The 115,343-nt window shown below is 38.9% G+C and carries 104 protein-coding genes and 1 pseudogene (1 of these 105 running past the window's edge); 47 read left to right on the forward strand and 58 right to left on the reverse strand.

Translation table 11 applies throughout. The features are described 5' to 3' along the window. Positions 1-1,063 precede the first annotated feature (1,063 nt). The gene (locus C9J40_RS10475; protein ID WP_107246762.1) at positions 1,064-1,960 is read right to left on the reverse strand and encodes a permease; all 897 of its coding nucleotides are present in this window, start codon (positions 1,958-1,960) and stop codon (positions 1,064-1,066) included. Between the two features lie 110 nt (positions 1,961-2,070). Here C9J40_RS10475 and C9J40_RS10480 point away from each other — a divergent pair, with 110 nt between their 5' ends. Continuing rightward, positions 2,071-2,367: a helix-turn-helix transcriptional regulator gene (locus C9J40_RS10480; protein ID WP_107246763.1), complete on the forward strand. Its 297-nt coding sequence runs from the start codon at positions 2,071-2,073 to the stop codon at positions 2,365-2,367. Positions 2,368-2,384: 17 nt separating this feature from the next. Here the strand turns inward: C9J40_RS10480 and C9J40_RS10485 are convergent, their stop codons facing one another. From C9J40_RS10485 to flgB, 12 genes are all read right to left on the reverse strand, one after another. Next, complete coding sequence (locus tag C9J40_RS10485; RefSeq protein WP_107246765.1) at positions 2,385-3,434, reverse strand: flagellin; 1,050 nt, start codon at positions 3,432-3,434, stop codon at positions 2,385-2,387. Between the two features lie 14 nt (positions 3,435-3,448). Next, on the reverse strand, positions 3,449-4,348 hold the full coding sequence (flgL, locus tag C9J40_RS10490) for a flagellar hook-associated protein FlgL (RefSeq protein WP_107208356.1): 900 nt from the start codon (positions 4,346-4,348) through the stop codon (positions 3,449-3,451). A 10-nt stretch (positions 4,349-4,358) separates the two neighbouring features. Beyond that, on the reverse strand, positions 4,359-5,726 hold the full coding sequence (gene flgK, locus C9J40_RS10495; RefSeq protein ID WP_107246767.1) for a flagellar hook-associated protein FlgK: 1,368 nt from the start codon (positions 5,724-5,726) through the stop codon (positions 4,359-4,361). A gap of 5 nt (positions 5,727-5,731) precedes the next feature. Then, positions 5,732-6,214, reverse strand: a complete 483-nt coding sequence (locus C9J40_RS10500) for a rod-binding protein (RefSeq protein ID WP_107246769.1) — start codon at positions 6,212-6,214, stop codon at positions 5,732-5,734. A gap of 9 nt (positions 6,215-6,223) precedes the next feature. Next, a complete protein-coding gene (locus tag C9J40_RS10505; protein WP_107246770.1) occupies positions 6,224-7,345 on the reverse strand; it encodes a flagellar basal body P-ring protein FlgI in 1,122 nt (373 codons plus the stop codon). Next, positions 7,345-8,013, reverse strand: coding sequence for a flagellar basal body L-ring protein FlgH (gene flgH / locus C9J40_RS10510; protein ID WP_005364296.1), 669 nt, complete (start codon positions 8,011-8,013; stop codon positions 7,345-7,347). The genes C9J40_RS10505 and flgH overlap by 1 nt, the downstream gene beginning before the upstream one ends. 9 nt (positions 8,014-8,022) lie before the next feature. Beyond that, on the reverse strand, positions 8,023-8,808 hold the full coding sequence (gene flgG, locus C9J40_RS10515; protein ID WP_107208351.1) for a flagellar basal-body rod protein FlgG: 786 nt from the start codon (positions 8,806-8,808) through the stop codon (positions 8,023-8,025). 35 nt (positions 8,809-8,843) lie between these two features. Beyond that, positions 8,844-9,575, reverse strand: coding sequence for a flagellar basal body rod protein FlgF (locus tag C9J40_RS10520; protein ID WP_107246772.1), 732 nt, complete (start codon positions 9,573-9,575; stop codon positions 8,844-8,846). Positions 9,576-9,587: 12 nt separating this feature from the next. After that, positions 9,588-10,784, reverse strand: coding sequence for a flagellar hook protein FlgE (gene flgE / locus C9J40_RS10525; protein WP_107246773.1), 1,197 nt, complete (start codon positions 10,782-10,784; stop codon positions 9,588-9,590). A 70-nt stretch (positions 10,785-10,854) separates the two neighbouring features. Further along, positions 10,855-11,532 (reverse strand): flagellar hook assembly protein FlgD, encoded by a 678-nt coding sequence (gene flgD / locus C9J40_RS10530; protein WP_107246775.1) that lies wholly within the window; start codon positions 11,530-11,532, stop codon positions 10,855-10,857. Further along, positions 11,532-11,966, reverse strand: coding sequence for a flagellar basal body rod protein FlgC (gene flgC, locus C9J40_RS10535; protein WP_005364289.1), 435 nt, complete (start codon positions 11,964-11,966; stop codon positions 11,532-11,534). Before flgC ends, flgD begins: the two co-directional genes overlap by 1 nt. A gap of 2 nt (positions 11,967-11,968) precedes the next feature. Next, positions 11,969-12,331, reverse strand: coding sequence for a flagellar basal body rod protein FlgB (gene flgB, locus C9J40_RS10540; RefSeq protein WP_107246777.1), 363 nt, complete (start codon positions 12,329-12,331; stop codon positions 11,969-11,971). 831 nt (positions 12,332-13,162) lie between these two features. Here flgB and flgA point away from each other — a divergent pair. Further along, complete coding sequence (gene flgA, locus C9J40_RS10550) at positions 13,163-13,957, forward strand: flagellar basal body P-ring formation chaperone FlgA (RefSeq protein ID WP_233220313.1); 795 nt, start codon at positions 13,163-13,165, stop codon at positions 13,955-13,957. A gap of 171 nt (positions 13,958-14,128) precedes the next feature. Here flgA and C9J40_RS22370 read toward each other — a convergent pair whose 3' ends face one another. Further along, positions 14,129-14,701 (reverse strand): prepilin-type N-terminal cleavage/methylation domain-containing protein, encoded by a 573-nt coding sequence (locus C9J40_RS22370; RefSeq protein WP_107208345.1) that lies wholly within the window; start codon positions 14,699-14,701, stop codon positions 14,129-14,131. Between the two features lie 245 nt (positions 14,702-14,946). Here C9J40_RS22370 and flgM point away from each other — a divergent pair, with 245 nt between their 5' ends. The 3 genes from flgM to C9J40_RS10570 all read left to right on the forward strand — a co-directional run bounded on the left by flgM (position 14,947) and on the right by C9J40_RS10570 (position 16,524). Continuing rightward, positions 14,947-15,228 (forward strand): flagellar biosynthesis anti-sigma factor FlgM, encoded by a 282-nt coding sequence (gene flgM, locus C9J40_RS10560; protein ID WP_107208344.1) that lies wholly within the window; start codon positions 14,947-14,949, stop codon positions 15,226-15,228. A gap of 30 nt (positions 15,229-15,258) precedes the next feature. Next, positions 15,259-15,726: a flagellar protein FlgN gene (flgN, locus tag C9J40_RS10565; RefSeq protein WP_107208343.1), complete on the forward strand. Its 468-nt coding sequence runs from the start codon at positions 15,259-15,261 to the stop codon at positions 15,724-15,726. Positions 15,727-15,801: 75 nt separating this feature from the next. Beyond that, the gene (locus C9J40_RS10570) at positions 15,802-16,524 is read left to right on the forward strand and encodes a lytic transglycosylase domain-containing protein (RefSeq protein WP_107246780.1); all 723 of its coding nucleotides are present in this window, start codon (positions 15,802-15,804) and stop codon (positions 16,522-16,524) included. 303 nt (positions 16,525-16,827) lie between these two features. On the opposite strand, the gene C9J40_RS22140 is transcribed toward C9J40_RS10570, so the two are convergent. Next, positions 16,828-16,980, reverse strand: coding sequence for a hypothetical protein (locus C9J40_RS22140; RefSeq protein ID WP_199187097.1), 153 nt, complete (start codon positions 16,978-16,980; stop codon positions 16,828-16,830). A 419-nt stretch (positions 16,981-17,399) separates the two neighbouring features. Between C9J40_RS22140 and C9J40_RS10580 the strand changes: the two genes are divergently transcribed. After that, positions 17,400-18,209, forward strand: coding sequence for a PhzF family phenazine biosynthesis protein (locus C9J40_RS10580; RefSeq protein WP_107246782.1), 810 nt, complete (start codon positions 17,400-17,402; stop codon positions 18,207-18,209). 121 nt (positions 18,210-18,330) lie between these two features. Further along, on the forward strand, positions 18,331-18,621 hold the full coding sequence (locus C9J40_RS10585; protein ID WP_107208340.1) for a YkgJ family cysteine cluster protein: 291 nt from the start codon (positions 18,331-18,333) through the stop codon (positions 18,619-18,621). Between the two features lie 70 nt (positions 18,622-18,691). Here the strand turns inward: C9J40_RS10585 and C9J40_RS10590 are convergent, their stop codons facing one another. Together C9J40_RS10590 and C9J40_RS10595 are read right to left on the reverse strand one after the other, a co-directional pair. Next, positions 18,692-19,279, reverse strand: coding sequence for a YceI family protein (locus C9J40_RS10590; RefSeq protein ID WP_107246784.1), 588 nt, complete (start codon positions 19,277-19,279; stop codon positions 18,692-18,694). A gap of 45 nt (positions 19,280-19,324) precedes the next feature. Next, positions 19,325-19,870, reverse strand: a complete 546-nt coding sequence (locus C9J40_RS10595) for a cytochrome b (protein ID WP_107246785.1) — start codon at positions 19,868-19,870, stop codon at positions 19,325-19,327. Between the two features lie 252 nt (positions 19,871-20,122). Between C9J40_RS10595 and C9J40_RS10600 the strand changes: the two genes are divergently transcribed. Further along, positions 20,123-20,818 carry a pseudouridine synthase gene (locus C9J40_RS10600; RefSeq protein ID WP_107208393.1) on the forward strand — a complete coding sequence of 232 codons (696 nt, stop codon included), beginning with the start codon at positions 20,123-20,125 and terminating at the stop codon, positions 20,816-20,818. A 120-nt stretch (positions 20,819-20,938) separates the two neighbouring features. Here the strand turns inward: C9J40_RS10600 and C9J40_RS10605 are convergent, their stop codons facing one another. Then, positions 20,939-21,445 carry a lactoylglutathione lyase family protein gene (locus tag C9J40_RS10605; protein WP_105061909.1) on the reverse strand — a complete coding sequence of 169 codons (507 nt, stop codon included), beginning with the start codon at positions 21,443-21,445 and terminating at the stop codon, positions 20,939-20,941. 99 nt (positions 21,446-21,544) lie between these two features. Here C9J40_RS10605 and C9J40_RS10610 point away from each other — a divergent pair, with 99 nt between their 5' ends. The 5 genes from C9J40_RS10610 to dtpA (C9J40_RS10630) all read left to right on the forward strand — a co-directional run bounded on the left by C9J40_RS10610 (position 21,545) and on the right by dtpA (C9J40_RS10630) (position 27,477). Then, positions 21,545-22,420, forward strand: coding sequence for a LysR family transcriptional regulator (locus tag C9J40_RS10610; protein ID WP_107208337.1), 876 nt, complete (start codon positions 21,545-21,547; stop codon positions 22,418-22,420). 55 nt (positions 22,421-22,475) lie between these two features. Continuing rightward, complete coding sequence (locus C9J40_RS10615) at positions 22,476-22,889, forward strand: NUDIX domain-containing protein (protein ID WP_107246787.1); 414 nt, start codon at positions 22,476-22,478, stop codon at positions 22,887-22,889. 558 nt (positions 22,890-23,447) lie between these two features. Then, positions 23,448-24,926 carry a dipeptide/tripeptide permease DtpA gene (dtpA, locus tag C9J40_RS10620; RefSeq protein ID WP_107208335.1) on the forward strand — a complete coding sequence of 493 codons (1,479 nt, stop codon included), beginning with the start codon at positions 23,448-23,450 and terminating at the stop codon, positions 24,924-24,926. 213 nt (positions 24,927-25,139) lie between these two features. Then, positions 25,140-25,433: a SemiSWEET transporter gene (locus C9J40_RS10625; RefSeq protein ID WP_107208334.1), complete on the forward strand. Its 294-nt coding sequence runs from the start codon at positions 25,140-25,142 to the stop codon at positions 25,431-25,433. 553 nt (positions 25,434-25,986) lie between these two features. After that, entirely contained in the window at positions 25,987-27,477 is a 1,491-nt protein-coding gene (dtpA, locus tag C9J40_RS10630; protein ID WP_107246788.1) for a dipeptide/tripeptide permease DtpA, read from the forward strand. A 68-nt stretch (positions 27,478-27,545) separates the two neighbouring features. Here dtpA (C9J40_RS10630) and C9J40_RS10635 read toward each other — a convergent pair whose 3' ends face one another. Then, positions 27,546-28,802: an adenylosuccinate synthase gene (locus C9J40_RS10635; RefSeq protein ID WP_005364252.1), complete on the reverse strand. Its 1,257-nt coding sequence runs from the start codon at positions 28,800-28,802 to the stop codon at positions 27,546-27,548. Positions 28,803-28,981: 179 nt separating this feature from the next. Here C9J40_RS10635 and C9J40_RS10640 point away from each other — a divergent pair, with 179 nt between their 5' ends. Further along, entirely contained in the window at positions 28,982-29,887 is a 906-nt protein-coding gene (locus tag C9J40_RS10640) for a LysR family transcriptional regulator (RefSeq protein ID WP_107208332.1), read from the forward strand. A gap of 102 nt (positions 29,888-29,989) precedes the next feature. On the opposite strand, the gene C9J40_RS10645 is transcribed toward C9J40_RS10640, so the two are convergent. The 6 genes from C9J40_RS10645 to C9J40_RS10670 form a co-directional block, all read right to left on the reverse strand. Next, on the reverse strand, positions 29,990-30,454 hold the full coding sequence (locus C9J40_RS10645; RefSeq protein ID WP_107246790.1) for a copper resistance protein NlpE: 465 nt from the start codon (positions 30,452-30,454) through the stop codon (positions 29,990-29,992). Positions 30,455-30,536: 82 nt separating this feature from the next. After that, positions 30,537-30,842: a hypothetical protein gene (locus C9J40_RS10650; RefSeq protein WP_107208330.1), complete on the reverse strand. Its 306-nt coding sequence runs from the start codon at positions 30,840-30,842 to the stop codon at positions 30,537-30,539. A 90-nt stretch (positions 30,843-30,932) separates the two neighbouring features. Next, positions 30,933-31,721, reverse strand: coding sequence for a hypothetical protein (locus C9J40_RS10655; RefSeq protein WP_107208329.1), 789 nt, complete (start codon positions 31,719-31,721; stop codon positions 30,933-30,935). 1,000 nt (positions 31,722-32,721) lie between these two features. Continuing rightward, positions 32,722-33,060: a hypothetical protein gene (locus C9J40_RS10660; protein WP_107206979.1), complete on the reverse strand. Its 339-nt coding sequence runs from the start codon at positions 33,058-33,060 to the stop codon at positions 32,722-32,724. 227 nt (positions 33,061-33,287) lie between these two features. Beyond that, positions 33,288-35,198, reverse strand: coding sequence for an alkaline phosphatase D family protein (locus C9J40_RS10665; protein ID WP_107246800.1), 1,911 nt, complete (start codon positions 35,196-35,198; stop codon positions 33,288-33,290). Positions 35,199-35,278: 80 nt separating this feature from the next. Continuing rightward, a complete protein-coding gene (locus tag C9J40_RS10670) occupies positions 35,279-36,157 on the reverse strand; it encodes a LysR family transcriptional regulator (RefSeq protein ID WP_107206981.1) in 879 nt (292 codons plus the stop codon). A 119-nt stretch (positions 36,158-36,276) separates the two neighbouring features. Here C9J40_RS10670 and C9J40_RS10675 point away from each other — a divergent pair, with 119 nt between their 5' ends. Next, complete coding sequence (locus tag C9J40_RS10675) at positions 36,277-37,653, forward strand: MATE family efflux transporter (protein WP_107246801.1); 1,377 nt, start codon at positions 36,277-36,279, stop codon at positions 37,651-37,653. A gap of 98 nt (positions 37,654-37,751) precedes the next feature. Here the strand turns inward: C9J40_RS10675 and C9J40_RS10680 are convergent, their stop codons facing one another. The 7 genes from C9J40_RS10680 to C9J40_RS10710 all read right to left on the reverse strand — a co-directional run bounded on the left by C9J40_RS10680 (position 37,752) and on the right by C9J40_RS10710 (position 45,527). Next, positions 37,752-38,411 (reverse strand): alpha/beta hydrolase, encoded by a 660-nt coding sequence (locus C9J40_RS10680; RefSeq protein ID WP_107206983.1) that lies wholly within the window; start codon positions 38,409-38,411, stop codon positions 37,752-37,754. A gap of 38 nt (positions 38,412-38,449) precedes the next feature. Then, positions 38,450-39,727, reverse strand: coding sequence for an ABC transporter substrate-binding protein (locus C9J40_RS10685; RefSeq protein ID WP_369917491.1), 1,278 nt, complete (start codon positions 39,725-39,727; stop codon positions 38,450-38,452). 19 nt (positions 39,728-39,746) lie between these two features. Then, positions 39,747-41,192: an ATP-binding protein gene (locus C9J40_RS10690; RefSeq protein WP_107206984.1), complete on the reverse strand. Its 1,446-nt coding sequence runs from the start codon at positions 41,190-41,192 to the stop codon at positions 39,747-39,749. 84 nt (positions 41,193-41,276) lie between these two features. Beyond that, positions 41,277-42,008, reverse strand: coding sequence for a response regulator (locus C9J40_RS10695; RefSeq protein WP_107206985.1), 732 nt, complete (start codon positions 42,006-42,008; stop codon positions 41,277-41,279). 270 nt (positions 42,009-42,278) lie between these two features. Continuing rightward, positions 42,279-43,538, reverse strand: a complete 1,260-nt coding sequence (locus C9J40_RS10700; RefSeq protein WP_107246803.1) for a glycine betaine/L-proline ABC transporter ATP-binding protein — start codon at positions 43,536-43,538, stop codon at positions 42,279-42,281. Beyond that, on the reverse strand, positions 43,535-44,428 hold the full coding sequence (locus C9J40_RS10705; RefSeq protein ID WP_005364222.1) for a proline/glycine betaine ABC transporter permease: 894 nt from the start codon (positions 44,426-44,428) through the stop codon (positions 43,535-43,537). Before C9J40_RS10705 ends, C9J40_RS10700 begins: the two co-directional genes overlap by 4 nt. Positions 44,429-44,525: 97 nt before the next feature. Next, a complete protein-coding gene (locus C9J40_RS10710) occupies positions 44,526-45,527 on the reverse strand; it encodes an ABC transporter substrate-binding protein (RefSeq protein ID WP_107246805.1) in 1,002 nt (333 codons plus the stop codon). 324 nt (positions 45,528-45,851) lie between these two features. Between C9J40_RS10710 and yidA the strand changes: the two genes are divergently transcribed. Further along, positions 45,852-46,661, forward strand: a complete 810-nt coding sequence (gene yidA, locus C9J40_RS10715) for a sugar-phosphatase (protein WP_107246806.1) — start codon at positions 45,852-45,854, stop codon at positions 46,659-46,661. Between the two features lie 63 nt (positions 46,662-46,724). On the opposite strand, the gene C9J40_RS10720 is transcribed toward yidA, so the two are convergent. Together C9J40_RS10720 and C9J40_RS10725 are read right to left on the reverse strand one after the other, a co-directional pair. Next, positions 46,725-47,102, reverse strand: a complete 378-nt coding sequence (locus C9J40_RS10720) for a YgiW/YdeI family stress tolerance OB fold protein (RefSeq protein ID WP_107246808.1) — start codon at positions 47,100-47,102, stop codon at positions 46,725-46,727. A gap of 200 nt (positions 47,103-47,302) precedes the next feature. Next, positions 47,303-47,902: a TetR/AcrR family transcriptional regulator gene (locus tag C9J40_RS10725; protein WP_107207113.1), complete on the reverse strand. Its 600-nt coding sequence runs from the start codon at positions 47,900-47,902 to the stop codon at positions 47,303-47,305. 214 nt (positions 47,903-48,116) lie between these two features. Here C9J40_RS10725 and C9J40_RS10730 point away from each other — a divergent pair, with 214 nt between their 5' ends. The 7 genes from C9J40_RS10730 to C9J40_RS10760 all read left to right on the forward strand — a co-directional run bounded on the left by C9J40_RS10730 (position 48,117) and on the right by C9J40_RS10760 (position 56,881). Further along, the gene (locus C9J40_RS10730; protein WP_107246884.1) at positions 48,117-49,202 is read left to right on the forward strand and encodes an efflux RND transporter periplasmic adaptor subunit; all 1,086 of its coding nucleotides are present in this window, start codon (positions 48,117-48,119) and stop codon (positions 49,200-49,202) included. A 4-nt stretch (positions 49,203-49,206) separates the two neighbouring features. Further along, on the forward strand, positions 49,207-52,251 hold the full coding sequence (locus C9J40_RS10735) for an efflux RND transporter permease subunit (RefSeq protein WP_107246809.1): 3,045 nt from the start codon (positions 49,207-49,209) through the stop codon (positions 52,249-52,251). Between the two features lie 178 nt (positions 52,252-52,429). Then, positions 52,430-53,293 (forward strand): phospholipase A, encoded by an 864-nt coding sequence (locus C9J40_RS10740; protein ID WP_107246885.1) that lies wholly within the window; start codon positions 52,430-52,432, stop codon positions 53,291-53,293. 172 nt (positions 53,294-53,465) lie between these two features. Further along, positions 53,466-53,954, forward strand: coding sequence for a TIGR00645 family protein (locus C9J40_RS10745; RefSeq protein WP_107206991.1), 489 nt, complete (start codon positions 53,466-53,468; stop codon positions 53,952-53,954). Between the two features lie 139 nt (positions 53,955-54,093). Then, positions 54,094-54,438 carry a hypothetical protein gene (locus C9J40_RS10750; protein WP_107206992.1) on the forward strand — a complete coding sequence of 115 codons (345 nt, stop codon included), beginning with the start codon at positions 54,094-54,096 and terminating at the stop codon, positions 54,436-54,438. A 111-nt stretch (positions 54,439-54,549) separates the two neighbouring features. Further along, positions 54,550-56,466 (forward strand): ATP-dependent DNA helicase RecQ, encoded by a 1,917-nt coding sequence (locus C9J40_RS10755; RefSeq protein ID WP_107246811.1) that lies wholly within the window; start codon positions 54,550-54,552, stop codon positions 56,464-56,466. A 115-nt stretch (positions 56,467-56,581) separates the two neighbouring features. After that, entirely contained in the window at positions 56,582-56,881 is a 300-nt protein-coding gene (locus C9J40_RS10760; RefSeq protein ID WP_005364200.1) for a DUF406 family protein, read from the forward strand. Positions 56,882-56,944: 63 nt separating this feature from the next. Here C9J40_RS10760 and C9J40_RS10765 read toward each other — a convergent pair whose 3' ends face one another. The 7 genes from C9J40_RS10765 to C9J40_RS10795 form a co-directional block, all read right to left on the reverse strand. Beyond that, positions 56,945-57,241, reverse strand: a complete 297-nt coding sequence (locus C9J40_RS10765; RefSeq protein WP_233219066.1) for a DUF1496 domain-containing protein — start codon at positions 57,239-57,241, stop codon at positions 56,945-56,947. 97 nt (positions 57,242-57,338) lie between these two features. After that, complete coding sequence (locus C9J40_RS10770; RefSeq protein WP_107206995.1) at positions 57,339-57,743, reverse strand: DUF4332 domain-containing protein; 405 nt, start codon at positions 57,741-57,743, stop codon at positions 57,339-57,341. Positions 57,744-57,854: 111 nt separating this feature from the next. Next, the gene (locus C9J40_RS10775) at positions 57,855-59,264 is read right to left on the reverse strand and encodes an undecaprenyl-phosphate glucose phosphotransferase (protein ID WP_107246813.1); all 1,410 of its coding nucleotides are present in this window, start codon (positions 59,262-59,264) and stop codon (positions 57,855-57,857) included. A gap of 211 nt (positions 59,265-59,475) precedes the next feature. Beyond that, entirely contained in the window at positions 59,476-61,251 is a 1,776-nt protein-coding gene (gene phaC / locus C9J40_RS10780) for a class I poly(R)-hydroxyalkanoic acid synthase (protein ID WP_107206997.1), read from the reverse strand. A 121-nt stretch (positions 61,252-61,372) separates the two neighbouring features. Beyond that, positions 61,373-61,723, reverse strand: a complete 351-nt coding sequence (locus tag C9J40_RS10785; RefSeq protein WP_005364186.1) for a phasin family protein — start codon at positions 61,721-61,723, stop codon at positions 61,373-61,375. A gap of 70 nt (positions 61,724-61,793) precedes the next feature. Next, positions 61,794-62,999 (reverse strand): acetyl-CoA C-acetyltransferase, encoded by a 1,206-nt coding sequence (locus tag C9J40_RS10790; protein WP_107206998.1) that lies wholly within the window; start codon positions 62,997-62,999, stop codon positions 61,794-61,796. A 47-nt stretch (positions 63,000-63,046) separates the two neighbouring features. Continuing rightward, a complete protein-coding gene (locus C9J40_RS10795; protein ID WP_107206999.1) occupies positions 63,047-63,787 on the reverse strand; it encodes an SDR family oxidoreductase in 741 nt (246 codons plus the stop codon). Between the two features lie 701 nt (positions 63,788-64,488). On the opposite strand from C9J40_RS10795, the gene C9J40_RS10800 reads away from it, so the two are divergent. The 7 genes from C9J40_RS10800 to sstT all read left to right on the forward strand — a co-directional run bounded on the left by C9J40_RS10800 (position 64,489) and on the right by sstT (position 73,317). Further along, positions 64,489-65,445, forward strand: coding sequence for a MoxR family ATPase (locus C9J40_RS10800; RefSeq protein ID WP_107246815.1), 957 nt, complete (start codon positions 64,489-64,491; stop codon positions 65,443-65,445). Next, complete coding sequence (locus C9J40_RS10805; RefSeq protein WP_045130227.1) at positions 65,442-66,386, forward strand: DUF58 domain-containing protein; 945 nt, start codon at positions 65,442-65,444, stop codon at positions 66,384-66,386. The genes C9J40_RS10800 and C9J40_RS10805 overlap by 4 nt, the downstream gene beginning before the upstream one ends. A gap of 3 nt (positions 66,387-66,389) precedes the next feature. After that, positions 66,390-66,899: a DUF4381 domain-containing protein gene (locus C9J40_RS10810; RefSeq protein WP_107207001.1), complete on the forward strand. Its 510-nt coding sequence runs from the start codon at positions 66,390-66,392 to the stop codon at positions 66,897-66,899. Further along, positions 66,892-67,857 (forward strand): VWA domain-containing protein, encoded by a 966-nt coding sequence (locus C9J40_RS10815; RefSeq protein ID WP_107246817.1) that lies wholly within the window; start codon positions 66,892-66,894, stop codon positions 67,855-67,857. The genes C9J40_RS10810 and C9J40_RS10815 overlap by 8 nt, the downstream gene beginning before the upstream one ends. Further along, positions 67,850-69,994 carry a VWA domain-containing protein gene (locus tag C9J40_RS10820; RefSeq protein WP_107246818.1) on the forward strand — a complete coding sequence of 715 codons (2,145 nt, stop codon included), beginning with the start codon at positions 67,850-67,852 and terminating at the stop codon, positions 69,992-69,994. The genes C9J40_RS10815 and C9J40_RS10820 overlap by 8 nt, the downstream gene beginning before the upstream one ends. 19 nt (positions 69,995-70,013) lie before the next feature. Further along, on the forward strand, positions 70,014-71,708 hold the full coding sequence (locus C9J40_RS10825; protein WP_107246820.1) for a BatD family protein: 1,695 nt from the start codon (positions 70,014-70,016) through the stop codon (positions 71,706-71,708). 367 nt (positions 71,709-72,075) lie between these two features. Next, positions 72,076-73,317 carry a serine/threonine transporter SstT gene (gene sstT / locus C9J40_RS10830; protein ID WP_107207005.1) on the forward strand — a complete coding sequence of 414 codons (1,242 nt, stop codon included), beginning with the start codon at positions 72,076-72,078 and terminating at the stop codon, positions 73,315-73,317. A gap of 118 nt (positions 73,318-73,435) precedes the next feature. On the opposite strand, the gene C9J40_RS10835 is transcribed toward sstT, so the two are convergent. Continuing rightward, on the reverse strand, positions 73,436-73,759 hold the full coding sequence (locus C9J40_RS10835) for a hypothetical protein (protein ID WP_107246821.1): 324 nt from the start codon (positions 73,757-73,759) through the stop codon (positions 73,436-73,438). Between the two features lie 313 nt (positions 73,760-74,072). Here C9J40_RS10835 and C9J40_RS10840 point away from each other — a divergent pair, with 313 nt between their 5' ends. Both C9J40_RS10840 and C9J40_RS10845 read left to right on the forward strand, forming a co-directional pair. Next, the gene (locus tag C9J40_RS10840) at positions 74,073-74,387 is read left to right on the forward strand and encodes a hypothetical protein (RefSeq protein WP_105061871.1); all 315 of its coding nucleotides are present in this window, start codon (positions 74,073-74,075) and stop codon (positions 74,385-74,387) included. 209 nt (positions 74,388-74,596) lie between these two features. Then, complete coding sequence (locus C9J40_RS10845; protein ID WP_107246823.1) at positions 74,597-75,769, forward strand: cation:proton antiporter; 1,173 nt, start codon at positions 74,597-74,599, stop codon at positions 75,767-75,769. Positions 75,770-75,826: 57 nt separating this feature from the next. Here C9J40_RS10845 and C9J40_RS10850 read toward each other — a convergent pair whose 3' ends face one another. Together C9J40_RS10850 and C9J40_RS10855 are read right to left on the reverse strand one after the other, a co-directional pair. Beyond that, a complete protein-coding gene (locus C9J40_RS10850) occupies positions 75,827-77,050 on the reverse strand; it encodes an HlyD family secretion protein (protein WP_107246824.1) in 1,224 nt (407 codons plus the stop codon). Continuing rightward, on the reverse strand, positions 77,043-77,414 hold the full coding sequence (locus C9J40_RS10855; RefSeq protein WP_107246826.1) for an MFS transporter: 372 nt from the start codon (positions 77,412-77,414) through the stop codon (positions 77,043-77,045). Before C9J40_RS10855 ends, C9J40_RS10850 begins: the two co-directional genes overlap by 8 nt. Positions 77,415-77,584: 170 nt before the next feature. Between C9J40_RS10855 and C9J40_RS10860 the strand changes: the two genes are divergently transcribed. Further along, entirely contained in the window at positions 77,585-78,598 is a 1,014-nt protein-coding gene (locus tag C9J40_RS10860; RefSeq protein ID WP_107246827.1) for an AraC family transcriptional regulator, read from the forward strand. 67 nt (positions 78,599-78,665) lie between these two features. On the opposite strand, the gene C9J40_RS10865 is transcribed toward C9J40_RS10860, so the two are convergent. After that, a complete protein-coding gene (locus C9J40_RS10865) occupies positions 78,666-79,019 on the reverse strand; it encodes a hypothetical protein (RefSeq protein ID WP_107207010.1) in 354 nt (117 codons plus the stop codon). Between the two features lie 410 nt (positions 79,020-79,429). Here C9J40_RS10865 and C9J40_RS10875 point away from each other — a divergent pair, with 410 nt between their 5' ends. From C9J40_RS10875 to C9J40_RS10890, 4 genes are all read left to right on the forward strand, one after another. Continuing rightward, a complete protein-coding gene (locus C9J40_RS10875; RefSeq protein WP_107207012.1) occupies positions 79,430-80,473 on the forward strand; it encodes a GMP reductase in 1,044 nt (347 codons plus the stop codon). Positions 80,474-80,622: 149 nt separating this feature from the next. Continuing rightward, entirely contained in the window at positions 80,623-81,312 is a 690-nt protein-coding gene (locus C9J40_RS10880) for a TnsA endonuclease N-terminal domain-containing protein (protein WP_107246829.1), read from the forward strand. Beyond that, complete coding sequence (locus C9J40_RS10885; RefSeq protein ID WP_107246830.1) at positions 81,305-83,116, forward strand: Mu transposase C-terminal domain-containing protein; 1,812 nt, start codon at positions 81,305-81,307, stop codon at positions 83,114-83,116. The genes C9J40_RS10880 and C9J40_RS10885 overlap by 8 nt, the downstream gene beginning before the upstream one ends. An 11-nt stretch (positions 83,117-83,127) precedes the next feature. Continuing rightward, positions 83,128-84,093, forward strand: a complete 966-nt coding sequence (locus tag C9J40_RS10890; protein WP_107246832.1) for a TniB family NTP-binding protein — start codon at positions 83,128-83,130, stop codon at positions 84,091-84,093. A gap of 473 nt (positions 84,094-84,566) precedes the next feature. Here C9J40_RS10890 and C9J40_RS10895 read toward each other — a convergent pair whose 3' ends face one another. From C9J40_RS10895 to C9J40_RS10910, 3 genes are all read right to left on the reverse strand, one after another. Then, on the reverse strand, positions 84,567-85,151 hold the full coding sequence (locus C9J40_RS10895) for a hypothetical protein (RefSeq protein WP_107246834.1): 585 nt from the start codon (positions 85,149-85,151) through the stop codon (positions 84,567-84,569). A gap of 221 nt (positions 85,152-85,372) precedes the next feature. Further along, on the reverse strand, positions 85,373-86,758 hold the full coding sequence (locus C9J40_RS10905; RefSeq protein WP_107246835.1) for a DEAD/DEAH box helicase: 1,386 nt from the start codon (positions 86,756-86,758) through the stop codon (positions 85,373-85,375). Beyond that, on the reverse strand, positions 86,752-87,309 hold the full coding sequence (locus C9J40_RS10910) for a hypothetical protein (RefSeq protein ID WP_107246837.1): 558 nt from the start codon (positions 87,307-87,309) through the stop codon (positions 86,752-86,754). The genes C9J40_RS10905 and C9J40_RS10910 overlap by 7 nt, the downstream gene beginning before the upstream one ends. Before the next feature lie 94 nt (positions 87,310-87,403). On the opposite strand from C9J40_RS10910, the gene C9J40_RS10915 reads away from it, so the two are divergent. Further along, complete coding sequence (locus C9J40_RS10915; protein WP_107246887.1) at positions 87,404-87,610, forward strand: helix-turn-helix domain-containing protein; 207 nt, start codon at positions 87,404-87,406, stop codon at positions 87,608-87,610. A gap of 374 nt (positions 87,611-87,984) precedes the next feature. Here the strand turns inward: C9J40_RS10915 and cas6f are convergent, their stop codons facing one another. From cas6f to C9J40_RS10935, 4 genes are read right to left on the reverse strand one after another with little or no spacing between them, the layout of a single operon-like run. Next, positions 87,985-88,584, reverse strand: a complete 600-nt coding sequence (gene cas6f / locus C9J40_RS10920) for a type I-F CRISPR-associated endoribonuclease Cas6/Csy4 (protein ID WP_107246838.1) — start codon at positions 88,582-88,584, stop codon at positions 87,985-87,987. A 2-nt stretch (positions 88,585-88,586) separates the two neighbouring features. Then, positions 88,587-89,645, reverse strand: a complete 1,059-nt coding sequence (gene csy3, locus C9J40_RS10925) for a type I-F CRISPR-associated protein Csy3 (RefSeq protein ID WP_107246840.1) — start codon at positions 89,643-89,645, stop codon at positions 88,587-88,589. Beyond that, on the reverse strand, positions 89,617-91,539 hold the full coding sequence (locus tag C9J40_RS10930; RefSeq protein ID WP_107246842.1) for a type I-F CRISPR-associated protein Csy2: 1,923 nt from the start codon (positions 91,537-91,539) through the stop codon (positions 89,617-89,619). The genes csy3 and C9J40_RS10930 overlap by 29 nt, the downstream gene beginning before the upstream one ends. Then, positions 91,540-92,724 carry a TniQ family protein gene (locus tag C9J40_RS10935; RefSeq protein ID WP_107246843.1) on the reverse strand — a complete coding sequence of 395 codons (1,185 nt, stop codon included), beginning with the start codon at positions 92,722-92,724 and terminating at the stop codon, positions 91,540-91,542. Between the two features lie 69 nt (positions 92,725-92,793). Here C9J40_RS10935 and C9J40_RS10940 point away from each other — a divergent pair, with 69 nt between their 5' ends. From C9J40_RS10940 to corA, 7 genes are all read left to right on the forward strand, one after another. Beyond that, positions 92,794-93,717 carry a WYL domain-containing protein gene (locus C9J40_RS10940; protein WP_233220314.1) on the forward strand — a complete coding sequence of 308 codons (924 nt, stop codon included), beginning with the start codon at positions 92,794-92,796 and terminating at the stop codon, positions 93,715-93,717. Between the two features lie 53 nt (positions 93,718-93,770). Further along, complete coding sequence (locus tag C9J40_RS10945; RefSeq protein WP_107246845.1) at positions 93,771-96,152, forward strand: class I SAM-dependent DNA methyltransferase; 2,382 nt, start codon at positions 93,771-93,773, stop codon at positions 96,150-96,152. Positions 96,153-96,156: 4 nt separating this feature from the next. Next, positions 96,157-97,485: a restriction endonuclease subunit S gene (locus tag C9J40_RS10950; protein ID WP_233219362.1), complete on the forward strand. Its 1,329-nt coding sequence runs from the start codon at positions 96,157-96,159 to the stop codon at positions 97,483-97,485. Next, positions 97,486-98,940 (forward strand): DUF262 domain-containing protein, encoded by a 1,455-nt coding sequence (locus C9J40_RS10955; RefSeq protein ID WP_107246846.1) that lies wholly within the window; start codon positions 97,486-97,488, stop codon positions 98,938-98,940. Between the two features lie 14 nt (positions 98,941-98,954). Continuing rightward, positions 98,955-100,940: a DUF262 domain-containing protein gene (locus C9J40_RS10960; protein ID WP_107246891.1), complete on the forward strand. Its 1,986-nt coding sequence runs from the start codon at positions 98,955-98,957 to the stop codon at positions 100,938-100,940. A 38-nt stretch (positions 100,941-100,978) separates the two neighbouring features. Then, the gene (locus C9J40_RS10965) at positions 100,979-104,050 is read left to right on the forward strand and encodes a type I restriction endonuclease subunit R (RefSeq protein WP_107246848.1); all 3,072 of its coding nucleotides are present in this window, start codon (positions 100,979-100,981) and stop codon (positions 104,048-104,050) included. A 764-nt stretch (positions 104,051-104,814) separates the two neighbouring features. Next, on the forward strand, positions 104,815-105,765 hold the full coding sequence (corA, locus tag C9J40_RS10970; RefSeq protein WP_107207013.1) for a magnesium/cobalt transporter CorA: 951 nt from the start codon (positions 104,815-104,817) through the stop codon (positions 105,763-105,765). Between the two features lie 95 nt (positions 105,766-105,860). Here corA and C9J40_RS22255 read toward each other — a convergent pair whose 3' ends face one another. The 5 genes from C9J40_RS22255 to C9J40_RS10995 form a co-directional block, all read right to left on the reverse strand. Then, on the reverse strand, positions 105,861-107,825 hold the full coding sequence (locus C9J40_RS22255; protein WP_233217732.1) for a chitinase: 1,965 nt from the start codon (positions 107,823-107,825) through the stop codon (positions 105,861-105,863). Between the two features lie 289 nt (positions 107,826-108,114). Further along, the gene (locus C9J40_RS10980) at positions 108,115-108,390 is read right to left on the reverse strand and encodes a hypothetical protein (protein WP_107246849.1); all 276 of its coding nucleotides are present in this window, start codon (positions 108,388-108,390) and stop codon (positions 108,115-108,117) included. 85 nt (positions 108,391-108,475) lie between these two features. Continuing rightward, positions 108,476-108,829 carry a putative quinol monooxygenase gene (locus C9J40_RS10985; RefSeq protein WP_107207015.1) on the reverse strand — a complete coding sequence of 118 codons (354 nt, stop codon included), beginning with the start codon at positions 108,827-108,829 and terminating at the stop codon, positions 108,476-108,478. A gap of 175 nt (positions 108,830-109,004) precedes the next feature. Continuing rightward, the gene (locus C9J40_RS10990) at positions 109,005-110,915 is read right to left on the reverse strand and encodes a BCCT family transporter (protein WP_107207117.1); all 1,911 of its coding nucleotides are present in this window, start codon (positions 110,913-110,915) and stop codon (positions 109,005-109,007) included. Between the two features lie 712 nt (positions 110,916-111,627). Then, positions 111,628-113,016 carry a lytic polysaccharide monooxygenase gene (locus C9J40_RS10995; RefSeq protein WP_107207016.1) on the reverse strand — a complete coding sequence of 463 codons (1,389 nt, stop codon included), beginning with the start codon at positions 113,014-113,016 and terminating at the stop codon, positions 111,628-111,630. A 949-nt stretch (positions 113,017-113,965) separates the two neighbouring features. On the opposite strand from C9J40_RS10995, the gene C9J40_RS11000 reads away from it, so the two are divergent. After that, positions 113,966-114,358 (forward strand): H-NS family nucleoid-associated regulatory protein, encoded by a 393-nt coding sequence (locus C9J40_RS11000; protein ID WP_107207017.1) that lies wholly within the window; start codon positions 113,966-113,968, stop codon positions 114,356-114,358. A 358-nt stretch (positions 114,359-114,716) separates the two neighbouring features. Then, a pseudogene (locus C9J40_RS11005) lies at positions 114,717-115,085 on the forward strand (alanine dehydrogenase); the annotation flags it as partial. A gap of 76 nt (positions 115,086-115,161) precedes the next feature. Here C9J40_RS11005 and C9J40_RS11010 read toward each other — a convergent pair. Continuing rightward, positions 115,162-115,343: the end of a YbhB/YbcL family Raf kinase inhibitor-like protein gene (locus C9J40_RS11010; RefSeq protein WP_107207018.1), read on the reverse strand. The gene runs 370 nt beyond the window's last position; only the last 182 of its 552 coding nucleotides appear in the window; its start codon lies off the right edge, out of view — the gene reads right to left on this strand; its stop codon occupies positions 115,162-115,164.

Genomic DNA, 115,343 nt, shown 5'->3' on the forward strand with positions numbered 1-115,343 from the left:
ATAAAAATATCATACACATTCTCGTTACATTAACGAATAACTCTTTTATGGCAACAAATTTTTGAAATGAACATTGGTATAAACGCTAATATTGATATTAATATTAATTTAGTAAAGAAAGGAAATTTAGAAATTACAATAAAACTTATACAAACAGATGATATTACCATGTAAAAATAATAAGAATTTTTAAACTTTATTTCAGAATTACATTTAGAACACACTACCTTTTTTCGAACAGATAATTTATATAAATCATATATACTTATCGTTTTATTAAAACAGTTAGGACAACTTTTCATTTGTAGTCTCTTCTCCTTATATATCAAGAAATAAATTTTCACCTTCATTCCATGACATTGGTTGGAGAACATACCTATTTTCAATCATGAAATCTGAATAAGTATTGTCATCAACCCATGCCTACGTAACCAGAATATTCTAACTTTCCTTTCTCTCTTATTAAGAAAAATTGATCATGAAGAATTGCAGGTTTAACCCAGTTCAAGAAAGAAGATATATTCACATTACTATTTTTTTGTTTTTAATAGCAACTTCAATCAAAAGACCAATTTCATAACATCTCTGTTCTTTTCCTTTTCCTGTTTGATTCCTATCTAAAAACAATGAATTTCTTTTACTGACAGGTACTTTAATAATCGCGTTCAAGGATTTAAACCATTTAGTTGATTAACTTAAAACTAATATTATCAAGGTATTTAATAATCAAAAGTTATTTATCAAAATGTATCTAAAATATTAGACGCAATTCATAGATAAAATTTTTATTACACATCTCTTTCACAAAGCAATAATAAAAATATATCACCAAATAAAAACAGATTTAAAGCACCTTTAACTACTTAAAGGTGCTTTAATACGCAATATTAATATTTAATTTAATATTTATTCTTATTTAATGTTAACCATAAAGCGTCAACATGATATAAAAAACCAGACAAAACACACGCGTCATAAATATGTAATATTCAATTCACAATGATACTATAAAGATAATGGAAAATTCTTTATCTACGATGGCACTGAAATTCCATGGTAAGGATTAAAAAATCCAGCTATATAAGTAACCTGAACTCATAGCCATGGTTAAAACAACCGCAACAAAAGCAATAATCATTGGTGTTTTAAATATTGATTTCAATAAGATAACTTCTGTTAAACTTGCGCCAGCACTACCAATAATTAATGCCATCACCGCCCCTAATCCCATTCCTTTTGCAGCTAATGCGGCACTTAATGGAATGACAGCTTCTGCACGAATATACAATGGAATACCAATGACAGCCGCTACCGGAATGGCAAATGGATTATTATCACTTGCTATTTTTGCAATGAATTCAGTTGGCATAAAACCATAAATCAATGAACCAATAGCAATACCACCGATTAAGTATGGCAGTACTTTTTTGAAATCTTTCCATGTTGTATTCCAGATTTTTTTCCATTTATTGGTTTCAACTTTCACTCCACCACAGCTTTTAGCACCACATGATGATTCAGGTTCAATATAGGCTTCTGGTTTTACAAAGCGCTCAAAATTGAGCTTTTCTAATAGCACGCCGGCAATAACAGATACACCCATCGCCATCACAAAATAGAATGCCGCAACTTTAATACCAAAGGTTACAACAAATAAGCCAATGATTACGGGGTTAAGCAGTGGACTCGCGAAAAGGAACACCATCATGGTGCCAAAACCCGCTTTAGCTCTGAGTAATCCTTTTAAGAACGGAATTGTCGAACAAGAACAAAACGGAGTAATAGCTGCTAATAATGCAGCAACAACATAACCGTGACCTTTCTTTCCGCTTAATATCCTCTGAATTTTTTCCGGTGGTATATAACTTTGTAACACGCCAACCAAAAAGCTAATCAACAAAAACAGTAGCGTTAACTCAGTCGCCAAAAAGAGGAACATCTCTAACGTATCTTTGAACATCACAACACCAATCTATATTTCTAGAATAGTCGAAATATAATTGATCTTTATTGGCTAGATCAAGACATTTCCAGTAATATCGAAATATAAATTTAGTGAGGGTATTAACAATGAATACAGAGATCATTGCTAAGGCATTGAAAGAATTAGGACATCCGACACGATTGATGATTTACAAAACAGTGATTAGAGCAGGTCATCAAGGTATTGCTGTTGGGGGATTACAAGAAAAGCTTTCTGTTCCTGGCTCAACCCTCTCTCATCATATTGCCGGGCTGGCCTCTGCTGGGCTCATTTCACAACGCAGAGAAGGACGAACTTTGTTTTGTGTCGCTGAATATCAGAAGCTGGATTCTGTGATCGCCTATCTACAAGATGAATGTTGTGCAGACGAAAATCAGCAATAAACATGCAGTCAGTGACATTATTTCAATAAAGCGACAACCGTATGACGATGTACATTTGCTTGTGCTGCTAAAGAGCGATACGTTGCACTAAATTGCTGGTTTCCAGCCCCCGAGAGTTGGCTAAGCTTTTCTTCTACTTGCTTAACATCTCCCAGCGACGTGTTTGCCTTCGCATCTGCCATTTGTTTAGCCAATACCGCCTGATAAGCTTTGATATCATCAAGGCTTTGTTGCACTTGCCGTAAATGTTGGTTCACTTTTACTAAAGTATCGCGAATTTGCTCACGGTTATTAAAAGTAAATTGACTATCTTCAATACCTTCAGGCTCAGGCTTAATCGTGAGTGTATTGGCCTGTCCTGCAGGGTATCGATGCCCTTGACCAATTACCTGTACTTTTCCTTCCAACCCTTGAAAGCTTTGCTCATTGGCTCGAAATACAATATCGCCGTTATCTTGTTGCGATGCTCGAAGACCAAAAGGGATCACATGACGATCTATTTGCGAAACTAAGGCTTTATCGCTTAATTTCGCATCCATATTCACAACAACCGTTCCCAACTGTTGAAAGCTTAATTTAATAAGCTCACTGTACTCTCGCTGACGCTGAACATTCAGACCGGGAACAGAAAATGTACGTGTTATTGGTCTATCAATATTAACTTTAAGCTCTGCATCAATAACACGAAGTCCGTCGCTCTTAGCGTTATTCAATGTGTGTTTAATTGAATCAAGATGATGATTCGCATTGCCTTGAGCTGACGGAGAAACTGCACGTTGAGCAATAAGCTCAGTACTTAAGATCTTCTTTATGGCTTGTAAGTCACGCCCTACAACGCCTAAAGCTTGTTGTGCTATTTGTACCGATGTTACTTGCTGCTGCCCCTTGGCAAGTAAGGTTTTAGAAACCGTATATCCATCTTGCTGATAGCTTAATTGTTTTAAGTTCGAACCCGCAATTTTCTTGGTATCGATTGTGTCTGCGGCTGACGGAACAATGGCAGCTTGCTTGCTCGCATTAGCAAAATTTATACTCTGAGTTCTGACTTCCGATGTACTTGTCACCATAATTCTTTGCTACCTTACAATCGCTTAAACAATGAAAGGTCGTTAATTTTCATATAGCTTGCCTGTGTAGCCTGAAGCGCAGCCATGTAATTATTTAAACGAACCGATGCTTCACCATAATCCAACGCTTCTAGATCATTGGTTACGGCTTCAACAAATAACTTGTTATCACCATGGCTGGTTTCCATTAAATCTAAATTATTATGGCGCCCACCAATATCGGTTACTGCTGCTAATACATTATCATGCGTCGTATCTAGAGTATTTAACGTTGCTTGTAAGGTGTTATTGAGATTTGCTGTCGGGGCTTGTAACTCGGTTATCGCGGCGTCAATCTGATTTAAGATATTATTACCGCCAAGATCGAGCATTTCTTGTGAAGCAAAATTGGCTTCCATCGTAACGCCTTTGGCTACCGTCACTACCCGCTTATCACTATTACCTTCAAAAATATAACCACCAGCAGGTTGTGCTGTAATCGCTGGGACATCACTTTGAGTACCGGAAAAAAGGTAATTACCCTCTTCATCTTGAACATTAAATGAAGACATAAAAGCATCGCGTAAGCTGACTAATTTATTGGCATAACTTTCTCTATCAGCATCTGAGATGGCACCATTTGACGCTAGTAACAACGTATCTCGCATATCTTTTAACGTATCACTTGCAGCCATTAAATGAACTTCTTGCGACGATAACGCGGTTTTCACATTATTAATGTTGTCTTGGTACTGATTTATCGCGCTATTTTCACGATCTAAATTCAATAAGTTAATAGAATCAATTGGGTTATCAGATAATTTGAGTAAGCGCTGACCAGTCGACATCTGCGCTAACACTTCCCCTAAGCCTTGGTTATTTTTTGATAGGCTAGTTAACATTAGCTGGCTAAATTGCGTATCACTGACTCTCATCATTCATCCCTTACAATAATCGTAATACTGAGTCGAACAGTTCATTGGCTGTACTGATCACTTTCATGTTTGCTTGATAAGCATTAGTAAATGTCATTAGGTTTGCCGCTTCTTCATCACTGTTAACCGCACTTAAATTATCTCGTGCTGCGTTGGCTTGACTAAATAAGGTTTCTGCGGCTTTTTGATCAACGGCGGCTTGTCGCGTTTCTATTGCCGTTTTACCCACCATAGAAGCAAATGCATCATTCAAGGTCACACTCCCTAACCCTGTGATCGCCATTGGCTTCGTCGACAAATTGATCAAGGCTTGTAACGTATCACTGTTACCCGGTGTCCCATCTGAAGATAATGCCAGCTCAGCCGGTGTGATCGCGGTGATATCAAGGCTGGCCGCTGGTGAATTGGGATCGAATGAAAACAATGCTTGGCCTGGATTACCGTTTAAATCAAAACCCGTCGCGAGTACCTGATTAAATTCGGTTGCTAGGTTTTGTGCCATCTCATCAAGGGCTTGTTGGGTCGGTTTTAAGGTGTCTTTAAGATAGCTATCAAATGCTCCTAACTGCCCTCCTAACTCACCTGTAACTGCAAAGGTTTGCCCAGAAAAATTAATTTCAATATTCTTAATAAACGGCTCATTAACTATCGGAGTCGATTTTAATTGCGCAGCATCACTACCTAAGATCAAGGGCTGACCCGATGCCAGAGTGACTTGTAGGCTACCATCTGGTTGCTGGGTTGAACTGATCTCTACCACTTCAGAAAGTTGCTTAATTAATACATCACGTTCATCAATAAGCTGAGAAGGATTACCGCCTGTCGCTTGTGTCTCAACAACGCGATGGTTTATATCAGCAATGTTGTTCATTAAGCTATTAGCATGCTCAATAGACGCACTAGCTTTGTCACTGATACGCTTACCTTGGCCATGTAAAGATTCAGACAAGGTATTAAAGCGACGAGATAACGCTTTAGCTTCATTAATAATTTGCTGGCGATTAGGGGTAGATTCAGGTTTAAGCGTCGCGTCATTTAACGCCGAATATAAAGAATCAAGACCAGCACTAATGTTAAAGCCCTCGCCACCTAAAAGGCTTTCGAGCATCGTCATATTGTCTAAATTCGCATTGCTTGCTGCTTGTTGACTGGTTGCTGCCCATGTTTGCTTTACAATAAATTGGTCTGAAATACGACGTATGCTGGCAACGTCAACACCACTTCCCGCACTTAATATATCGTTGCCAGCAAGAGCACTCATCATTGCCTGCTGTCGACTAAATCCTGGCGTATTAACATTAGCAACATTATGAGCAGTAACATCAAGCGCCGTTTTATTGGCATTTAACCCTGTTAAACCAATATTAATCATATTCATAGCGATTACTGCTCCTTGTAAGATTGCAATGATTGTTGAAAAGCAGTACACGTTCGCATCGCCAATTGATTGACCGATTTATTGTTGACAGGCTTTGGTGTGTCTTGTTTTTCCAGTGCTTGATGAGTTAATGCGGCACTATTTTGAACATCATTAAATCCTTGGTTAGGATTTAACTGTTTCATCAACATTTCTTTAATGCCTGTTTGCTGTTGTTTCGCCATTTCAATCGCTAACTGGCCATCATAAAAGTCGCGATAGACGCTCTGTTGTTTACTGGAAAATGGATTATCTTCATCAGCCAAGACATCACTGCTACTTCGCATCTGGCGTAAAACCATTTGTAAAAACATCGCTTCAAATTGCCCTGCAACCACCTCTAAACCTTGCTCATCAGATAGCGAATGTTTGATTTGCTGCAAACCATTATTATCATGGTATAGAACATTATTTTTGTTCATTACGCTGATATTGTCGTCGAACTTCATCTAACTCTCCTAAATCACTACCAGTTCTGCATTCAATGCGCCTGCTTCATGTAGCGCTTGTAGAATAGACATAAGATCATCAGGTGACGCACCTAAGCTGTTCACGGCATTTACGATAGTATTAAGCTCAGTCCCTTCAGGCCAAATGTACATTTGTGCCTCATCTTGGTTGATATCAACTTTAGAATTATTGACTCGCTCTGTTGTACCTTGGCTAAAGGCGTTAGGCTGGCTGATTTGATCACTTTCTGAAATCGTCACGGTAAGGTTACCGTGGCTCACAGCCGCTTCACTCACACGGACATTTTTGCCAACCACAACCGTTCCTGTTCTCGCATTAAATACCACCCGCGCGGCTTTTCTCCCTGTCATTACTTTTAAGTCTTCCAACATCGACATAAAAGTCACCCGCTGTTGTAGGTCTTGCGGCGCACGCATTTCCACTCGACCTTTACTTACCGCAGTCGCCACTTTTGGACCGAAAGTCGCGTTGATTGCACGGGAAATATTTTTCGCAGTGGTAAAACTCGGTTGGCGTAAATTTAACGTGACGATGCTGCTGTTATTAAAGTCCGTCGGTATTTCTCGCTCTAACATGGCACCATTAGGAATTCGCCCTGTTGTGGGTGTATTGACCGTGATTTTTGAACCACTTTGCCCTTCTGCTTTTACCCCTCCAACGACGACATTCCCCTGTGCAACAGCATAAACTTCACCATCGATACCTCTAAGTGGCGTCAATAATAAAGTACCGCCACGTAGGCTTTTTGCATCACCAATAGAGGAAACAACAACATTAAGCTCTTGACCGGGTCCCGCCATCGCTTCAACGGTGGCTGTCACACTCACTGAAGCGACATTTTTTAGCTTTGGATCGATCCTATCACCAATTTGTACCCCAAACTGACGCAGCATATTGGTGATAGACTGGCTGGTAAATTTCACTTGATTTCGATCTCCTGAGCCATCAAGACCAACCACCAAACCATAACCCACCAGCTGATTTGAGCGTATGCCTTGCACATCCACTAAATCCATCATAGGAACTGCTGTTTTAGCGCTAACGTTAAGCGGCATCCAACCCAACGTCACACACAAAAAAGACAGGATAAAATAAACCATTTTTTTCATTAGAAAGGCATCCATGGGCTAGTGAAAAATTGTGTTAACCAGCCTGCAGCATTGCTATCAGCCAGTGCGCCTCTGCCAGAATAAGTGATCCTCGCATCACCAATACGTTGAGAAGACACTTGGTTATGACGATTAACATCATCAACCCGAACCACGCCTGTTAAGCGTATGTATTCATCCCCTTGGTTTAGTCGGATCCACTTTTCACCACGGATCATCAGCACGCCATTAGGTAATACTTTATGTACAGTGACAGTGATTGCCCCTTGCAACTTATTGCCTTGAGTGCTGGCAGCAGTACCATCAAAACCACGATCACCGCTAACACTGGCTGAGAGATCATCAAAGGTTTTATTACCTAATGTTGGCGCTGCAAATTCAATAGAGGAAGATTTACCAAACTTGGTATTGGCTTTTTTGCTTGACTGCGTTTGCTCATCCAACTCCACCGTTAATACATCGCCGACCCGATAGGCACGGCGATCTTGAAACAAGGTCATCGAATAATTATGGCGATACAAGCTGCCATGCTTGGCTTCAGGTAAGCTGTAATCAAGATCCGGTGGCGCAAATGCAGCATCATTAGGTTCAGGCGGAATAAACTCTTCACGCACCGCACAACCTGATACAAATGAGAGAAAACATAGCAGCATTAAAAGCGTCTTCATCCTCACTCCTTACACGGCTTGAGCGACAAATTTCAGCATGTCATCAGCGGCAGAAACGACTTTGGCATTCATTTCATAAGCGCGTTGAGTGGTGATCATATCGACCATTTCTTCAACTACTTGCACGTTCGAACCTTCTAGCGCCCCTTGTTTCAAACTGCCTGCGCCATCAGTGCCTGCAATCATCTCTTGCGGCTGACCACTGGCTTGAGTCTCTTTATAAAGGTTACCGCCCACCGCTTCTAAGCCTGCTGGATTAATAAATTTCGCTAAGGTAATTTGCCCTAACTCTTGCGGCTCTGGATCCCCTGCTAGCGTCGCCGTGACAAGGCCATCAACACCAATGGATATCGTATTCGCTTCTTCAGGTATTTGAATTTGCGGTTGAAGTGGCAGACCTTGTCCGTTCACCATTAAACCTTCAGAGTTAACGTGAAACTGGCCATTACGGCTAAACATCACTTCACCATCGGAATTTTCTATTTGGAAAAAGCCCGATCCCATTACAGCAAGATCCAACTGTTGTTGGGTATTTTGTGAATTCCCTTGCGTAAACACTTTTTGTGTACCGACTACACGCACACCACTACCAAGCTGTACTCCACTCGGTAATTGATTTAACTGATCAACTTGCGCCCCTGGTTGACGTTGAATACTGTAAAACAAATCTTCAAAAACAACACGATCACGCTTAAAACCTACCGTATTAACATTGGCAAGGTTGTTGGAAATCGCAGTCATTTTTGTATCTTGTGCTGCCATTCCTGTTTTACTGACCCAAAGTGCTGAATGCATGATGACTCTCCTTGTAATTATGTTTACCTACGTGATTAACGTGGGTTCATTAAGCGGGTTCCAGCTTGTGCTAAAGTTTCTGCGGTTTTCATCATTCGCACTTGCATTTCAAAGTTACGAGTTAGCGACATCACACTAACCAGCTCATTAATCGCCGACACGTTACTGCCTTCTAAATGCCCAGCCGTCATCGCTACACTCGGGTCTTGAGCAAAGACTTGGTCATTTACTGGATGTAATAAGCCATCACTTTGTTTTTGCAGTTGATTAAACTCCGGATTAACCAACTTTAATTGTCCGACTTCAAGCTTGGCACCACCGCCAGGAGGCACCACAGTCACCACACCTTTATCGCTGATTTCCACATCTTGATGTTCTGGTAGCACTAAGGCTTCCCCTTCTGACATCAATGGAAAACCGTTAACTCGCATCATGCCTTGATCATCAACACGAATGTTGCCAGCACGGGTATAGGCTTCATTACCAGCGACAGTTTGTACGGTAAAAAAGCCATCACCATTAATCGCAATATCCAGTGCGCGCCCTGTTTTGATCACATCCCCTGCATCAAAGCGTGTCGCTGCTGAGTTAGTTACAACCATAGTGCGACCATCAAATCCCGCGCCCTGTAACGGGATACTTTTCACTCGCTCCATATCCGCACGAAAACCTGCTGTGTCAGCATTTGATAAGTTATTTGAACGCACGTGCTGCGCTTTCATCACTCGGCTTGCGCCACTGGTTGCGGTATATAAAAAACTATCCATAACAGCCTCTCACTACACCGCGTTAAAGAGTGATTGCGTTAATTTATCTGACGTCGATATAGTTTTGGCATTCGCTTGATAGTTGCGCTGAGCGGTCATTAGGCTTACCAGTTCACTGGTGAGATCAACATTTGAGCCTTCTAAAGCGCCAGCAACTAATCCACCTAAGGTCCCCGTACTTGGCGCACCATTAACTGGGGCACCCGAGCTGAAGCTTTGGATCCAAGAAGTGCCATTGGTTTTTACCAATCCTTGAGGGTTGGCAAAATCAGCTAGCATCACTTGACCTTGTAACTGAGATTGTCCATTAGTGTAAGTAGCAAACACCATCCCATTATCTTCAACACGCACACCAGCAAGCTCACCCGAGGTATAGCCATTCGGCGCATTGGTACTCACGCCAAAATCCGCACCAAACTGAGTCGTCCCAGCTATATCAATATTGATATTCGCCGCATCCGCACCTGCAGGGTTGAAATTCACAACAAAAGGAGTCGTTGGTGATTGCAATGTACCGTCGGTATTAAAAACAACATTTTGGGTTTGCGTCGGGGTAGCCGCGCCATCAACGACCACATTTACCTGCCACTCATTGGCATTGGTTTTGGTGAAGTACTGTGTAACGGTGTGGGGGTTACCTAAAGAGTCATAAACTTTAGAAGTATAAGAAGAGTTAAAGCTGTCAGTCGCATTAGGATCGAAAGGATTAATGGCAGGATCAATCACACTCGAACGGGCATCTAAGTTAGCTACAAAAGCAAGCTCATCTGTCGCTTTTGCTGGCAGTGAACCGGTGGTGATTTTTAAATTACCGACTGCGCCAGCTTGTAAATTGTTATTTGCATCAACGGTATAGCCTTGAAGCTTGGCGCCATTATTACTAACAATGTTGTTATCTTTATCAGAACCAAACACGCCTGAGCGGGTATATAAGGTTTGCCCAGTATGATCTTTAGTGACAAAAAATCCGCTTCCCGAAATCGCCAGATCTAACGGTCGACCAGTCCCGGTAATTGAGCCTGTTTTATCAAAGTTCTGCGAAATAGCAGCAACTTCAACCCCTCCGGCTTGCATACCATTGTATACCGCTGAAAATTCAGTACGTGACTCCTTAAAACCCGAGGTAGAAACATTGGCAATATTATTACTAATAGTATTTAACTGAACATTGGTTGCGTCTAATCCACTTAATGCGATATCAAAACTCATAACTTCCTCTTCTCTTCATTCCTTGATTACTTTCGTTCACGGTTTAAACCAAGCGAAAGCTTAAATAGATTTACTCGCCAAACTGGCTAATTTGATAAAACGGTACTCGACCAATACCTTCAACATTTACCAACGCGGCACCGCCATTAGAGGGCACGCGGACCTGCGATACTTCTCCTGCGAGCAGAACACTGGGTTGTGGTATATCTTTCGCCACCTCAACACTGATTTGATATTGCCCTTTAGCTAAACCCAACGCGTTAGGATCAATCGTAAATTCTACTTCCCCCTTATTTTTAGGGCCTAACGGCATCACTTTTTTATTACCAAGTTGATCTGTTAAAACAATCGAGACGGTACTCGATGCATGGTCTAATTCGATCCGTCCTTGCTGCTTAGCATCCGTTAATTCAACCTCATTACCTTCAACATAAACGGTTTGCCCTACTAACCCAGCCGTTGAAAGGACTTGCATGTTATCCAGTAAAACCATGCTGTTTTGCATCAACTTCGCCATATTCTCGGTACTTTCAACCTGAGAAAATTGCGCTAATTGGCCGACATATTCAGTACCATCAAGCGGATTTAACGGATCTTGGTTTTGAATTTGAGCCACCATTAAATTAATGAATTCATTTTTTAATGAGTTAGCATCGTTAGCATTATTCGGATTACTCGCGACAGCCATATTGGTCGACTCAATCGCCGGCACATCGGTACTCAGTGCGTTAAATTGTGCAATGGTCATCAGTTACCCTCACCTAAACGAAGCAACCCTTGCTGCATGCTTTTTACATTACTCAGCACTTCTACATTGGTTTCAAAACTGCGGGTAGCTGACATCATGTCTGCCATCTCTGCGACTACATCTATATCAGGGTAATAAACATACCCCTCTTCATTGGCCAGTGGGTTACTCGGCTCAAAGCGTTTTTCAGCCTCTCCAGCATGTTGAACCACATCCATAATGCGCACTTCAGCACTCGGGTAATCTGCTTGATCTCCTGTTAATTGAGTTTTGTTGTAAACGGTGGCGAATACAGGTTTTAACGCCTTGTAAGCATCGTTAGGATTAGCGGCAACAGCATCGGCATTCGCTAAATTACTTGCGACAGTATTTAAACGTATGGTTTGCGCATTCATTGCAGAACCCGCTATGGAATAAATATCAGTAAATGCCATTGTTAACGTCCTTTAATCACGGCAGCTAAGCCCTTAAATTTCATATTCATAAACGTTAAGCTGCTCTGAAAATCCATGTTGTTTTTAGTAAACTTTGCCTGCTCGACACTGAGCTCTACCGTATTGCCATCTTTTGAGTTCTGGTAAGGCACAGCGTAACCATCAGACACCACAAGTTGTGTCGGGGCTTTTTGTACTTTTCCAAAACCCATTTGACTTACAATGGCATCAAAACGAATATCTTTTGCTAGGTATCCAGGGGTATCTACATTTGCTAAATTACTGGCAAGCACTTTGGCTCTTTGCACCCGAAAATCGAGCGTTTGAGGATGAACACCAAGTGCATTTTCAAAACTTATTGCCATTAACCACTCCTTAGACAGTACAACCAAGATTGCAATAGAGTGTATTAATCCAAAATGCGTGCCAAAATATTTTTTAAATATTATCAGGGAGTTATATTTAAATACGGAAAGTTAACTTCCCATAGGGGAAATAATCGGAAAGGAAATAACACGATTGAACTAAATGTAATTATTCCTTTGATACTATTAATGAATCTATTTCAAACTTAATAACAGTTTTTATATTTAACTATCTCTATCTCAACATTTAAATATAATAAATATCTAGACACACCTGCATAAAAAGCTTGACTAAACACTAGGTATGAAGTTATTTTCCGCTCTCAAACCACATCATCCACATAGAAATATAAGTCTAATAAGTATTGGCACTAATCTTGCTTTTAATTACTAATACAAAAAACTTATCGAGAGAAAAATGTTTAAATTTATAGTTAGTTTTATTTTATTATGCTTATCACAATCAAGTTTTAGTGAAGAGATAACCATAACATTTATTGGAAAAGTAACGGAACCCGCAGAAAGAATAATATCAAGCAAAATCAAGAGCATAGATGATATTAAGTCAGATAAAAGCCATTTTAGTATCAAAGAAGAAGAGATACAATCAAACCCTTTAGCAAAGTTATATATCATGACTTACTATTGATGCTAAGTTATTATTAATAATTGAGTTTTAATATTTACAAGAGCACTCTTAAACCTAAATTATTTATTAAATCATAAGGTTATCATCAATAAATCAGATAACTTCATCTAATTAATGCCTTTGTAGAAAGCGACTATTAAAGGCATGCTAATTTAACATTAATAATGTAACTAAGAGTGAACATGTTGAAGATACTTGAAGTGGTGTCAAACCCAGCAAAAAAAGCATTTGTGAGTTTAACATATTTAATAATTCTAGTTATATTTTTACCTTTTAGCGTTTTTGCTGATAATTTACAAGAGGTTAAATTAATAACCTCAAATAGCGTTAATATACAGAAAATTAAAAGCGCCTTGGTAGACGAAATAAAAAATGAGATCCAGCATTACAGTGATATTCATGGCTGGAAAAAAGTGGTTCCAAATATAAAGGTCAATATTCCGAAGGCCATATCATCATTACCTCATTGCCCTGAACCTGTTCGTTTTACTGCACAAGATAATCAATCGCAGCCCGTAGGCAGATTAAAAAGACAAGTTAAGTGTGAAAGCCCAACAGTGAACTGGCGACTCAATGCAACGGTTTATGTCCAATTAACACTACCAGTAATGGTAGCCCGCACGTTAATCCATCGCGACGAGGTTATTACAATGGACATGCTCGACAGCAAAAAACTGCAACTAAAAGCACCTAAGAACATCATCACTGATGCGGATCAAGTGATAGGGTTACATGCCATCCGTCGAATTCGCCAAGGACAACTGATTACTGAAAACGTGTTAAAAAAGCCGTTTCTGATTAATAAAGGGGATCAAGTACTGATTGTCGCTAAGAAAGGTAAATTTGAAGCATCAACCAAAGGAATGGCGTTAGAACATGGAAAAATGTACGAACAAATTAAAGTAGAGAATACAGCAACTCAAAAAGTCATTCATGCTCGTGTTGTTGCACAAGGGAAAGTAGAAACAATATTTTAAAATAAGTAAAAATAACCGCTACATTAAATATAAGCATTGATAATAAATAGAGCTCAACTTGTTGTTTTATGCTTCGCATCCCGACATTACATAAGAACAATCAACAATGATTATACTTCTGTGAGAAAGCCCTATTCTTTTAATGAATAGGGCTACTTAACGTTTCGGTTATCAGCAATCAGATGTGAACAATGTAAAATGTGGTTTAGCTAGATTATCAACGTTATATTGTAAGTAGCATTTCTTTTGTTCAGGGTGACTATAGTAATCATTTACTTGTGGGAAAATTCTAAAATCACCGTCTCTATTTGTATAAAATTCAATGTTTAATTTGTGTGTTGCATTACCCTTGTTATCCAGAGGGTATACGTCAATATTAGCCAGTTTTTTTATTGCTTCGATGCCTGAATATTCAGTTTTAGAGCTAATAGAGCTAAACCACGGGTAATTATCATAATTTGATATACGAATGCCTTTATTTTCATTACTCGGTGTAGTGGAGCTTCCACTAAGCATAAACCTATAGCCATACTTATCAGTATAAATGTTTGCAGATGGTAATTCCGTCTTTGCTGCAAATATAGCAAATGAAGACTCTAAGGCCCCTTTTGTCGCTTTTAGGGTAGCTATTCTTGCATCACGCTGAATATTTAAGAATTTTGGGACTGCAACGACAGCTAATATTCCTAGGATAACAATAACAACGACGATTTCTATCAGTGTGAAACCTTTACTTTTTTTCATTCAAGACGCTCAACATGAAAATGGATTAAGCCATGCGTGATTTTAAACAATCACAATGAGTTTTCGGTATGCATAACAGCTTTGTTTCTTCGAGACCGTTCGATTACTATATCCACGAACGTTATCTATCGTATACGCTCTAACACTATTTTCGATAAAAATACTGAAACTGTCATTTCTTATTTAATCTTCCTATGAGTTTGGTCGCCTAAGTAAACTAAGCGTCTTGTTTAGGAATTAAAACGATGAAAATAGATAAAATTGCAACCGCGCAGTTTTCCCATACCCAGTTAAAACCAGCAGAACAACAACCAAGCTCTCAGACCGTAAAAAATAGCGCTATCAACACGCCCAGCACCATTGATAGCCAACTGTTAGCACAAGCACAGCAACCGTTAAATGCCCTACCTGATGTGGATATGGCAAAAGTGGAACAAATCAAAAATGCTCTAAACCGTGGAGAAATCAACCTCGATATTGAAGCGCTTTCGAGTGCGATTTTGCAATTTCATACCGGTCATGAATAAACACATTGCTAATGTTATATGGAGTAAAACATGCCTAATCCTCACAATAAACAGCAAATGCTCACTGTACTTATAAAAGACATTCAGTGCGATATTGTTGATTACCGCCAGCTTTATCAACTGATGTTAAAACAGCACCAATGCTATTTGAAATTTGATGGTATGTTACTTTCGCAGCTAACGGAACAACAACTGCCACTGCTAAGCAAACTGACACAACGAAGCCAACAGCGCGCACAACAACTACACAAGCTCGGTTTACCCATTAATAATCAAAGCATGAATAAACTGATCCATGCTTTACCAAATGCAATAAAAAGCAAACTTCAGCAACAATGGCAAACGTTAGAAACCTTAGTAAAACAGTGCCATGACTTAAATCAGCGCAACGGAATATTATCAGCGAACTTCAGCGAATTGCTCAATCAAGTGTATACTCAAATGCCCCAACATAATGACAATAACGCTTATAGCTCACCGCATTTAATGCAGTATTAAAATTAAAGGCTAATGAGGTATCATTTGGGCAATAAAAAATGCACTATTCTCTCTCTACCTCTCAGTATGTTCATCATGCTGATTTTGTTATTGTTTGCAAATCCTAACCAAGCATCCACGCCAATACCCACCAAGTACCAAACGCAATTTGAACAACAAGTCAGTAAACATTATCAACGATTATCACCGCATAAAAAAGTGATCAATAAACAGTTCACGCGCCATCAAACAACGGTACAGCATATAATCAAACGGCTTGATGCTAAAAAGCTACCGCGTAATCTGGTATTAATACCAATGATTGAATCGACATTCGATCGCCATGCCGTCTCTCACGCAAAAGCGGCTGGTCTTTGGCAGCTCATGCCCGCAACAGCAAAGCGTTTTGGTTTAACTGTCTCCAAGACTAAAGATGAAAGATTCAATATTGCCCGTAGTACCGATGCTGCTATACAGTATTTGATCTTTCTCTATAACAAATTTGATCAAGATTTAAAGCTGACTTTAGCAGCCTATAATTCAGGGGAAGGACGTGTACAACGGGCATTAAAACGCGTCGTGGATAAACATTTTTCAGCTCTACGCTTACCGAATGAAACCGTTGATTACGTGCATAAATTTTACGCTTTAGAAAAGTTGGTCGATCTTGATACGTTAGTAAGCTCAATACCGAGAGCCCAGTCTCCCTTCGCAATCAATGCAGTATCTATTAATAATGATGTCGTGTTTCTAAAACAATTATTTGAAACCAAAACAGTGATAAATATGAAGCCTATTAAGCCAATCATTACATTTTAAACCGTCATCAGCCAACCTAAAAAGTAACAAATACTTGAATTAATAAGCAACTTGTCTAGTTGAAATAAAACGACAGAAGAAAAATGCAATAGAAAAAACAATAAAATTACGGTAATAACAGAGGAAGTTTGCGGCGCCCAAAAATCTGAGAGCATATCGCTATTTGTTTCTCAGATACTTGGTCATAATGTATAAGGCTTTGATATAAATTGCTAAGGTAGTCTTGTTCCCAATGGCTTAACGTTCAAAATAGAGTAATAATGCATGCATCATTAATCTTCTGAATAATTAATGAGCTATTGATCATAGCTCCCACTCTTTATCCCATTCGCGCTGCATGTGTAAGTTTTCAATTCGCTCGCGAACACTCACTTTTCTTTCTGTTGTCTTTGGTGCTACTTTTCTTTTTGTTTTAGCTTCTGTGGTTGTTCGTTTGATGTCAGTTTGCTTTGTCATGAATGTCTCTCTGTTAATACATAATCGTAAATAGCTATATCGGTCGATAATTGAATATTGCCGTTATCAAGCAACAAAAGTGCATGATATGGAAAGATATAGATAAGCTAGGAGGTCAATATATGGCTTTGCTGGTGAAGTTATTCAATTCATTAAAAGTAATATAAAGACTTGTTTACATAATACCAAAATTATTGCATAACTTCCACACAAACATTTTTATTCGGATTTGTAAACTGATTTTTTCTAACCAAATATCTTATGGTTCGCTTCTTGTTGTTCCCTGATGTAGATAATTAAAATCATCTATATATGGATGAATAAAAAACCATATATCAGAAACTTAACAACGAGTTAACAACATACGCAGGGTGACTTGCTACGATCATAATAAATAAGAGAAAGAAGAGTAGGAAATAATGGATATCGAGATCTATCAAGTTGATGCTTTTACCAATGAAACATTCAAAGGTAATCCTGCGGGTGTTTGCATTACAAAGGAAACGTTATCGAAAGATTTAATGCTATCGATTGCAGCGGAAATGGCAGTATCAGAAACCGCTTTTTTATCATTAAATAACATGAACTTAAAATGGTTTACACCTCAAGCTGAAGTCAAACTATGTGGCCATGGTACACTTTCCGTTACTCATATTTTAAAAGAAAAAAAACTTTTTAACGTTAATGATACCGTGACATTTAATACCCTGTCAGGATCATTAAGCGCCTTAATAAAACCATCAACCATAGAACTCGATTTTCCGGCGCCAATACTTGATTTTAATATCACACCATCTACAGAGCTGTTAGCGTCTTTAGGCATTGAAGCTACACATGTTACTGCTTATGGTATTTTTGATTCGAAGATATTTATTGAAGTTGATAACGAAGAAATTGTATTAAACCTTGCGCCAAACTTTGATCGCCTAACAAAAATTGATGGCCGCGGCGTGTTAATTACCGCATCAACCCAGCGCGATGATCTGGATTTTATCTCTCGCTTTTTTGCCCCTTGGGTTGGCGTTAATGAAGATCCCGTAACAGGTTCAGCACACTGTGCTTTAACACTTTACTGGTCAGAAAAGCTCAATAAAGTAAAACTTAATGGTTATCAAGCATCTGCGCGTGGTGGATATGTCAGCACCGAGTTATTACCCAATGAACGTATAAAACTCATAGGCTCAGCGATTACAACCATAAAAGGTACAATGCAGTTACCTAATGTATAACGACATCTGATATATACGATATTTAGAACATGGCACATCATTGGAAAACATAAGATAGCAATGCCGTTTTGGGGTATGATGCGGCATTGAGTTACTTAAAGATAACTGTGTTTTTCAAGCTATGAACATCCCAATTAAAAATGAAACCACACCTGAAGTCTCATGCTCTAACTGTAAAGCATGCTGCTGCCGTTTAGAGGTGATGATTATCTCAGATACAGGTGTACCAGAAAGGCATATCAAACGAGATATGTGGGGGGGTGAAACTATGCTTCGACTCGCTGATGGTTGGTGCTCTGCACTTGATAGAGAGACCTTCATGTGTACGATTTATGAAAACCGTCCTTGGATTTGCCGCGAATTTGAAATGGGCTCTTACGAATGTGTTGATGAGCGTACTGAATTTCTATAGCTCCAATATCTATCACTAACGAGTTAGCGCTTACATTTTATATAAATGCTAACTCGTCTACCTTACTCAATTAAAGGCGGATCCCTTCAACATTGAGTTCTAACTCAACCTCTGTAGAAGCAGGGCCTAAATTTGTTTTAATATCATAATCTTTCAATGAGATCATTGTAGTACCAACAAATCCACGACGATAGCCGCCCCACGGATCATTACCTGCACCAACATGTTTAACATCAATCGTAACCGGCTTTGTAACGCCATTTAACGTTAAATCACCTGTCATGGTAGCGTTGCCATCCCCCAACTCTTTAAAAGAGCTACTAACAAAAGTCGCTTCTGGAAATTTTTCAACATTTAAAAAATCACTGCTGCGTAAATGTTTATCACGCTCAGCATGGTTGGAGTCCACACTCGCCGTTGCTATATTCACTTTAACTTTTGATGCTTCAGGCTGCTTTTCATCATAACTAAACTCACCATCAAAGGTATTAAAACGCCCTACCAACCAACTGTAACCAAGATGCTGGATCCGAAATTGAATCGATGCATGTGAGCCATTAGTATCGATTTTATAATCGTCTGCTAGCGCTACTGATGACATACTAGCCGCAGCCAAAAGTGTGCAAGGAATAAAAGATCTTAGTAGGCGCTTTTTCATCATAATCTCCGTTTATGTCGTAATACGTCTTATCTAATTTTGTCATTATGCTTTGCCTAGCATGCGTTTTAGCGTGTTATCTTTATCTATAAAGTGATGTTTTAACGCGCCAATAGCATGTAAAAGAGCAAAACCAATCAACACACAAGCACCATACCAGTGAATAGTACCCGCGATATCTTCTTGATTTTGAATACTTGTAAGCGTTGCTGGAATATCAAATACACCAAAGATACTGATCGCTCTTCCATCGGCAGTTGAGATCAAGTAACCACTGAACATCACCACAAATAACAGCAGATACAATAGCCAATGCGTTTTTTGTGCGAGCCATTGCTCCCATTGAGCATGACTAGAAAGAGTGGCTGGTGCGTCAGTTAATGCTCTTAATAGCAACCTTACGATCAATACAAAGAATAAGATCAAACCAGTACTCTTATGAGTATCAGGCGCAGTGTTATACCAAGCATGATAATAATTTAAATCAACCATCCACCAGCCAAGCGCAAATAATCCAACGACAGTCAGCGCAACCAACCAGTGAAGTAAAATAATCATGGGGTTCCAATTTTTATTTGGTGTTTTTTTCATGGTTATTCGCTCGATGAGGAAAGTTGTTTTTAGCATAATAAACAAATAAGCAACAATTTATTAACCAACTTTGTCAGTGTTTGTGTATCAGACCGCTATATTTATTCGCATAGAAGATAAAAATGGATATTTACCTGTAAAGTGATAATGCTCTTTCGCATAAAAAACACTCGCTAAATTAAGGTTCAGGATTGCTAAATAGAAATGATAACGGATAATAATGCGCTTGTTTCCCTACTTGTGTTCAGTGTTATGCGTCTTGATAAATTTATTTGTAAAAGTACCCAACTGACTAAAGCAGAAGCCATAGAGCGAATACACGCCGGTAATATTAGCGTCAACGATGCTGTAATTATCAATGAAACAACACAAGTACATGAGAATAATACCGTTATCATGGATGGCAAAAGGCTAATTGCGCGTGAGTTTCGCTATATCCTAATGCATAAACCTGCGGGCACTATCTGCTCAAATATTGATGAAGTTTATCCCTCTCTATTTAACTACCTTGATATTGAAAATATCGCTGAATTACACATTGCAGGGCGTTTAGATGCGGATACCACAGGAATGGTACTGATCACTGATGATGGGCGTTGGTCATTTAACATCACATCACCAAATCAAAAATGCAGTAAAGTTTATCGGGTTGGTTTGTCTCGAGATATTGCGGCAGACGTGGCCGAAAAATTTAAAGCAGGGATCAAATTACAAGGCGAACAAAAGTTAACCGCACCAGCGATATTAACCATTATTTCAGTGAAAGAAGTATTGCTGACGATTACTGAAGGCAAGTTTCATCAGGTTAAGCGCATGTTTGCCGCTGTTGGTAATCGCGTCGTGTCTCTTCACCGTGAAGCGATTGGCGAGGTGACGCTTGATCTTGAAGTCGGGCAATGGCGTTACCTAACCAAAGACGAAGTCACCTCTTTTATTAAAGCTGATTAACCAAAACAAATACTGAAATATACAAAATCCGACTCATTTACCTTTCCTCAAAGAAAATGTAAAGCCGGATTTTGGTTATAACAACACCGTATTATTTACAACAAAGCTAACACTTAACGCTTATTTATATGCACCAGCACTGTAGTGTAATTCATAGCTATGAGAGTAAATTTCAATGATGTTACCAAATGGGTCTTCCATGTAAATCATACGGTATGGCTTCTCACCAGGGTAATAAAAACGTGGTGCTTTCATACGTTTTTTACCGCCAGCTGCAACGATCTTTTCTGCAAGCTCTTCAACATTAGGATCTTGAACACTAAAGTGGAATACCCCTGTCTTCCAATACTCGAAGTTATCTTCAGGATTGGTTTGGTTTTTAAACTCAAACAGTTCGATACCAATACGATCACCTGTTGATAAATGTGCAATACGAAAACGCTCCCAGTTACTACCAAAAACATCTGTGCACATTTCACCAATCGCGGAATCATCTTCAATAATTTCTGTTGGTTCCATGATCACATACCACCCCAGAACTTCGGTGTAAAACTTAACCGCAGCATCAAGGTCAGGTACTGAAATACCAATATGAGAAAAGCTACGTGGGTAAGTCTGATTTGTCATGGTTTGTTCTCTTCATCGTTATTGTTGATGTGAGTAGATTACAAATCACATGTTATTAAGTAAAATTATCATTCATAATAAAAATGAGTACGTTTTGTAATGATTAATCCCATTTGGTTACGTAGCTTTTGTACTTTGGTAGAAACTGGACATTTTACTCATACCGCTGAAAAGCTTTATATGACGCAATCCGGTGTCAGCCAACATATAAAGAAATTAGAGCAATATTTAGAGCAACCTCTGCTCACTCGCCACGGAAAAAAATTCACGTTGACTCACGCTGGTGAACGCTTGTACAACGAAGCTAACCAAATTGTATTGTCGCTTACAGATTTAGATAAAAGGATCAGTATTGATCCTCGTTATGAAGGCATGGTACGCATTGCTTCTCCTGGTAGCATTGGTTTGAAGCTCTACCCTCATTTGCTGGCTTTTCAACAACAATATCCTGAATTAGTTATTGATTATCGCTTTGCACCTAACCATGAAATAGAAACCTTACTTGCAGAGCAGCGTATCGATATTGGCTTTATGACACGCCTTTCAAATAAAGCCGATATAACCCTGAATGCCATGGGTAAAGAAGCGCTTTTGCTGGTTACGCCAGCCTCTATTTCATCGCCAAGTTGGGACAAGCTTACTGAGTTAGGTTTTATTGATCACCCTGATGGGGTTTATCATGCAAGCCAGTTACTCAGTGTTAATTACCCTGAGTTTAAGCATATTAACCAATTTAAGCGGTCAGGATTTTCTAACCAAATTAACCTTATTTTAGAACCCGTAAAACGAGGACTAGGGTTTACTATTTTACCTCGTTACGCTGTGGATGCCTTTCAAGATAAAGCGCATGTAAATATCCATTTATTTAACAATGAAGTCAGCGAGAATATATACTTAGGCACTCACGCCAACCGATTTATTCCTAACCGCGTTGCAGCTGTGATTGAAGAAGTAATGACCTGTCTAAGTGCTTAAACTATAAGAATGAAAAATGGCGCAACGTTTTTAGAGCAAATTATTGAGTAAATAAATGAGTAAAGTAATTGATAAGCTCGCTTGGGTTTTAATTCAAGACGGTAAATTTTTAGTAGTAAGATCTCAAGGTAAAGCGCTGTTTTACCTTCCTGGTGGTAAACGTGAAGCCGGTGAAAGTGACATTGAAGCACTAACCCGTGAAATCAAAGAAGAACTGTCCGTTGATCTTATACCAAACAGTATTAAATACATGGAAACATTTACGGCTCAGGCCGATGGTAAGGCAGAAGGCATCTCAGTAAAACTGACGTGTTACTTTGCTGATTATTCTGGGGATCTTATACCTGCAGCTGAAATCGAAGAACAAAGATTCATTGATAGTACCGATGAAAGCCTGTGTTCTACCGCTGCATTAGCGGTATTAAAGTGGCTAGAAAAAACCTCACTGATTGCAGGAACACTTGCTTAACAGATAAATATAGGTGTCGTTCAATCGGCACCTATCAAGAGTGTTAGACAAGCCCGAGCATCTTTGCAAGTAAATATCTTAGGTAATTCCTATCCATTGTTAGCTAATCGTAATCGTAAATCGCTCTGCTATTATTTTAAATCCATATTCAACCTATTAACATCCTTCTTTACATCCCTCGTTAAAACGTATAACTATATTTAATAATTACCCACTTTATTTGCATATATAGCTAATACACAATCGTTCACACATGCTAGCCTTTATATTTTTCGCCATTTGTTTTCTGATATTTGGCAGCCACTCGAATTTTTTAACTCTTTTTTATTACTGTATTTTAATAATAAGATTGCAGCTAAAAAACTAACACAAGCCATTGTTTTAACTACATATAAAAACTAGTGACAACTAAATGCAACCAACCAAAATTAACAACTTATATTTAGGTAATTGCTGATGACGGATAATACTAGTACTTTTTCAAATAGGTGTCTTTTTCTAACACTGAATAGCTAAAAATACAGAAAATAAAATAATTATAAAATTTAAGGGTACGCAATGTCCGAAGTAAATATATTTAAACAACCAAAACCTTTCTATTTAATATTTTCAATTGAATTTTGGGAACGCTTTGGCTTTTATGGTATGCAAGCGATTTTAACTGTGTATATGGTTAAAATTCTTGGTATGTCGGAATCTGCGTCATTTACTTTATTTGGTGCCTTTTCAGCACTGGTGTATGGATCTGTCGCGATTGGCGGCTGGGTGGGTGATAAAGTATTAGGAACCAAGCGTACAATCACACTGGGTGCCATTATTCTTACTGCGGGTTATGTTTTTCTTGGGCTTTCAGCCAGCCATGAAAATAGCAGTCCAATGCTGATTTACATGGCGATGGGCTTTATTACTATGGGTAATGGTTTATTTAAAGCGAACCCTTCAAGTTTATTAGCCAAAGTTTATGGCGAGAATGATCCCCGTTTAGACGGTGCCTTTACCTTGTATTACATGGCGATAAATTTAGGCTCTTTTTTCTCAATGCTATTAACACCTTGGATTGCAGAAAAATTTGGCTATGATTTGGCGTTTTCCGTCAGTGCTATCGGCTTGGTGATCACGATTGTGAATTTTATAATCAGTCACTCTACCGTGAAAAACGTTGGTTCAAAACCTGATATGAAGCCTGTTAATGTTGTGCATTATATTAGTGTATTAGTCGGTGCAATTGTGCTGAGCTTCGTCAGTGCTTTTTTGCTACAACATTTATTCTACGCACACGCTATTTTGGTGGTAGTGGGAATCACTATTGTTGCGTTGTATTTCAAAGAAGCATTAAAAACATCTGGTATTGAACGCGCTAAAATGTTGGTGGCATTTTTATTAATGTTACAGGGCATTGTTTTCTTTGTACTGTATTTCCAAATGCCAACCTCGCTTAATTTCTTTGCTATCCATAATATCTCTCATGATCTGTTTGGTATTAGTGTTGCGCCAGAACAATTTCAAGCGCTGAATCCACTATGGATCATGATTGCTAGCCCTGTTCTTGCCATTATTTATAATAAGTTTGGTGATCGTTTCTCTATGCCGTTCAAATTTGCACTCGGCATGGTGCTATGTAGCTTTTCTTTCTTAGTACTGACTTTTGGTTCGCACTTTGCCAATAGCCAAAGTGTTATCAGCTCTAACTGGTTAGTGTTATCTTACTTCTTCCAATCTATTGGTGAGCTGCTAGTATCTGGTCTTGGATTAGCGATGGTCGCTCAGCTTGTTCCTCAACGTATGATGGGATTTGCGATGGGTATGTGGTTCTTAACATCAGCAACGGCTGCGGTTCTTGCTGGCTGGGTAGCAACACTAACAACAGATTCAAGCAAGATTGTAGATCCACAACAAACATTAGCCATTTATAGCCATGTCTTTGGGGTGATTGGCTATGTTACTGCCGCGATTGCTCTACTTACCCTAATTATTGCGCCAAAACTAACACGCGTGATCTACGCTAAAGAGACAACAGAAGAAACTGCTGCAGCATAATATTTTCTAGCGATTTCTTTTAACGAAAATTTGAACAATGTACCCAAGCAGCTTCAAACAACAGGTTTTGATAATACGATAGGCCTTGTAGTTTGAAATTACTTGGGTATATTTTTAGCATTTTATTAGCAATATAGCTAAACTTTTAAAAATATTATTTATTATTAGTTGTTTAGTTGTTTAGTTGTTTAGTTGTTTAGGAGTTTAATTCATATGTCGCTGTTGGAGAGTTTAGGGAAGAAACTTGAACCGCTCATGTTGTTTATGGGGTTAGTAAGCCCAATTGCAACATTGCCTCAGTTATATAAGCTTTTTATATCCCATCCCAATCATGCCCATGGTTTATCGTTAACCACCTGGTCTATGTATGCGCTTATTTCTTTGCTCTGGTTTATTTATGGTCTCTACCATAAAAACCCGACAATTTGGGTTGGTAATTTTTTAGGATTTCTCGCTTACTTTGCCATGATGGTAGGCATAGTAATGAAGGCAGGTATCACCTTCTAGGTATTCATAAAAATGAAAGAATGGAATATCTTCCCTTCTTTTCATTAGTTTAAAGAAAATGGGCGAGTTGATAATTAACACGCTCATTTATTGTGATAACAAAGGCCATCTCAATATTGCATATTAGCTACTTCGCTATCATTAATTCGTAAATCACTCTGCTTTTTTTAAACCTATATAAACCTATTACCTCCCCCCCCTCTTACGCATCGCTCCCAATATAAAACAAAGTTTTATATTTATTCATTTTTGGTACAATTTTAAGTAATACACAACCTATTAAACACTGTGTAATTGATATTTTTCAGTCACTCGATATTTATAACTTTTTTCTCTATTATATTTTAACAATAAAAAAGTTGACCATTATAAATGTAACCTATTGTTTTTATGCTATAAATAAAAAACATAAAGCCATTAATTGCAATCAACCAAAAATAATAACTTATATTTACCCAATTGCTGATGACTATTCAAAATAGTAGCTTCGTCAAGAATGCAACCTTATCACAACAAAGATACAAAAAAACAACAATGCAAACTAAGGAATGTAATGTCTGACGTTAATATATTTAAACAACCAAAACCCTTCTATTTGATATTCTCCATCGAATTTTGGGAACGCTTTGGCTTTTATGGAATGAATGCAATTTTGACTGTTTATATGGTCAAAATTCTTAATATGCCAGAGTCTGCTTCCTTTACATTATTTGGTGCCTTTACAGCATTGATATATGGTTCAGTAGCGCTTGGCGGTTGGGTTGGTGATAAAGTTTTAGGAACCAAACGTACAATTACGCTTGGTGCAATCGTCCTGACAATAGGTTATGCATTACTTGGTCTTTCAGCGAGTCACGGTAATGGTAGCCCATCTATGATTTATATCGCGATGGGTTTCATTGCTATGGGTAATGGTTTATTTAAAGCTAACCCTTCAAGCTTACTGGCGAAAGTATACGGTGAAAATGACCCTCGCTTAGATGGTGCTTTTACCATGTATTACATGGCGATTAACTTAGGCTCGTTCTTTTCAATGCTTTTAACACCATGGATTGCTGACAAATTCGGTTATAACTTTGCGTTTTCAGTGAGTGCTATTGGTTTAATCATTACCATTGCAAACTTTATTGTGAGCAAAAAAACCGTTCAAGATGTTGGCTCCCCAGCTGATATGAAACCCATGAATAGCTTTTACTTTTTATGTGTTGTTATTGGTACAGTCGCTTTAAGCTTTGTGAGTTCATTCTTGCTTCAGCATTTATTTTACGCACATGCCATTCTAGTCGTTGCAGGTATTGCTATTGTTTCACTGTATTTTAAAGAAGCTTTTTCAACATCAGGCAACGAACGAGCAAAAATGCTCGTTGCTTTTGTACTTATGCTTCAGGGAGTTGTGTTCTTCGTACTTTACTTCCAGATGCCGACATCATTGAACTTCTTCGCCATTCACAATGTTGAACATAACATCTTCGGAATATCCGTTGCTCCAGAACAATTCCAAGCACTAAACCCAATGTGGATTATGCTTGCAAGCCCACTATTAGCGATTATTTACAATAAGCTAGGCGAACGCTTTTCAATGCCGTTCAAATTTGCATTCGGTATGGTGCTATGTAGCCTTGCTTTCTTAGTCCTTCCAGTAGGTGCTAAGTTTGCAAATAGCCAAAGCATTATTAATTCTGGTTGGTTAGTGGTCTCTTACCTATTCCAGTCTATTGGTGAATTATTGGTATCAGGTCTAGGTTTAGCCATGGTGGCACAGCTTGTACCACAACGTATGATGGGCTTTGCTATGGGAATGTGGTTCTTAACCTCTGCAACAGCGGCTGTTATCGGTGGCTGGGTAGCATCATTAACAGCAGTACCGAGTAATATTGATGACCCACATCAGACACTTATCATATATAGCAAAGTGTTTAATGAAATTGGTGTTGGTACAGCCGCAATAGCTCTGATTACATTACTTATTGCGCCTAAATTAACGCGTATTATTTATGCAAAAGATACAACAGAAAAAAACAGTAACAGCGGCGGCTTAGAATAACAAATACAACAGCGGTCGTGTTAATAATTAACACGACCGCTGTTTTTATTTTTTACTTTGAACGTATATTAGCGAAGGATCATTTGATCACGCTCAGGACCAACAGAAACCATTTTAACTGGCACGCCCATTAGCTCTTCAATACGAAGTACGTACTCTTGTGCACCTTTAGGTAGCGATTCAAATGTACGACAACCTGTAATATCTTCTTCCCAACCAGTCATTTGCTCGTATACAGCCGTTAGTGATGCAGTTTGAGGCCAAATTGGGTTTTCAGTATGCTCACCGTTGTAAGCCACACAGATTTTCAGATCTTTCATACCTGTTAAGCAGTCGATCTTAGTTAGTGCAATTTCAGTTGCTGCTTGTAGTTCAACACCGTTACGAGTAGCCACTGCATCGAAGTAACCCATATCACGTGGGCGACCGGTTGTTGCACCGAATTCTTTTGCATCTTCACGGAATTGATCTTGATCTTCCATTGCAGTGATCAACGTACCCGTACCTACTGAAGAGCTGAATGCTTTTGCTACTGCAATAACACGCTCAGGATGAAGAGCAGGTAAACCACTACCAATACCAGCGTAAGCTGCAGTTACGTTAGAAGATGTTGTCCATGGGTATTCACCGTAAACTAAGTCACGACCCGCACCCAGTTGTGCTTCAAACAACAACGTTTTGTCTTCTTTTTGTAGTGCTTTAAGTGGCTCTGTTACGTTACAAATACTGTCACGCCAAGGTTGAGAAACCTCTAATAGCCACTCTGTCATTTCTTCTGCTGTTTGGGTGAATTCAAAAGATGGGTATAGCGCTTTAAGTTGAGGAAGTTTCCAATCCATCATGAATTGAATACGTTCACGTAACACTGCAGGTTGTTTTAACCAACCAACAAGAATACCTTTTTTCATTACACGATCGCCGTATGCAGGTGCGATACCTTGACGTGTTGAACCGTAAGCACCATCACCTAGACGTTGTTCTTCTAAGGTATCTTCCAGTGCGTGAAGCGGTAGACATAATGTTGCACGATCTGAGATGCAAAGTTTCACTTCAACACCTGATGTTGCTACTTCTTCGATTTCTAAAGACAGTTTTTCAGGGCTGATCACCATGCCAGGGCCTAACACAGCAATACAATCAGGATTAAATACGCCGCTAGGTAATTGGTGCAATTTGAACGTACCAAAATCGTTAACAACAGTGTGACCTGCGTTATTACCACCTTGGAAACGGATACTTGCTGAAGCTTGGTCTGCTAAATAATCAACAATACGACCTTTACCTTCATCACCCCAGTTAGCACCAACAACAACAATAGACGACATAATTTAAATCTCCTCAAAAGCAATGACACCTATCCTATGCTCATCTAGTCAATAAGAATAATTAATAATCGTTATTAACTTGATAAGAATATCATATATGGAGTATGGTTAATCTTCTCTACTCAATATGTTATGTATGATAATAAATATCATCTACTGCTTAGGAAATCATTGCTAATATGATTGATATCCACTGGCTCAATACCTTTGTCGCTTTGGCAAAGCACCAGCACTTTGGTAAAACTGCAGCTGCGCTACATATGACGCAACCTAATGTAAGCCTTCATCTCAAGCAATTAGAACAAACCACGCGGGTTAAGTTAATTGAGCGTAACCCTTTTCGTTTAACTCAAGCCGGTGAACGTCTGTTACAAAGTGCAGAAAATACTTTAATGGAACTGCAAATTTGTCAGGCCGATCTGAACGCTATCAATGAGCTTAATCGCGGTACTTTAACCATAGCAGCCAGTGATATTATTTCTCGTTTGTTATTAATTAGCCCTTTTCAGTCTTTCAAGAAAGAATATCCAGGGATTGATCTGTCTCTTTTTAATACCACTTCATCTCAAGCAACCGAGTTAGTCAAAAGCGCGAAGGCGGATCTTGGGTTCGTTATTGCACAGAAAGAGAGTCAACCACTGCATTTTACTGAATTACGACAAGTTAAATGGTGCGCATTAGGTAATGGCTTATCACGCTGGCAGGCATTGTCGGCTAACCCTTCACAAATCATCCCAGCCGAACCTCTCGCAGCAGAAGAACCCACCTTGATTTTGCTCGGCCACGATACCCGAACCCGTGAATTAATTGATATGGCATTGCCTTTATTAAAATTAAAAAAATACCATGTAATGGAAGTAGGCAGTGTAGATGCGCAGATTGATTGGGCGGAAGCGGGATTTGGTGTCGCAATAGTACCGAGTTTTTCTTTACATTCAAAACCACACTTACAAACACAAATAACACCACTGCCTGATTTCCCGACAACCAGTTTGGGATATATCGTGCGTCAAAACCAAGTGCTTTCACGAGCGATTAAGCAACTCTTACGCTGGGTAGATGATGAAATCCAACGCTCTCAGTAGTACTCGCGATCTTCATCGCCTATCCTAGCACTAGATATAATTAAGCCCTGTGATCAGGGCTTAATATATATGCTAACAACAAAGTGTTCCGAGCATAATGGGTTATTTGTGATCTTGTTTTTTTAATGTATACGCATCAGCAAGATCACCTTGGACACGCTTACCATCTTTATCTAAATGGAAGATACGTTGTTCACCCACGAAATACTGAGCTGTTTGACCACCACCTAAATTCAAGGTGATCGTATCGCCTTTATCATTCCAGTCAAACTTACCTTCTGTAGTTAAAGGTTTGGTTTCTTTATCTTGATAAGTTTGATCTAAAATGTAAGTGCCATTGTCTTTTAGCGTTAAGCTTGTTTCAATTCCAGAACAATCAGCACAAGGCTCAATACCTGTATATTCCCCCATCCAATCAAGTGAGTTCTTCGCATTATCAGCAGCCTGTGATAATTCTGTAACTTGATCATTCGCCGCAGATGCCGTTGATGACGTTTTATCTGAAGCTTGATCACAACCCACAAGTACTAAACCAAGAAGGGCTGTAGCTAAAAGTGTTTTTTTCATCTTAATCTCCTTGAAATAACACAAAATATTATGGATATGTACACGTCATAAAACAGAACACCATAATAAACTATGTTATCAATTACTCAGCAGTTGCATCCTTAACTGCGTCTTTCATATTGTCCGCAGCTTTGCCTGCATCATCTGCCATCTCTTTTGTGGCATCAACTGCTTTATCTGCAACATCATTCGCCGCTTTTGCTGTATCGTCAGCCGCTTGCTTTGTGGCATCAACAGCATCATTGGCAACTGCTTTGGTTGAATCAATCACTTGTGTTGCGGTATCTGATGCCTTGTTTTGCATATCTGTCGCGGTTTTATCTGTGCTTTGGTCACAGCCAACAAGTGCTAAACCGAGAATTGCAGCAACTAATAATGTTTTTTTCATCTTAATCTCCTTAGAAAAAACAAGATACCTTGAAACTCGCAACTGAGAGTTTCACGGTATCTTGCTATAATATTCGAAATTTTAGGACGCTTAATTTAGTAAATCTGATGCTTTTTTCTCTAAATCATCAGCAGCATTTTCTGTTTTATCAACAGCAGAATCGGTCATTTCAGCGGCTTTTTTTTGCGCAGCTTGAGCTGAATCATCGACAGACTTCATTGCATCATTTGCGGCATTTTTTACGTTATCTTCTGTCACTGCTGTTTTATCCACTGCAGCATCTTTCATTTCTGTCGCTGAATGTTTCATTTCATCCATTGAATGATCCGCGGAATCTTCAGCTTTATTGACCGCATCAGACGCTTCAGTTGCTTTTTCTTTTGTCACATCTATTAACGCTTTTGAATCATCAGCAACAGTATCTTTTACTTCTGATACTGAACTATTCATTTCTGCAACTGCCGCAGAAGTCTTTTCATCGGCTGATGAATTTGTTAAAGAGGTTTTCAATTCAGATGCTTTTTCTTTCATAGAATCAACAGAATCATCAACAACTTGCTTTGATTTATTAACCATGTCAGTTGTTTTCTCTTTTACAGCATCTGTCATCTCCGACGCTTTTGTAACCGCTGAATCACTTAATTCAGCCGCTTTATCAACCATTTTGTTGGTTTGATCTTTGACTACGTCAGCAGCATCGGACACCGTATTTTTAGTTGCATCTAACGCCGTACCTGATTGTTCCGTCACTTTATCTTTCATTTCAACGGTTGAATGTTGGGCAGCAGATGTACTATCTGTAGCTGTATTTTGTTTTGCCTGATCACAACCAACTAAAAATAAACCTGCAATAGTCATCGCGATAATTGTTTTTTTCATACAAACCCCTGTAACGAATACTGTTTTAATATGACCCTGACAGTATCTATCTACTAGATAAACCTGTGTCTTAATGACGTCATTTCCAAGTCAATAATAGGTCAATTTATTACTTTTAGGTATTAAATCTCTTTTAATTCAAGATGGAAAATATGAAAAATGGAAAATAATATAACATTATTTTCCATTCTTTTTCTAAATAGGTAGAATTTCTCATTAATTGAAATATTCAATATATTAATAACAACCATGTCAATTTTGAATACATTTATTATTCTATACTTTTCACAACCCTTATATAATAATCACCCATTGCCTAAGAAAAAACTGCCCATTAAAAATAAACAGAAAAGACAAATAATATTTCAAGACCTAAACAATGTAATGAGAAGCTATTATTTATCAAAAAAACTCTAAATTTAATAGTGTATTTTTTCTATCCGTTAGTGCATACCCTATTGCGGAAATAACGACGATTAAGGCAGATGCGATCCAAAAACTATGATGAATATATTAATCAAAAAATGAACCTAATTCACGGATAAACATACATGTAAAAAAGGCGGAGACGAGCACAGAAACACAGCGGTGATATCGGCTAACACACCCGATATAAGCGTAGCAAAATGCGTTAACCAACAATAATAATTGTTCTATATATTCAGTTTCTGATTACCCAGGAATCTTATTCTTAAGTACTAATACATCAAAACGTATAATCCATATTGGTTGTGATACTAATAGTAATAATGAAAAAGTTGTAGTACCTTAAAAGTAATTAACCTGTACTGCGAACATTTCTACATCATCTTTTATTAACTAATTAACATATTCCTTTTTATATGTTTTGATATCCATCATTCAGGTGCATAATATGTAAGTAATAACTATGTTTTAATTTTATAAGCTATGATAATGAGTAAAAGACTTTACCTTTGAGAATAGAATGAATAGAGATTAATTTTCCAATGTAAATAAATAGTTATTACTTTATTTAATATTAATAAGTATTAATATCACAACCACATGAAATAAGCTCATATTCTGTAGGTCCGAATAACTTACATTCTTTTTTAAACAGTATAACATCAGAACCAACCGGACAAAAAACACTCGACTTGATAGGAACATTCACTGCTTTTTCACTGTCTTCTGGTATAACTTTTAAAACTAATTCTCGTTCTTCAGTTTCAAACTTTGAGAACGTTTCTGTTACTTCACCAGCAACAGAATCAATGTCATAAGTCTTTTCAGCAACGAAAAAAAGAGCCCCAGCCAAACCTGCAAAAGATAAAAACAAAAAGGCAACAAATACCTTTTCATTGTATAACTGGCTCATCAATCGTTTTCTCAAAATACCTAACCCTATAACAAACTCTCTTTGAGCAATGCCTTACAATTTAGCATTTTAGGCCCCTCAAATTAAGCTATTTTATGTCTAGAATCTTATAAAAAATGAAAACAAATGAATAAACACTCAAAAATAATCAGCATCAGTACTTTAACCCATTGTTATAACAAGGATAAAAAATAATGACACCCAGTTAACACAGTTTGACATAACCCTTACTTTTTTACTGGGAAATGGATAGTTTCACCTTCAGCAGTTAAAATTTCTATCACTTTAGGCGTACCATCTGATGCAAGATATAACTCTCCTATTGCACTTCGATTCACCAATCTGTGCGCGCCTGTAATATCAGGATCACGCTTTTCAATCAGCAATTTCTTACGCTTGGTAAACCAGTTTAACGGGGAATGAGGACTATATAATGCTCTATCCATTGCATCACAAAAGCGTAATAACCGATTAGGGAATTCATTTTTTAAACCACTACACGTGATCTGATAAATATGAAATTTACCTTTGTGGTTACGAAGCGTTATGTCATAAGCAAAAGAATAATGAACATCACCAGATAAAATAATAAATTGAGTCGGTGTTTTGGTATGGGTAAAAATACTCAATAGCGTATTGGCAGAGCCCGGATGCGCCATCCAGTTTTCTGCATCAACAAGCAACGGTTGCCCTATCCATGTCATCATTCGTTGCAATGTTTCAATAAACTTTACACCGAACATTGGTGCGGCAGAGACAATAATCACCGCTGGTTCATGTAATAATTCCTGCTGAAACTCAATCATGGCTTCCCAATCCATTAACCCTGATGGACGGTTATCATTCGATTCTGAACGCCAACGTCGAGTACGCGTATCTAATACCACCATTTTAGGTGTGGTTGAAATGGTATAGTGCCACTGCTCAAACTGATTTAACCGCGCAATAAATGCATCTTGTGTTTGATTACAGGGCTCAGCAAAGTAGCGCTTGGCGTCATCAAGGAACGGCTGTTCAAATTTCTCGGGAGCATTGCCCCACGCCTGACATAGCCAGTAACTCATGAGTGCATTACCAATAATTCGGCGTGAAAATAAGTTATTAAACGCTGCAGTTTCCCAGCGACGATTAAGCATATAATCATCCGTCACATCATGATCATCGAAAATCATATACGTCGGAATATGTGCAAACAAACGCTGAACTTGCGGTAGACCTTGAACAAAATCATCCATAATATGGCTTTCTTGATGCCATTGTTGCTGCCATTTAGGCGCAATTTTGACCCCACCACAGGTGAAATTCTGTTTCTCGAACCGTTTACGATCAACCCAATCCCACAATGTTGGTGACCATACCAGCAAATACATCGCAAAATATTCACTAAAACTGATCAGATGATTTTCACATTCTCGCGAGCTAAAGATAGGCACAACACGATCAGGCAATAATTTACCTAACCATGTTTGAGTATCAATATACGTTGGTAATAATTTATCTCGTCCATATAAATGATAAGGACTCTGATACAAGGCTTCTGTATCTGCAATGCTAGTCTGTTCAAACGTTTCAGAAGGTAAACCTAGCAATTGGATCACTTGTTCAATCGCATCAAGTGTTGGACCTGCAACATGATCTGCGTAAATTTGATCACCACTCATCATTAATAAACTTGGGCGTTCAAGAATGGGTTGCTCAGCCACTTTACTATCTGCTACCACTAAGCTGTCTTTGCTTGGATAATGAGGGTTACGACAAGAACCATGTAACACATAATCGGCTCTAGTGTTGATCACTATGTTGATCATGGATTCATTATCGTAGGTTAATGACGGAATTAAATCGGTTAAAAGCCCTTGCTGGGTATCAAGCTGGTAAGCAAGTGGAGTATTAACTGCAAATTCACCTTCAAACTGTGCGAGTACAACCCATGCATGTTTACCAATTTGAATTTGATGTTCATCTGCAATAATGGCTTGGTAGCAAGGATTATCATCACCTTGTTGATATAAGTAAAAAGTAGCATCCAATCGTTCCGTGGTCACAAACCATAGTACTAATTGCGTTGCTGTCGCTTTCCGTAAAATAGGACCGGCAATAATAAGTGGTAAGGATGATGCTGGTGCTTCTTTAGACATTTACTTCTCAACTCGCGCGTAATAATTCAGTGTCATTCACTGCGATACCATCAAAACAACAATAGATAATCAAACTTAATCTATTGAGTAAACATTTTCTTTAGTTCTTGCTGAATCCATTTTATAACGGGCCCTGTCGCTCGATCACGGCGTTTAACAACACCCATTTCAATCCATTGCGAAGCGGGAATATTTTCCATCGACAGTTTTACAACCCCTTCGGAGAAAAAGTCATATGTAAAAACATGATCAGGCACAAATGCCCAGCCCATATTTCTCAATACAAACGAGGTGATTGAATAGTAGCTGTCAATTTGCCAATAATTTGCGGATAACGCTTCACTGTGGTGGCGTCCACTTCGATCGCAAATTAATAGTTGACGGTGCTGGCTTAATTGCTGCACTGTGGGTGCTGAAATTTGTGCTAATGAATGATTTTTCCCCACAATTAATGATGAATTAAATTCACAAATTGGTGTAAATTCTAAACTACTCGGCAAAGTTTTACTGAAAAATAATATGCCAATATCCGCCATTTTTTCATCTACACGGCTTGCTATATCATCTTTCGAGCCATTAATAATGGTTAATTTCACCAATGGAAATGTCTCAGAAATACGTTGAAAGAAATCTTCAAAAGCGGTTAATGGTGATGCTTCATCCATTGCGATGGTCAGGGTAACTTCTTCACCTTGCGTTAACGTCAATGCCCGAGATTGTAACCGTTCACATTGGGCTAATACGACCTTTGCTTCTTCATACATTTGCTGACCTTCAGGGGTCAGGATTGGTAATCTGGCACTTCGATCGAATAATTCAAACCCTAAATCTGCTTCTAAGTTACTAATTGCAGTACTGATCCGTGACTGTGCTTTTCCTAACCGCCGAGCGGCTGCCGAAAAAGAGCCTTGTTGTACTGAAATAACAAAAGCATTGAGTTGATCTAATGTCCAATCCATAAATCAATCCATCCGATAATCAGATATATAATATCTTTGAGCAATCTAACATACGGATATAATACAGCGATTCCCACCAACTGAATAGCCTGTGGGTAGACCATTTTATGAGAATATTTATGCACAGTAATGAACCGATGCCGTCGTCGAGCAATATATCTAAAAACTTTTGGCGTTATACCATCCCTTCTATTGCAGCAATGATGGTTAATGGACTCTATCAAATTGTTGATGGGATCTTTGTCGGCCACTACGTTGGCTACCAAGGCTTAGCCGCAATTAATATGGCATGGCCGATAACATTTGTATTATCAGGCTTAGGCTTGATGATTGGTATTGGCAGCGGGACGCTAATTTCAATCGCCCGCGGTGAACAAAATGAGCTTAATGCTCAGCGCGCTTTTAATACCGGTTTGATCCTAACTTTTATTATTAGCTGTCTTTCATTTGCTGCGTTTACATTGTTTGGCGACTATTTTTTACAACTTCAAGGTGCCCAACAAAACATTAAGCACCTTGCTTTAGACTATGTTTCTACTTTTGGTAATGCAGCCTTTATTACTGTATTGGCAGGCGCAATGCCAATGTTGATCCGAAATGATGAAAGCCCAAAAATCGCAACCATGTTATTAGTAATAGGCGCACTGACTAACATTCTTCTTGATTATGTGTTTTTAGGATTAATGGGTTGGGAATTGAAAGGTGCTGCCATTGCGACTTTGATCGCACAAGGTATTACCTGTGTTGGTGGCTTGATTTATTTTCGCTCTCAATACTCAACTTTAAAACTAAAAATTTCACTGCCTGATTTTTCATTATCAGAAAGTAAAAAGATCATGGTGTTAGGCTTATCAGCACTGATCATGTACCTCTATGGTAGTTTTGTTGTCGCACTACACAATTATCAATTCATGATATATGGCACAGAATTAACCGTTGGCGCTTTTGCTATTGTCGGCTATATGATGACGATGTACTACTTGGTAGCAGAAGGTATTGGTGAAGGTTTGCAACCGCCAGTAAGTTACTACTTCGGTGCGAAACAACCGCAAAATATCCGAAAAACGTTAATATTAGCCATGAAAACAACGGTGATTGCAGGTATCGCTTGGTTCTTGTTACTGACAAGCTTCCCATCAACTTTGATCAGTTTGTTTAACAGCAGCAACAGCGCGCTGACATTAGAGGCGACCCAAGGTATTCGTTTACATCTGTTTGCAATATTTTTAGATGGCTTTATTGTCTTGGCAACAATGTACTTTATGTCGGTGAATCAAGCGTCAAAAGCATTAGTGATCTCAATTAGTAACATGCTAATACAACTACCGTTTTTGTATTTCTTACCAAAATTACTTGGCGTTGTTGGTGTATGGTTAACCATGCCAATATCCACTATAGTATTGAGCTGTATTGTTGCGGTTATTGTTTGGCGTGATATCAATAAACGTTGTAAGCCGCTTGATTCACTAGAAAATCAAGCTCCCCTGCTCGATTAATAAGTAAAGCAATCGGCAATAAAAACGCATCAGATCGATAACCGCTCTGATGCGTTTTATTTTTCACTTCAAATCTTTAAATCCATTTAAGGTCAGATTTAAGACAGTGTTTGTTTTATCCATGCTGAAATATCCTCAATTTGAGGCATGCAAACCTGATGCTCCATGGGGTATGTACGCCAGTGCGGTTTAAATCCCGCCTTAATGACATCATCTCGTGCCATTTCACCTAATTTAGGAATAACAACGGGATCATAAGAGCCATGCATAATTTCAATCGGCATATTACGATTCACATCGCTATATTGAATGACCTCTGCAGTTGGGAAATAAGTTGATAGTGCCAATATTCCCGCTAATGGCTTGGAGTAGCTTAATCCTGCTTGATAAACTACCGCACCGCCTTGTGAAAATCCCGCAAGAATAATACGTTCAGAAGGAATGCCACGACTAATTTCACGTTCGACAAGATCTATTACCTTTTGAGCAGATTCCATCAGTTGTGCTTCATTAATTTTACGATATGTATCTAATGAAATAATGTCATACCATGCTGGCATTAAGGCATTACCATTAATGGTGACATTCAGCGTCGGTGAGTGAGGAAATATAAAACGTATTGGCGATGTTTCTTCTAACTGTAAATGCGGTAACAAAGCCTCAAAATCATGGCCATTAGAGCCTAAACCATGTAACCAAATAACACTGGCTGTCGCGGGCACATTGGGTTCTATTTCAACACTCGCTAAATAATCCATTTTCCTATCCTTATTCTTTTCCAAATACAGACACGCAGTTACATTGCTGATTTTACTGCGCGAGATAAGCGAACAGCTGCCATTTTAGGATCCGCGCTTGGATCATCAAAGAAACGGCTTACAACATCAATGATTGCACTTTGAACATCACTGGATGTCGCTAAATTATGCGAAAAACTGGGGACAAGCGCATTGTTTTTTGCTGCAACCTTAAATGCTTTCATTGAGGCTAATGAACAAGAGTCAAATCCCTTTAACGATACATCCTGACGGATCGGGATCGAACCTTTATATAAACTAAAAGCTCGTTGAAATGGCTTGGTTAATAGTATTTGCGCTAAATCTTGTTGTGCTATTTCATCTTCTTCATTACTTTTTAATTTGAAAAAAGTAATAGTATCAAGATTATAAGAAAACATACCTTGTGTTCCCGGTACAGGTACGCATAAATAATCCTTACCTGCAATTTTGTGTTCGCTAGTGAACTCGCCTTTTGCCCAATCTCCCATTATTTGCATTGCGGCTTTGTCATGCATGAGCATTTCGGTGGCTTGGTTCCAACGACGCCCTTTTGCATTTGGATCTATATACTGTCGCATCTTTTTGAACTGACGGAACACCTCAACCATCTTATCACTACTAAGCTCAGTTAAATCTAAATCAACAAACGCTTTCGTATAATCTCTTGCGCCAAGTACGCTTAACGCCACCGCTTCGAACAAAGTCGCATCTTGCCAAGACTCGCCACCATGAGCTAATGGGATATAACCTGCCGCTTTGATTTTGTCAGCCGCCACATAAAATTCAGCTAAGGTTGTGGGTACTTTTGCGCCTGCAAGTTTAAATATATGTGGATTGATCCATAGCCAATTGACACGATGTAAAGTTACTGGTGCTGCCACATAATGACCGTCATATTTTATCAACTGAAGATCATTAACGATTTGCTGCACTTCAGGTAATAACACGTTATCCCAATGATCTTGTTCTGCAACTTTATCAAGTGATGTTAGAAAGCCTAAACGTCCCCACTCTTGAATATCTTGCCCTTTTAACTGTGCCGCGGTGGGTGGATTCCCCGAGATTGCCCGCATTTTTAGGACGGTCATCGCACTTTGGCCACCACCACCTGCAATGGCAAAATCTTTCCAGTGATGCCCTTTCGTTTCCATTTTCTCTTTTAAAACTTGAATCGCTTTAGATTCGCCTTTTGACGTCCACCAATGCAATACTTCAACAGTCCCTTCTGCAAAAGCTGGCTGACAAACAAGCAGTAATAAGGCGCAGAGACGCCATTGCTTGATATTCATTTTCATCTTATATCCGACAATAACATTAAGCATTTTTTAATAACCGAGGAAGTACAACAGTCACTAACAACCCACCTTTAATACTGTTTTTGATCGTTAACTGACCACCATGAGCTCGTACGATATTGCGTGAAATTCCCATCCCAAGCCCATGCCCCGTATTGTCAGTCGCTAAGCGAACATAGGGTTCAAATACCGTTTTTAGCTTTGTATCAGGGATCCCTTGTCCCTTATCACTAATGGTGATGATCAGTTTATCTGGACTATCAATGACATTTATCGTCACGCTGTGTCCATATTTCACACCATTATCGATTAAGTTACTTAAACAACGTTTTAAAGCTAACGGTTTTGCCATAATCGGCAAAATAGGGTGTTGAGGTAAACGAACTTTGGTGTCTTTATGATTATGATGTTCAGCAATACTATTTAATAAAAGTTCGACATCAATGGTCACCAAATTCTCATGTAAATCGGTATCTTTTACACACTGTAGCGCCCCTTTCACCATGATTTCGAGTTCATCGAGATCGTGATTAAATTTATCAATTTTTTCATCATCATCGATCAATTCTGCACGTAACCGTAAGCGAGTAATCGGCGTTTTTAAATCATGTGATATAGAGGAAAATAGCTGTTCACGATCTTCAATATATTTTCTTAAACGCAACTGCATTCGATTAAATGCTTGCGTTGCCATCACTAATTCACTCGCCCCTTGCTCTTTTAATGGCGGCTGGTAAATATCAAGACTTAACGCGTTAGCAGCATCCGCCAATTGTTTTAATGGTCGTGTTTGTCGTCTTACCATGATGTAAGTAAACAGCAGTAATAAAACGGTACTAAAGGTTAGGAATATAATTTGCTGGCGCGTAATAATCTCATCTTTTAGCATCATATAAGGGGCAGGCAATAACGCTGCAATATATAACCACTGACCTTTATCAAGCTCTATTTGCACCACTAAAATAGGGGGATTAAGTGGCTCTAAACTTAGCGTATTATGTACCCAAGAACGCGGTAGATCTGACAGCAAAATATCATTTTTTAATACATGCAGCGTTTCTGGTCGTGAAAACTCAACCTGAATATTACTAAGGGTAGGTAATTTTTCATGTAACACCGTTTTAAAAACTGACACTGCCATTTCTTTTTGTTCAGTATTTTTAATTGGCTTAATATTGATTTCTTGATCATTAAACGATACAAAAAACCGTGTCCCGCCCATATTGCGCAACTGCTCTAATACAATATGGCGATATTCTAGCGGCAATGATTGAAAGAAATTCACTGTCGATGCAAACATGGTTGCCATGCTCGCAGATGTTGATTGCAACCCCTCTAAATCTCGTTTTTTTGATTGGGTGTACCAAATGCCTGTTGCGATCACTTGAGCAAGAAAGACGGCCAACAAAGTTAACCATAAAGTACGTGAAACCAATGATTTAGGCCACAATGATTTCCATTTCATAATTCAATATCTACCTATCTCAAGATATTAAAAAAGTGTGGCTATCACCACACTTAATATTATTTCTCTATAATGTGGCTAACTTTACACATGGTCGTTATAACGAACATCGGCAGTAAATATATAACCGTTACCACGACTGGTTTTAATTAAACGCTGAGTACGACCTTTGTCGCCTAAACGGTTACGTAAACGACTTAATGCGACATCAATACCACGCTCTGACGGTTGTGCATCTCTTCCTCGAGTCGCACATGAAATAGTATCGCGATCTAAAATTTGATTCGGTCTCGATAGAAATAGCATCAACAATGAATAATCACCACTTGTTAACTCAAACGCTTCATTATTAAGTACATTCACTAAACGATGTGCTGTGGTATCTAAACGCCAATTAGAAAAACTAATAAATTTTGCACTAGGGTTAGAATGTTGGTTATCTGACACTTTGCTACGACGTAATATCGCTTTAATACGAGCTAACAGCTGTCTAGGACTAAAGGGTTTGGCGATATAGTCATCGGCTCCAATTTCAAGTCCTATGATTTGATCCATCTCTTCAGAAACAGCCGTCAACATAATAATAGGGACATCTGACTTTTTGCGAATATGCTGACATAAGGTAAACCCATCATCACCAGGCATCATGATATCGAGAAGAATCAAATCTGGATATCCACCAGCAAGGCAACGTTTCATTTCCTCGCCTTCCGCGGCAGTTTGGACTTCAAAACCGTTCTTGGTTAAGTACTCCTCCAGTAGTTCACGGATTTCTTTATCATCATCAACGACGAGGATTTGTTTAGAGATACTCATGTCTTTTGCTCACCATACGACATTAGACTATTTCTCGCTTTTAATCAGCGAATGCATTGAGAAATAGAGCGAATATAGGCTATTTACTATTTCGTGTATTTGACCACTATTTAAAAAAAATGTCAGCAATTTGCGCTATCCATGACGCATTATCGGTACCTTGTTAACATATTTAATACCTTACAACGAAAAAACCAGTGGTAATTACTAATAAAAGCAATAACACACTGGTTATATTTTTATCGCCAATCAATGGTAAGAAAAGCTGACTTAAGCGACTTTAGATTCTACTTTTTTAATGACTTCAACATTTTTATCTGATGCCGCGTCATTTGCATGATCACTCAATACTTCAGCCAATGTTGAACGAGACAATCGCCCTGTTACCTGTCCATCAGCATCCACTACTGGCAGTGGATGATCACTATCTAAAGTCTCAGGGATCACGGTTTCAAGTAGCGCATCAGTTGAAACTGCTGGGACATCTTCGAGCATTGAAGCGTCTATTGCATTAGCATAATCAGATTCTTTTACGCTCTCTAATTTCTCTTGCGTGATGACCCCTTGATAACCTTGATTATCAACGTAATACGCGAAATCATCTTTTACTTTACGCATTTCAGCAACAGCTTCGCCAATCGTTTCAGAAGAGATACGAACAACTTGTGGCTTCATAACCGTTTCAACCGTCAGTGCTCGAGCACGGTTAACGTCTTTCACAAACGCTTCGACATAGTCGTCAGCTGGGTTTAATAAAATATCAACAGGTTTACCCTGCTGCACTAATACCCCATCTCGTAAAATGGCAATACGATCGCCTAACCGTAATGCTTCATCTAAATCGTGGGTAATAAAGACAATTGTTTTATGTAACTTTTCTTGTAACTCAATAAGCTGATCTTGCATTTCACTTCGGATCAAAGGATCAAGTGCAGAGAATGCTTCATCCATTAATAAAATTTCAGCATCAGTACATAATGCGCGAGCTAAACCAACACGTTGTTGCTGACCACCAGAAAGATTTGCTGGGTAGCTATTTTCATATCCCGTCAAACCAACAGTCGCTAACCACTCTTTGGCTTTGACTTGCCATGCGCTTTTACTCAGTCCCTGTACTTGCAACCCATAGCCAACATTTTGTAAAACCGTGCGATGCGGCATTAAACCAAAGCGTTGAAAAACCATCGACATTTTATGACGGCGAAAATCCTGAAGCTGCTTTTCATTGAGTGACATAACATCTGTCCCTTCAATTTCAATGACCCCTTCAGTTGGATCAATCAAGCGATTAAAGTGACGGATCAGGGTTGATTTACCAGAACCTGATAGGCCCATAATCACAAAAATTTCACCCGGGTAAATATCTAAGTTGATATCGCTTAATCCAACCGTATGACCGGTTTTCGCTAAAATGTCATCTTTAGATGCACCATCTTTCACTTGTTGAACAACTTTTTTTGCTTTTGGACCGAACACTTTATAGAGGTTTTTCACTCTAATGAGGGGATTCTGCTTTGATAATGAACTCATGATCGACCTCCTAAGTGTTGCTGTGTACGTTTAGCATAGCTTTGTGATATACGATCAAAAATAATTGCGAGCGCAACAATCGCTAAGCCGTTTAATAAACCTAAGGTGAAATACTGGTTGGTAATCGATTTTAATACCGGTTGACCTAACCCTTTCACACCAATCATTGAAGCAATAACAACCATCGCAAGTGCCATCATGATGGTTTGGTTTATCCCTGCCATAATATTAGGCATTGCCAGTGGGATCTGCACCCCAAATAAGCGCTGCATTGGGCTTGCGCCATAGGCTGTCGCTGCCTCAAGCACCTCTTCATCAACCAAACGAATACCAAGATTGGTTAAGCGGATCACTGGTGGGACAGAATAAATAACAACAGCGATTAAGCCTGGAATTTTACCAAGACCGAGTAACATAACAACGGGGATCAAATAAACAAAGGCAGGCATAGTCTGCATCACATCAAGTAGTGGTGTGACAACCCGCTGAACCTTCTCAGAACGTGCCATAGCAATACCTATTGGTATTCCGATCCCTATGGCAACCATCGTAGAAACTAAAATAATACTCATGGTTCGCATGGTATTATCCCACATACCAAACACACCGATGAAACCAAAAGACAACACGACACCAAGTGATAATTTCCACGATCGGCTTGCGACGAAAGCAATCGCTGCCAATACCGCAATCACTATCCACCAAGGAGTGGCGAGTAAAAGTTTTTCAAACCAGATAAGAAAAGAAAGAAGAGGATCGAAGAAGCCTTCGATTGTGTCGCCATATTCACGAGAAAAAGAACGATAAGCACCGTCCAACGTTTTTCGAATTTCAACTAGCTGAGCACGCTCAAGCTGCGGAAATTCAGTTAACCATGATTTATCTGACATAACTGTTATCCATACATACTACTTTTATTCCCCACTTACGCTATATCCTTAGCGAAGTGGCTACAGTGGTAGTTAGCTACCACTGTAGACGTACAGCTTACAAATCAGCTAAAGCACCACGTACTTTATCTGCAACTTCAGGAGAAACCCACTTCACCCAAATATCTTCGTGATTCGTTAGAATCTCTTCCATTACGGTTTCGCCATCAGCTTGGTTATCTTCCATCCACGCTAAAAGGCTATTCATTTGTGCATTAGTAAAAGAACGTTGACCTAGGTATTTCACCGCTTCAGGTGCACGTTTCGCAAACGAGGTGGTAATAACGGTATCGACTTCTGACGGTGGGTACATAGAAACTTTCGGATCAACACATTCAGGCTTGGTTAAACACTCTTTAAAGTACTTCGCATCAACGCCTGAGCCAAAGTCCACTTTTACCATTTTGTATTTACCTAACACCGCTGTCGGTGCCCAGTAATAACCAAACCATGCTTCACCACGCTCATAAGCTTTAGCAATTGAACCTGAAAGGCCTGCACCTGAACCTGGATCAATAAGATCAAACCCTGCACCTTCAAGTTTTAGTGCTTCGAATAGGTTACCAGCAGAAATCTGGCAGTTCCAACCTGCTGGACAATTATAAAATGCTGCTTTTTCAGGATCTTCTGGGTGAGTGAAAAGTTTGGCATTCTTCTTAATGCCCGCAATAGTCGCTAGGCTTGGATCTTTTTTCACCATGTATTCTGGAACCCAAAAGCCTTCTTCACCACCATCAGAAAAGCTCGTACCTGCATATTGGATACGCCCTTCTTCAACACCACGATCTAACGCGGCTTTCATCGAATTACTCCAAAATTCAGGTGCAATATCCGGTTCGCCCTTCTCAACCATTGATGTACCAGTCGGCATCGTATCGCCAGGAACAAGATCCGTTTCACAACCATACCCATGCTGTAAAATGAAACTGTCGACGTTGGCTAATAATGTTGCTGAGTTCCAATTCATATCAGCAATAGTGACTTTTCCACATTCACTTGCATGAACTTGAGATGCTGACATTGCTGATAGCAATACCGTCGCAGCCAGAAGCTTTCGCATAAATATTATCCTTATCATTTATATCGAATCGGTCAGCGCAAACGAGTAAAAAACAATTTTTCTGTGCGCTAATAACTACTCAAAAGGCAATTTATTGTGCCAATTTATTTAGTAGTCTAAACAAATTAAACTAAAAACACCAAGTTTATTAACAATAAATAATTATTTGGTAACAATTTTTAATAATACATTAATGCTTATTACATTCATAAACTTGTCAGCGATTAATGATCAAAAGAACGCTTATTAAACATTATTCTTATCGTTTTCGGCGCTCAATTTGCTTATGATGAAAACCGTTTTAATTCTGTAATGGGTAGAATGATGTATAAATTAGTTGCGCTTGATATGGACGGTACTCTTCTGAGTTCTGACGGTACGATTTCCCAAGAAAATAAAGCTGCAATTTCAGCGGCTCGCAAGCAAGGGGTATCAATTGTGTTAGCGTCAGGACGCCCTTTAGAAGGGATGACATGGGCACTAAACGAACTAGAAATGACAGGCAGTAATGACTTTGTTTTAAGTTACAATGCTTCACTCGTTCAACGCGTCTCTAATAAAGAGATTATTCGTAGCGAAACATTAACGGGTTTGGACGCTAAAAACATTGCTTCACTGGCTCATGAGCTTGGTGTTCATGTTCATGCATTTACTCGTCGTCAAGGCCTGATTACACCAGAAAATAACTATTACACTGATCATGAAGCAAAAATTAATGGTCTTGAAATTACTGTTGAAGATTTTGCAACACTAGAAAATGACGAAGAAGTGATGAAAGTAATGATAATCGATGAACCTGATCGCCTATCAGCCGCCATTGCTCAATTACCAAAAGCGTTTTATCAATCCTACACGATTGTACAAAGTGCTCCCTTTTTTCTTGAATTTATGAATCTAAATAGTAATAAAGGTGTAGGTGTTAAAGCGCTAGCAGAATACTTAGACATCAAACAAAGTGAAGTTATTTGTATGGGGGATGCCGGCAATGATCACCATATGATTGAGTATGCTGGTCTTGGTGTTGCAATGGGAAATGCAACAGAAGAAACGAAAGCTATCGCTAATTTTATTACTGACACTAACAATAATGCAGGTGTTGCCAAAGTTATTCAGCAGTTTATTTTAGATAAATAACAAAAAAATCGCTATTTCTAAATCAGAAATAGCGATTTATTCAAATTATTTTTGAGGAAATAATTAGTTAGCTAAAGCAACGGCTTTTACATCAATCGTACGCTCAGACCAATCTTTGTCTACTTCGCCACGGATCTTAAGTTTCGTTGATGGTGTTGCATTCACGCCGTTCCAATCATTATGATCGATTTCAACTTTGATTTCACCGGTATTGTCTTTAAACATGTAATCATCATTACCCAGTGAAGTTGTGATGTAACCTGTTAATTCAACAGCCGCGTCATCTTGTGCATTTTTAACTTGGCTGATTGTCTTAATAACAGGTGTTACTGAAGGACCAGTGAACCCACCGTGAGCAGGTTGTGCCGGTGCAGCGGTAGTTGCAGCAAACGCTGACGTTGATGCAAGAAGAAAAGCAGAAACAACTAATAATTTTTTCATCACGTTAATCCGATGTTATGAATATTATATTACGGTTGACAATAAGTGTTATTGCTAAAGCAAATATACACCACCATTCAATAACTACAAATAAGTATTTACTTTCCCAACCTATTTCTTAGAGGGATTATATCATGCTATATATCAAATAAACGTGAAGTAATATTGTAAATATCGAGATATCTTTTTTATGAAGAATATTACTTGGCAATAGCAAACGAATTCAAAAATACATCAACAACAGTATTAATATTTTCTTCTACTTGCATACCTTCACAAGGTGGCGCTAGCTCCATGACTTGAGGCCAGAAAAATAAGCCTTGGAATAAACTCATGTAGATATTTGTTAACAAAGCGACATCTTTATCAACAATTGCTTTTTCTTCAATAGCCAATTTAAACCAATCTGCAATTGCACTGGTGCTATACAAATCTTTCACTAAGTTTTTAGCTAATTCTGGCTGGCGAATAAATTCCATTACAATAATACGAGAAAGAGAAATACCATACGTATGGTACAAGATATCAACTTCACGACGTGTAATTTCAATTAACTGTGTTTTTAATGGCATTTGTGGATCAAAATGGTATTGCACATTTTCATTCACTGAGTCTTGAATGATCTTCAATACTGAAATAAATAGCGTTTCTTTACTATCAAAATGACGATATAAAGTCCGTTTTGATACTTCAGCAACCTGTGAAATTCTATCCATATTGGCAGCAATAAATCCATGTTCGATAAATTCTGCTTTTGCTGCCGCAATAATTGCTAAATGCTTACGTTCTGTTTGCTTCATTGATTCACTGCCTATTTTCACCACCTGTGATCCTAATCTAACATTTTGTCACAAAAAAGTACACTTAGTCGTTTACAAAATACCATTCCCTCATAAAATACACCCAAAAGTTTACTTGTTATATTTCCATACAAATAAACATGTTTTCTAATTTTTATACCGTCCCATACTGATAGCGGAGAATCCGGTGAAAACTCAATTAGCAATGTCTAAAATGGCATCATTCTCATTTAGTAAACTCGCAGTGAGTTTATCAATCGTGCTTGTCGCACTGTCAGGTTGTGGCGATAAAGAACAACAAGAACAAGTTCAAGAACCCATCATTAGCCCTGCGCTTACTGAAATTGTAAAGCCCAAAGCAAATACTAATTTGAGCTTTAACGGTGTCATTCGTTCTGCGCAACGTGCCGATTTATCATTTCAAGTCACAGGTCGAGTAAACCATATCTTTGTTAACGAAGGTGACCGTGTGACTAAAGGTCAACTATTAGCAAAGCTTGATCCCAAAGATGCCCAAACTATTTTTGCCGCTGCACAACTTGAATTAACAGATGCAAGCAAAGCTTACCAACGTGGTAAAGCCATCTATGAAAGCAGCCAAGCGATTTCTAAAAGTGATTTAGATAAACTTATTGTCCGATATAACTTGGCACAAAACCGGGTAAAAGAAGCGAAAAACAAGCTAAATTACACCCAGTTAGTTGCACCGTTTAGTGGTATCATTGGACGTAAATTAATTGATAATCACGTTCAAATTCAAGCTAATAATCCGGTATTAACATTACATAATATTGATGACTTAGAAGTGGTTATTAATATTACAGACAGTGTCATGCTTGCAGGAATGACATGTAATAAAGCTGTTGCAGAGTTAAATAATAATACAGATCAATTATTACCTTTGAGTTTGCGTACCTACTCAACCCAAGCCGATCCGATCACACAAACCTTCTCTGTTGTCCTTAGTATTAACGACGACAAAGGGTTAAATCTCTTACCGGGTATGCCCGTTAAAGTTTCTCCAAACCTAGCATTGTGTCCACAAGAAAACCGAAACCCAATTATTGTTCCACTGGCATCTGTCGTTCCAGATAACAAGAGCAAACAATTTGTATGGGTGGTGAATAAAGACAATTCAGTATCAAAACGCTACATCACAGTGGGGAGTGTCAACAAAAACTGTATTACCGTTCTTAATGGCCTAACAGTTGGTGAACGTATTGTCATCGCTGGTGTATCTAAGTTAAAGCCAGGTATGGAAGTACGCCCATACACTGATAACACAAAAAATGGAGCGTAAATAGATGGATATCGCTCGCTATACCATCGCCAAACGAACAAGTGTTTGGGTGATCATTGCACTGATCTTAATTGGCGGTTACATCAGTTACTTAAAGCTAGGTCGTTTTGAAGATCCTGAATTTGTGATCCGCCAAGCCGTCATTGTTACCCCTTATTCAGGTGCAACAGCACAAGAAGTTTCCGACGAAGTCACAGATGTCATTGAAGGTGCGGTGCAATCTTTACAGGAACTAAAAGAAGTTAAGTCTGTTTCCAAACAAGGGATGTCAGAAGTTACTGTTGAGATAAAACTTGAATTTTCAAAAGATCAGGCAGCGCTTCAACAAGTTTGGGATAAGCTACGTCGTAAAGTTGTTGATGCCCAACGTCTTCTTCCTCCTGGTGCTGGCCCATCAATCGTAAACGATGACTTCTCTGATGTTTATGCGCTATTTTTCGCTGTAACGGGAGAAGGCTTTACCGATAAGCAAATACAAGACTATGTTGATTCACTGCGTCGTGAACTTGTGTTAGTAACTGGGGTTGCTAAAACGGCAACGTTGGCAGAGCAACAAGAAGGTATTTTTGTTGAAATCACCAGTGAGCGCTTAGCTAATTACGGTTTATCTGTTGATAACGTTTTATCAGTATTACAAAAACAAAATATTGTTAATGTTGCAGGTAGTCTGACATCTAATGGCATGCGTTTACCTGTAATTCCAACACCTAACGTAAATTCATTTGAAGATTTACGTAACCTTCAAATAGGTATTGGTGATAACCATACTGTTTTACGTTTAAAAGACATTGCCGATGTTAGCCGAGGCTATCAAGAACCCACTAGCATGCTAATGCGCTTTAATGGCGAACGGGCGATTGGCTTTGGTATTTCCAATGTCACCGGTGGTAACGTGGTTGATATGGGGGATGCGGTTAAAGCGCGTATTGCTGAACTTGAAAACCAACGTCCACTGGGTATGGATCTTCATATTATCTCAATGCAATCAGACTCTGTTCGAGATTCTGTAACGAATTTTATCGATAACTTGATTGCCGCAGTGGTAATTGTTTTTATCGTGTTACTGCTGTTTATGGGTATTCGATCTGGCGTGATTATTGGCTTTGTATTGCTTTTAACAGTGGCCGGTACTCTGTGCATCATGCTAATTGATGACATCGCAATGCAACGAATTTCGTTAGGTGCGCTGATCATCGCGTTAGGCATGCTGGTAGATAATGCCATTGTGGTAACTGACAGTATTCTTGTTCGTCTCCAAAACAATGAAGATCGTAATGTTGTTATTCCTGAAGTTGTCAATGCAACTAAATGGCCGCTGTTAGGCGGTACTGTTGTGGGAATTTGTGCCTTCAGTGCAATTGGCTTATCACCGTCAGATATGGGTGAATATGCCGGTTCGCTATTTTGGGTGATCTTATACTCAATGTTACTTAGCTGGGTCTTTGCTGTTACCGTAACACCGTTACTGTGCCATCAGTTCTTAAAAGTTAAGATCAAACAACAAGATACTAAGCCAAGTAAAATTGTAGAAAGTTACAAAGCTTTATTAACTTGGGTTTTGTCACACCGTAAAATAACTGGGGCATTGCTACTGGCAACACTGGTTGGCGCTATTTGGGGAATGAAATTTGTACCACCTGGCTTTATGCCAGAATCACAACGTGCGCAATTTGTTGTTGATGTCTACCTTCCTCAGGGAACAGACATCACCAATACAGAAAAAACGATCGCTCGGATTGAACAAGATATTACCAATAAAGAAGGTATCGGGAATATCTCAAGTTTCATTGGTGGTGGTGGCTTACGCTTTATGCTGACTTATGCACCAGAAGCACGCAATCCAAGTTATGGTCAATTACTGATTGATATTGATGATTACCGTAACATAGCTCCATTACTTGTTGAGTTACAAACTGAGCTTGATAATAAATACCCAGAAGCCTCGATCAAAGTATGGAAATTCATGCTAGGTCGTGGGGGCGGTAAAAAAATTGAAGCCGGTTTCCAAGGCCCTGACAGTAGAGTCCTACGTGATCTTGCTGAACAAGCGAAGTCAATCATGCTGTCTGATCAAAACTTGATTGCCGTTCAAGATGATTGGCGTCAACAAGTACCTGTTATTAAACCTGTTTATTCAACAGAAAAAGCGCAACGTTATGGGCTAACCAATCAGGAAATTAGCCAAGCAATTGCACAAACGCTATCAGGTCGAACGGTTGGTGTATATCGTGAAGGAAATGACTTAATTCCAATTGTTGTTCGTGCGCCAGAAAGTGAACGTACTCATGAACGTGCTATTGAAAACACAGAAGTCCATAGTCGTATGGTCAATGGACCAATCTCTGTTAGCCAATTAATCGAGTCTGTTAATGTCACGTGGGAAGATGCCATCTTACGTCGAATTAACCGTATACCAACCATTTTGGTTCAGGCAGATCCTGCACCAGGTGTACTGACGGCCGATGCATTTAATGAACTGCGTGGAAAAATCGAAGCTATCGAGTTACCACCAGGTTATAAATTGACATGGTACGGTGAATATAAAGCATCCAAAGATGCAAATGAAGGACTCGCGATTTCTGCACCTTATGGTTTTGCTGCGATGATTTTATCCGTGATATTTATGTTTAATGCATTAAAACAGCCATTGATTATTTGGCTAACAGCGCCATTAGCTATTATTGGCGTTACCATTGGTTTGGTTATTTTCCAAACACCTTTCGAGTTTATGGCTATTCTTGGCTTCCTTAGCTTAATTGGTATGATGGTTAAAAATGCGATTGTTCTGGTTGACCAAACAGATGTAGAAATAAAAGAAGGCAAAACACCTTATCAAGCGATTATTGACTCAGCCTTAAGTCGTGCACGCCCTGTTTTACTTGGTGCATTAACCACAATTTTAGGCGTTGCTCCTTTACTTATTGATCCTTTCTTCAAGAGTATGGCAGTAACAATCATGTTTGGTTTATTGTTTGCAACCATTTTAACTTTGGTGATTATTCCACTACTTTATGCAGTACTGTTTAAAGTGGAAATCGAATCACAATAGTAACCACATAGCCAGATATCTTATCCAAGGGACGTATTGTAATACGTCCCTTTTTCATACTTATTTTAATAAATAAACCCAACCAATTTATGATTTCATTAATATCTGTATACATAATATAAAAATTCTGTCTATGATAATAAGAATTTACTCTTAAATGACTGTGACGATAAAAATTATGACGCAATTTGTATGGCAACCAATTAGATACCCTCTACTTTTTTCTACCCTGCTAATTGGCTGTTCTTTTTTTTCTAGTAATGTTTTAGCTAAAGAAGTGGTTAATAACTCGTTAGATTACTCAAGCTCAAATAATCTATTGCTTCAGCAGTACAAAGACAATTACGTTCTACCTTTTTACTACACTCAAAAACCTAACTATCAAGAATACCAATCGATTATTCCTGAAGACGGTAAATTAAGTAAGTACAACGTTAACTTTCAGATCAGCCTAAAGTACCGTTTAGCATCTGGTGTTTTAAATAGAAACGACAAGCTCTATGTTACTTATACACAGCGTTCAAATTGGCAAGCGTACGCTTCTTCAGCCTATTTTAGGGACACTGAATATGAGCCATCTATTTTTTGGACCCTTCCTGAAAAAGCCGAAAATAATGCGTTGGGGTATGCTGGAACAACGGTTGGTCTCGTCCATGAATCTAATGGTAGAGGCGGCGAACAAGAAAGAAGCTGGAATCGTGCATTTGCTGATTTCACATTCGAACATAACAACTACACATTAAGTATCAAGCCATGGCTACGTCTCGACTTTGGTGCAAAAGATTACAATAAAGATATTACCAACTATATGGGATACGGACGCATCAGCATGAACTGGGCTGTTGATAATAATAATCTGATTTCATTAACCGTGCGTAACGCTTTAGAAAGTGGATTTTCACGTGGTTATGAGCGCATTACCTGGAGTTTTCCAATCTACAAGCGCCTACGTGGATATATGATGTTAGAAAGTGGTTACGGTATTTCGATCTCTGACTACAACCATTACGATAATGCAGGTGGTATTGGTTTTTCTTTTTAATCAGTAAAGAGGTTCTATCTGTAATCTTAAGATAGAGCCTTTTATTTACTTCAAGCATAAAATTTTCAGCAAAAAATGCTTTCATCGTGCATTCTAACTATTCACTTCTAGATTTTCGATCTAAAATCCCACTTTAGATTACCCTTCCCCCCCTTTTACGAGACACTTTGTGATGGAAAAACTATTTGAACGAATAATGTATGGGTCACGTTGGTTAATGGCACCTATCTACTTCGGTCTCAGCTTTGTGTTATTGGCACTTTCAGTGAAATTCTTTCAAGAGATATTTGATCTAATCCCAGTTATTATCACAATGAAAAGTATGGACTTAGTTCTGATTATTCTTTCACTTGTTGATATTGCTCTTGTTGGCGGACTCGTTGTTATGGTGATGTTTTCTGGCTATGAAAACTTCGTTTCACGCCTAGATCTCGATGATCATGACGACAAATTAGGCTGGTTAGGTAAACTTGATGCAAGCTCATTGAAAAACAAAGTATCAGCCTCTATTGTTGCAATATCTTCAATTCATTTATTAAAAATATTTATGAATATAGAAAATATTGATAACTCAAAATTAATATGGTACCTGCTAATTCATATTACCTTTGTATTATCTGCTTTTGCTATGGGATATCTTGATAAAATCACAAAACACTAAGTAAACAGCAACGCAAGGATGCGTTCACGCGTTATCTACAAACGATTTATTTTTCCTTTTTCTCGAATAATTAGCAATAAACATCATATTGGAACACTATATGCATTTTCTTGTTATATCCCAATAACGAGAAAGACCAATGAAATTATACTTATTGTTTTTTGTGCTTCTTTCATCACCATCAGCGTATAGTTTTAATAATCATTCCCCTATTACTACCTTCGAAGCAAAAACAGCATTAACGTTTGATTCTTCAAACTGTAATACACTCCTCCAACTATCATTTTTCCATGCTGGCTTATGTGCAAACAAAGCGTTAAACAATTTTCAGCCACTTTCGTTAAAACCAACATCATCTCACTATCAAGAAGCAAATATCGCCATTAGTTTTGATTCTGATACACGTTTGTATATCACGTCGTATAGTGAGAATGATGCTTATGGTTTCCATTTACATATTCCTTTAAATATATTTAGTCGGTAGGAATACAACGATAATTATTTCGCAATTTTGTAACGTGATTTAATATCTCATTCCCCTTATGACATCAACATACGGTATGATGCTATCAATTAAGACAATTGAGTATTCAGCATGTATCATCAAACACTTAAAAAATATTTTGGTTTTGATTCTCTTAGAACAGGTCAGGAAGAAGTCATTACTCGTGTTCTTGATGGCCATTCTGCAGCCGCTATTTTTCCTACTGGCTCGGGTAAATCACTGTGTTACCAACTCCCAGCAATTGAATTACCACACTTAACACTGGTGATCTCACCACTCTTAGCATTAATGAAAGATCAGTTGGATTTCCTTGCATCAAAAGGTATTCCCGCAGCATCTATCGACTCAAGCCAAACTTGGCAACAGACTCAGCAAGTTATGCAAAATATTCGCCAAGGCGAAATTAAAGTATTAATGATCTCTGTTGAGCGATTGAAAAATGAGCGCTTTAGACATTTTATCAGTCAAGTCCCTATCTCATTACTCGTCGTTGATGAAGCTCACTGTATTTCGGAGTGGGGGCACAATTTCAGACCCGATTACCTGAAATTACCTTATTACCAACAGTCTTTAAATATTCCACAAGTATTACTACTAACAGCCACGGCGACGCCAGCTGTTATTAATGATATGCAAGATAAATTCAATATTGCAAAAGATGATATCGTCGTAACAGGTTTCTATCGCAAGAATCTTGATCTCTCTATTTTGGCAGCCCAAGATGATGAAAAATTGGATGTACTACAGCAACAATTGATAGCACAACCCAATACACCATCTATTGTTTACGTCACTTTGCAGCATACTGCAGAAGAGATTGCGGCAACTCTCACAAGTAATCATATTCCCGCTCAAGCTTACCATGCAGGTATGGATGCTGATCGCCGCCAGCATATACAACAACAGTTTATGGCGGGAGAAATCAATTGCATTGTTGCCACCATCGCCTTTGGCATGGGGATCGACAAATCTGATATTCGCCAAGTGATCCACTTCGATCTACCAAAATCGATTGAAAACTATAGTCAGGAAATTGGCCGCGCTGGTCGTGATGGTGAAAACTCAACCTGCACAGTCATTGCAAATAAATCAGGTCTAAATGTGCTACAAAATTTCATTTATGGAGATACGCCTGATCGCAGTTCGATAGCAACCGTATTACATGAAATCAAAGCACAATCACAACAGTGGGAAGTAATGAATAATCGGCTATCAAAAGATGCCAATATTCGATTATTGCCTTTAAAAACACTATTGGTCTATTTAGAGATTCGCCAGATCATTGAGCCTCAATATACTTATTTTGCTGATTACCGTTACAAGCTCAACATTAGCCAGCATGAAATTTTATCGCATTTTAATAATGAGCGTCGCCAGTTCGTCGAAGCAATTTTTGCTTGTTCAACAAAGGCAAGAGTATGGAATACACTAGATATGGACGCATTATGGCAAGGCTATAATGCAGATAGAAAACGTGTTGTTGCAGCGATTGACTATTTTAATGAAAAAGGTTGGATCACTTTAGAAAGTAAACAAATGACTGACGTATATGCTATCAAAAATCATCACTTTGATATCGGTGTTGAGAGTGAGGCGCTGTATCAACTTTTCCAACAAAAAGAGCATAGTGAAATAAAACGTATCAATAGTATGATTGATTTTTTTGAAAGCAAAACCTGTTTAAGTTATCAATTAGCGCGTTATTTTGCTGATCATCATGCTCCGGAACATTGTAACCATTGCTCTGTTTGTCGAGGAAAAAGTATCACATTGCCACCATTACCGACACTACCAGAGGTTTCCGATCACGTTTTAACCCAATGGTGCGATCAATTCATCAATGCATGTGATATAGCACCATCTGTTGCTGCTATTACACGATTTTTAAATGGTATGACAACACCATTGACCACCAAGATAAAAGCCAAGCAATTTGATGGTTTTGGTCAACTTGAAGCGTACCCCTTTGAGCAAACTTTTGCTCACATTACACGCTTATATGGCTAATCTATGTTAATTCTTTATCAATTTAGATATATGAAACTCACTTTTCATTATTAATGAATAGCGATCTACATCACAACGTTCTAGAATAGCCCCTTAACCGATGGGGATTAAAGTTATGACTATTGAAAAAGAAGAATACCAAGTTTGTGAAGCATGTGGTGTATCAGGTGAACTCGGTTTTATCATCAAAGAAAACGATGATACTGCAGACGTTCAAATCTTTGCTCAAGGTAAAGATGCACTAGAAGTAGAATTAGCAAACTACCTTGCACTAGCAAAAGAAGTGAATGCTAACTACAAAGTTGAAACAACCCCAGTAGATGAAAATAGCACTGAATTAACAGCGCGTATTCAATTCGAATGCAGTGCTGAGAAGCTAATTTTCGAACTTCGTAGCCGCTCTCTAGCTAAGTAATTATTGTTCTTTAGCTTAAGCCAGCAATGATTATCAATATAGATAATCATTGCTGGCTTTCTTTTATTTTACTGGTACTAAGTTTTTCCACATTAAGCGACCGTTTAATTCCACTTCATTTTCAACAGCACACTGAAGTTTATAACCATCGATATCAATAATCGCGCCCAATGAATAAGCTTTATCCTCATAGAAGCATAAACGCTGATTGGTTACTTGCCCATCAAGATTAAACTCAATACTTGGCTCTATTTTTGACGTATCTGTAACACTGTAGTTTTTCGCCTGTGTCGGTAGGCTTAAGAGCATCATTACTAAGCAACTTATTACGAAACAATTAATAGAACGCCCGTTCATCATCCCAAACTCCATTCAAATCCTTTATTTCTATAGGCGACTATATATTTCAAATAATAAAAAAGCAGCCAAAATGGCTGCTTTCTGATTAGATAAAATATTAATATTCAATTGCTCGAGGCAATTCCTTCGCTTGTGCAATCCAATCTTGAACACTTTTCAATGCCGGTAATTGACGAACTAGTGCCTTTTCTTCATTCACTTCTAGCATTTTTGCATGTAAATTTTCTGCATTACGCTGCGCAAGTTCTGGAACCGTATCAACACCAGAAAACTCTAGTAAATCAGCGTATTGAGTGCTAATACCTTTAACACGAGATAAATCAGCTCGGTTAATCCACTTTAATACTAATTTACTACTAATGCCCGTTGCTTCAGCAATCGCTTTTCGGCCTGCAGGTTTCTGACCTTTATCTAATAATTGCTCCATCGTATGGACATCTGCCGCTTCTAATTTAGCCGCATATACTTCACCGATACCTTCAATAGTTGCTAGTTTAGTCATTACCCGCTCCAAATATTAAATAAAGCCCGTCGTTACAACATAATAGACAACAGAAAATTAAAAAACTCAAAAAAATGCAAAAAATAATTTCAATCCAGTAATGGAGGTAAATTAATATGCCGTTTCGCTGACAAAGCCTTTAAAAATGGTTAAGAAAATAATCTTTAAATCTAAGACTAAGCTCCAATTCTGCATATAACGAATATCATATTGAATTCGTTTTTCCATCTTATCAAGCGTGTCCGTTTCACCACGATAACCACTTATTTGTGCAAGCCCCGTGATGCCAGGTTTGATTTTATGACGAATCATATAGTTATCGACAAGAATTCGATATTCTTCATTGTGTGCGACAGCGTGAGGACGCGGACCTACAATCGACATGGTGCCTTGCAATACATTAATAAACTGTGGCAATTCATCTAGTGATGTTCGACGAATAAACGCACCGAATTTAGTCACTCGTGGATCATTTTTAGTTGCTTGTTTCACCACATGGTTATTTTCCATTACTTTCATGGAACGGAATTTCCACACTTTAATTTTGTTACCACGAAGACCATAACGATCTTGCTTAAATAAAATAGGACCAGGCGAACTCAATTTAACACCGATAGCAACAGCGATAAGTACAGGTGAGATAAGAAGCGTAATCACACTACCAATAATCAAATCTTCCAGACGCTTAATGTAATCACCAATACCTTCAAAAGGACTCGCAAAAACACTCAATGTCTCCACATTACCCACACGACAAATTTGAGAAGCATTCAAATTATAAGTAAAGAGATCAGGTACCACAAAAGTATCAACCGTTGTATCTGATAACTGATGTAAGAAGAAATGTATACGTTCTTTGGCAACCATAGGCAAAGCGACATACACATCATCAATTTCGCCTTTTTTTGCAAAGGAAATAAGCTTGTTAACTTTCCCTTTACACTGAGATTTCGTTAAATAACTAAAGCGTTCTTCACCACGATCATCATAATAACTAATTTCAAAATTCGTATTTTTGTATTTCTCTAATAATGCTTTCTCTATTGCTAAACCCGCTGTTGTCATTCCTAGAATAGCAATACGATGTGTTTTTTTATGGCGACCAATGTATTTAGTTACATAATAAACAGCAACACGCGAACTCCAAATAATCAGAAACGATAATAAAAACCACGAAAGTCCTATATTTCCAATAAAGCCCCGTACATTGACATGATCAATGAAAGCGAAGAAAAACGTTATCGATAAAACACAGAACTCAACAAGTAAAAAGTTACCTAATAAGCGCAAAGTCATTCGTCGATAGTTAGCACGATTTTCTTTGTCATAAAAACCAACGTAGTGGCCACAACCGACGAAAGTAACGCTGATAAAAATACCGTATAATAAATCAAACGGTGATGGTTCTTGGGCAAAAAATGCATAGACAAGAGTAAGAGAGAAATTTATAACTAAAAAATCAAAAAAATTAATTATAAATGAATAACCATCATCAGCTACTTCAAGAGTTTTTCTATTCATTAACACGCCCGTTTTATTTCCAATAGGAAAATTCTACATTCTGACAATTATTTTTATTTTTGTTCAGATATCAACATCGTAAATCGTTAAATAATACATGAATCACAACTAGTATATACATTTTATCTAAAATGGCTGATTTAAAATATCATATTTATGTCAAAAAAAAAGCTCAGCATTTATAATGCTGAGCCTTATTCATTCAGAGGAGTTATTTAAGTGGCAGTGTTTCTTTTACATAATCTCCAGGCGCTGTATAAAGTGCTTTATAATTATCACTTCCAATTTCGCGTGCCGGCACTTTTTCTTTCTTATTAAAATCCCCTAACCAAGTATCCCAATGCGTCCACCAAGAGCCATCTTGACGTTTAGCATTATCTAACCAAGATTCTGGGTTTTCTTCTTGCTTATCACTTAGCCAAAAACCATATTTATTCTTTTTAGGATGATTTACAATCCCAGCAATATGACCAGACTCTCCTAGTACAAATGTCGACTTCCCACTTAATTTCTGAGCGCCTCTGTATGTACCTTGCCATAAAGCGATATGATCTTCTTGAGTAGAAATAAAGTATGTTGGTACTTTGATTTTAGATAAATCAATAAAAACACCACCAATTTTTATTCCTTTATTATCGACTAACTTATTATTTAAATAAAACTCGCGTAAAATAGTACTATGACATGCAGCTGTAACATTCGTACTATCACCGTTCCAATAAAGTAAATCGAAGTCTATTGGGCTATTACCTTTTAAGTAATTATTGACATAATAATTCCAATAAAGGCTATTTTCACGCAATAAACTAAACGTCACACTCAAAGAGCGGCCGTCCATATAACCATTAACATCGTTCTGTGCTTCAATTGCTGATACTAATGGATCATTAACATAAGCACCAATTTCACCCGGTTGTGAAAAATCGAGTAATGTTGTGAAGAATGTTGCTGATTTAATACGATTACGCATGCGTTTTGCTGCGTAATACGCCAGAGTAGTAGCTAATAATGTACCACCAATACAGTAACCCGCTGCATTGATTTGTTTTTCGCCAGTGATATCTTCAATAGCGTCAACGGCAGGGATAACACCATCTAGTACATAGTTTTCAAAATCCACCTCCCTTTGTGGTGTACCTGGATTTCTCCAAGACATCATAAAGACAGTATGACCTTGCTCTACAAGCCAACGAACCATTGAGTTATTTTCACGTAAATCAAGGATATAATATTTATTGATAAACGGAGGAACAATTAACAATGGTGTACTATTAACATTTTCAGTTAATGGCTTATATTGAATAAGTTCAAATAACTCATTCTTAAATACGACGTCACCATCAGTATTTGCAATATTGACACCCAGTTGGAATGCGTCGCGATTAGTCATGCGAATTTTCAAGACATCCGCACTGCTCTGCATGTCTTCTTGCAGTAACTCCATCCCTTTAATTAAGTTTTCACCATTAGTTTCAACGGTCAACTTAGCCAGTTCTGGGTTTGTAGTAACAAAGTTTGTTGGCGACATCGCATTGATTGCTTGGCGTGAAAAAAAGCCTAAACGCTCTTTTGCCTTCTCATCAACACCTTCAATAGAATCAATCGCTTCACGCATTGAGTCGCTAAAAAGCAAATAAGATTGCTTAATATAATTGTAAAACGCTTCATTTTCCCACGCAGGATCGCTAAAACGTTTATCATCTTTTGCTGGCTTAATTAGAGATTGTCCACCATCAGTTGATGGCATCGCGATGTTCTGCCAGATTTTTACTTGTTTTTCCCACCAATCCATTTGGACTTGAGCAAGTGCTGCTGGCTGTGATGCTGCTTTTTCAAAAAACTCTGCAGTATCTTCCAAATTAATATCATTCAGCGCTTTATTTAATGGGGTGTTCATGGCTGCCTTGCCGGAGTCTAACTCCTTCCACCATAGCTGGTTCATATCTTGGAGCTTGGCAAAGTAGTCCGAAAAGAAGTGATTGTTCATAACAAAAACCCTGTACTTGGACTAATTCAATTACACTAAGGAACAGTTGACTCAGCATAATTGAGATAAGCTGTAACAAAAAAGTCGCCCTCATATAAATGAGAGCGACTAGAAATAAACCTTAAGCTACTGGCGTTGCTTTTTTAACATTGTCAGCAACAAGCTCTTCTACTTCTGTTTTGAATGATTGAGCAACAGCGTTGAACTTGTTGCTATCATCAATAAGCTGCTTAGAAAGCTTAGTCAACGTTTCAAGTTGTTGGCTATTGAACGCAGTTAGAGATTGGATATCTTTTACTTCGCTAACAGCTTTAAGCTGAGACAGACCTAAATCACTGTATGCGCGAACAGCAGCAAGTTGAAGTTCAGTTAGTTCTTCAACATTCTTAGTGAATAGTTTGTTGAACTTAACGTATGGTGCTAGAGATTTCTCAGTTTGTTCAGAGAACGACTTAAACATTTCCGTATACATAGATCTTTCCTCATTGATAGTAATAAAGCACTGCATGTATCCTCATACAGCGCCGATATTTAGATAAAAATTAAACGCGTTTTAGAATGACCGCTGTACCCATACCACCACCTACACATAAGGTCGCAATACCGTACTTATCTTCGCGGCGGCGCATTTCATGTAATAAGCTCACTAAAATACGATTACCTGATGCACCTAATGGGTGACCTAGAGCGATGGCTCCGCCATTGACGTTTGCACGTTCAACGAGATCTTCAACTTTTGAATTCGTTTCTTTTGCTACTTCATAAAGCACACCCAGCGCTTGGCCAGCAAAAGCCTCGTTAAACTCTAAACGCTCAATTTTATCAATTGATAGTTGTGCTTTATCTAATGCTTTAAGTACTGCTGGCACAGGCCCTAAGCCCATGATTTCAGGAGCAATACCTGCTTGCGCATAACTTTCAATTTCAGCAAGTGGCGTCAGGTTATATTTATTTACTGCCGCTTCTGAAACAACAATAATTGCACTACCGCCATCATTAATACCTGATGCGTTACCTGCAGTAACAGAACCATCACGTTTAAATGCAGGACGTAGTTTTGCCAGACCTTCGATTGAAGCATCTTGTTTCGGGTACTCATCGGTATCAACAATAACCGTTGCACGACGACCTACTACTTCTACAGGTGTAATTTCATCAACAAACTTGCCTTGCTCAATAGCAGCAACGGCTTTTTGTTGGCTCGCTAGTGCGAAATTATCTTGCTGTTCACGTGTTAAGCCTACTTTCTCAACAACATTCTCAGCGGTTACACCCATGTGGTAATTATTAAAGGCATCCGTTAAACCGTCAGCAATTAATAAATCGCTAAGTTCCAGATTACCCATTTTTTGCCCATCACGAATTTTCGATGATGCACAAAATGGAATTTGAGACATGTTTTCTGCGCCTGCAGCAACCACGATATCAGCATCACCTGCTTTGATGTGGGCGGCAGCATCCATTACCGCTTTCATACCACTACCACACACCATGTTTAATGTGTATGCAGGTACTTCATTAGGAATGCCCGCTTTTAAAGCTGCTTGTCGACCCGGTCCCATACCTTGACCAGCACCAACGACATTTCCGAAAATCACTTCATCAATCGCTTCTACTGGTACTGATGTTTCTGCTAACGCGCCTTTGATTGCGGCTGCGCCAAGTTCTGCTGCTGTTACTGATTTTAGTGCACCGCTAAAACTACCGATTGGTGTACGTTTTGCAGCAACAATAAATACCCTAGCCATATTAATTCGCGTCCTTACTTAAAAATTCAATAATCAGTCAATCTTGATCAGTTCATGTATAAGCCGCCATTTACTGATAATGTTTCACCAGTAATATAGGCTGCTGCATCACTTGCTAAAAATGTCACTGTTGCCGCTACTTCTTGTGGTAGCGCTAAACGGCGCATCGGAATTTCAGCTTTAATTGAATCAAGTATTTCAGGTTTAATCGCTTCAACCATTGGCGTGCCGGTATAACCAGGAGCGACCGCATTTACCGTTACGCCAGCACGTGCGCCTTCTGCTGCTAGTGCTTTTGTAAAGCCAATCATGCCAGCTTTAGCTGCTGAATAGTTTGCTTGACCAAACTGACCTTTAAGTCCATTTACTGATGTAATATTAATAATGCGAGCATTACCTTTATTACACATTGAGTCGAATAAAGGCTGAGTAACATTGAACAGACTATTTAAATTTGTGTTGATTACTGCATTCCATTGATCAGCAGTCATACGCTTGAATGTCGTATCTTTAGTGATACCTGCGTTGTTAACTAGCACATCGATTTGACCTTCTTCCTGAAGCAATGTTGCTAACGCTTCTTGACAGTAATTCGTATCAGTTACGTCGAGTGGAAATAGTCGAACAGACTCAGATGAATAATTATTATCCGCGAACCACTCTTGAGCCGCTTTTTCACCTGTTGGATAATATGTTGCAACTACTCGAAAACCTGCATCGACTAATGCTTGAGTGATCGATGAACCAATACCACCTTTAGCACCTGTAACTAATGCTACCTTACTCATTTAAGGCTCCTTCCTTTCTATCAAATTATTAATACACTTAATAAGCTCAAGGTTTGTTCCATAAATTTAAACAATTCAACCTATGAGCTCTATCTAATCATTAATACAACATAGCTCACATATTAAGCCACATATAATACAGATGTATTACAAACACGTTGCATATTTAATATAACAACACAGATGCATATTGATGGCAAGAAAGGAATTAACAATTTCAACGCTATTTGTCACTGGTATTAACAAAAGTGTCAATATAACTAAAGTGACAAATTTGAATTTAACAATATATTTATGGATTAATATCAGAGCATTCTTGGATAAATTTATTATTCCAATAAAAAAAATACTGTTAGAAATCTTGTTAACCGTGCAATAAAACACGTTATATATTTGTTAATAATGCATTTCTTATTAAGACGTTGTGAGAAAAGTTATGCGCCATCTTTGAAATACTACTTAGCGTTTACTTTTTGAGCAGCTCTATCTCAACCTTTGTTTGCAGTAATTCAAAACATAAGACGACATAAGTGACTTGATAACTTTCTTGCAGCCCTGATATATATAAAACGCCATGAAACGTATCGAATGAATGGTTAACAGCTATTCTGATAATCTAAAAAACGTGAACTAAAGCCATATTAGATAGTCTCAGGTTTTTTACTTAATGTATTAAGTAAGCTCTATAGGAAAATGAATTTATGTTAGCGAGTACTTTTCAACGATTAAATCACTACTTACAAAGCCAAGTCATTGGTCAACCCGATTTAGTGAAACAGTTATTAATTGCTTTACTGGCTGATGGACACATCCTTGTAGAGGGTCCTCCAGGACTGGCAAAAACACGCGCTGTTAAAGTGCTTTCTGATTGTATTGAAGGTGATTTTCACCGTATTCAGTTTACGCCCGATCTATTACCTTCTGATTTAACAGGTACTGATATTTTTCGTCCTGAAACTGCCGAGTTTATTTTTCAACCCGGTCCTATTTTCAACTCATTAATTCTTGCAGATGAAATCAACCGAGCACCAGCAAAAGTACAGGCTGCAATGCTTGAAGCGATGGCTGAAAAGCAGATCACTGCTGGTCGAAAAACATACCCATTACCTGAGTTATTCCTCGTAATGGCAACGCAAAACCCCATTGAGCAAGAAGGTACTTACCCACTGCCTGAAGCACAATTAGACCGTTTTTTATTACAACTTAATGTCGATTATCCAAGTGCTGAAAGTGAATTAGAGATATTACGTCTAAATCGTGGTGAAGCTTTAGGTATTGAAAAAGCAGAGCCTGTTCATATTAGCCAACATGACATTTTTGCTGCGCGAAAAGAAGTGCTTAACATTCATATGGCAGAAGATGTAGAGCATTACATTATTCGTCTCGTCATGGCGACACGTCAATCTGACAAGTTCAGCTCTCAGCTTAAAGATTGGCTTCAAATGGGTGTTAGCCCACGTGCAACATTAGCCCTTGATCGTTGTGCTCGAGCTCACGCTTGGCTAAGTGGTCGTGATTTTGTTACACCAGAAGATATTCAAACAATGGCATCCCCTGTTTTACGTCATCGCTTATTACTTAGCTATGAAGCACAAGCTGAAGGGATTGCCGCAGATCGCGTAGTTGAAGAATTGATTTCACAGGTCGCTAGTATATGAGCAAATCACACTTAACCGTAGCGCTGCCACCCCATAGCGATGGGGTTAATGTGTGTTTGGCTGAGCTACTGCAATATAAGAATCAGGCCGTGCGTTGGTTGCCACCAGCGCACAGTATCTGGTCACAGTTAAATGGCTTACATCAAAGTCGCCACAAAGGACGTGGGATGAACTTCTCAGAAGTACGTCCCTACCAAGCTGGTGATGATATTAGAGCTATTGATTGGCGTGTAACCGCACGAACTGGCAAAACACATACCAAACTCTTTACGGAAGAGCGCGAGCAACCCGTTATGTTGCTTATTGATTTAAGCCGAAGCATGCAATTCGGCTCACAATTAATGCTGAAATCTGTTCAAGCGGCTCACTTTGCTAGCTTATTAAGCTGGCTTGCTATAAGTGAACAAGATCGTATAGGGGCAGTAATTTATAACGGTTTGAATGTTAATGAATGTAAGCCAACGGCACGCCAGCAAGGTCCACTTCATATCATCAATAAGCTAATTGAATCACAGCAGTTAGCATTAAATGCATTAGAACAGCCTCAACAATTTAACTTTTCTGATGCATTAAAACGGTTACACCACCTTTGTTCTAAAGGCAGTGAAATTATTATTATCAGCGATTTTAACCAATTATCGCTTAATGATAAGCGACGTTTAACACAATTACGTCAACATAATCGAATTCAGTTTGTCCAAATCCATGACCCACTAGAACAAGGACAAACACAATTTAGAGGCTATGAACATGTTGCTGATAAAGAGCAATCTGCATGGCTTAATTTTTCATCAAAGAAAACACGTGATTCATTAAGTCAGCAGTATCTAACGCATCAAAACTTTGTGGCTGATATTGCGAAATCACTTGCGATCCCTCTACATTATTTATCTGCAGCGGAACCTTTGTTGCAGCAATTAACAACGCGTCAAAGGAGTTAAGTAATGGCAACACCAAGCGTTCAGCAACTCCCTTTAGCGGATATACATCTTCCTCAAGCTCCAAACTTTTGGCCTTTAGCATGGGGATGGTGGGTATTATTTGCCGTGGTGATTCTCGCTATTGCAGTTGTCGTCACTTTTATTAGGCGTAAAAAGCATGCTGATGCTGCACAAAAAGAAGCATTACAGAAACTGTCGCTAATAACAGCAGAACAAGGGTTACCCGCTCTCAATACGTTACTAAAACAAGCCGCGTTAAGTTATTACTCGCGCACCATTGTTGCACCATTAACAGGTGAGGCATGGTTGGCATTTTTAGATAATCAACTGCCCGTAAAATATAGTGGTTTTTCAGAACTTAAATCGGTATGGCTATCAGGTTCATTTTCAAATACGCCACTGAGTCATGATGACTTTCAACAATGTAAAACAATGGCAAACACATGGCTTAAACATGCTTTGCCGCCACGAAAACTACCCAGCATGACGCAAAAGGAGTCTTCAAATGTTTGAATTTGTATGGCTTTGGGCTTGGGCATTGTTGCCTTTAGCATGGCTCGTTTACCGTTTTAGTAAACCGGTTGTGCAACCTGCGGCAATTCAATTACCCAAATTACCCAGCGGTGTTGGTCAAAAACAGCCTCGCTCTATCATACGTAAAGTATTAATGGCTTTACTGTGGACTTGTCTTGTCTGTGCTGCTGCAAGACCGGTTTGGTACGGGAATCCTATCGAAATAAAACCAGAACACCGTGACATGTTATTAGCTGTCGATTTATCGGGCTCAATGTCAATTCCAGATATGGTGACTAAAAATGGGAAAAGTATTGATCGCTTAACCGCGGTAAAACATGTGTTATCGGATTTTATTGAAAAACGAAAAGGTGATCGCTTAGGTTTAGTCCTTTTCGCTGATCATGCTTACTTACAAACACCTCTTACATTTGACCGTAAGACGGTTGAACAACAACTAGATCGTACTGTTTTAGGCTTAATTGGGCAAAGCACTGCAATTGGTGAAGGCCTAGGTATTGCGACAAAAACCTTTATTAACAGTAAAGCGCCACAACGGGTAATTATTTTATTAAGTGATGGTGCAAATACCTCTGGTGTAATTGATCCACTTGAAGCCGCTAAATTAGCCAAAGAAAGCGGTGTGAAAATCTATACCGTAGGTGTTGGTGCCGATCAAATGGTGCAACAAGGTTTCTTCGGTGATCGCATCGTCAATCCATCACAAGATCTTGATGAAAAGACTTTAACTGAAATCGCCAAGATGACGGGCGGTGAATATTTCCGAGCACGTAATCCACAACAGCTTGAGAAAATTTACGACATCATCAATAAACTTCAACCTGTCAATAACGCCCAGCAAACATGGCGTCCACGTGATGAGTTGTTCCAATATCCTTTAGCCATAGCATTACTACTTTCTGTCGTCATTGCTGTTATGAGGAGACGTCATGGCTAATTTTACTTTTATGCACCCTATGTGGTTTTTGGCACTTGTGCCATTAGTCTTTCTTTTACCTTGGCTTAAAACCAAGAAACAAACCACGGGGTTAATTGCGCCACACCTAGCAAAAAAATTAGGTATGGCTCAGCCTAAATCGACATCATGGCCCATTGCCATACTCACTTTGGGCTGGCTAATCGCTGTTATTGCGATGGCTGGTCCTAGTTGGCAAAAAGTAAAACTACCTGCTTATAACTTAAGTGGCGCACGCGTATTGGTAATGGATATGTCCCGCTCTATGTATGCGACCGATATAAAACCGAACCGTTTAACACAGGCGCGTTTTAAAGCGCTTGATATGTTACCGGGCTGGAAAGAAGGCAGTACGGGTTTAGTCACCTATGCGGGAGATGGCTATGAAGTCAGCCCGTTAACTGAAGATAGTCATACTTTAGCAAACTTGATCCCTAGCCTATCGCCAAAGATTATGCCAATTCCTGGTAGTAATGCCGCGGCAGGTATTGCTGAAGCGATAAAGTTACTTAAACAGGCTGGTAATAGTACGGGTGATATTATCTTAGTGACCGATGGTATGTCTAAGCAGGAATCAGCTAAAAGTTTAGCCGAATTAAAAGGTACTAAATATCGTGTCTCTATCTTAGCAATGGGCACAGTTGATGGAGCACCTGTTCCACTGCCTGATGGTCGATTATTAATGGATAATGGCTCTCCTGTTATTTCAAAAATTAACCTGAAAACACTAGAACCTATTGTTAAGCAAACGGGTGGTATTTTGCAGATGGTTCAACCGACAGATCAAGATGTTAATGCGATTGTCCACTTCACTGCAAAACCACAAGATAGCGGTAAAAAAGATCAACAAAAAGAACTGCAAGAACGTTTAAATGGCGGATTTTGGTTAGTTTTACCTTTGTTATTACTGGCATTACTGGGTTTCCGCCGTGGCGTTGTCATTGCCACTATGTTCTTCTTTTTACCTATTGATCATGCACAAGCGAGCCCATGGGTAAATGCTGAGCAGCAAGCTTACCAAACTTATACCGATGGTAAATATAAGCAAGCGGCACAAGATTTTGAATCTCCGCAATGGAAAGGTATCGCTGAATATAAAGCAAAAAATTATGCACAAGCCATTGAAACCTTAAAACCATTACATGATTCAATGTCGCAGTACAACCTAGGTAATGCTTATGCACAAAGTGGGAAGTTACAGCAAGCAGTAGATACCTATGAAAAGCTACAGAAAGCCGATCCTAACTACCCCGATGTTAAGAAAAACCTCGATATAGTGAAGAAAGCACTGGAGCAACAAAAGAAACAACAGCAACAGAATCAGCAGAATCAGCAGAATCAGCAGAATCAGCAGAATCAGCAGAATCAGCAGAATCAGCAGAATCAGCAGAATCAGCAGAATCAGCAGAATCAGCAGAATCAGCAGAATCAGCAGAATCAGCAGAAGAGTGACAAGCAACAGCAGCAATCACAAGGCTCTAACAACAAAAATCAGAGCCAAGATAACAGCCAGCAGTCACAACAAAACCAAGATCAGCAGAAATCATCAGATAACAAACAATCTAATGATAAGCAGTCTTCACAATCGAAACAAAATGACCAAAAGCAGGATCAGAGCAACACGAGTAAACAGCAACAAGGTCAGTCTGATAAACAACAAGGGAAAGATCAGCAGCAATCTCAGCAAGCAGGTAGTGATAAACAATCACAGCCAGAAAAAGAGAAAACTGCCGAGCAAAAAGCGGCTGAACAACAACGTGCTGATGAAAATGCGAAACAAGCAGCAAAGCAACAGCAACAGCAACAGCAACAGCAACAGCAACAGCAACAGCAACAGCAACAGCAACAGCAACAGCAACAGCAACAGCAACAGCAACAGCAAGCAGAGTCAAAATCAGCCACTAAGTCAGAACAAGATAAAAACAAAGAAACAACCAACAACAATCAAGTACGAATGAGTGACCAAGCAGCAAAAGACGGGGATGTGCTTTCAGCCAGTAACCCTATTTTGAAAAAATTGGAACAAGTGCCTGATGACACCAGTGGTTTGATCCGAGCTCAATTAATTTTGCAAGCGCAACAGAAAGAAGCGCAGCAAAAAACTGAGAACTCATGGTAATAGGACAATGAATAGATTTATGAATAAATTATTTTTTGGCAAAAAAGTAACGACACCATTGTTGTACATTGCTTTGTTTTTCAGTGCGCTACTATCAACCCAAGTGATGGCGGCACAAGCGGAAGCAACAGTGTCTAAAAATATTGTTGGTGTTAATGAGGTTTTCCAATTAACGGTTGCTGTCGATGATAGTGTGAATACCAATTCACTTGATCTTGCGCCATTAAGTCCTGATTTTGCTTATGGTCGTCCTAGCGTAAGTAGCGGGACTTCGATGATTAATGGGGTTATCTCACGTAATACTAGTTGGACAGTAGCACTAGCTGCAACCAAGGTTGGCACTCTTACTATCCCTGCGTTTCAAATTGGTAGCTCAAAAACCGAACCAATTACGATTACTGTTTTAAAAAGCAGTAAACAAACACAGGCAGCCAATGCGAAGCAATCATCTATTTCCATTGAAGGTATTAACGATAAATCAACCATCTATGTGGGCGAATCAATTAATTATCGGGTGCGTATCTTAATTGGCGAGCAAATGGATCAAGCGACTTTAGCACCACCTTATGGTGATGGACTAACAGCAACGCAAGTTGGGCAAGATGCTCAAAACGAAGTTGTTCAAAATGGACGTCGCTATATTGTGATCACCCGCAATTACCAGATCACAGCAGATAAGCCAGGGAATATTACCTTACATGGTGCGAAATTCAGCGGTAGCGTGATTAAAGGGAGTCGTGGCTTCGGCTCAACATTAACAGTGCCAGTGGATAAAACAGCAAAAAATATTGAACTAACAATTAAAGCAAAACCAAGTAACTATAAAGGTTTATGGCTACCAACCTCTGATTTGCAACTCAATCAGGTATGGCAACCATCGGTCAATGGTAAAACAACCGTAGATGCAAAAGTAGGCGAGCCTATTACACGTATTTTAACCTTACGTATTAAAAATATTGCCCAAAGTAATATGCCGAATATCAGCTTAACGTATCCAACATCGGTAAGAAGTTATGATGAGAAACCTGAATATTCAGAAGGGAATGGCTATACAACAATGACGTTAAAGCAAGTCATCATTCCTCGTGAAACAGGCACGATTGAATTACCTGCGGTTAGCATTAATTGGTGGAATACCCAGCAAGAAAAGCAGCAAACCACAAAAGTTGATGGATTAACATTAAATGTAACGGTCGATCCCAATGCAGGCAATACAATTACGCCACCAGCATTAACAACCCCATCCGTTGTTACGCCTCAACATAGCGCTAATACTAACAATGCGGGTAATAATGTAGCACAACATGACTACTGGCAATGGGCGACAGCAGTATTTGCCTTACTTTGGTTAATAACACTAGGACTATTAATTAAAGCCCGTAAAGCGCAGCCTGCATCACATACCGAAATCGTGCTTCAATCAGGAACGACGAATGTAGAGCAAGCGTTGAAAGAAGCCATTACCAAACGTGAAACTGTACAAATTCAAACTTACTACCAACAATGGAAACAGCAGCAGCGTGAGAAACTCTCTGCCAATCCAGATCTAGCAGAACAATTAGATAATGCTGTCGCTGAAATTATGGCATCAACTTACAGCCAAGATCGCCAGCAATGGAATGATAAACGTATTATGCAATTGCTTAATCAAGCACAGCAACTGAAAGCAACTGCATCACGTGCATCATCTCTCTCAGACTTAGATCCTAAATAAATATATAAATTTAATAGCGACCTCAAAAACCTCTGTGGCAGATATAAATGCTGTAGCAGAGGTTTTATTTTCTTACATATTAAAGCATTTAATTCTTTCTGTTTTTTTGCCTTTTCATCACGATTGGCATAACCACACAACATCCATTAACACACATTATACATTCACTGTCATTTATCGTTATCAAACAAGCTATTTGTATGCCGATTCACCATGTTTTGATAAAAAAATGTTAAATATAACGTTATATTAATGTTGGTTAAAACCTTATAAAAAGATAACTGGCTATTTCAAACAGATCCTGTTAAAAAATGTTTCAGAAGCAAAATAAAAAGCTATTCACAGAATATAAAATGCAGGATGTTATATGAGTCAATCACAACCTTTTTTAGCCAGAGTGGCCAATGGTAGTTTAGTTATACAAATTATGGTCGGTATTGTTGCTGGTGTATTACTTGCAATACTATCACCATCATCAGCGATGAGTGTGAGTTTTCTTGGGGGGTTATTTGTTGCAGCGCTAAAAGCCGTTGCCCCTATTCTTGTTTTCATTTTGGTTGCTTCATCTATTGCCAACCAAAAGAAAGGCACTCATACCAACATGAAGCCAATTATCGTGTTGTATTTATTTGGCACCTTAATGGCGGCATTTACTGCTGTCGCGATGAGCTTTCTTTTCCCGACCACTTTAACGCTTGTTGCTAGTTCTAACTCAATTGCACCACCGGAAGGTATCGCAGAAGTCATTAGTTCCCTGCTATTTAAGATTGTTGATAATCCAGTTCATGCACTTATGAACGGTAACTTTATTGGGATTTTGGCATGGGCTATAGCGCTTGGTTTTGCGCTTCACCAAGCAAGCGATGCAACGAAACAAGTTTTCCATGATATGTCGAATGGCGTTACACTCATTGTTCGCTTTATTATTCGTTTAGCACCTATCGGTATTTTTGGCTTAGTCTCTGAAACCTTTGCTAAAACAGGCTTTGCAGCATTGGCGGGATACGCCCACTTATTAGGTGTACTATTAGGCTCAATGGCAATTCTTGCTTTTGTTATTAACCCAATCATTGTTTACGTAAAAACAGCTGAAAACCCTTACCCACTTGTTTTCCGTTGTGTACGTGAAAGTGGTATTACCGCTTTCTTCACTCGTAGCTCTGCCGCTAACATCCCAGTAAATATGAAACTTTGTAAAGATCTTAACCTGCATGAAGATACTTACTCTGTGTCTATCCCACTGGGCGCTACCATCAATATGGGGGGAGCGGCAATCACTATTACTGTATTAACCCTTGCAGCCGTTCATACCTTAGGTATTGAAGTCGATTTAGCAACAGCCGTTTTACTGAGTGTTGTTGCTGCGGTTTCGGCTTGTGGTGCATCAGGTGTCGCCGGTGGTTCACTACTGTTGATCCCTTTAGCTTCAAGCTTATTTGGTATCCCTAGTGAAGTAGCTATGCAGGTTGTTGCTGTTGGCTTTATTATTGGTGTGATTCAAGATTCAGCAGAAACGGCACTCAACAGTTCAACGGATGTGGTATTTACCGCTGCAGCATGTCGAGCAGCAGAGCGAAAAGAAGCGAAGGCGAAATTACAAAACTCATAATTACGACTTATATACTTAACCCAAATTATGGGTAAAAAAAGCGGCGATATCATTCTATTTATATAGATAATGATATCGCCGCTTTTTTATCACTATACTTAACTTAGTTATGCTTAACTTAATAAACGTTCGTTGCTTTACGTATCGCATTCGATGACTTATTAATGACCCCATTCACGACTTTACGCTTTTGGTTGCGTACTTTTTTTTCAACACGCTTTTCTACATAAGTACCATCTTGAATTTCACTGATAGCACGTTGTGTATTATCAACTTTATTCTGGCCATTGCGTATCGAGTTCTGCGTTCCATGAATTGTATTTTGTACTTTATCTATAGAGTTATCGACACGATTTAACCCTTGAATTAGAGAATCGGCATGGGCCGTTGAGAGAGTCAATAAAGCAACCACTGGGATTAAAGTAAGGTAACGCTTACACATTCATATATTCCTTTAACATATTGAATTTATTGCACCTATCAATAGTAGCAACAGAGATTAAAATTTCAGACTAAAATGAAATAATAAAAAAAATCGACTATTGATTATTCCTGAAATGGATATCCCCTCCTTTCATATGGCTTTAAAATCAGTGAGTTATACGTTAATAATTGGTTACATTTTAATAAGTAGAACTGATGATAATGATAGATTTTTTAGTTGGTAACACCTTGTCTTTGCCCGATAAAATCTTCTGACAGCGACAGACGTTTACCAACGTCCTAGCATATTTTAGAACAGAGGGAGACAAGTCATGGCGCAGTATTCTTCCCATGCCGATATCTATACAATTGCAAGATCAGCCTTAACCAAAGCCAGTAAAAAGCTGGCCGATGATGGTTTTGACACCGATCTTTATTGTATCGATGGTCGTATTCGTTTGGTGATTGATAACAATCGACATCAACCTTATGAATACGCATTACAGCTCCATAAAAACACTGATAATGAACAAATTCATCTTGAGGTAATGATTAAAAACAATCAACAATCGTATTTAGTTGATGGGCTGTCTGAGCCTGAATTGATTGCCGATATTTTATCGCAATACAAACGGTATCGCGCTTAATAGTATCAATAAACATAGATAACTAAGCGTTATCTATGTTTATTTCTCGTTATCTCTTCGCTATTTATCACGTTACACACCCGCTTTTACCTATTCCTAATTTCTTGTCGCAAAAACATTCAACCCAATTTTTTTGCAACCACTATGCTTTTATCATTGCCTTCTGCAATCAACTACGCATGCTGCGTTTCATAGCTAGGTAGGTGTCGATGGTTGATAGTATCAATACCATGATTTTCGAGCTTTGCGCGATTGTGATTAGCGCTGCGGGCTTAGGGAGTTTGTTCCTCTTTGCCAAGCAACCGATCATCATCGCGTACATCGTTGCGGGTATTATTATTGGTCCTTATGGGCTCGGCATGATCAATAATGCTGAAGCGATGACCCAAATGGGGCATATTGGTGTCATTTTATTACTTTTTTTACTTGGCCTAAACTTACAACCTCAACGCTTGCTGCGTCTGTTTAAAGAAAGTGCGCTTATCACGCTTTGTTGCAGTCTATTCTTCTTCATTTGCACATTGCTTTTTGCATTAATGATCCAACTTCCTCTCAAAGATGCCATTATCACAGCTGCCGCAATGATGTTTTCTAGTACCGTTATTGGCCTTAAGTTAATTCCTACCACAACGCTTCACCACCAGAAAATGGGAGAAATAATGACCAGTATCTTGTTAATTCAAGATATTTTAGCCATTACTGTTTTACTACTGCTCAATATCGATACCGAGCAGCGTATCGACCTTGCTATCGTTTTGATATTCGCCAAGCTTCTCATTGTGATTGTAAGTGCATACTTCGCCGTTAAGCTCATGCTGCTTCCGCTAATGAAAAAGTTTGATGTTATTCAAGAATACAGTTTTGTCGCAACCCTAGCGTGGTGTTTCTGTTGGGCTGAAATCAGCCATCGTATTGGTCTATCGTACGAAACAGGAGCGTTTATCGCGGGTACATTGTTAGCCGTTAGCCCCATTTCCAATGTTATTTCTATTCACTTGAAACCATTGCGAGAGTTTTTTTTAATCCTGTTCTTTTTCGCTATTGGTGCGAACATTAACTTACTGGCCAGCGATATTTATACTTTATGGGGGATTTTATTTGGTGTAGTACTGATTCGTCTAAAGGCATGGGGATTTTATCGCGCTCTTATCATTTCAAACACAGAAGCTCCTATCAACAAAGAGTTGAGTGCAAGATTAAGCCAAGCCAGCGAGTTTTCTTTATTGCTCGCTTACACTGCCGTCGCTAATGGATTAATTTCAGAACAAGGAAAGACATTTATTCAGATCGTAACATTAACAACTTTCATTCTTTCAACCTATTGGATAGTGAGTCGTTACCCAACCCCTATATCGAATGTTAATACGTTACGCCAAGACTAAAAAAGCCAGCTTCTTTATAATAAGAGAGCTGGCTTATTATATATTGTAAGTGATTACCTACATTGACCACACATAGAATAGCTGAGACTTCATTCGAATGATGATCCCACGTACCACATCTAAGAAACCTAAGAAGCTAATCGGCTTTTCTGCGCTGATCCAACCGATACCGACCGATCCGATAGGAATATCATAACCTTCCGTTTCAAGTACTTTCAGGCGGACGAAGTGATGTTTATTTGCCATATTCGCTCCCGTTGTTTGACGCACATTGGTTTCTCGACCAATCAAGTTACCTTGTGATTCACCCGTCGCTTCAACAATACCTTCCACTTCAGCGGTAAACACCTTTCCAGGGTAAACTGCCGTTGCAAATTCAGCCAGTTGTCCCACTTTTACATTACGGATAGCCTGATGGTTAACTCGCATTAATACGTATTTTTCGTCGGTATACATTTGCATACGAGGTACAGAGCCGACAAACTGCCCTTCACGCATAATAAAGTTTGTTACATAACCATCTGCAGGCGCATATACTTTAGTATGATCTAAATCCCATTGTGCTTTTGCTACATTTTCATGCTGTGTATCAACATCAACTTCACGGCTATTCACGGCTAAACGTGACTTTTCTAATGCCAACTTCGCTTTCTTCACTGATATTTTTGCTTTTTCAATTTGTGAAGCAAGCATCACCTTTTGTGACTTAGCAACTTCTACAGCTGTCCGTTGCTCATCTAATTTACTTTGCGTAATCGTATGTTGTACGACTTTATTTTGCTTAATATAGCGATTCAGCATTGCTTGTTTTAATTTATAATCTTCATTCGCGGCAACAAGCTGGTTTTGCGCGATCTCAATATCTTTATCTGCGGCGTGATAACTCGCTTGGGCCATATCAACATCTTCTTTAGCAATATCTAAAGCCACTTCTGCTGATGCTAAACTTGCTTGGGCTTTATTAAGCGCAATACGATAGGGTTCCGTATCAAGCTCATACACTAAATCCCCTTCTTTCACCTGACTATTTGGTGTAACGTGAATAGCCTTAACATGGCCATTAATTGTTGTTGCTGCAGGCCTTAACTGAATATGGGGTGACTGTACTAGTGAGCCTCCAGATAAATCCATCGGTGCGAACGTAATTAACCCGTACCATACAAACACTAGCCAACTACCACCGCCAATATACGCAAAAGCCTTAGTAAACTTATTCCATGGCATACCCACCAAACGAAGCAGATAAATAAATAGCGCCCATACTGCTAAACCTTCAAGCATTCGTCTGCTCCTCTTTTGTTGGTGGCGCTAAAGATGAATCATTATCTACACTATTGGTTTTTGTATTAGGACTATCGCCATGCCAGATATCACGTAATCGCTTCAGTGCTTGCTCTCCATCAACGAACGCAATAATCACGGCAAGAACCCATACCCAATGCCAGATAAAGCCTATCCAAGTTAATGCTGTAATTAATCCTATTTGGTGATGTTGACTACTTGATGCTTTATGAATAGGTAGTTCATGTAGTTTCCAAAAACCAATGCCAATAGCTGCAATCGTGCCAATCAAGACAACACCTGCAACAATATGTAATACCGTATCTATGTTCGTGCCAGTGAAAGGCATACTAAATAAACTCATTAAATTCTCCGGTCATTTAGTCATTATTCTTATTTAACGGATTAGCGTTATTAATTGAGTTCATTGTGAGTAATTTTTTGTATTGAGAAACAAAAGTAGATTGAAAACATCATTTATAGCTATTATTTGATATATTCTATCCATTAGATACTTTTTGTCGGTCTGCTAACATGTTAGATATTGCTTTTATAAGAACCTTATTTATCAAGCCTCTTAATAGTGCACTCATAAAGCATTACGACCTTTCATTCAGCCACCTTGAAGTGCCAGATTTATTGCTTAAAGAAAGCATGTCGCTGCTCCCTTTTAATGATTATTTGGCTTGGTTAGAACGTATTGAACAACTCACCGATGACTCCGCTTATATGGTAAAGCTAGCTAAAGAGATAACATTTGAACAAATGGGAGGATTAGGAGAATGGTATTTAAGTTGCCCCGATTTGCCATTAGCACTGAGACGAATCAACTATGGCTTATCATGCTTGCAAAGTGGTGCGTCATACCACAGCGAACTCTCGGGCAATATCTTAAAATGGACTTATCACAACCCTTACTCTAAAGGACGAGGAGGGCTGCATGATAATTTGCGGGTAGCTATCTTATTTGTTCAAACAATTCGTGAGTATTTGGGTGACGACTTCACTCCATTAAAGATCCAACTAAATACCACTGAAACCCACAACTCAGCTATCAATGATTATTTTCAATGCCCTATTCGCTGGAACGCACATTCAACCCAAGTTTGGCTGCCTATGTCAGTATTAGAGCATGTCGATAATCGTGTGCTTAAATTCAAAAAACCCATGTTAATGTCAAATTTACAACTTGATGATTTTTTAAACATGCCACAACCGACTGATACCGCAAAATTAATGTTTGAGTTGATCAATTATTCACGCTACTACCAGTACCCTAATCTCGATTTTATTGCACAACGTTTAGACTTATCAAAGCAACAGCTGCAACGACGATTGCACCGCTTTGGCTGGACATTCACCGATACCACTAACTATGTATTATGTAACATTGCAATAAAGTACATGCAACGCGGGCTGCCCATAACAGAGATCGCGGCGAATTTAAGTTATAAAAATGTCCAAAGCTTTAACAAAGCCTTTCAAAGAAATCGAGGGGTAACGCCAATACAATATCAGCAGCGTTTACTAGAAAAACAAAAATCATAAATAGCAGATACAAAAAAGCGTTAAATAACTCAGTTATTTAACGCTTTTTTCAATTTTAATCATTAATTTAAGCGACAGCTTGTGCAGTTATATCCGTACCATCGGCTGTAACGTTAATCACTTTATCTCGGATTGTCGACATCAACACGATAGGCCCCATCATATTGACACGCAACGGTGTTCCGCCTAAACCATAGTGTATTTCAGAAGAATCAGATGATGAGTAGTTATATTTGTAGTTAAATTTATCGCACGCCATATGCAACAAATCAAAATCTTTACGATGACAAGAAATATAAGCACGCCAATACATTGCATCAATGATCTCTTCAGGCTGCTCTGCCCGAATGATGAAACGCCAACTTCCATCTTCCCCGTAAAAATCGAGAGGAAAAATTTTCCTTACCTTTCTTTTCTTCAACAAATTAAACCTTCCCACAACCCTTCGTAGAAAAAGATAGCTTTACAAACTGGCCACCTTTTAAGAATAGCTTCTCATTTTAAAGATACGAATTATTTCAAATTTTATTTTTATCAGTACAAACTACGCAGGAAATTATGCAAGGATTTACCAAGAATGGAAGCGAAAAGTTTATAAAAAGTATTACTTTGATAGTAAATCAGGCTAGTTTTATCTTCATTTATCGTCACAAATACACATTTATTTACATTTATAGGCTTGTTTTTGAAAATTTGCTTCCTATAATGTTGAAAACCGGAGCGTCTGACAACGCTCCGGTTTTTTTGTGCCTGCTCACTAGGCGAAAATGTTTACCTGCCAGTAACGATTTCGTTGAGCAGCATTCGATAAGATAAGTTTAAGGAATAACCATGCGTATCGAACAAGACTTGAAATTGGGCTTTAAAGATGTACTGTTTCGTCCAAAACGTTCAACCTTAAAAAGTCGCTCTCAAGTTGAATTAACCCGCGATTTTACATTCAAACATAGTGGTCGTCAATGGTCTGGCGTACCCATTATTGCTGCAAACATGGACTCTGTTGGTAGCTTTGAAATGGTTAAATCCTTATCAAAACACAATGTGATGACAGCAGTTCATAAACACTATACGGTAGAGCAATGGGCTGACTTTATTAACAGCAACGACGCCTCTGTTCTGAATAATGCCATGGTTTCTACTGGCACTTCTGACGCTGATTTCCAAAAAACCAAAGACATCATGGCTATGACAGATGATTTAATCTTCATTTGTATTGATATTGCTAATGGTTACTCTGAACACCTTGTTGAGTATGTTGAAAAAGTACGTGCGGCATTCCCAGATAAAGTGATCAGTGCTGGTAACGTTGTAACAGGTGATATGGTTGAAGAGCTGATTCTTGCAGGTGCTGATATTGTTAAAGTGGGTATTGGCCCAGGTTCAGTATGTACAACACGTGTGAAAACGGGTGTCGGCTACCCTCAACTATCCGCTATTATTGAGTGCGCAGATGCTGCGCACGGCCTAGGTGGCCGTATCATTGGTGACGGTGGTTGTTCATGTGCTGGCGACGTATCAAAAGCATTTGGTGGCGGTGCTGATTTCGTTATGCTTGGTGGTATGTTAGCGGCGCACGATGAAAGCGGCGGCGAACTTATCGAGCAAGATGGCAAAACATTTATGAAGTTCTACGGTATGTCTAGCCAAAGTGCAATGGACAAGCACTCAGGTGGCGTGGCGAAATACCGTGCAGCAGAAGGTAAAACTGTACTGCTTCCTTACCGTGGCCCTGTTGAAAATACAATCCAAGATATTATGGGTGGTGTTCGCTCAACATGTACTTATGTCGGTGCTGCGCAGCTTAAAGAGCTAACTAAGCGTACGACATTTATTCGAGTACAAGAGCAAGAAAACAACGTTTACGGTAAAGAGTAATTTATTGATTTTATATTTAAAATGTTGATACAACCATAAAGTGATAATTACCATCATAACTTGATAATAATCACAACCATAAATTGATATTGCCTCTTCATGGTCTAAACTTTAGTAAGTTTACGACATTTCTGTGAAGAGGCAATTTTATGTCCTCCCTACTAACCCTCTCGGCAACTACTATTTCCGCTTTAGAACATGCTTTTGATACACCAGCTCGAAACCTAAAGAAATCTCGTGGTAAAAATATTCATCGTTTTGCCAGCGCAAAGATGGGAAAGAGGATCACTGTAGAATCTTCTCTAGAATGCGATGCTTGTTATCATTTTGATTTTGAGCCCAGTATTGTTCGTTTTTGTGCTCAACCAATTCGACTCACATATTTTATCAATGGGAAGTGTCACACCTATGTTCCTGACTTTCTCGTTCAGTTTGATACCCATGAGTTTGTTCTATACGAAGTGAAAACAGATTATGCCAAAAATAAATCTGATTTTGGCTTTGAATGGGAAGCAAAAGTCCAAGCTGCATCTGATTTAGGACTAGAATTAGAACTTATTGGAGAGAGCGATATTAGGAATAAGGTTATATTAAATAACCTCAAACTCATGCATCGATATGCTTCAAGAGATGGTTTGAACAATATACAAAAGACTTTATTAAGCATCTTAAAGCAGAATGGCTCTCTGTCTGCGAAGTCATTAGGGGAATATTTGGGCCTAAAAGGTCGAACAATTTTACCAATTCTATGCGATTTACTATCAAGGTGTTTACTCGAGACGCACTTAGATCAGCCGCTTTCTCTTGAATCTCAATTTGAGTTGGGTAGTTATGCCTAAGAAAAGTTTCTCGAGTTTTCATAAAAAGTCAGTATCTTCACAAGCTAAGTTAACATCAAGTGAATCTGTCTTTGAAACTGAGAATTTGGATAGTATTACGTATCAGGATATATCTGCATATCCCGAAAAAATTGCGGCAGAAATTAGTTTCCGGCTATGCATTCTTCGCTTTTTAGCTCAGAATTGTGACAAGCTTGTTCCCAAATCAATAGAACCACGTCGCGCAGAGCTACAACGTAACCATAAAAGAAAAATACCCAGTGCAATTACCATTTATAGATGGTGGCTTGCTTTTCGAAAATCAGACTACAACCCCACTAGTTTAGCCCCTGATTTCAAGAGTAGAGGTAATAGAGAAGCAAAAGTTCCAACACTTGTTGATGCCATTATAGAACAAGCAATTGAAAGTGTTATCTCTGGGCGAAAAATCAATATTAACTCTGCATATAAACGTGTTCGGCGCAAAATTCGTCAATATAATTTAAATCACGGAACGAATTATGATTACGCAACATATGAAGCTATAAGGAAACGGGTAAAAAAAATAACTCCCTACGAGCGATTAGAAGCCAAAAAAGGTGAGCGAATAGCCAAGAGAGAATTTCGTCGAATGGGCAAAAAGATCCTTACGTCTAATGTACTAGAGAGAGTTGAAATAGATCATACTGTAGTTGATCTATTTGCTGTACATAAAGAACATAGAATTCCAATAGGACGACCTTGGCTGACTCAGTTAGTTGATTGTTACAGCAAAGCCGTAATTGGCTTTTATTTAGGTTTTGAGCCCCCTAGTTATGTCTCGGTTTCATTGGCGCTCAAGAACGCAATACAACGCAAAGATGAATTAGTTTCTTCTTACGAATCGATTGAAAATGATTGGTTATGTTATGGGATTCCTGATTTACTTGTGACTGATAATGGTAAAGAGTTTTTGTCAAAAGCGTTTGATAAAGCATGTGAATCACTGTTGATAAATGTACATCAAAATAAAGTCGAGACGCCCGATAATAAACCGAATATTGAACGTAACTACGGTACTATCAATACTTGTCTGTTAGATGACTTACCAGGGAAAGCTTTCAGCCAATACCTTCAGAGAGAAGGCTACGATTCAGTGAAAGAAGCGACTCTTACACTCGATGAAATTAAAGAAATTTACTTGATTTGGTTAGTAGATATTTATCATATAAAACCGAATAAGAGAGGAACTAATTGTCCGAATATTGCTTGGAAAAGGGGCTGTGAAGAATGGGAGCCCGAAGAGTTTTCTGGGACAAAAGATGAGTTAGACTTCAAATTCGCTATTGTCGACCATAAGAAACTTAACAAAGTTGGTATCACTGTTTATGACGATCTTGAGTATAGCAGCGAACGTTTAGCCGAGTATCGAGGGCGGAGAGGAAATCATAAAGTTCAATTCAAATATAACCCTGAATGTATGGCTACTATTTGGGTATTGGATCAAGATGAAAATGAATATTTCACCGTTCCTGCTATTGATTATAAATATGCAAGTGGCGTATCTCTCTGGCAGCACAAGTACAATATGAAGCATAAAGCAAAACTATATTCTGCAGACTATGATGAAAACAAAGAAATTGATAGTGAATTAAAGATTGAAAAAATTGCTGACCAATCTATTGTTAAGACAAAAAAAATCACAGCTCGGCGTCGCGTTGCAAGACACCAAGAAAACAGCGCTAGAGCCAAATCCGTAAGCGCAACTAAGCCTGTACCTAAAGAAGCACATGAAGTAGATACTGTCATTGCTGATGATGGTGATTGGGATATCGATTATGTTTGAGGATTTATAAGTTGGATAACTCTCGAGAAATTCGTGTATCAAAAGCAAAAAAAGCATTTGTATCTACTCCAAGTGTTACACAAATTTTGCGTTATATGGATAGGTGCAGAGACTTTTCAGACTTAGACTCAGAGCCAACTTGTATGATGGTTTTTGGTGCATCGGGCGTTGGAAAAACGACCGTGATCAAAAAATATCTCAGTAATAACAAACGAGATTCTGAAATTCGGGGCGATATAATTCCGGTCTTACATATCGAATTGCCAGGTAATGCGAAGCCAGTAGATGCAGCAAGAGAGTTGTTGCTGGAAATGGGTGAACCACTAGCGCTTTATGATACAGATCTAACTAGGTTGACAAAAAAACTTACGGATTTAATACGTTCTGTTGGCGTTAGGTTGATTATTATCGATGAGTTTCAGCATTTAATTGAAGAAAAATCAAACCGGATTCTCACAGAAGTAGTTAACTGGCTAAAAATGATACTCAATAAAACGAATTGTCCAGTTGTTCTTTTTGGCATGCCATATTCAAAGCTTGTACTAGGAGCAAAATCACAACTTCATGGACGATTCTCCATTCAGTTTGAACTACGCCCCTTCAGTTACGAGGGGGGTACAGGTACATTTCAAAAGTTTTTGATGCATCTTGATAAAGCTTTACCTTTTGAAAAGCAGGCTGGTTTAGCCAACGAAAGTTTGCAGAAAAAATTATATGCGTTCTCTCAAGGAAATATGCGTTCATTGAGAAACCTCATTTATCAAGCATCTATTGAAGCAATTGATAAGCAGCATACTACTATCACCGAAGAAGATTTAGTTTTTGCATCAAGGTTGACCTCAGGTGATAAACCTCTTACCTGGAAGAACCCTTTTGATAAGGATATTAAAATAACGAAAGATATGTTGCAGCCGCCACCAACAAATATTGGATGGGAAGACTATTCGAGATACCAAGCAAAAAAAATTCGAAATTAAAAGAAAAACTATTTCGATTAACACCCACAGATTAATCAAAGTTAAACAATATCAAACCTGAATCGTTGTGGTTATAGTAACTGAGACTAAACAGACCATTTGAAGTGATCAACTAAAGTTCTCAAAAACGTCCCATTATCTTAATGCCAATTAAACAACCTCATCGCTAGAGCGAAACTTCACTTAGTTTTAATCATGTCATTATTATCGAGGCTTATCAGAACCTTTTACGCCAATAACTCTAGTTATGTTGCTGTCGTTGGACAACAAAGATCGAAACTCACTTTTGGACAAAAACTGCTTAGATTATTTGCTCTATTTCAGCTAGAAGGTATTAGGAAAAGTAAGGGTAATGCTCGACTTCTTTTCAGCATCACCCTTTATGATATTTTCAGCATTTACTTACATAAAGTCGCTTGGGCTGGTCCAACACTTCGGACAGCTGTTAACAGCGCAACACATATCCTTATTTGCTATATTTCTATTGCACGACTCTCTAGAAACTTAATGAATTTCACAACCTCATTATCAGTAAAGTCCAGATCATGTACTAAATCGTAATCTGAGATTAAATCTGCAATATCCTTTGCGAGTTTCGGTTTACTAGGCATAAAACCAAGATCATCTTTCAACCTTTTATATAGAGTATTCTTATCTGACTTAGGTTCAAAGATCGCATTGTATATTTGGTGCTGCTCTAGTCCCATAGTTTCTGCCAACAACTCGGACAATAGTTCTGGTGGATATGAGGCTTCTAAATCTTCACTAAATGGGAAAATATCATCGCCTTTTAATAAACCTTTACTCACATGCTCTTTCAATCCCCAATAGTTAGCTTCATTGAGGTTATCAGGCTTACCATCAACATCTACTTGGATGAGTACTTGATACCCTTTACTCTGATACTCTTGAATTAATAGCCTAATTACATTGTATTTTTTGTTTGATTCGCAATCATAGCTTTTAACTTCTACATTATGTAGCAAGTAAGAATCGCGAATTAGCAGTCGAGAAACGAACGCAGCTTCAGAAGTGAAGTGGTCACTAAAATTGTCCATGGTTTTAGATTTTCCCAATACATTAGCACAGACTAATGGGGACTGAGTTAGCTGTAATTGCCAATGGTGTAACGAGTTATATTCTCTCTTGCTTCGCTAAAACTACAATAACCCAATACTGGTATCCATTCTGACTTTTAACTTCTTCAAACCGCTCCATCGGGCTATTCCTACAATCACTCTGGGCTTACATTCATATGTTACATTTGGTGGTCTAAGAGCTAAGATAGCATTCTAAATGCTTCAATTACCCTTTGTTTAAAATGATTTAGTGTGACATCAGTACTCTCGTAAGTATTTAAGTTAGAAGATGCTAGTTCAGACTGGTTGCTTTCCCAAAGTAGCTTTTGCTCAAGGATTACGGGGATTTCCTGCTTTAAAAAAGGAGAGTTTTTCTCGTTCGTTAGAACGTCGCTATAACCATAAAGCTCTTGTTTGGCCTTGATATACATACAAGTTTCAGGGATATCATTTTCAATTTCCTCTGCAAATCGATTCAAGTTTGGCTCTGCGAATGTATAGAACCAAGCCTCTTGATTTGCACATGATGTCGTTCGAAGGATACGTCCAAGAATTTGTCTGAAGTAAAGTTCCGTTTTCACATTGCTTAGGTGACAACATACCTGAAGACGCGGTATATCAGTGCCTTCACTTACCATCCCAACACTCACAATCCATTCAGTATTACCTGTTCTAAATTGATTTATTAAATCTGGAGCATTTTGCTCTCTGTAGGTAACTATATTTGTTGTCTGCTTGAAATCTTCTCTCAGGATTCTATCTATATATTTTGCATGTTCTACAGATGAAGCGACAATCAACCCTCCAGCCTTTTTGTTGACTATTCTTATTTTTTGTAAACGACCAACCGCTTCGCTCAAAATATGAGTAAGAGCATCGTCATTTCGTATTACCATCGAATAGCTAACTTTACCTTTCTCAATTAATTCGCTTATTGAGCGATAGCTGATGCTAGTTTCTAGAGTTGAAACTACTGAGTGATAACAATCAACTAGGACGATTTTCGGCTGGCGACATACTTTATCCTGTACAGCCTTAGCTAGTGGGTATTGATAATCGCAAACTATTTCACCTTCAGGATCAGTATATGAGGCCAAGGTAACTGGTGTAAGATTAGATCTCCATGGTGTACCCGTTAATGCAAGAGTGAATTTGGCGGCGGCCTGAACTTCTTTGAGTAGGCTTAGTCCCCATGAATTACTGTTATCGTGGTTATCCCCACCGCAATGGTGTATTTCATCAAAGACACAAAAAACACGGTATTTCGCTAATGATGACCAAAACGTAGGCGGCAAGAATCGCATCGACTGATACGTAATTGAACATCCAACAGAGCCAATTTTTCCATCAAACTCACAGTCCAGAACCGATGAAAAAGCCTCTTTGATACTATCTGAAATTTCTTTTGATGGTGAAAAACAGACAACAAGATCGATTAAATTTTTTTCGAATAATCTCTTCGCAAGATGACCAGCCATTAGCGTTTTTCCTGCTCCAGGTGTCGCTTGTGTGAGGAAATGTTGGCTGCCGCTAGCAAACTTATTCACAGCGATTTCTATACAATCATTCTGCCATGGCCTTAGCATGTTGATGCCTCTTTATTTCTAAGGAGATCCAACACGCCACTTCTAACATTTAGTTTAGCCATAAGTGTTGCTGCCTTTTGTGTTGTTTCGGAATATAACGGACGGATCAATGAGCTTAGTTCATCAGATCTTCTCATTAGACCTTTGTATTCTTCTATTTCAGCCAAAGTGACAGTTAGTTCAGCCTCAATATCTTTTCTTTCCTTTTCTAGTTCAGTAGATATTAAAGAACGGCCATTGTCATCCTGTTGTTTATTAGCAATATAAGTTTCTCCATAAGTTCGTTTATCAATGAGTTTAAAATCGGTTTTATAGAAAAGATCGGTTTTAGCGAATACTTTTTTTCGTCCAGTTCCTTTGCTGATAATTAAGCCCGCTTCTAAAAGTGATTGAAGCTGCCTTGCTACAAACAAGCGAGCATTATTTTTATTACCGTATTTATTGGTGTTTGATTGAATGCTGTTCCTGATTTCGATAACACTAAAGTAATTTAGTGAAGGTAAACTCAGTATTTGATAAATGTCGCCGTTAATTCGATGCTGATTGTTCATTAATAATATCCAGATTACACTGATTTGCGGATTATAATCCGTGGCAATATTTGCATCAAGCGTAGATAGTTTTTCATTTTATGATTCAACTAAAATGAAAGACTTAGCGAAAAAATTTGGCAGCAACTTACGCAATAAACGCCGAGATAAAGGCGTATCCCAAGACCAACTAGCTTTGCAAGCAAACATTGACAGAAGTTACGTTGGGCGAATTGAGCGAGGAGAAGTGAACATCACACTCGAAAAAGCCTACCAATTAGCGCAGGTACTCGAGTGTGATGTTAAAGAACTTCTTCCGTAGTTATCTACTTATTCAGCAGTAAATTGTCCTTGTACTCGAATGAAGGTGGTACGTTTATTATCAACTACTTTTCAGTAGTAATAAGGATTATAGTCCTCACCTAAGATTAAAACAAACAGCCTTGTGGCTGTTTGGAAAGTAACAGTGTTGATGTTGTGGACGAGCTCTACCTACTCGGCAGTTCACGACTCCTTTTTAATGTGTATCAACATGGTAAAATTATCAGCTACCTACTCGGCAGTTCACTGTTACTAATAAAAGATTAGCTCATTATTTTCAATTAATTAAATGCTAAGAAGTGTTTTCACCCTTTTTCTTAGGATATATAAAATACTCCTAAAATTATATAGTTACCAAAGGCCTAAAAATAATGGTCAAATTAGAGGGACAGGTTGTAACGAGTTTTCTGAGTTTGATAGACCGTAGCTGCTAAAAATCGAGCCACCTTCAGGTTGTCGCTCCGAGATCATTCTAATATTAAGTCGAAAGTTACTGTTTGTCTTCTTGCTAAACTCCTCAAGAGAGTGGTAATGAGGTAGTACGACATGCTCATTTTGAATAAAAAATGATGGGACAAAAGATTCGCCTCTAGAGAGTGCTCGTTTTTCCAAACGTCTAATTTTCTTTGCCTGCCCTGCTGGTGTCGCTTTATCTATAGCTTGACAGCGCCTAAACGAAACGTATTTGCAATCTTCTGGAACAAGATCAGTTTTTGATATATGAAAATATTGAAGTTTTTCCATTTGAATAAAGTAATGCTGCTTAAGCAATAAGTCTAGCTCTATCCTACTTTTACTGATGAATGAAATCTTCTCACCGACCGTTTCCTCTCGCCAGAGGGGAAGTGACACACCAATATTTCTTGTCTCATATTGATAATTAAATCCATGTAGTACACGAAGGCACTTTGCTACAAGTAACTCATTGTTGCATCGCTCTGGAATAAAGGTGATTGTTTTGTAATACCATTTCATCTTTAATCTCCTTTGTGTTGGAACATTCCACCTTTAATCAAATTAGCCACCAAAAAGTGCATATCGTTGATAGTCTCTTTATCTAGAGCTTTATTAGCGCTTAACACTCCAATGTAATGCTCTGCTCGTTGCAGTATCGAAAAGAAGTCTTTTCCTGTGGATGGGTGACGGTAGCAAGTAACATCTTCACTATGAACACCAAATCTTCCAACGCGAATAGGTTCAGTTGCTCCCGGATACCAGTCATCAATGGTCGCAATGGCCGCCCCAGTTTTAAAAGCACCGAGTATAGGACTACGTTCACCATCAATAGTTGTCTTCTGAAAGACTCGGCTGTTTCGATAATTCGATCTGCTTTTACTGCTATTTTCTTTTTCCGTGAAAGCCTGGCTTGGCCGCACCATAGCATTGGTTGGCAAGTACAAGGTGGCCTTGACTTCAAATATAGCCAGCCCATTAGAGCTAGAAAAAGCGGTTTTGACCATTTCTATTATGGCCGACCAATCTTTATGACTTTCAAAGTCCTTTCGTGATATGTAGTTATTACGGATGTCTTCAAATTTAACCTTCTCTCCAGCCCATGGCCAAGGGGTTAGTTCAATGTTCCAGCAATAAGCTTGGCGGGTATTTTTCCATAGCCATGCTCCGCTGCATATATTAATCAAATATCGAGTTGCTAGTTCAGTCCAACCGATGTGAGTTTGGTAGAGATCAGTAAGTTGTATTAGCGTTTTTCTTACTAAACTTGAATTACACTTATACGGTTTGCGTAAGTCAGAAGAAAAAGAGACGGAAAAGCAGCATTCGACATGACTTGCTCCGAATGGAACATGACAGAAATCAACCTGATGAAGATTACCCTGCGCTAAAGCCTCTGCTGTAGCGCTTTCTTTGGGGGTTCCTGGTGAATCATAAGCTAATGATGCCGATTCCATTTGTCCGACTAGAGTGCGAGATGTATATGTTAAAGGTTTTTTTTTATCATCAGGCCAAACGACGAAAAAGCAGACGTCTGATGGGTTGATAGAACGCTCATAGGCTAGACTCGTCGGTAGTTTCATCGTTGATACTCCTTGGTTGCACCACTAGGAAGTTTTGATGGCTCTTTAGTGACCATAAAATGGTATTGGCATCGATGGTTTGATTCAAAGTAATTAGTTTAATTAGTCCAACGATAGACTCAGCGAAAGCGTGTTTGTAACCTCTGAGAGAGTTAGGTTTATCTTTAGGCTCTTCTAACAAGTGATAACCTACACAACTTGCCATAAGCTGATGATCTTCTTTCAGGGCTGCTAATAGTTCGTCAACATCATTTATTGATTCAGTATAAAGTGATAACCATCTTCCTGTTTTAATAGGCAGAGATTGGATCGCTTTTTCTATGTCTGAGAATGAATTGATATATTTAAAATCGGCAATCGCAATCCTTGCTAAACCTCGAGCTAACCGCTTTGGTAGTGATTTAATTACTATAGATTGGTCAATACATTGAGCAACATTGGTATTCAAAACCAAACTAAATATTAAATCACACTGCCAGTCATCACGGGTTGCAGGAGCTGATATTATTCCATTGGCTTTTTCCACAAACTCAGCTGTTAAGCCTCGCTTTTCAACATGTAATTCGTGGACACATATTGCGAAGGATTCGACACGAAATGTGGAATTGAAACTATTCAATTTATGTTCGAATGCGTGGACAAATCCAAAAAAAGCAGAGAGTGACGGAATACCAACCGTTACCGGAGAGCTCGAAGCTGTTGCACCACAAACCCTAATATTCGGTAGGACTAAAAATGATCCATTAGTATGGTGCATGCCATCATTCTTTGAATCAAATAACTCTCTTTTTAAAAGTTCAGTAAAGAGTCTGGTCATTGCTGGATCGTAAGCAAAACGTTTGGTAGCAGCGATGCAAGATAAGTCATTATTCAAATGTTGGATAAGTATGTATAAATCAAGGGTACGGTCTTGCATTGCCAACCAAGATCTGACCATATCTTGAATCGCAGTTTTGTATCTTATTCGATTTGCATTTCGTGCATTTTCAGGCATAAGGCGTTTCTTGAGGCGCAGGTACTTTTTTAATGCTTGAACATGTTCTGGCGTTAACCAGTTTCGTTTACTGTTTAATCGATGATGAGGAGTAATGGAAAACTTAGCGTTAGATTTTAACATTCTGAATGCCCCACCACATGTCATCGCAGTAACCCCCATGTTAGTAGGCCGACTATACCGCGTCGTCGCAGTATACTGGTATTCACTTTGGAGCCCTTGATGAAAGTGACTTTGCATCGCTAAAGATGTAACTGGAGAGAGTGAAATATAGGATGAGTCGCCATCGGGGAGAGATATTTGAGTCAGGTAATTCGTTACAAGCGGAACATTAATAGTTGCATGAGCTATTGAGGCTAACTTTTTTGCTATTGCTTTGCGAGTTTTTTGATAGCAACCCAATTTCGATAAAGTTTTCCAAAGTGGATGCTCTTCATCTTTGAGAAGCTCAGCTAAGCATGATATCCCACCATTCCAACCAAACTCATTGGTAAGAAATGCACTCTTATTGACATATTTTGCATCATGGCAATATGACCAATGGAAGGGTTGGATTTTTGAGGATGAGAGTAAGAAACTGGGGATTTGGCCAAGTGTTTCGGCTCGAATAATACCTTTAGAACGTATATCTGGAAACTTGGGGTTGTGACTTTGTCTGTATTTAACGCAGTTAATGCAGCCAGCCCACCATTTTTCATCTCGAAGTTTTTGCTTGCATTTTGTTCGGTCAAGCAAGTCTTTTTGATCATTAGTCTTATCGGTTAAATTGACTAATATCGTCAATGCATCAAGTTCTTTCCCATCAATAGTAATATGCGGTGTGAGTGGTCGGAATGCGCACTTAAGTTCTTTCGTTAAGTCGTCAGGAGTTGATTCAATTAGCTCTTTCAGAGTTTGCATCTACCACCTTGACAAATAGAACGAACGGTTAAACTCGTCGGTTTGGAATTCCGCAAGCCAAAGACAGAAAATATCGCCGAAATGAAATAGATAATCGGTGACTTCAAGAGCGCTGTTGGGTTTGGTTTTTCGATTTGGTTTCAAGATACGTTGTTCAACCATCGATGCTATCTGATCGACGCTACAATTTAGCAATACAGTTGCCTCTAACGCGTTCATTTTAAGGTTCGCGATTAATCCCTTATCTTGCCATAATCGCTTTTCTAAGTGGCTAAGAAGCTCTCTTAGAACAATATTGTATTGAAGATTTCGTTCAGGTAGACGAATTGAACCGAAAAATAATTGGCCAATAAGATCCTTTAATCGCAATTCGGATGTGCTGACAACAGCGTGCTCAAGATTAAATTCAATTTCATCATCAATCATTGAATGAAATGAACTTGGCCAGTTTGAGAAAAAATAGATGAATGATAGATGATCGAAATTATTGTCATTAATGTGCATCCACCAATGAACTAAACCCCAACGATAGCTTTTTGGAAGATCAGGCAAAGTTTTAGACTCATTGCCGGCGAGCCAACTTGCAACCGTAAATGTTGCCTTATCACTATTCTCTTCGCTCTTTGAAATAATAGGCTCTTTGCAAGTGCTGCAAATTCCTTTTACCCCAGTGACTCGGTAGTCAAATTCTGCCCCACAAACACAGGAAAAGGTAAGAGGAATATTATGAATATGACATTGGTCATAACCCTTGAAATGCCAAAGGTAAGAGGCGTATCCATTTTCCTGAAGGCATAACGGACAACAAGGTAACGATTTACTACGCAGCAAACTACGAGGAAACACTTCCGCTTCCCTTATTACTGCACTTGTTGACGGTGAGTATTTTAAGTTTGTTCTGTTTATTGCTAATCCAAGTAATTCAGTTGGCTCATTAAATGTTAATTGCGCAAATTTTAACAATGAGGCGGTTCGGGAACTTGAACTGTTTTTAGCCGAACATGGGTTTATTTTTTCAATATCCGTAGGAAAGGTTTGATAACCTTGATGGTCAATGTCTTGAAGGAAGCGTTTGGTAGCCACAAGAAAGTAATGGGCATCATCATATCCATTTTTGTTAGCAACTCGTATAAAGAAACTTTCCAAGCTTTCATTGCTGTAAGGTTTAGGTCTTTGCAAAAACACGAGGCTATCTATCCTTGATGGTAATTGATATTGCTCTATATCAAAAAGATAGTATCAAAATGATTACTTGTGCAAGTTTATGATATAGAATCTTCTTATCAATATTCCACATTTATTCCTATGACGCACGAATCAATAGATAAACTCAATTACGCTCAGCGAGAACGTTTAGTATTCATCGATTTCTGCCTCGAATACTATGGGGTGGTTGCAAGAGCAGATCTAGTTCAACAATTTCAAACGGGGTTAGCTTCTTGTTCTAGAGATCTTACACTTTACAGGGAATTAGCACCAAATAATGCTGAGCTCGTACACCAAACCAAGCAGTATGTGCGTACAGATAGCTTCACCCCCCTATTTTCTCATGATGCTAATCAAGCATTGAATCAACTGATAAAAGGGCACGGAGCCTCTCTTCAAGGAAACGACTCTCAGGTATGCTTTGATGCTGTTCGATTGACGCAGCCGAAACAAAGTATTGTCGCAGCATTGATGCGAGCAATTCATAATAGTCAGGCTATCCAATGTCGCTACCACTCACTTTCCTCTGGCGCAGGTAATCGAACCATTGTTCCTCACGCCATCATAAACAATGGTCATCGTTGGCATGTCCGGGCATTTGATAGAAAGACGAACAGTTTTCGTGATTTTGTATGTAGTCGATTTACAAAAGTAGAGAATTCAGCAACACCACCTAAAACTAGTGAGTGTTCAAGTTTCGACGATGCTTGGAATACCATCATTAACCTTGAGATTGGCGCCCATCCTCAAATCAAGCATCCAAAGGCAATTGAACTTGATTATGAAATGACTCAAGGAAAACTAAAGATTGAAGTTCGTTCTGCTCTAGTGGGATACCTACTCACGCAGTGGAATGTGGACTGCTCGGAAAATGGCTCCTTGAACGCTGCACAATATCAGCTGCACTTAAAGAATACAGATGTGTTATCAGGTCTAGAAAGCATCGAGCTTTTTCCTGGTTTCAACCAATAAGATTAATACCGTCCACACGGTTAGGTGTGGGTAACAAAGAAATAGGATCCCAAATGGACCATTCAGTACATAATAAACTCGTTTCATTTATTTGGTCGATTGCCGACGATTGTCTTCGTGATGTTTATGTTCGTGGTAAATACCGCGATGTTATCTTGCCTATGGTGGTGTTACGCCGTCTGGATACGCTCTTAGAGCCATCAAAAGAAGCGGTATTGGAAGAAGTTAAATTCCAAAAAGAAGAGATGAATGAAACCGAGCTAGATGATGCTCCATTATGTGCTGCATCCGGTTATGTGTTCTACAACACCTCTAAGTGGACACTACAGACGCTATTCAACACTGCGACCAACAACCAACAGATTCTGCTAGCTAACTTTGAAGATTACCTCAACGGGTTTAGCGACAACGTAAAAGAGATTGTTGAGTGTTTTAACCTGAAAGCTCAAATCCGTCACATGGCAGCTAAAGACGTTCTGCTAGATGTGGTAGAGAAGTTTGTTTCGCCAAACATCAACCTAACGCCGACAGTAAAAGAAGACCCTGATGGTTACAAACTACCAGCACTAACCAACCTTGGTATGGGATATGTGTTTGAAGAGTTGATCCGCAAGTTTAATGAAGAGAACAATGAAGAAGCAGGTGAACACTTCACCCCTCGCGAAGTTATTGAGTTAATGACGCGTTTAGTTTTTGACCCTATCAAAGATAACTTGCCCCTTTCCATCACCGTGTATGACCCTGCATGTGGTAGTGGCGGTATGCTGACAGAAACACAAAACTTTGTTGAAGATAAATACCCTGCATCAAACCGTGATATTTACCTATTCGGTAAAGAGATCAACGATGAGACTTACGCCATCTGTAAGTCAGATATGATGATCAAAGGTAATAACCCAGAAAACATCCGTGTTGGCTCAACGCTTTCGACCGATGAATTCTCATCAGAGCGTTTCGATTTTATGCTCTCTAACCCACCTTACGGTAAGAGTTGGGCAAGTGAACAAAAGCACATCAAAGACGGTAAAGATGTCATTGATGGTCGCTTTAAAGTGACGCTAAAAGACTACTGGGGTGTTGAGTCAGAACAAGATGCAATCCCTCGCTCAAGTGATGGCCAGTTACTGTTTCTGATGGAAATGGTCACTAAAATGAAGTCCCCAAAAGTAAGTCCATTAGGTTCACGCATTGCGTCTGTTCACAATGGTTCAAGTTTGTTTACAGGTGATGCTGGTAGTGGTGAAAGTAATATTCGTCGCTTCATTATCGAAAATGACATGCTGGATGCGATAGTTCAGTTACCAAACAACCTGTTCTATAACACGGGTATTACCACCTATATCTGGCTGCTTAATAACAACAAACCTGAAAGCCGACAAGGTAAGGTGCAGCTGATTGATGCTAGCTTATTGTTCCGTAAATTACGCAAAAACTTGGGTAACAAAAACTGTGAGTTCTCACCAGAGCACATTGCAGACATTGTCTCGACCTATCTAGATAACCAATCCGTTGAACGAGCGATCGACGAGAAAGGCGATTCGGTGGGTATTGCTGCGCAAGTATTCAAGAATCAAGATTTTGGTTACTACAAAGTGAATATTGAACGCCCTGATCGCCGCAGTGCCCAATTCCGAACAGACCTAATTGAGCCGCTACGTTTTGAAAAATCACTGCGTGAAGTGATGGAGTACTTGTACGCCGAATATGGCGAGCAAGTCTATGACGCTGGTTTTGTTAAAGGGATTGAAAAAGAGATCATCAAGTGGTGTGAAGAAAACGATACTAGCTTAAACAAAGCAGCGAAAACCAAATTACTGGATACGAAAAACTGGATCAAACAACGAACACTTGTTAATGCGGCAAACCAATTACACAGCAAGATTGGTGACGACGTTTACAACGATTTTAATCAGTTCAAAGAGCGAGTAGACGCGGATCTGAAATCACTCAGCCTTAAGCTTTCCGCACCTGAAAAGAAAGCTATCTTGGATGCGGTAAGCTGGTATGACGAAAACGCAGAAAAAGTCATCAAGAAAGTCGCCAAGCTAAAGCAAGACAAGTTAGATGACTTGCTAGAAAACTACGAATGCGAGCTTCAAGACTTGCCAGATTTCGGTTACTACCCAACGGGCAACCACAACGAGTTTGTGACTTATGAATCAAGCTCAGATCTGCGTGACAGCGAATCTGTACCACTAGAACAGAGCATCTATCAATACTTCCTTGATGAAGTAAAGCTGCATGTGGATGAAGCTTGGGTGAACCTAGAATCCGTCAAGATTGGTTACGAAATCAGCTTTAACAAGTACTTCTATCGCCATAAGCCATTGCGCTCAATGGATGAGGTAGCTAAAGACATCATTGCGCTTGAGCAAAAAGCCGAAGGCTTAATTGCTGACATTTTGGGCATCTCTGTGGCTAAGGTTCAAGGGTAAGAGAATGATCGATACGATGATTAAGCAGATGCCCAAGTATGAGTCTTACAAAGAGTCTGGTATTGAATGGTTAGATGAGGTCCCCCAAACTTGGCAGACTTCAAAGTTAAAATATTTGGCCAGTATTTTTACTGGTGACAGTATATCGCCGACTTTAAAAGATACTTACGTTTCAACAGAGCTACCTGGAAGGGCGTATATAGCGTCAAAAGACATTGATGTACAAACGTCTCGAATTGATTACGAAAATGGGGTTCGAATCCCATTCGATAGGCGACATTTTAAGGTGGCTCCTGAGCAATCAACTTTACTATGTATTGAGGGCGGTAGCGCAGGAAAAAAAATTGCGTTTACGGCTCAAGATGTTTGCTTTGTGAATAAGTTAGCTTGTATTGCTAGTGAAAAGGTACTCAATAAATACTTATATTATTCGCTTTTCTCGGAACCTTTCCAAAGTCAGTTTAAACTGTCGATGTCAGGACTGATCGGCGGAGTTTCTGTGTCTTCAATAAATAACTTTATTGTTGTAGTGCCACCTGAAAAAGAACAGATTCGAATCGTTAGTTATCTTGATAAAAAAGTCTCTCAATTAAATGAAGCTATCTATATTAAACAACAGCAAATCGAAAGGCTGATAGAACGTAAACACGTTATTATTCAGCAGGCTGTTACTCAAGGCTTAGAGACCAATGTGCCGATGCAAGATTCTGGTGTGGATTGGATAGGAGAAATTCCCAAACACTGGGGGATTGTAAGATTTAAGAACCTATTCACGCAGAGCCGACTACCAGTACGCAAAGGAGATGGTGTTGTTACTTCTTACAGGGATGGGCAGGTCACTTTACGCTCGAACCGCCGTGTAGGTGGGTACACTGAAGCAATCTTGGAAGGTGGCTATCAGGGCATCAGAAAAGGGCAACTGGTTCTTAACTCAATGGATGCTTTTGAAGGCGCTATTGGTGTTTCAGACTCTGATGGAAAATGTACGCCTGAATACGTGATATGTGATCCTATCAATAGTGTTAACGTGTCACAGTATTATTTTGCCTACTTACTAAGAGAAATGGCTCTTGCTAAGTATATTCAGGTTATTTGCAATGCAGTTCGTCAACGTGCCGTGCGAATTCGTTACAATAACTTAGCGCCTTTGTTTATGGTGGTTCCTCCTGTAAAAGAGCAGGAAGATATAGTGTCTTTTATTGAAAAAGAATCAGCAAAGTTAGATGCGGGTATCAAGCATCTAAATGAACAGATAAGTAAACTAAAAGAATACAAAACTACCCTAATCAACAGCGCCGTTACAGGTAAAATCAAAGTGACGGAGTTGGCATAAATGGCAGTTGTTGTTGCCAGTTGCACACTAGAAAATCTGTTTTCTGGTGTGCCGATTTTGGCTTCTGACGGTAAGGTTGAAAAAGATGTTCATGGGATGCTTGCCATCCCTGAATATCAGCGCCCATATCGCTGGAATGAAGAACAAATCACTCGTCTATTGAACGACTTTAAGCTTCATCAACAAGAGCTGGCTGGTAAACCTGAAGCAGAGCATTGCCCATTTTACTTGGGCAGTGTCATTTTGCATCAACAAGGCTGCAAGCTGAATATCATCGATGGTCAGCAACGTTTGACCACAATGGCGTTGATTTCTCACTTAGCAAATAAACACTCCGACCTTGAGTTGGTTTATGAATCCCCGGAGAGCCAGCAGCAAATTAAACACAACCTCGGTTGGCTGTATAAGCATGAAACATCTTTGGCTGATATCGACTTTGCGCAAATCAACATCACTTTGGTAGTGACCGACAGTGAAGATGAAGCCTACCGCTTTTTTGAAACCCAAAACACGGGCGGGGTGCGATTAGCAGGGCCAGATATTATTAAAGCACATCATTTGAATGTGATAGATAAACAGTCTCCCCATAAGACTAAGTTCTTTGCGACTATGTGGGAGGATTTAAAGAAGATTAACAAAGTGGTGGACCTATTATTAAGAGGTCGCTACTGGGAACAGTATAACCTCTTTAAAGACTCAAAGGACATATCCAAGAAAAAGGTGCCCCTGCACACTCAGAAACGTCTCATTGTAGAAAATGTGGTTGATGAGTTTTCTTCCCCCAAGATAGGAGAAGATATCGCTTATGGAAGGATATTACGTTCACATTTCGATGATGGTCGTGAAACCTTCATGCAACCTGAAGTGGGATATGCACTTCGACAGCCTCTTAATAGTGGGGCAAATACAATTCGGTATCTGCAATACTTCAAGGGGCTTCAAGATACTTACTTATCTGATAACGAGAACTTTCAGGGACCGCCTGGTTTTTACTCATTTTATCAAAACTGTGTATGCACGCTCAAAGGGTGTGATTATCTAAAGCAGTTGTACGATGCTTGTTTGTTACTTTATATCAGTCAGCATGGCCAGTCTGAACTTGAAGTTGCAGCAAAGAAGTTATTCCGAGTTGTTTATTCTCGTCGAGTGAGTAACCAAACAGCTGTTAGAGAAAAATCAATACCGAGTTTTGTAAAGGACACGCCAGTACTTGATTGGATTGCAATGAGTTACTCGAGTGGACAGTTGTTTGAAAAGCTGGATAGCTTCGTTCTTTATGTAAACCCAGAGGGGATTATTAAAGCTGAGAAGTCACCACAATCACAGAAGAGTAGCACTAAGCAAAAATTCATAGATAAAGTAATTTGTGAGTTCAGTTTATCTGTAGAGAAGAATGTCACAAGTGAAGAATATGCTAGATTATTTTCTGCCTCTTTTACTGAAGCTGTTAAATGATGTGGTTTGGACGTATGGAAAAAATAGAAGTAAAAACTGAGTTACTCTCATTAGAGAAAGTATGGAGTGGTGCATATCAATTTGTGATACCGAGCTATCAACGTCCTTATGTTTGGTCTGATGATGACGTCTTGCTACTGTTTAGAGATATTAAAGAAGCGTGTCGATTAAAAGAGCCAAACTACTTTATTGGCACCATCCTGTCTTCCCGCATTGAACAGGGTGAAGAGCGGATCTACGAGCTGATAGATGGTCAGCAACGGACCACCACATTAATGCTAATGGCTATTGCCTTTAAGCGTGCTGATGTCCAGTCTGAGTTAGCTGAATTGGCTGTATACACTACAAAAGAAGGTAAAGCTAAGCCTCGTCTACAGTTCGCAATCCGTGACCAAGTACAGGAACTCTTGGGAGGTCTAGCTGGACTGAAAGACTACCAAACTCCATCGAGAGATACTATCAGCGGTGATGAATACTTGAAGCAGATAGGCACTGCATTAGATGTTTTGACCAAGGAGGTAAAAAAGCTCGACTCCGATGGGAAGGTTAGTGCAGAGGCGATGGGAGACTACCTTTACCACCAAGTTCAGTGGGTTAACAACATTGTGCCAATACAAATGGATCTAAACCGCTTGTTTGCTACCATGAATACCGCCGGTATTCAGTTAGAACAAGCGGATATTTTAAAGGCGAAGTTGTTCAAACTAATTAAAACTGACAAAGCGCAATATGATGCAATGTGGGTGGCGTGTGAGCATCTGGAAAACTATTTTGAACGCAATGTACGCAAAGTATTTTCTAATGCGGATTGGTACAATATTGACCCCGAACACTTGGCGTCTTTTGATGCTGAACGCTTCGCTGCAAAAGATGAAACGTCAGAGCCGTTATCTGGCTTGTCGATTGCTCAGTTAGCATCACAAGTTAGCGCAAGTACAATTCATGATAACACCAAGCAAGAGAAGTTTGAAACCTACGACTTAGACGTTGAAACAGTTTACTGTCGTCCAATCATCAAGTTCCCGCTGTTATTGATTCACGCTTACCGAGTCTACTTAGCGCTTAATGATCATAATGATATTGAGCCACGTCTGCATAGTGATCGCTTATTGGAGATATTCGACCCACTTATCCATGGTGATGAACAATCGGTAAAACTGTTCATCGAAACGCTATGGCAAGTTCGCTACCAGTTTGACCGTTGGGTTGTGAAATGGGTTGAGCGTGATGATGCGACTGAGGAGCAGTTGGCTTTAACTCGCCAGTACACGAGTGAATCAAAGGGTAAGCGCTACATAAACCGTGAACAGAAAAACATAAGTGAGCTAGTTCTGTTACAGAGTGTGCGTAACTTTACCGGTGAGCGCAGCGCCCAGTATTGGTTAACACCATTTATTTCAGGCTTGATCCGTTCGAGTATCAAGCAAGACTCTGAGGCGTTAGAGCTGCTAGAAAGCATCGACAACAAAATGTCGCTATCAATTGATACTCAAAAAGAGGCCAGCTTCGCACTGGCTGAAGGCATAGAGCCCAACTGCCAGAGTTGGCAGTCTCAATCGACATATTTTGAACAGTCGTTGGGTACAAGTTTCGAGCATTACTGGTTTCAGAAGCTTGAGTATTTGATTTGGAAGCAAATGAAGGCCTCTGAATCTTCGTTGTCTTCTGAAGAGTTGAATAAGTTCAAAAAGTACCGAATTACGTCCAAAAATTCAGTAGAACATGTTCATCCTCAAAATGATGAATATAAGAGTGAGTTAGCATATGAAACTTTGAACTCATTTGGTAATTTAGTACTACTTAGTCCTGGAGAAAACTCCGCTTATAGCAATCAAGACGTTGATAAAAAGCGTATTGATTTCGATAGGAAGTCCCATTTTGATGCACTGAAATTAAGAGAGATATTCGGTGTAAAAGGTCAGGGACTATGGGGCAAACAGCAAATAGATGACCATCTAGAAGATATGATGACTGTTTTTAAACAGCACTACGAACATTAATAAAGACTCTGAATAATCAAAACAAACAACGGGGATTTATGGTTAGTAAAACAAATGAACAAGCATTAGAGGCCGCAATAGAAAAAAGCTTAGCCGGTATTTGTAAAGAAGAGTTAGCATTGGGTGAAGCGCCTCTTAATTACAATAATGAGCTTTATCTTATTGGTTCTCCAAGTGACTTTGACAAACAGTACGCTTTAGATACCCGTTTGTTTTGGCAGTTCCTCGAAGATACTCAAGCGAGTGAATTAGAAAAGTTAAAGCGCACCAGTCCTCATGATTGGCAGAGAAAAATCCTTGAGCGCTATGATCGTATGATCAAACGTCATGGTGTTCTACGTTTGTTGAAAAAGGGGCTAGACGTTGATGATGCATTTCTAACGTTATTATACCCTGCCCCACTCGCAAGTAGCTCAGAGAAAGTTAAAAAAGATTTTTCTGCCAACTTGTTTAGCGTGACTCGCCAAGTTTGTTATTCCAATGCAAATCCATTGGAAGAAATCGATATGGTGCTTTTCATTAATGGTATTCCGCTGATTACCCTTGAGCTTAAAAACCATTGGACGGGACAAAATGCGGCTTATCATGGTCAGAAACAGTACCGTGACGATAGAGATGCAAAGCAGCCATTGCTCAACTTTGCACGCTGTTTGGTTCATATGGCGGTAGATACTGATGAAGTCTATATGACGACCAAACTGGCAGGGAAAAAAACCTTCTTCCTGCCGTTCAACAAAGGTTTCAACTTTGGCAAAGGTAACCCGATCAATCCACATGGACACAAGACGGCCTACTTGTGGCAAGAGGTGTTCCGCAAAGAAAGTATCGCCAATATTATTCAGCACTTTGTTCGTCTTGATGGCAGCAGCAAAAAACAGTTAGATAAACGAACTTTGTTTTTCCCTCGATACCACCAAATGGATGTCGTACGCAGATTGATTGACCACTGCTCGGTTAATGGTGTTGGGCAAACTTACTTAATACAGCATTCGGCTGGTTCAGGTAAATCTAACTCGATTACATGGGCTGCATATCAGCTCATCGAAACCTATCCTATCAGCGATGATCTACCAGGAAGTAGAGGAAAAGAAGTGCCTCTATTCGATTCGGTCATCGTCGTTACTGACCGCCGATTGCTCGATAAGCAGCTGAGAGACAACATCAAAGAGTTCTCCGAAGTGAAGAATATTGTCGCGCCTGCGTTTAAATCATCGGAGCTAAAATCAGCACTTGAGAATGGTAAGAAAATCATCATTACCACCATTCAGAAGTTTCCGTTCATTATTGATGGAATTGCCGATTTAAGTGATAAGCGCTTTGCCGTCATTATTGATGAGGCCCACAGCTCTCAGTCAGGCTCAGCTCATGACAATATGAACCGTGCCATGGGTAAAAAGGAAGTGGAAGAGCTAGAAGATGCTCAGGACAAAATCCTACAGGCTATGCGTTCACGTAAGATGCGCGGAAATGCCTCTTATTTTGCGTTCACCGCAACGCCCAAAAACACTACTCTAGAAAAGTTTGGTCAGCGACAAGCGGACGGAACTTACGCTCCTTTCCATTTGTATTCGATGAAACAAGCCATCGAAGAAGGGTTCATTCTCGACGTTATTGCCAACTATACGACTTATAAGAGTTATTACGAGATTGAAAAATCAATCCAAGATAATCCAGAGTTCGATAGTAAAAAAGCGCAGAAGCGTTTGCGAGCGTATGTAGAGGCAAGCCAAGAAACTATAGATACCAAAGCCGAGATCATGCTTGAGCACTTTATTAAGCATGTGATCAACGGTAAGAAGCTAAAAGGTAAAGGCAAAGGTATGGTGGTGACTCAAAATATTGAGTCAGCTATCCGCTATTATCGAGCGTTAACAAGACAACTCGATAAGATCGGCAACCCATTTAAAGTTGCCATTGCCTTTTCTGGCACCAAAGAAGTTGATGGTATTGAATACACTGAAGCAGATCTTAATGGCTTCCCAGAAGGTGATACCAAAGATTACTTTGATGTGAACTACAAGCGTAAGGAGTCGGACTCCCCAATTCCTAAGCATGTAGATCAGGATGCTTACCGTTTGTTGGTCGTGGCCAATAAGTATTTGACAGGTTTTGACCAACCGAAGCTTTGTGCCATGTATGTGGATAAAAAACTGACGAGTGTACTGTGTGTGCAAGCGCTGTCTCGCTTGAATCGTTCGGCACCAAAGTACGGTAAGAAAACGGAAGATCTGTTTGTGTTGGATTTCTTCAACTCAGTGGATGATATCAAAACCGCATTCGACCCTTTCTATACATCGACAACGCTTTCTGAAGCGACAGATGTCAATATTCTTCATGAGCTAAAAGATGAGATGGACGACACTGGTGTTTATGAGTGGTTTGAAGTTGAGGAATTCAACAAACGTTTCTTTGAAGGAAGAGATGCTCAGGAACTGAGCCCAATCATTGATGTCGCTGCTGCGCGTTTTAATCATGAATTAGATCTAGAGAATGAACTTAAAATCGACTTTAAGATAAAAGCTAAACAGTTTGTGAAAATCTACGGTCAAATGGCGTCTATCATGCCCTATGAGGTCGTTCATTGGGAAAAACTATTCTGGTTCCTAAAGTTCTTAATTCCGAAACTTTCGATAGAAGATCCTGATAAAGAAACCCTCGATTCGCTGCTGGATTCAGTCGATTTAAGCTCTTATGGATTACAAAGAGTCAAACTTAATCACTCCATCGAGCTAGATGACTCTGAGACTGAGTTAGATCCTCAAAACCCGAACCCTCGCGGAGCTCATGGTAGTGAGACTGAGAAAGACCCGTTAGATGAAATCATCCAAGTCTTTAACGAACGTTGGTTCCAAGGCTGGAGTGCAACACCAGAAGAACAGCGGGTTAAATTTGTGAACATTGCAGAGAGTATCCGAAATCACCCAGATTTCGAAGCTAAATACCAAAACAATGCTGATCCTCATACGCGTGAGTTAGCGTTTGAAAAGATGTTGAAAGAAATCATGCTTCAACGTCGCAAAGACGAATTAGAACTCTATAAGCTTTTTGCCCAAGATACTGCCTTTAAAGCTTCTTGGACCCAAAGTATGCAGCGTATGGTTGGGATGTAATGTTTGAATAGTGTTGGCTTTAAGTGGTTAGTAGTACAATTGCTTATTAAGGGTGTTTGCGACAGATTGCTGAAAGTAATTTTCTTACTTCATTAACTATGTCGAACAATACAAATCACAAAAATATCAATTTATGATTGTATTGGGCAATATCATTTTATGGTTGTTTTTAGTTAAGCAATTAAAATTATGTGATTTTTTATTATCACTTTATGGTTGTTTCAACATAAAAAATAGAAAGTCATAATTTGATATAGCCTTTTTCTTCGCGACTTCCGTGTTTGAAGAAGGCTTTATTCTTTCCCATAGTTACTCATTAATACTCCTCGCGTTAGTAGAGAAGACGCCTCTCTAAATAACACAACCACAACCGTCCTAGCAGTTATCTGCTCACAATAACTTTCCTGAATCAACGCTGAATGAGCCATTTACCTAACTTATCTTAGCGCAAATCTAATGTTGCAATAGCGCTAGTTGATGTTCTATGAGCTCAAGCGTAACATGCGCACACCATCATTTGAGAGGACACCACTTTGAACACTCCCAGTCGATACTGGAATAATATTTTTCCTCGTTAATCTGTCCTCCCCTGCTTTTGCGTGTGAGTTGACAACGTTTAACTGTCAGCATACGCAGCCCTATTGTTCGTTGCTTTTGTTTAAATCTTATTCCACCAGTTTGTATTGGTAGAAGCTCTGTTTATCTTGCTTCAAATTGTGTTTTAATGTGTTGTTAATATCATCACCATTCGCGGAGATATAAACATGCTAAACGCATTTAAATTGAACGATTTCCGTTTACAACGTTTGAATTTAGAAGATAAAGATCCAATCTCATCAGCATTATGGGTTGATCTTATCGAACCCAATGAAGAAGAACGAGATCGCGTTCAAATAGAACTAGGTCAAGAGTTAGCAACTCGCCCTGAACTAGAAGATATTGAGGCTAGTGCGCGCTTTTTTGAAGATGAAGACGGTCTTCATATTCACTCTTTCTTCTATTATGAGGATGCTGAAGATTATGCCACTAACTCAACAGTGGCTTTTACCATCCGTGATGGTCGCTTATTTACCTTACGTGAGCGTGAATTACCTGCATTTCGTCTTTACCGAATGCGAGCACGTACTCAACATTTACAACAAGGTAGTGCTTATGAGTTGCTGTTAGATCTATTTGAAACAAAAATTGAGCAACTGGCTGATGTTATTGAAGACATTTACAGCGCGTTAGAGTCAATTGGTAAGGTCATTTTAGGTGGTAAACCGGGCGAGCATTTTGACAAAGCCTTATCTAGTCTTGCAGAGCAAGAAGATGCAGGATGGAAGATTCGTTTATGTCTTATGGATACTCAGCGCGCACTAAGCTTTTTAGTAAGAAAAGCGCGTTTACCAGCAAGTGAGTTAGAGCAAGCACGCGAAGTATTACGCGATATTGAATCTCTATTGCCCTACAATGAATCTTTATTCCAAAAGGTTAACTTCCTGATGGATGCGGCTATGGGTTTCATTAATATTGAGCAAAACCGAATTATTAAAATATTTTCGGTGGTATCAGTAATATTTCTTCCGCCAACATTAGTTGCATCTAGCTATGGTATGAACTTTAAGTTTATGCCTGAACTTCATTGGGAGCTCGGTTATCCTTATGCGCTATTGCTCATGCTACTGGCAGGTTTTGCACCTTACCTCTACTTTAAACGTAAAGGTTGGTTATAATATCCCTTTTTATAGCGTCTTCTTGCTATAAAGAAAAAGCCCACAGCTGAAATTCATCATCACTGTGGGCTTTGTTATTTACTTTTGGATCCTAATTAATTAGGAATAATGTCACCATTCACGCCCGTTGCCTGTACATTGAAATTATCTTCAACACACAGCTCGTAATCGCCAGCATTCCATGCACTGTAAGCGGTTTGATAACCCACTAACTTACATTTGAAGCTAGCATTACTTGGAGTATTCGCATCCCAGCTCCAATCTTTGTCCCAGTACACTTCTAGTGCTCCTGCACCGCTCGTATTAAACGGTTTCATATCAGCGCAATCTAACTTCTCGCCTGAGATATCAAGATTTAAGTAATTAGTGATTTCTTTATAATAAGCAATACGCGCTTTAGCTTGTGGTGTTGTCGATCCTTTCGTACATTCAAAGGCACCGTTAATGATTTGAATCGTGGCGCCAAAGCCATGCTCAATACCGTTGGCTTTGTCTGCTGCATTTGGCTGCCACGTACCATCAATAACATGTAACATACTCGGCTTTGGTGGTTGTGGATAGACATAAAAGAAAACTGCAGACGCAAGATTTAACCATGTATCAGCCACCAGCTCTGGTTTTTCTAACAGCACCATTTTGTCGTCAAACATAGCCTCAGAGAAAGGTCCGTAGTTATAGTTCCAACTTAACTGTTTTGCTCCACGTCCAAAGTAACTCTTATTTGCACAAGGCCAGCGATCACCAGCCCACCCAGTACATTTATTGTAAGGGCCTGTGGTATCACTTTCTGACTTGTTAATTTCACGCACATAATACAAACCTTGACGCCACTCAGGATTACCTAATGCTCCTTCCCAGTTTGGCGCATGAGCCCCTGTTTCTTGTACAAAATGAGCAAACATAGTGGCAAGTGAACGCTTACAGATCGCTAAAGAGTCTCGACCATCATTATAGGTACGGCAAAACGCAGGGAATTTTGCAATCGCTTGAAGGAAACGATTATAGGTATAAGCTTGATTGCGGATCGGGAACAAGAACTCCCATAATGCTTCATTTACAATCGACTCTGCTCGTTTTACGTTTTCAGGATTCGCTGCACGTAATGGTAATACCGCTTCTACTGATACGTTATCTAACGTTACAGTATCTGAACGTACCCGATCGAATAACTCACCACTGGTTAGGCTTTGTTCAATTGCAATAAACTCAGCACGTGGAATTAAGTATCCTCCGTTACCATCAGAGGTTACTGTCATGGTTGTTGGTACATCAATAGCCGGGCAATCTCCAACCTTAGTTGCAGTTGTTCCATCAGGACACGTCACAGGTATGACAGGGCACTGTGCAATATCGTCAACTTGGCTACCATCTTCACAGACCACTTTTTCTGGCGGACAAAACTCAACAGAATCAGCAGAATTTCCATCAGAACACACCACAGGCGGAGCAACTGGGCACTCATCTACCGTTGCTGCGCTGCTGCCATCAGGACATTCAACAGGCGGTATCACACATTGATTTTCAATTAATACTTCAGGTAACTCACAAGTAATTGGTGGCTCAACAGTGCCACAACTTGTTTGAGCCCAGAACCATGAACTGGCTTTTGGTGCTTCCCATACCCCAGGGTTATTTTGCGCAATAAAACACTGTCGTTGATAAGAAACAATATCACCATTAGCTACACGAGTTTCACCTAACACAAAAGTGGTAATATCAGAAGGTATGTCTGTTGTTGGTGGCTCTGGGTCTATGACGGGTGGCTCAGTAACAGGAAGTTCGACAACAGTAGGCGCGACAGGCGGTTCAACGGTATCACTTGAGCAGATTACCGGCACCCAAAACCATGAACCTGATTTTGGTGCTTCCCACGTTCCCGGGTTATTTTTTGCGGTGTAACATTCCCCTTTAAAAGAGACAATATCGCCATTAGTGACTTTCGTAACACCAAGCTCAAAAGGGATTTCTTTAGCAGAAACATGGGTAGCAAATAGCCCTATTGCAGCTGATAGGTATAAAGCAATTGAAGCGACTTTATTTGCTGGTTTAATTCTCAGCATTTTATCATCCTTGATTTGGAAGTTTACAAGATGACAAAATAAATGATGATGAATAATGAGAGCTATGTTTAAACCCTCAACCTCTATTTCTCAACTTGTTATTTTATCGTGGATATACGTTGTCAGTATTACGAGCGCATTTTTACATCGCAACCAAACCCACAATTTTTAGAGAAATAACACAAGTGGTAAGACAAAATAACAAGAGAGCTATCAATAATTACATCAAAGTTGCAACCTATGCCAAATTTATGACGCTATACATCATCCAATAACACCATTACTGCGGCTATTTATTCGCAAATAAAATTTTACGATGGTTATCTTTTAAAACAATACCAATTTCAGCGAGTTTATCTGCTACTAATAAACGCATCTCATTTTTAACCGTATCGGTCGGCTCAATCTCATAAACACACGTAACCGTTAAACTATCTGGAAAAGATTGATAATTAACATTGTGTGTTAACCATTGAAAACCTGACTGGCTTTGTTGGGCAATATGGCAAACATCCGTTAAGGCCGAAATAATGGTGTTATCTATTTTTTTATCTGTTTTTCGCATTTTAAAATACCGTTCTAATCAAAATATGCCCTGTAATATCAACATTATCAGGGCATCTTTAACATTCAAAAAATATGACCTCTATCTATACATCAAAACACGGCGCATCATAATCGTAACCTTCATCACTGTAAGCGGTAACAATGGCATCTTCGACTAACCCTGCTGGATCTTTAACTTGGCTATTAAAGAAATGTTGGATTTGTTTACGTCGACCATGAGCGGCCCACGATTCAGCATCTTGCCAGATTTCATTAAAAACAATCGGGTAATCATTTCGAGTTGCACTAGGGTGATCAATCTGACGCGTCAACATATATTGAATACAACCTTCTTCACGGTATGAATCCGGCTCTAATGCTTTTAGCACATCAAATAATTCAGCTTCTTTCCCTGCTTTTGGTTTAAATTGAGCAAGTACATATACTCGGCTTGTCATTATCATTCCCCTTCTTGTGCTATGTTTTGCGTATCGGTAAGTCAAAACTTTAACGTATCAATGTTTACAAAGATACTTGTTACTTCTTTGATATTTTTATTTTGTTATCTCAATGCAAGTAAAATAAAAAAAGCGACCCCTAAGGATCGCTTTATGAATGCAATAACGTTAGTTATTAAGCGGTTGCTTCAGTTATTGCTGCTTGTTCTCTCTCTTTCATCAACTCATTGAAAACAACACGTGCTTCCTGTGCTTGTGCTGATGCTTCAAGCTTGGTTTCTTTCGCTGCCATCGCTTCTGTGGTTAGGCGGTGTAACTCTTCTGCTAATTCAGCAGGAACCTCACCCATATCCGCGCCACTATCACCACGGGCTAATGCTTCAGCTCGAATTGTTTTCTTAATTTTCCAGATTGCATTCAGTGCATCACGCTCAGCATCTGCCGCTTCAATCGCAACATCTTTCAATTGCTCAAACTTCGCTAACGCCATGCCTTCTTTTGACCATGGATCAACATCAGGTAAATCTTCGATGTTAATAACAGGATCTTCGTAGCCTTCTTGGTGACTCAAGTCTAATGTTGCAGCTTTAACTGCTGAAATCATTAGCATTACAGTAATGAACAGTAATGGTAAGCCACCTACAATCGCCGCAGTTTGCAGTGTTGCTAAGCCGCCCATGAACATCAATACCGATGGCATAAATGACATTGCGAAAGCCCAGAACAGACGGTTCCATCGCATTGGCTCTTCTGTTACGTCGTTTTGTACAACAGAGGCCAGAATGTACGAGATTGAGTCAAACGTTGTCGCTGTAAAGATTAAACATAATCCAGTAAATACAGCGATAACTAATGTGCTAAATGGCAGTTGTTCTAGGATAGAGAAGATCGCTTTTGTTGCACCTTCAGCATTCAGGATCGACACCACATCTAACTGACCCGATAGCTGTAGCGATAAACCATAGTTACCCAGTACCATGAAGAATAGGAAACAGCCCATTGAACCGAAGAAGATAGAACCCGCTACCATTTGCTTGATCGTACGACCACGAGAGATACGTGCGATAAACAGACCCATACTTGGTGCAAACACTAACCACCATGCCCAGTAGAAGATTGTCCAATCTTGTGGGAAGTGCGTGTCTTCAAATGAACCGTAGCCGCCAAATGGCTCTGCCCATGTTGCCATCACAAAGAAATTAGACAGCATACGACCTAGTGAATCTAAGCCTGTTTCCAGCATGAAAATAGTAGGACCAACAGCCAAGATAAACGCAAGTAAGCCAAGCGCACCCCAGAAGTTGATATTACTTAGGATCTTGATGCCTTTTTCCATACCCGCATATGCTGAGTAACCAAAAATTAAAGTACAAATCAGTAGTACGAAAATTTGTGTTTCTGTATTTTTTGGTGTGCCGAACAGGTAGTTTGAACCTTCAGTAATAAGAGGTGCGGCTAAACCTAATGTTGTTGCACCACCACCTAATAAACCAAAAATAAAAAGAACATCGATAACTTTACCTGTCCAACCGTAGCTACGTGCTTCACCAATAACAGGCATTAGCGCTGCAGAAACTTTTAAGACAGGCTGCTTACGAACATAGAAGAAATAAGCAATTGGCACAGCCGGTACAAGGTAGATAGCCCACGCAACAGGTCCCCAGTGGAATACACCGTAGGTCGCAGCCCAACGTACCGCTTCTTCACTTCCTGGTGTTAATTGGAAAGGCGGACTTTGGTAGTAGTAAGCCCACTCAATAGCCCCCCAATAAAGGATACTTGCACCAATACCACCACAAAATAGCATTGCAGCCCATGATGCAGTTTTAAATTCAGGCTCTTCGTCTGCATCACCCAATTTAATTTGGCCTATATCAGAGAAGATAATGTAAACCATAAAGAATACAGCAGCTAAACCTAACGCTAGGTATAAGAAACCGAGTTTATCTGTCATGAATGTTTTTGCTGTCGCAATCCAGATAGCCCCTTCTTTAGGGAAAAGGATCAGTGGAACAACCACCGAGATCAACATTGCGAGTGCGCCAAAGAATGTTGGCTTATCGATCAACTTAAAGTTTTTTTGTATTGTGTTCACTATGTTTCCTTACTGCTACACATAGTCCATAAAAGTAAAACTAATGTTCATCTTTTAACAACAACAACACAAACAGAAAACTTAATTGAGGTTATAAGTTTTTTTTATCGATTCTGTTTTTATTCATTTTCTGAGCACTAATCCGCATATATATTAAAAAACAGACGGTAACACGTTACTAAATTAACATTTTGATACAATTGAGATCTCTTACTTTCCTTTTCTCATCACCCCCTCTCTTTCAAAAATATTCACTCTGATAAGTAGCTATTAACAACCTATTCATACTTTATATCGAACCAGATCATAAATATCCCTAAAAAAAAAGCGAAGCCCTATTCGGGCTTCACTTTATAAATGATGATTAAGCTAAATCAAATAATGAGGTCATTGATAAGTATTTACTTTCACCTTACTTTTTGGGCTGCTTAAATTTATATCGAGCAAGATCAAATCCTTTTATTCTTGGATCTTTAAAAACAGAATACTGAACAATTTTATCGGTGTTTTTGTGCAACAACATTGGGTAGTTTTGCTTACTCTCATATTTGGCTTTCAATAATAGAGCATAATGTTAGATAGAGCGCGATCAAAACTTCTTGCTATTCTTGCCGACAAAATATCTGACGAACTCATAAGTTCTAACTTATCGAATAGAACAAAGCCTATATCCAGTAGATATAGGCTTCTCTTTTAGTTAAGGTTACAGCTTACGCCAAACACCCCAATCACCCGTTGTTCCTGGCTCTTCGCCTTTAGTGTACCAACCAGCTTTCCAACTTGAGCCGTTGTGAGTTACAACGTCATTCTCGTTGTAAACTCTAGAAGAAGACCAAGCTCCCAGTTCTGGTTTTTCACCTTCAGCGAGTACTTGTTTCCACACATCTGCTTTGCTTGGCTCTTCGCCTTTAGTGTACCAACCAGCTTTCCATGTCTTACCTAGGTGAGTTACCACATCACCATCGTTATAAACAGCCGTTTTGCTCCAGCTACCTTCAGGCACTTCTGTTTCTGGCTCTTCAGGATCAACAGGTGGAACTGGTGGTAGTGGCTCTAGTGCTTTAATCGTACTAACAGCAAAAGCGTAATCTTTCTCTGATACCCATACTTGGTTTGCATGAATATTAGAGTCATTAAATTCGTATTGACCTGAAGTTTGGTTCCATACACCTACAATAAGCTTTTCTGAATCTAGAGCATTAATCTCAGATGCTAGTGTTTCTACCCATGTAGCTTGGTTAGCAGCAGTGATCACTAAACGGTGATCAAACACTTCTGCACCCGTTACTGGTGCCATTAGACGGAAACGGACAATGTCACCTTCAGCTGGTACTTGGTAACCCGCAGGTACAAAGTAACCTGGAATTGCGTTCATATCACCACCAACAACTGGTGGAGGCGTCACTTCACCACCATTACCAGACTGCTTAATGATAATATCACTACAGTTGTAGAAACCTTCACCCACTGGATCAATACGCTGCCAGCGAGTGTAAAGTACTGCATCACCTGAACGATCCTTTGGAAGCTTCACTTTAAAGTTATACGTTTTGTAAGGTGAGCCATCACTTGGCATCACATTACCTGCCGTATGAACAAGTTCTAGATCATCCCAGTTTAAAGGTTGTGAAAAATCGTGACCGGGTTTCGTCAGGTAAAATTCCCAGAACGATGGGTTATGTGGTGCTGTTGCTGTCCACACGAAATCGAACTCACCGTTTGCATCAAGAACGATTTCCGTTTTTTGCCAATCTTTATGTGGGATATCTAGACCCGTTTTACCTGGCATACCCGCGGCACAAAGTTGACCATCTTTAATGTTCGCTTTAACCGTATTGATATCATTGTAATTAGGATTCAAAGATGCCACTTCATTACGTTGAATGAATGCCTCTACACCTGATTTTTCGTACGATGCTTTACACGCTGCGTTAGGGATCGCATTTGACCAAAAACCACCATCGTTATAACACGTGTTTTGACGAGCACTTGGGAACTCAGCCCAACCGTGAGCATTTGCAGCACCAATTGCAGCTATATTAGCTAGAGCAAATGCTACAGATAAAGATAGTTTTTTTAATTTAGATGACATTATTTTCTCTCAATAAATGTGTCGTGACCTAAGTTTTATTTAAAATTTAGAACACTATTCTATAACCACTGTTTTAATCCATTTTTATGGTTATTTTTATACAGTGAAAGCGCAAAGAACTCATTCTATTCGCTGCTGCATTTTATAATGCATAGAACAAAAAACGTATAATAAACAAAATTAATCAATACGATAAAACCACAAACAACAACAACCCAACCAATTGTTTTAAAAGAAATAATTACATCACAGATGCGTTGAAACAATACTTTTTGTTACATTTAAAAATGTTAAATTGATATATATTTAAAAATAAACATCACACATCACCATTATTAAAATAAAAAAATTAAAAATAAGAATATATTATTGCCACGTCAAAAAATCAGCTGCAAATATGTCAATATATCGACAGTCGATAATTGAAAAATATTTAAGATTACAATCTACCTACTATTTAATCGTCAGTTTTATTTTAAACATTAAATTATTAAAGTATTTCCAACACTACAGGTAAAAAATCATTTACAACGTCTATAGTAAGAGTACAGGTCAAAACCACACACTTAATGATATTGATTTGTATTACCATTTCATTTTCATTTGGTATTTAATAGCAACTTCTACCTTCTATCTACGCAACAACAAATGAGATAAAACGAGTGAGCCGATAATAATTGCAGTGAATAAATGCTCATATTGGAATTCCTGAACATTGTTCAAAAAACGATTTTTTATGCTTACACTCCGTCATTTTAGCACTTTAGATAAAATAGCATTCTATATTTAGAATGTTTCATTTCTATATTTTTAATTACGGCATTTCTATTTTATTAATTTTTTAAAAATGAGATTTAGTTTCAAATATATCGCTTTATTTTTCGTGCCTTATTTAAAAACTTAAGTACAATAGGATCTAATACTTCTTTTTATTTCAGAATCAAATTACATGATTGATATTCTTTTAAACCTACGTTCATTGCGTGCACAAGCACGTGAAATGTCAGTTGCAGATCTTCAAGAAGGCCTACAAAAATTCACTCAAGTTGTTGAAGAACGACGTGAGGAAGAAGAAGCAGCAAATGCTATAAACAAAGAGCAAGAAGCTAAGCTTCAAAAATACCGAGACATGCTTGAAGCTGAAGGTATTACTGCCGAAGAGCTTGTTGCCCTTTTAGGTGATGCACCTAAAGCAAAGAAAAAACGTGCTGCTCGCCCTGCTAAATATAAGTTTACAGATGAAAACGGCGAAGAAAAAACATGGACAGGCCAAGGCCGTACTCCAAAAGCACTGCAACAACTGCTAGATAATGGCGCACAACTTTCTGAGTTCGAAATTTAATTTCGTGACATTAAGTAAAAAAGTCGCTAGTAAATAGCGACTTTTACTCATTCCTTATATTCACCGTTAACGCCTCTCCTCTACTTATCTTTCTGTGTTGCTCATTTTATTATTGATCTCTAGTACCACTCTAATAACAGCAATAGATATTTATAATAATACAAAAGACAAATGAACTCAGAATGTTACGTTATAATGATATGGAGGCACATAGATACTGTTATGCCTAAGTGAGCTTAAGTTGCAAATTCTTTCACGACTTTACATTCTAAGAAACTAACCCCATGTAATCGCAGGTTATTTTCATATTGCTTGGGAGTATACAATTTGATAGTGAAATCAATACAAAATATGCAACGAGTGCACTATAGAAGATCATGTAATAAGAGCTGATCTTGTTATTGGAGGGGTCTTATTGCAGGCGTAGCAGCACCTAAACTGTTCACAAAAGCAATGATAGAAAAATGAAGCCTGGAACTGCTATTGTAGATGTTGCTATTGACCAAAGTGGCTGTGTAGAAACATCACACCCAACAACACATGATGATCCCACTTACATTATTGTATTGCCAATATGCTAGGTGCCATTGCTTTAAATAACGCAACACTGCCTTATATTCTTGCATTAGCATATAAAGATTATAAACAAGCACTTCTCACAGATAAACATCTACGTAATGGATTAAATATATATCACGGCAACATTACCTGTAAAAACGTCGTAAATGAAAAAATACTTAACAAAAAGCCACTTACAAAAACGATTGATAGTTTAGGTAAGTGGCTTTTTCATCTAATTTCAATTAACGTGCATTCGTTGGCGCAACAAGCACAGCTTTACCAATAACATGAGCAAGAATGTTATAGCCTGCTAATGCTGGTGATGCATTCTCTGGTAATTTAATATTCGCCGTATTTAATGCATACACTGTAATTTCATAATTATGCGGTTTTGAGTTTGGCGGAGGACATGCACCACCAAAAC

This window comes from Photobacterium sp. GB-72, assembly GCF_003026095.1.
Taxonomy (GTDB): Bacteria; Pseudomonadota; Gammaproteobacteria; order Enterobacterales; family Vibrionaceae; genus Photobacterium.

Coding starts and splice junctions, on each gene's coding strand:
- flgG (WP_107208351.1), bottom strand. CDS start 8,808: ATGCATTCAGCACTTTGGGTCAGTAAAACAGGAATGGCAGCACAAGAT.
- C9J40_RS10800 (WP_107246815.1), top strand. CDS start 64,489: ATGTTAGCGAGTACTTTTCAACGATTAAATCACTACTTACAAAGCCAA.
- C9J40_RS10600 (WP_107208393.1), top strand. CDS start 20,123: ATGCGTCTTGATAAATTTATTTGTAAAAGTACCCAACTGACTAAAGCA.
- flgH (WP_005364296.1), bottom strand. CDS start 8,013: ATGAAGACGCTTTTAATGCTGCTATGTTTTCTCTCATTTGTATCAGGT.
- flgM (WP_107208344.1), top strand. CDS start 14,947: ATGAAAATAGATAAAATTGCAACCGCGCAGTTTTCCCATACCCAGTTA.
- C9J40_RS11000 (WP_107207017.1), top strand. CDS start 113,966: ATGATTGATATTCTTTTAAACCTACGTTCATTGCGTGCACAAGCACGT.
- C9J40_RS10475 (WP_107246762.1), bottom strand. CDS start 1,960: ATGTTCAAAGATACGTTAGAGATGTTCCTCTTTTTGGCGACTGAGTTA.
- sstT (WP_107207005.1), top strand. CDS start 72,076: ATGAGTCAATCACAACCTTTTTTAGCCAGAGTGGCCAATGGTAGTTTA.
- C9J40_RS10520 (WP_107246772.1), bottom strand. CDS start 9,575: ATGGATAGTTTTTTATATACCGCAACCAGTGGCGCAAGCCGAGTGATG.
- C9J40_RS10785 (WP_005364186.1), bottom strand. CDS start 61,723: ATGTATACGGAAATGTTTAAGTCGTTCTCTGAACAAACTGAGAAATCT.
- C9J40_RS10675 (WP_107246801.1), top strand. CDS start 36,277: ATGCACAGTAATGAACCGATGCCGTCGTCGAGCAATATATCTAAAAAC.
- C9J40_RS10640 (WP_107208332.1), top strand. CDS start 28,982: ATGATTGATATCCACTGGCTCAATACCTTTGTCGCTTTGGCAAAGCAC.
- C9J40_RS10750 (WP_107206992.1), top strand. CDS start 54,094: ATGAAATTATACTTATTGTTTTTTGTGCTTCTTTCATCACCATCAGCG.
- yidA (WP_107246806.1), top strand. CDS start 45,852: ATGTATAAATTAGTTGCGCTTGATATGGACGGTACTCTTCTGAGTTCT.
- C9J40_RS10910 (WP_107246837.1), bottom strand. CDS start 87,309: ATGAACAATCAGCATCGAATTAACGGCGACATTTATCAAATACTGAGT.
- C9J40_RS10485 (WP_107246765.1), bottom strand. CDS start 3,434: ATGGTGACAAGTACATCGGAAGTCAGAACTCAGAGTATAAATTTTGCT.
- C9J40_RS10705 (WP_005364222.1), bottom strand. CDS start 44,428: ATGTCAGATAAATCATGGTTAACTGAATTTCCGCAGCTTGAGCGTGCT.
- C9J40_RS10820 (WP_107246818.1), top strand. CDS start 67,850: ATGGCTAATTTTACTTTTATGCACCCTATGTGGTTTTTGGCACTTGTG.
- C9J40_RS10965 (WP_107246848.1), top strand. CDS start 100,979: ATGGTTAGTAAAACAAATGAACAAGCATTAGAGGCCGCAATAGAAAAA.
- C9J40_RS10615 (WP_107246787.1), top strand. CDS start 22,476: ATGAGTAAAGTAATTGATAAGCTCGCTTGGGTTTTAATTCAAGACGGT.
- flgL (WP_107208356.1), bottom strand. CDS start 4,348: ATGAGAGTCAGTGATACGCAATTTAGCCAGCTAATGTTAACTAGCCTA.
- C9J40_RS10860 (WP_107246827.1), top strand. CDS start 77,585: ATGTTAGATATTGCTTTTATAAGAACCTTATTTATCAAGCCTCTTAAT.
- C9J40_RS10810 (WP_107207001.1), top strand. CDS start 66,390: ATGGCAACACCAAGCGTTCAGCAACTCCCTTTAGCGGATATACATCTT.
- C9J40_RS10915 (WP_107246887.1), top strand. CDS start 87,404: ATGAAAGACTTAGCGAAAAAATTTGGCAGCAACTTACGCAATAAACGC.
- C9J40_RS10695 (WP_107206985.1), bottom strand. CDS start 42,008: ATGAGTATCTCTAAACAAATCCTCGTCGTTGATGATGATAAAGAAATC.
- C9J40_RS10840 (WP_105061871.1), top strand. CDS start 74,073: ATGGCGCAGTATTCTTCCCATGCCGATATCTATACAATTGCAAGATCA.
- C9J40_RS10950 (WP_233219362.1), top strand. CDS start 96,157: ATGATCGATACGATGATTAAGCAGATGCCCAAGTATGAGTCTTACAAA.
- dtpA (WP_107208335.1), top strand. CDS start 23,448: ATGTCCGAAGTAAATATATTTAAACAACCAAAACCTTTCTATTTAATA.
- C9J40_RS10665 (WP_107246800.1), bottom strand. CDS start 35,198: ATGTCTAAAGAAGCACCAGCATCATCCTTACCACTTATTATTGCCGGT.
- dtpA (WP_107246788.1), top strand. CDS start 25,987: ATGTCTGACGTTAATATATTTAAACAACCAAAACCCTTCTATTTGATA.
- C9J40_RS10815 (WP_107246817.1), top strand. CDS start 66,892: ATGTTTGAATTTGTATGGCTTTGGGCTTGGGCATTGTTGCCTTTAGCA.
- C9J40_RS10570 (WP_107246780.1), top strand. CDS start 15,802: ATGCTGATTTTGTTATTGTTTGCAAATCCTAACCAAGCATCCACGCCA.
- C9J40_RS10880 (WP_107246829.1), top strand. CDS start 80,623: ATGTCCTCCCTACTAACCCTCTCGGCAACTACTATTTCCGCTTTAGAA.
- C9J40_RS10825 (WP_107246820.1), top strand. CDS start 70,014: ATGAATAAATTATTTTTTGGCAAAAAAGTAACGACACCATTGTTGTAC.
- C9J40_RS10955 (WP_107246846.1), top strand. CDS start 97,486: ATGGCAGTTGTTGTTGCCAGTTGCACACTAGAAAATCTGTTTTCTGGT.
- C9J40_RS10480 (WP_107246763.1), top strand. CDS start 2,071: ATGAATACAGAGATCATTGCTAAGGCATTGAAAGAATTAGGACATCCG.
- C9J40_RS10905 (WP_107246835.1), bottom strand. CDS start 86,758: ATGCTAAGGCCATGGCAGAATGATTGTATAGAAATCGCTGTGAATAAG.
- C9J40_RS10805 (WP_045130227.1), top strand. CDS start 65,442: ATGAGCAAATCACACTTAACCGTAGCGCTGCCACCCCATAGCGATGGG.
- C9J40_RS10895 (WP_107246834.1), bottom strand. CDS start 85,151: ATGGACAATTTTAGTGACCACTTCACTTCTGAAGCTGCGTTCGTTTCT.
- C9J40_RS10980 (WP_107246849.1), bottom strand. CDS start 108,390: ATGCGAAAAACAGATAAAAAAATAGATAACACCATTATTTCGGCCTTA.
- C9J40_RS10855 (WP_107246826.1), bottom strand. CDS start 77,414: ATGAGTTTATTTAGTATGCCTTTCACTGGCACGAACATAGATACGGTA.
- flgD (WP_107246775.1), bottom strand. CDS start 11,532: ATGACCATTGCACAATTTAACGCACTGAGTACCGATGTGCCGGCGATT.
- C9J40_RS10740 (WP_107246885.1), top strand. CDS start 52,430: ATGACGCAATTTGTATGGCAACCAATTAGATACCCTCTACTTTTTTCT.
- flgK (WP_107246767.1), bottom strand. CDS start 5,726: ATGAATATGATTAATATTGGTTTAACAGGGTTAAATGCCAATAAAACG.
- C9J40_RS10765 (WP_233219066.1), bottom strand. CDS start 57,241: ATGATGAACGGGCGTTCTATTAATTGTTTCGTAATAAGTTGCTTAGTA.
- C9J40_RS10635 (WP_005364252.1), bottom strand. CDS start 28,802: ATGTCGTCTATTGTTGTTGTTGGTGCTAACTGGGGTGATGAAGGTAAA.
- flgN (WP_107208343.1), top strand. CDS start 15,259: ATGCCTAATCCTCACAATAAACAGCAAATGCTCACTGTACTTATAAAA.
- C9J40_RS10580 (WP_107246782.1), top strand. CDS start 17,400: ATGGATATCGAGATCTATCAAGTTGATGCTTTTACCAATGAAACATTC.
- C9J40_RS10500 (WP_107246769.1), bottom strand. CDS start 6,214: ATGAAGTTCGACGACAATATCAGCGTAATGAACAAAAATAATGTTCTA.
- C9J40_RS22255 (WP_233217732.1), bottom strand. CDS start 107,825: ATGCTGAGAATTAAACCAGCAAATAAAGTCGCTTCAATTGCTTTATAC.
- C9J40_RS10625 (WP_107208334.1), top strand. CDS start 25,140: ATGTCGCTGTTGGAGAGTTTAGGGAAGAAACTTGAACCGCTCATGTTG.
- C9J40_RS10850 (WP_107246824.1), bottom strand. CDS start 77,050: ATGCTTGAAGGTTTAGCAGTATGGGCGCTATTTATTTATCTGCTTCGT.
- C9J40_RS10995 (WP_107207016.1), bottom strand. CDS start 113,016: ATGTCATCTAAATTAAAAAAACTATCTTTATCTGTAGCATTTGCTCTA.
- C9J40_RS10760 (WP_005364200.1), top strand. CDS start 56,582: ATGACTATTGAAAAAGAAGAATACCAAGTTTGTGAAGCATGTGGTGTA.
- C9J40_RS10595 (WP_107246785.1), bottom strand. CDS start 19,870: ATGAAAAAAACACCAAATAAAAATTGGAACCCCATGATTATTTTACTT.
- C9J40_RS10790 (WP_107206998.1), bottom strand. CDS start 62,999: ATGGCTAGGGTATTTATTGTTGCTGCAAAACGTACACCAATCGGTAGT.
- cas6f (WP_107246838.1), bottom strand. CDS start 88,584: ATGAAATGGTATTACAAAACAATCACCTTTATTCCAGAGCGATGCAAC.
- C9J40_RS10685 (WP_369917491.1), bottom strand. CDS start 39,727: ATGAAAATGAATATCAAGCAATGGCGTCTCTGCGCCTTATTACTGCTT.
- C9J40_RS10605 (WP_105061909.1), bottom strand. CDS start 21,445: ATGACAAATCAGACTTACCCACGTAGCTTTTCTCATATTGGTATTTCA.
- C9J40_RS22140 (WP_199187097.1), bottom strand. CDS start 16,980: ATGACAAAGCAAACTGACATCAAACGAACAACCACAGAAGCTAAAACA.
- C9J40_RS10985 (WP_107207015.1), bottom strand. CDS start 108,829: ATGACAAGCCGAGTATATGTACTTGCTCAATTTAAACCAAAAGCAGGG.
- C9J40_RS10770 (WP_107206995.1), bottom strand. CDS start 57,743: ATGACTAAACTAGCAACTATTGAAGGTATCGGTGAAGTATATGCGGCT.
- C9J40_RS10660 (WP_107206979.1), bottom strand. CDS start 33,060: ATGAGCCAGTTATACAATGAAAAGGTATTTGTTGCCTTTTTGTTTTTA.
- flgC (WP_005364289.1), bottom strand. CDS start 11,966: ATGGCATTTACTGATATTTATTCCATAGCGGGTTCTGCAATGAATGCG.
- C9J40_RS10725 (WP_107207113.1), bottom strand. CDS start 47,902: ATGAAGCAAACAGAACGTAAGCATTTAGCAATTATTGCGGCAGCAAAA.
- C9J40_RS10700 (WP_107246803.1), bottom strand. CDS start 43,538: ATGAGTTCATTATCAAAGCAGAATCCCCTCATTAGAGTGAAAAACCTC.
- C9J40_RS10960 (WP_107246891.1), top strand. CDS start 98,955: ATGGAAAAAATAGAAGTAAAAACTGAGTTACTCTCATTAGAGAAAGTA.
- C9J40_RS22370 (WP_107208345.1), bottom strand. CDS start 14,701: ATGAAAAAAAGTAAAGGTTTCACACTGATAGAAATCGTCGTTGTTATT.
- C9J40_RS10885 (WP_107246830.1), top strand. CDS start 81,305: ATGCCTAAGAAAAGTTTCTCGAGTTTTCATAAAAAGTCAGTATCTTCA.
- C9J40_RS10775 (WP_107246813.1), bottom strand. CDS start 59,264: ATGAATAGAAAAACTCTTGAAGTAGCTGATGATGGTTATTCATTTATA.
- C9J40_RS10930 (WP_107246842.1), bottom strand. CDS start 91,539: ATGCAAACTCTGAAAGAGCTAATTGAATCAACTCCTGACGACTTAACG.
- C9J40_RS10680 (WP_107206983.1), bottom strand. CDS start 38,411: ATGGATTATTTAGCGAGTGTTGAAATAGAACCCAATGTGCCCGCGACA.
- C9J40_RS10735 (WP_107246809.1), top strand. CDS start 49,207: ATGGATATCGCTCGCTATACCATCGCCAAACGAACAAGTGTTTGGGTG.
- C9J40_RS10795 (WP_107206999.1), bottom strand. CDS start 63,787: ATGAGTAAGGTAGCATTAGTTACAGGTGCTAAAGGTGGTATTGGTTCA.
- C9J40_RS10650 (WP_107208330.1), bottom strand. CDS start 30,842: ATGAAAAAAACATTATTAGTTGCTGCAATTCTCGGTTTAGCACTTGTT.
- C9J40_RS10835 (WP_107246821.1), bottom strand. CDS start 73,759: ATGTGTAAGCGTTACCTTACTTTAATCCCAGTGGTTGCTTTATTGACT.
- C9J40_RS10690 (WP_107206984.1), bottom strand. CDS start 41,192: ATGAAATGGAAATCATTGTGGCCTAAATCATTGGTTTCACGTACTTTA.
- C9J40_RS10610 (WP_107208337.1), top strand. CDS start 21,545: ATGATTAATCCCATTTGGTTACGTAGCTTTTGTACTTTGGTAGAAACT.
- C9J40_RS10720 (WP_107246808.1), bottom strand. CDS start 47,102: ATGAAAAAATTATTAGTTGTTTCTGCTTTTCTTCTTGCATCAACGTCA.
- C9J40_RS10945 (WP_107246845.1), top strand. CDS start 93,771: ATGGACCATTCAGTACATAATAAACTCGTTTCATTTATTTGGTCGATT.
- C9J40_RS10505 (WP_107246770.1), bottom strand. CDS start 7,345: ATGAAAAAAATGGTTTATTTTATCCTGTCTTTTTTGTGTGTGACGTTG.
- C9J40_RS10590 (WP_107246784.1), bottom strand. CDS start 19,279: ATGAAAAAGCGCCTACTAAGATCTTTTATTCCTTGCACACTTTTGGCT.
- C9J40_RS10845 (WP_107246823.1), top strand. CDS start 74,597: ATGGTTGATAGTATCAATACCATGATTTTCGAGCTTTGCGCGATTGTG.
- C9J40_RS10710 (WP_107246805.1), bottom strand. CDS start 45,527: ATGCGAAAGCTTCTGGCTGCGACGGTATTGCTATCAGCAATGTCAGCA.
- C9J40_RS10755 (WP_107246811.1), top strand. CDS start 54,550: ATGTATCATCAAACACTTAAAAAATATTTTGGTTTTGATTCTCTTAGA.
- C9J40_RS10670 (WP_107206981.1), bottom strand. CDS start 36,157: ATGGATTGGACATTAGATCAACTCAATGCTTTTGTTATTTCAGTACAA.
- C9J40_RS10655 (WP_107208329.1), bottom strand. CDS start 31,721: ATGAAAAAAACAATTATCGCGATGACTATTGCAGGTTTATTTTTAGTT.
- flgA (WP_233220313.1), top strand. CDS start 13,163: ATGTTGAAGATACTTGAAGTGGTGTCAAACCCAGCAAAAAAAGCATTT.
- C9J40_RS10585 (WP_107208340.1), top strand. CDS start 18,331: ATGAACATCCCAATTAAAAATGAAACCACACCTGAAGTCTCATGCTCT.
- phaC (WP_107206997.1), bottom strand. CDS start 61,251: ATGAACAATCACTTCTTTTCGGACTACTTTGCCAAGCTCCAAGATATG.
- C9J40_RS10745 (WP_107206991.1), top strand. CDS start 53,466: ATGGAAAAACTATTTGAACGAATAATGTATGGGTCACGTTGGTTAATG.
- C9J40_RS10645 (WP_107246790.1), bottom strand. CDS start 30,454: ATGAAAAAAACACTTTTAGCTACAGCCCTTCTTGGTTTAGTACTTGTG.
- flgB (WP_107246777.1), bottom strand. CDS start 12,331: ATGGCAATAAGTTTTGAAAATGCACTTGGTGTTCATCCTCAAACGCTC.
- corA (WP_107207013.1), top strand. CDS start 104,815: ATGCTAAACGCATTTAAATTGAACGATTTCCGTTTACAACGTTTGAAT.
- flgE (WP_107246773.1), bottom strand. CDS start 10,784: ATGAGTTTTGATATCGCATTAAGTGGATTAGACGCAACCAATGTTCAG.
- C9J40_RS10730 (WP_107246884.1), top strand. CDS start 48,117: ATGGCATCATTCTCATTTAGTAAACTCGCAGTGAGTTTATCAATCGTG.
- C9J40_RS10875 (WP_107207012.1), top strand. CDS start 79,430: ATGCGTATCGAACAAGACTTGAAATTGGGCTTTAAAGATGTACTGTTT.
- csy3 (WP_107246840.1), bottom strand. CDS start 89,645: ATGAAACTACCGACGAGTCTAGCCTATGAGCGTTCTATCAACCCATCA.